The organism is Alteromonas sp. WD8-37, assembly GCF_055326825.1.
Map to the genome: position 1 here is coordinate 1 of NZ_JBUZOV010000008.1, position 111,751 is coordinate 111,751.

Annotated in this window: 110 protein-coding genes; 72 read left to right on the forward strand and 38 right to left on the reverse strand. The window is 51.0% G+C overall.

The window, feature by feature from the left end; genetic code table 11:
• Positions 1 to 607 precede the first annotated feature (607 nt).
• Positions 608 to 2,287, forward strand: a complete 1,680-nt coding sequence (locus ACTUJZ_RS14250) for a carbon starvation CstA family protein (protein ID WP_463637008.1) — start codon at positions 608 to 610, stop codon at positions 2,285 to 2,287.
• Positions 2,288 to 2,419: 132 nt separating this feature from the next.
• On the forward strand, positions 2,420 to 3,490 hold the full coding sequence (locus ACTUJZ_RS14255; RefSeq protein ID WP_463637009.1) for a CNNM domain-containing protein: 1,071 nt from the start codon (positions 2,420 to 2,422) through the stop codon (positions 3,488 to 3,490).
• 4 nt (positions 3,491 to 3,494) lie between these two features.
• On the opposite strand, the gene pdsS is transcribed toward ACTUJZ_RS14255, so the two are convergent.
• Positions 3,495 to 5,663: a proteobacterial dedicated sortase system histidine kinase gene (gene pdsS, locus ACTUJZ_RS14260; protein WP_463637010.1), complete on the reverse strand. Its 2,169-nt coding sequence runs from the start codon at positions 5,661 to 5,663 to the stop codon at positions 3,495 to 3,497.
• 7 nt (positions 5,664 to 5,670) lie between these two features.
• On the reverse strand, positions 5,671 to 6,360 hold the full coding sequence (gene pdsR, locus ACTUJZ_RS14265) for a proteobacterial dedicated sortase system response regulator (RefSeq protein WP_463637011.1): 690 nt from the start codon (positions 6,358 to 6,360) through the stop codon (positions 5,671 to 5,673).
• 262 nt (positions 6,361 to 6,622) lie between these two features.
• Here pdsR and pdsO point away from each other — a divergent pair, with 262 nt between their 5' ends.
• From pdsO to trmB, 4 genes are all read left to right on the forward strand, one after another.
• A complete protein-coding gene (pdsO, locus tag ACTUJZ_RS14270; RefSeq protein ID WP_463637012.1) occupies positions 6,623 to 7,396 on the forward strand; it encodes a sortase-associated OmpA-like protein PdsO in 774 nt (257 codons plus the stop codon).
• Between the two features lie 210 nt (positions 7,397 to 7,606).
• The gene (locus ACTUJZ_RS14275; protein WP_463637013.1) at positions 7,607 to 8,542 is read left to right on the forward strand and encodes an ABC transporter ATP-binding protein; all 936 of its coding nucleotides are present in this window, start codon (positions 7,607 to 7,609) and stop codon (positions 8,540 to 8,542) included.
• Complete coding sequence (locus tag ACTUJZ_RS14280) at positions 8,529 to 9,308, forward strand: ABC transporter permease (RefSeq protein WP_463637014.1); 780 nt, start codon at positions 8,529 to 8,531, stop codon at positions 9,306 to 9,308. The genes ACTUJZ_RS14275 and ACTUJZ_RS14280 overlap by 14 nt, the downstream gene beginning before the upstream one ends.
• Positions 9,308 to 9,988 carry a tRNA (guanine(46)-N(7))-methyltransferase TrmB gene (trmB, locus tag ACTUJZ_RS14285; protein WP_463637015.1) on the forward strand — a complete coding sequence of 227 codons (681 nt, stop codon included), beginning with the start codon at positions 9,308 to 9,310 and terminating at the stop codon, positions 9,986 to 9,988. The genes ACTUJZ_RS14280 and trmB overlap by 1 nt, the downstream gene beginning before the upstream one ends.
• Here the strand turns inward: trmB and ACTUJZ_RS14290 are convergent.
• Positions 9,985 to 10,704, reverse strand: coding sequence for an EAL domain-containing protein (locus ACTUJZ_RS14290; RefSeq protein ID WP_463637016.1), 720 nt, complete (start codon positions 10,702 to 10,704; stop codon positions 9,985 to 9,987). The genes trmB and ACTUJZ_RS14290 overlap by 4 nt on opposite strands.
• A 343-nt stretch (positions 10,705 to 11,047) precedes the next feature.
• Here ACTUJZ_RS14290 and panP point away from each other — a divergent pair, with 343 nt between their 5' ends.
• Positions 11,048 to 12,691, forward strand: coding sequence for a pyridoxal-dependent aspartate 1-decarboxylase PanP (gene panP / locus ACTUJZ_RS14295; RefSeq protein WP_463637111.1), 1,644 nt, complete (start codon positions 11,048 to 11,050; stop codon positions 12,689 to 12,691).
• On the opposite strand, the gene panC is transcribed toward panP, so the two are convergent.
• From panC to sfsA, 7 genes are all read right to left on the reverse strand, one after another.
• On the reverse strand, positions 12,688 to 13,545 hold the full coding sequence (panC, locus tag ACTUJZ_RS14300) for a pantoate--beta-alanine ligase (RefSeq protein WP_463637017.1): 858 nt from the start codon (positions 13,543 to 13,545) through the stop codon (positions 12,688 to 12,690). The genes panP and panC overlap by 4 nt on opposite strands.
• A 3-nt stretch (positions 13,546 to 13,548) precedes the next feature.
• Complete coding sequence (gene panB, locus ACTUJZ_RS14305; protein WP_463637018.1) at positions 13,549 to 14,343, reverse strand: 3-methyl-2-oxobutanoate hydroxymethyltransferase; 795 nt, start codon at positions 14,341 to 14,343, stop codon at positions 13,549 to 13,551.
• 87 nt (positions 14,344 to 14,430) lie between these two features.
• Positions 14,431 to 14,946, reverse strand: coding sequence for a 2-amino-4-hydroxy-6-hydroxymethyldihydropteridine diphosphokinase (folK, locus tag ACTUJZ_RS14310; protein WP_463637019.1), 516 nt, complete (start codon positions 14,944 to 14,946; stop codon positions 14,431 to 14,433).
• Positions 14,939 to 16,324 (reverse strand): polynucleotide adenylyltransferase PcnB, encoded by a 1,386-nt coding sequence (gene pcnB / locus ACTUJZ_RS14315; RefSeq protein WP_463637020.1) that lies wholly within the window; start codon positions 16,322 to 16,324, stop codon positions 14,939 to 14,941. Before pcnB ends, folK begins: the two co-directional genes overlap by 8 nt.
• Positions 16,325 to 16,362: 38 nt before the next feature.
• On the reverse strand, positions 16,363 to 17,286 hold the full coding sequence (gene gluQRS / locus ACTUJZ_RS14320) for a tRNA glutamyl-Q(34) synthetase GluQRS (protein ID WP_463637021.1): 924 nt from the start codon (positions 17,284 to 17,286) through the stop codon (positions 16,363 to 16,365).
• 64 nt (positions 17,287 to 17,350) lie between these two features.
• Positions 17,351 to 17,800, reverse strand: coding sequence for an RNA polymerase-binding protein DksA (gene dksA / locus ACTUJZ_RS14325; RefSeq protein ID WP_463637022.1), 450 nt, complete (start codon positions 17,798 to 17,800; stop codon positions 17,351 to 17,353).
• 221 nt (positions 17,801 to 18,021) lie between these two features.
• Positions 18,022 to 18,723, reverse strand: a complete 702-nt coding sequence (gene sfsA, locus ACTUJZ_RS14330) for a DNA/RNA nuclease SfsA (RefSeq protein ID WP_463637112.1) — start codon at positions 18,721 to 18,723, stop codon at positions 18,022 to 18,024.
• A 57-nt stretch (positions 18,724 to 18,780) separates the two neighbouring features.
• Here sfsA and pepB point away from each other — a divergent pair, with 57 nt between their 5' ends.
• The gene (gene pepB / locus ACTUJZ_RS14335; protein WP_463637023.1) at positions 18,781 to 20,064 is read left to right on the forward strand and encodes an aminopeptidase PepB; all 1,284 of its coding nucleotides are present in this window, start codon (positions 18,781 to 18,783) and stop codon (positions 20,062 to 20,064) included.
• Between the two features lie 40 nt (positions 20,065 to 20,104).
• Here pepB and ACTUJZ_RS14340 read toward each other — a convergent pair whose 3' ends face one another.
• The gene (locus ACTUJZ_RS14340) at positions 20,105 to 20,287 is read right to left on the reverse strand and encodes a helix-turn-helix domain-containing protein (protein ID WP_463637024.1); all 183 of its coding nucleotides are present in this window, start codon (positions 20,285 to 20,287) and stop codon (positions 20,105 to 20,107) included.
• A gap of 130 nt (positions 20,288 to 20,417) precedes the next feature.
• Between ACTUJZ_RS14340 and ACTUJZ_RS14345 the strand changes: the two genes are divergently transcribed.
• Together ACTUJZ_RS14345 and ACTUJZ_RS14350 are read left to right on the forward strand one after the other, a co-directional pair.
• Entirely contained in the window at positions 20,418 to 21,023 is a 606-nt protein-coding gene (locus ACTUJZ_RS14345; protein ID WP_463637025.1) for a YhgN family NAAT transporter, read from the forward strand.
• On the forward strand, positions 21,024 to 21,602 hold the full coding sequence (locus ACTUJZ_RS14350) for a YjaG family protein (RefSeq protein ID WP_463637026.1): 579 nt from the start codon (positions 21,024 to 21,026) through the stop codon (positions 21,600 to 21,602).
• On the opposite strand, the gene rsmD is transcribed toward ACTUJZ_RS14350, so the two are convergent.
• Positions 21,599 to 22,210: a 16S rRNA (guanine(966)-N(2))-methyltransferase RsmD gene (rsmD, locus tag ACTUJZ_RS14355; protein WP_463637027.1), complete on the reverse strand. Its 612-nt coding sequence runs from the start codon at positions 22,208 to 22,210 to the stop codon at positions 21,599 to 21,601. The genes ACTUJZ_RS14350 and rsmD overlap by 4 nt on opposite strands.
• Positions 22,211 to 22,276: 66 nt before the next feature.
• Between rsmD and ftsY the strand changes: the two genes are divergently transcribed.
• The 3 genes from ftsY to ftsX are packed head-to-tail and all read left to right on the forward strand — an operon-like array spanning position 22,277 to position 25,541.
• Positions 22,277 to 23,848, forward strand: coding sequence for a signal recognition particle-docking protein FtsY (gene ftsY / locus ACTUJZ_RS14360; RefSeq protein WP_463637028.1), 1,572 nt, complete (start codon positions 22,277 to 22,279; stop codon positions 23,846 to 23,848).
• Positions 23,849 to 23,874: 26 nt separating this feature from the next.
• Positions 23,875 to 24,564 carry a cell division ATP-binding protein FtsE gene (gene ftsE, locus ACTUJZ_RS14365; RefSeq protein ID WP_463637029.1) on the forward strand — a complete coding sequence of 230 codons (690 nt, stop codon included), beginning with the start codon at positions 23,875 to 23,877 and terminating at the stop codon, positions 24,562 to 24,564.
• Positions 24,561 to 25,541, forward strand: a complete 981-nt coding sequence (gene ftsX, locus ACTUJZ_RS14370) for a permease-like cell division protein FtsX (RefSeq protein WP_463637030.1) — start codon at positions 24,561 to 24,563, stop codon at positions 25,539 to 25,541. Before ftsE ends, ftsX begins: the two co-directional genes overlap by 4 nt.
• A gap of 3 nt (positions 25,542 to 25,544) precedes the next feature.
• Here ftsX and ACTUJZ_RS14375 read toward each other — a convergent pair whose 3' ends face one another.
• Together ACTUJZ_RS14375 and ACTUJZ_RS14380 are read right to left on the reverse strand one after the other, a co-directional pair.
• The gene (locus ACTUJZ_RS14375) at positions 25,545 to 26,783 is read right to left on the reverse strand and encodes an EAL and HDOD domain-containing protein (RefSeq protein WP_463637113.1); all 1,239 of its coding nucleotides are present in this window, start codon (positions 26,781 to 26,783) and stop codon (positions 25,545 to 25,547) included.
• A gap of 70 nt (positions 26,784 to 26,853) precedes the next feature.
• Positions 26,854 to 28,062, reverse strand: coding sequence for an EAL and HDOD domain-containing protein (locus ACTUJZ_RS14380; RefSeq protein ID WP_463637031.1), 1,209 nt, complete (start codon positions 28,060 to 28,062; stop codon positions 26,854 to 26,856).
• A gap of 398 nt (positions 28,063 to 28,460) precedes the next feature.
• On the opposite strand from ACTUJZ_RS14380, the gene rpoH reads away from it, so the two are divergent.
• Positions 28,461 to 29,315, forward strand: coding sequence for an RNA polymerase sigma factor RpoH (gene rpoH, locus ACTUJZ_RS14385; RefSeq protein WP_463637032.1), 855 nt, complete (start codon positions 28,461 to 28,463; stop codon positions 29,313 to 29,315).
• 74 nt (positions 29,316 to 29,389) lie between these two features.
• Here the strand turns inward: rpoH and ACTUJZ_RS14390 are convergent, their stop codons facing one another.
• From ACTUJZ_RS14390 to pip, 3 genes are all read right to left on the reverse strand, one after another.
• Entirely contained in the window at positions 29,390 to 30,301 is a 912-nt protein-coding gene (locus tag ACTUJZ_RS14390) for a bifunctional GNAT family N-acetyltransferase/hotdog fold thioesterase (protein WP_463637033.1), read from the reverse strand.
• Positions 30,302 to 30,370: 69 nt separating this feature from the next.
• The gene (gene dtd, locus ACTUJZ_RS14395; protein WP_463637034.1) at positions 30,371 to 30,811 is read right to left on the reverse strand and encodes a D-aminoacyl-tRNA deacylase; all 441 of its coding nucleotides are present in this window, start codon (positions 30,809 to 30,811) and stop codon (positions 30,371 to 30,373) included.
• The gene (gene pip / locus ACTUJZ_RS14400) at positions 30,808 to 31,782 is read right to left on the reverse strand and encodes a prolyl aminopeptidase (protein WP_463637035.1); all 975 of its coding nucleotides are present in this window, start codon (positions 31,780 to 31,782) and stop codon (positions 30,808 to 30,810) included. The genes dtd and pip overlap by 4 nt, the downstream gene beginning before the upstream one ends.
• A gap of 143 nt (positions 31,783 to 31,925) precedes the next feature.
• Between pip and ACTUJZ_RS14405 the strand changes: the two genes are divergently transcribed.
• Positions 31,926 to 32,168 (forward strand): hypothetical protein, encoded by a 243-nt coding sequence (locus ACTUJZ_RS14405; RefSeq protein WP_463637036.1) that lies wholly within the window; start codon positions 31,926 to 31,928, stop codon positions 32,166 to 32,168.
• A gap of 1 nt (position 32,169) precedes the next feature.
• Positions 32,170 to 32,808 carry a DUF2959 domain-containing protein gene (locus ACTUJZ_RS14410; RefSeq protein WP_463637037.1) on the forward strand — a complete coding sequence of 213 codons (639 nt, stop codon included), beginning with the start codon at positions 32,170 to 32,172 and terminating at the stop codon, positions 32,806 to 32,808.
• A 62-nt stretch (positions 32,809 to 32,870) separates the two neighbouring features.
• On the opposite strand, the gene ACTUJZ_RS14415 is transcribed toward ACTUJZ_RS14410, so the two are convergent.
• Both ACTUJZ_RS14415 and metF read right to left on the reverse strand, forming a co-directional pair.
• Positions 32,871 to 33,716: a virulence factor BrkB family protein gene (locus ACTUJZ_RS14415; RefSeq protein WP_463637114.1), complete on the reverse strand. Its 846-nt coding sequence runs from the start codon at positions 33,714 to 33,716 to the stop codon at positions 32,871 to 32,873.
• 126 nt (positions 33,717 to 33,842) lie between these two features.
• Positions 33,843 to 34,727, reverse strand: a complete 885-nt coding sequence (gene metF / locus ACTUJZ_RS14420) for a methylenetetrahydrofolate reductase (protein ID WP_463637038.1) — start codon at positions 34,725 to 34,727, stop codon at positions 33,843 to 33,845.
• Between the two features lie 148 nt (positions 34,728 to 34,875).
• Between metF and metJ the strand changes: the two genes are divergently transcribed.
• Positions 34,876 to 35,196, forward strand: coding sequence for a met regulon transcriptional regulator MetJ (gene metJ, locus ACTUJZ_RS14425; protein WP_463637039.1), 321 nt, complete (start codon positions 34,876 to 34,878; stop codon positions 35,194 to 35,196).
• A gap of 74 nt (positions 35,197 to 35,270) precedes the next feature.
• Here metJ and ACTUJZ_RS14430 read toward each other — a convergent pair whose 3' ends face one another.
• Both ACTUJZ_RS14430 and rpmE read right to left on the reverse strand, forming a co-directional pair.
• Positions 35,271 to 36,515, reverse strand: coding sequence for a malic enzyme-like NAD(P)-binding protein (locus ACTUJZ_RS14430; RefSeq protein ID WP_463637040.1), 1,245 nt, complete (start codon positions 36,513 to 36,515; stop codon positions 35,271 to 35,273).
• 409 nt (positions 36,516 to 36,924) lie between these two features.
• Positions 36,925 to 37,137, reverse strand: coding sequence for a 50S ribosomal protein L31 (rpmE, locus tag ACTUJZ_RS14435; RefSeq protein WP_463637041.1), 213 nt, complete (start codon positions 37,135 to 37,137; stop codon positions 36,925 to 36,927).
• 217 nt (positions 37,138 to 37,354) lie between these two features.
• On the opposite strand from rpmE, the gene priA reads away from it, so the two are divergent.
• The 4 genes from priA to hslU all read left to right on the forward strand — a co-directional run bounded on the left by priA (position 37,355) and on the right by hslU (position 42,323).
• Positions 37,355 to 39,538: a primosomal protein N' gene (priA, locus tag ACTUJZ_RS14440; RefSeq protein ID WP_463637042.1), complete on the forward strand. Its 2,184-nt coding sequence runs from the start codon at positions 37,355 to 37,357 to the stop codon at positions 39,536 to 39,538.
• A 131-nt stretch (positions 39,539 to 39,669) separates the two neighbouring features.
• Complete coding sequence (locus tag ACTUJZ_RS14445; protein WP_463637043.1) at positions 39,670 to 40,257, forward strand: SPOR domain-containing protein; 588 nt, start codon at positions 39,670 to 39,672, stop codon at positions 40,255 to 40,257.
• 150 nt (positions 40,258 to 40,407) lie between these two features.
• A complete protein-coding gene (hslV, locus tag ACTUJZ_RS14450; RefSeq protein ID WP_463637044.1) occupies positions 40,408 to 40,932 on the forward strand; it encodes an ATP-dependent protease subunit HslV in 525 nt (174 codons plus the stop codon).
• Positions 40,933 to 40,994: 62 nt separating this feature from the next.
• Positions 40,995 to 42,323 (forward strand): HslU--HslV peptidase ATPase subunit, encoded by a 1,329-nt coding sequence (gene hslU / locus ACTUJZ_RS14455; protein ID WP_463637045.1) that lies wholly within the window; start codon positions 40,995 to 40,997, stop codon positions 42,321 to 42,323.
• Positions 42,324 to 42,382: 59 nt separating this feature from the next.
• On the opposite strand, the gene ACTUJZ_RS14460 is transcribed toward hslU, so the two are convergent.
• The 7 genes from ACTUJZ_RS14460 to gorA all read right to left on the reverse strand — a co-directional run bounded on the left by ACTUJZ_RS14460 (position 42,383) and on the right by gorA (position 52,607).
• Complete coding sequence (locus ACTUJZ_RS14460; protein ID WP_463637046.1) at positions 42,383 to 43,291, reverse strand: ATP-grasp domain-containing protein; 909 nt, start codon at positions 43,289 to 43,291, stop codon at positions 42,383 to 42,385.
• 48 nt (positions 43,292 to 43,339) lie between these two features.
• Complete coding sequence (locus ACTUJZ_RS14465) at positions 43,340 to 43,525, reverse strand: hypothetical protein (RefSeq protein ID WP_463637047.1); 186 nt, start codon at positions 43,523 to 43,525, stop codon at positions 43,340 to 43,342.
• 128 nt (positions 43,526 to 43,653) lie between these two features.
• Positions 43,654 to 43,908, reverse strand: a complete 255-nt coding sequence (locus ACTUJZ_RS14470; protein WP_463637048.1) for a helix-turn-helix domain-containing protein — start codon at positions 43,906 to 43,908, stop codon at positions 43,654 to 43,656.
• Between the two features lie 10 nt (positions 43,909 to 43,918).
• On the reverse strand, positions 43,919 to 46,063 hold the full coding sequence (locus ACTUJZ_RS14475) for a peptidase domain-containing ABC transporter (protein WP_463637049.1): 2,145 nt from the start codon (positions 46,061 to 46,063) through the stop codon (positions 43,919 to 43,921).
• The gene (locus ACTUJZ_RS14480; protein WP_463637050.1) at positions 46,063 to 47,313 is read right to left on the reverse strand and encodes an HlyD family secretion protein; all 1,251 of its coding nucleotides are present in this window, start codon (positions 47,311 to 47,313) and stop codon (positions 46,063 to 46,065) included. Before ACTUJZ_RS14480 ends, ACTUJZ_RS14475 begins: the two co-directional genes overlap by 1 nt.
• Before the next feature lie 444 nt (positions 47,314 to 47,757).
• Complete coding sequence (locus ACTUJZ_RS14485; RefSeq protein WP_463637051.1) at positions 47,758 to 51,060, reverse strand: amidohydrolase family protein; 3,303 nt, start codon at positions 51,058 to 51,060, stop codon at positions 47,758 to 47,760.
• Between the two features lie 197 nt (positions 51,061 to 51,257).
• A complete protein-coding gene (gorA, locus tag ACTUJZ_RS14490) occupies positions 51,258 to 52,607 on the reverse strand; it encodes a glutathione-disulfide reductase (protein WP_463637052.1) in 1,350 nt (449 codons plus the stop codon).
• Between the two features lie 260 nt (positions 52,608 to 52,867).
• On the opposite strand from gorA, the gene prlC reads away from it, so the two are divergent.
• The 6 genes from prlC to cspE all read left to right on the forward strand — a co-directional run bounded on the left by prlC (position 52,868) and on the right by cspE (position 59,245).
• A complete protein-coding gene (prlC, locus tag ACTUJZ_RS14495) occupies positions 52,868 to 54,901 on the forward strand; it encodes an oligopeptidase A (protein WP_463637053.1) in 2,034 nt (677 codons plus the stop codon).
• Positions 54,901 to 55,587 carry a DNA-3-methyladenine glycosylase I gene (locus ACTUJZ_RS14500; RefSeq protein ID WP_463637054.1) on the forward strand — a complete coding sequence of 229 codons (687 nt, stop codon included), beginning with the start codon at positions 54,901 to 54,903 and terminating at the stop codon, positions 55,585 to 55,587. The genes prlC and ACTUJZ_RS14500 overlap by 1 nt, the downstream gene beginning before the upstream one ends.
• A gap of 88 nt (positions 55,588 to 55,675) precedes the next feature.
• On the forward strand, positions 55,676 to 56,470 hold the full coding sequence (gene ubiE / locus ACTUJZ_RS14505; protein ID WP_463637055.1) for a bifunctional demethylmenaquinone methyltransferase/2-methoxy-6-polyprenyl-1,4-benzoquinol methylase UbiE: 795 nt from the start codon (positions 55,676 to 55,678) through the stop codon (positions 56,468 to 56,470).
• Positions 56,470 to 57,111, forward strand: a complete 642-nt coding sequence (locus ACTUJZ_RS14510; protein WP_463637056.1) for a ubiquinone biosynthesis accessory factor UbiJ — start codon at positions 56,470 to 56,472, stop codon at positions 57,109 to 57,111. Before ubiE ends, ACTUJZ_RS14510 begins: the two co-directional genes overlap by 1 nt.
• A 2-nt stretch (positions 57,112 to 57,113) precedes the next feature.
• Entirely contained in the window at positions 57,114 to 58,754 is a 1,641-nt protein-coding gene (gene ubiB / locus ACTUJZ_RS14515) for a ubiquinone biosynthesis regulatory protein kinase UbiB (RefSeq protein ID WP_463637057.1), read from the forward strand.
• 281 nt (positions 58,755 to 59,035) lie between these two features.
• Positions 59,036 to 59,245: a transcription antiterminator/RNA stability regulator CspE gene (cspE, locus tag ACTUJZ_RS14520; RefSeq protein WP_265609086.1), complete on the forward strand. Its 210-nt coding sequence runs from the start codon at positions 59,036 to 59,038 to the stop codon at positions 59,243 to 59,245.
• Positions 59,246 to 59,299: 54 nt separating this feature from the next.
• Here cspE and ACTUJZ_RS14525 read toward each other — a convergent pair whose 3' ends face one another.
• Positions 59,300 to 59,794: a P-loop nucleotide/nucleoside kinase family protein gene (locus tag ACTUJZ_RS14525; protein WP_463637058.1), complete on the reverse strand. Its 495-nt coding sequence runs from the start codon at positions 59,792 to 59,794 to the stop codon at positions 59,300 to 59,302.
• Between the two features lie 167 nt (positions 59,795 to 59,961).
• Here ACTUJZ_RS14525 and ACTUJZ_RS14530 point away from each other — a divergent pair, with 167 nt between their 5' ends.
• A complete protein-coding gene (locus tag ACTUJZ_RS14530; RefSeq protein WP_463637059.1) occupies positions 59,962 to 60,615 on the forward strand; it encodes a hypothetical protein in 654 nt (217 codons plus the stop codon).
• On the opposite strand, the gene ACTUJZ_RS14535 is transcribed toward ACTUJZ_RS14530, so the two are convergent.
• Positions 60,531 to 61,550 carry a PLP-dependent cysteine synthase family protein gene (locus ACTUJZ_RS14535; RefSeq protein WP_463637060.1) on the reverse strand — a complete coding sequence of 340 codons (1,020 nt, stop codon included), beginning with the start codon at positions 61,548 to 61,550 and terminating at the stop codon, positions 60,531 to 60,533. The genes ACTUJZ_RS14530 and ACTUJZ_RS14535 overlap by 85 nt on opposite strands.
• Before the next feature lie 122 nt (positions 61,551 to 61,672).
• Between ACTUJZ_RS14535 and ACTUJZ_RS14540 the strand changes: the two genes are divergently transcribed.
• Complete coding sequence (locus ACTUJZ_RS14540; RefSeq protein ID WP_463637061.1) at positions 61,673 to 62,146, forward strand: Lrp/AsnC family transcriptional regulator; 474 nt, start codon at positions 61,673 to 61,675, stop codon at positions 62,144 to 62,146.
• A 60-nt stretch (positions 62,147 to 62,206) separates the two neighbouring features.
• Positions 62,207 to 63,388, forward strand: coding sequence for an acyl-CoA dehydrogenase (locus tag ACTUJZ_RS14545; RefSeq protein ID WP_463637062.1), 1,182 nt, complete (start codon positions 62,207 to 62,209; stop codon positions 63,386 to 63,388).
• A 148-nt stretch (positions 63,389 to 63,536) separates the two neighbouring features.
• Here ACTUJZ_RS14545 and ACTUJZ_RS14550 read toward each other — a convergent pair whose 3' ends face one another.
• Genes ACTUJZ_RS14550 through ACTUJZ_RS14560 form a run of 3 tightly spaced genes read right to left on the reverse strand, consistent with a single transcriptional unit; the run spans position 63,537 to position 66,488 of the window.
• Positions 63,537 to 64,547: a cytochrome d ubiquinol oxidase subunit II gene (locus tag ACTUJZ_RS14550; RefSeq protein WP_463637063.1), complete on the reverse strand. Its 1,011-nt coding sequence runs from the start codon at positions 64,545 to 64,547 to the stop codon at positions 63,537 to 63,539.
• 12 nt (positions 64,548 to 64,559) lie between these two features.
• On the reverse strand, positions 64,560 to 65,921 hold the full coding sequence (locus ACTUJZ_RS14555) for a cytochrome ubiquinol oxidase subunit I (protein WP_463637064.1): 1,362 nt from the start codon (positions 65,919 to 65,921) through the stop codon (positions 64,560 to 64,562).
• 9 nt (positions 65,922 to 65,930) lie between these two features.
• Positions 65,931 to 66,488 carry a GbsR/MarR family transcriptional regulator gene (locus ACTUJZ_RS14560; RefSeq protein WP_463637065.1) on the reverse strand — a complete coding sequence of 186 codons (558 nt, stop codon included), beginning with the start codon at positions 66,486 to 66,488 and terminating at the stop codon, positions 65,931 to 65,933.
• 303 nt (positions 66,489 to 66,791) lie between these two features.
• Between ACTUJZ_RS14560 and ACTUJZ_RS14565 the strand changes: the two genes are divergently transcribed.
• A complete protein-coding gene (locus ACTUJZ_RS14565) occupies positions 66,792 to 67,058 on the forward strand; it encodes a DUF7218 family protein (protein WP_463637066.1) in 267 nt (88 codons plus the stop codon).
• Between the two features lie 5 nt (positions 67,059 to 67,063).
• On the opposite strand, the gene ACTUJZ_RS14570 is transcribed toward ACTUJZ_RS14565, so the two are convergent.
• From ACTUJZ_RS14570 to ubiD, 4 genes are all read right to left on the reverse strand, one after another.
• Positions 67,064 to 68,044, reverse strand: coding sequence for a substrate-binding periplasmic protein (locus ACTUJZ_RS14570; RefSeq protein ID WP_463637067.1), 981 nt, complete (start codon positions 68,042 to 68,044; stop codon positions 67,064 to 67,066).
• A gap of 120 nt (positions 68,045 to 68,164) precedes the next feature.
• On the reverse strand, positions 68,165 to 69,529 hold the full coding sequence (locus ACTUJZ_RS14575; RefSeq protein ID WP_463637068.1) for a M28 family peptidase: 1,365 nt from the start codon (positions 69,527 to 69,529) through the stop codon (positions 68,165 to 68,167).
• Between the two features lie 60 nt (positions 69,530 to 69,589).
• Positions 69,590 to 70,285: an NAD(P)H-flavin reductase gene (fre, locus tag ACTUJZ_RS14580; RefSeq protein WP_463637069.1), complete on the reverse strand. Its 696-nt coding sequence runs from the start codon at positions 70,283 to 70,285 to the stop codon at positions 69,590 to 69,592.
• A 39-nt stretch (positions 70,286 to 70,324) separates the two neighbouring features.
• Positions 70,325 to 71,794: a 4-hydroxy-3-polyprenylbenzoate decarboxylase gene (ubiD, locus tag ACTUJZ_RS14585; RefSeq protein WP_463637070.1), complete on the reverse strand. Its 1,470-nt coding sequence runs from the start codon at positions 71,792 to 71,794 to the stop codon at positions 70,325 to 70,327.
• Positions 71,795 to 71,980: 186 nt separating this feature from the next.
• On the opposite strand from ubiD, the gene ACTUJZ_RS14590 reads away from it, so the two are divergent.
• The 41 genes from ACTUJZ_RS14590 to ACTUJZ_RS14790 all read left to right on the forward strand — a co-directional run bounded on the left by ACTUJZ_RS14590 (position 71,981) and on the right by ACTUJZ_RS14790 (position 110,452).
• Positions 71,981 to 72,226, forward strand: coding sequence for a TIGR02647 family protein (locus tag ACTUJZ_RS14590; RefSeq protein ID WP_463637071.1), 246 nt, complete (start codon positions 71,981 to 71,983; stop codon positions 72,224 to 72,226).
• Between the two features lie 76 nt (positions 72,227 to 72,302).
• On the forward strand, positions 72,303 to 72,929 hold the full coding sequence (locus ACTUJZ_RS14595; RefSeq protein ID WP_463637072.1) for a tetratricopeptide repeat protein: 627 nt from the start codon (positions 72,303 to 72,305) through the stop codon (positions 72,927 to 72,929).
• A 154-nt stretch (positions 72,930 to 73,083) separates the two neighbouring features.
• Positions 73,084 to 75,438 (forward strand): ribonuclease R, encoded by a 2,355-nt coding sequence (rnr, locus tag ACTUJZ_RS14600; protein WP_463637073.1) that lies wholly within the window; start codon positions 73,084 to 73,086, stop codon positions 75,436 to 75,438.
• Positions 75,439 to 76,176, forward strand: coding sequence for a 23S rRNA (guanosine(2251)-2'-O)-methyltransferase RlmB (rlmB, locus tag ACTUJZ_RS14605; protein WP_463637074.1), 738 nt, complete (start codon positions 75,439 to 75,441; stop codon positions 76,174 to 76,176).
• A 469-nt stretch (positions 76,177 to 76,645) separates the two neighbouring features.
• Positions 76,646 to 78,307, forward strand: a complete 1,662-nt coding sequence (locus ACTUJZ_RS14610; protein ID WP_463637075.1) for a S8 family serine peptidase — start codon at positions 76,646 to 76,648, stop codon at positions 78,305 to 78,307.
• 202 nt (positions 78,308 to 78,509) lie between these two features.
• Positions 78,510 to 80,603: an ATP-binding protein gene (locus ACTUJZ_RS14615; protein ID WP_463637076.1), complete on the forward strand. Its 2,094-nt coding sequence runs from the start codon at positions 78,510 to 78,512 to the stop codon at positions 80,601 to 80,603.
• Positions 80,604 to 80,793: 190 nt separating this feature from the next.
• Entirely contained in the window at positions 80,794 to 81,162 is a 369-nt protein-coding gene (gene rplN, locus ACTUJZ_RS14620; protein WP_463637077.1) for a 50S ribosomal protein L14, read from the forward strand.
• Between the two features lie 12 nt (positions 81,163 to 81,174).
• On the forward strand, positions 81,175 to 81,489 hold the full coding sequence (gene rplX / locus ACTUJZ_RS14625; RefSeq protein ID WP_463637078.1) for a 50S ribosomal protein L24: 315 nt from the start codon (positions 81,175 to 81,177) through the stop codon (positions 81,487 to 81,489).
• A gap of 16 nt (positions 81,490 to 81,505) precedes the next feature.
• Positions 81,506 to 82,045, forward strand: coding sequence for a 50S ribosomal protein L5 (gene rplE / locus ACTUJZ_RS14630; RefSeq protein ID WP_463637079.1), 540 nt, complete (start codon positions 81,506 to 81,508; stop codon positions 82,043 to 82,045).
• Between the two features lie 12 nt (positions 82,046 to 82,057).
• Positions 82,058 to 82,363, forward strand: coding sequence for a 30S ribosomal protein S14 (rpsN, locus tag ACTUJZ_RS14635; protein WP_463637080.1), 306 nt, complete (start codon positions 82,058 to 82,060; stop codon positions 82,361 to 82,363).
• A gap of 13 nt (positions 82,364 to 82,376) precedes the next feature.
• The gene (rpsH, locus tag ACTUJZ_RS14640) at positions 82,377 to 82,769 is read left to right on the forward strand and encodes a 30S ribosomal protein S8 (protein WP_463637081.1); all 393 of its coding nucleotides are present in this window, start codon (positions 82,377 to 82,379) and stop codon (positions 82,767 to 82,769) included.
• Positions 82,770 to 82,783: 14 nt separating this feature from the next.
• Positions 82,784 to 83,317 (forward strand): 50S ribosomal protein L6, encoded by a 534-nt coding sequence (gene rplF, locus ACTUJZ_RS14645; protein WP_463637082.1) that lies wholly within the window; start codon positions 82,784 to 82,786, stop codon positions 83,315 to 83,317.
• Between the two features lie 12 nt (positions 83,318 to 83,329).
• The gene (rplR, locus tag ACTUJZ_RS14650; RefSeq protein ID WP_463637083.1) at positions 83,330 to 83,683 is read left to right on the forward strand and encodes a 50S ribosomal protein L18; all 354 of its coding nucleotides are present in this window, start codon (positions 83,330 to 83,332) and stop codon (positions 83,681 to 83,683) included.
• A gap of 9 nt (positions 83,684 to 83,692) precedes the next feature.
• The gene (gene rpsE, locus ACTUJZ_RS14655) at positions 83,693 to 84,193 is read left to right on the forward strand and encodes a 30S ribosomal protein S5 (protein ID WP_463637084.1); all 501 of its coding nucleotides are present in this window, start codon (positions 83,693 to 83,695) and stop codon (positions 84,191 to 84,193) included.
• Between the two features lie 6 nt (positions 84,194 to 84,199).
• A complete protein-coding gene (gene rpmD, locus ACTUJZ_RS14660) occupies positions 84,200 to 84,379 on the forward strand; it encodes a 50S ribosomal protein L30 (RefSeq protein WP_463637085.1) in 180 nt (59 codons plus the stop codon).
• A 3-nt stretch (positions 84,380 to 84,382) separates the two neighbouring features.
• Positions 84,383 to 84,817: a 50S ribosomal protein L15 gene (rplO, locus tag ACTUJZ_RS14665; protein WP_463637086.1), complete on the forward strand. Its 435-nt coding sequence runs from the start codon at positions 84,383 to 84,385 to the stop codon at positions 84,815 to 84,817.
• A 5-nt stretch (positions 84,818 to 84,822) separates the two neighbouring features.
• A complete protein-coding gene (secY, locus tag ACTUJZ_RS14670; protein WP_463637087.1) occupies positions 84,823 to 86,142 on the forward strand; it encodes a preprotein translocase subunit SecY in 1,320 nt (439 codons plus the stop codon).
• A gap of 25 nt (positions 86,143 to 86,167) precedes the next feature.
• Entirely contained in the window at positions 86,168 to 86,281 is a 114-nt protein-coding gene (rpmJ, locus tag ACTUJZ_RS14675) for a 50S ribosomal protein L36 (protein ID WP_013786217.1), read from the forward strand.
• A 167-nt stretch (positions 86,282 to 86,448) separates the two neighbouring features.
• Complete coding sequence (gene rpsM / locus ACTUJZ_RS14680) at positions 86,449 to 86,805, forward strand: 30S ribosomal protein S13 (protein WP_463637088.1); 357 nt, start codon at positions 86,449 to 86,451, stop codon at positions 86,803 to 86,805.
• A 17-nt stretch (positions 86,806 to 86,822) separates the two neighbouring features.
• Entirely contained in the window at positions 86,823 to 87,215 is a 393-nt protein-coding gene (gene rpsK, locus ACTUJZ_RS14685) for a 30S ribosomal protein S11 (RefSeq protein WP_463637089.1), read from the forward strand.
• A 24-nt stretch (positions 87,216 to 87,239) separates the two neighbouring features.
• Complete coding sequence (rpsD, locus tag ACTUJZ_RS14690) at positions 87,240 to 87,860, forward strand: 30S ribosomal protein S4 (protein ID WP_463637090.1); 621 nt, start codon at positions 87,240 to 87,242, stop codon at positions 87,858 to 87,860.
• A 19-nt stretch (positions 87,861 to 87,879) separates the two neighbouring features.
• A complete protein-coding gene (locus tag ACTUJZ_RS14695; RefSeq protein WP_463637115.1) occupies positions 87,880 to 88,869 on the forward strand; it encodes a DNA-directed RNA polymerase subunit alpha in 990 nt (329 codons plus the stop codon).
• A 41-nt stretch (positions 88,870 to 88,910) separates the two neighbouring features.
• Positions 88,911 to 89,309 carry a 50S ribosomal protein L17 gene (gene rplQ / locus ACTUJZ_RS14700; protein ID WP_463637091.1) on the forward strand — a complete coding sequence of 133 codons (399 nt, stop codon included), beginning with the start codon at positions 88,911 to 88,913 and terminating at the stop codon, positions 89,307 to 89,309.
• A 200-nt stretch (positions 89,310 to 89,509) separates the two neighbouring features.
• Positions 89,510 to 90,559 (forward strand): hypothetical protein, encoded by a 1,050-nt coding sequence (locus ACTUJZ_RS14705; protein WP_463637092.1) that lies wholly within the window; start codon positions 89,510 to 89,512, stop codon positions 90,557 to 90,559.
• An 85-nt stretch (positions 90,560 to 90,644) separates the two neighbouring features.
• On the forward strand, positions 90,645 to 93,239 hold the full coding sequence (locus tag ACTUJZ_RS14710; RefSeq protein ID WP_463637093.1) for a glycosyltransferase: 2,595 nt from the start codon (positions 90,645 to 90,647) through the stop codon (positions 93,237 to 93,239).
• The gene (locus tag ACTUJZ_RS14715) at positions 93,229 to 94,554 is read left to right on the forward strand and encodes a glycosyltransferase family 61 protein (protein WP_463637094.1); all 1,326 of its coding nucleotides are present in this window, start codon (positions 93,229 to 93,231) and stop codon (positions 94,552 to 94,554) included. The genes ACTUJZ_RS14710 and ACTUJZ_RS14715 overlap by 11 nt, the downstream gene beginning before the upstream one ends.
• A complete protein-coding gene (locus ACTUJZ_RS14720) occupies positions 94,535 to 94,951 on the forward strand; it encodes a sugar 3,4-ketoisomerase (protein ID WP_463637095.1) in 417 nt (138 codons plus the stop codon). Before ACTUJZ_RS14715 ends, ACTUJZ_RS14720 begins: the two co-directional genes overlap by 20 nt.
• A complete protein-coding gene (locus ACTUJZ_RS14725; protein WP_463637096.1) occupies positions 94,920 to 95,477 on the forward strand; it encodes an acyltransferase in 558 nt (185 codons plus the stop codon). The genes ACTUJZ_RS14720 and ACTUJZ_RS14725 overlap by 32 nt, the downstream gene beginning before the upstream one ends.
• 8 nt (positions 95,478 to 95,485) lie before the next feature.
• Positions 95,486 to 96,598: a DegT/DnrJ/EryC1/StrS family aminotransferase gene (locus ACTUJZ_RS14730; RefSeq protein WP_463637097.1), complete on the forward strand. Its 1,113-nt coding sequence runs from the start codon at positions 95,486 to 95,488 to the stop codon at positions 96,596 to 96,598.
• A gap of 132 nt (positions 96,599 to 96,730) precedes the next feature.
• On the forward strand, positions 96,731 to 97,186 hold the full coding sequence (locus tag ACTUJZ_RS14735) for an adenylyltransferase/cytidyltransferase family protein (RefSeq protein ID WP_463637098.1): 456 nt from the start codon (positions 96,731 to 96,733) through the stop codon (positions 97,184 to 97,186).
• 2 nt (positions 97,187 to 97,188) lie between these two features.
• Positions 97,189 to 98,655 carry a glycosyltransferase family 2 protein gene (locus ACTUJZ_RS14740; protein ID WP_463637099.1) on the forward strand — a complete coding sequence of 489 codons (1,467 nt, stop codon included), beginning with the start codon at positions 97,189 to 97,191 and terminating at the stop codon, positions 98,653 to 98,655.
• Entirely contained in the window at positions 98,648 to 99,874 is a 1,227-nt protein-coding gene (locus ACTUJZ_RS14745; RefSeq protein WP_463637100.1) for a glycosyltransferase family 4 protein, read from the forward strand. The genes ACTUJZ_RS14740 and ACTUJZ_RS14745 overlap by 8 nt, the downstream gene beginning before the upstream one ends.
• 62 nt (positions 99,875 to 99,936) lie before the next feature.
• A complete protein-coding gene (locus tag ACTUJZ_RS14750; RefSeq protein ID WP_463637101.1) occupies positions 99,937 to 101,880 on the forward strand; it encodes a LicD family protein in 1,944 nt (647 codons plus the stop codon).
• A gap of 3 nt (positions 101,881 to 101,883) precedes the next feature.
• The gene (locus tag ACTUJZ_RS14755; protein WP_463637102.1) at positions 101,884 to 103,185 is read left to right on the forward strand and encodes a discoidin domain-containing protein; all 1,302 of its coding nucleotides are present in this window, start codon (positions 101,884 to 101,886) and stop codon (positions 103,183 to 103,185) included.
• A gap of 18 nt (positions 103,186 to 103,203) precedes the next feature.
• Positions 103,204 to 104,253 (forward strand): hypothetical protein, encoded by a 1,050-nt coding sequence (locus ACTUJZ_RS14760; protein ID WP_463637103.1) that lies wholly within the window; start codon positions 103,204 to 103,206, stop codon positions 104,251 to 104,253.
• Positions 104,254 to 104,443: 190 nt separating this feature from the next.
• Positions 104,444 to 105,322, forward strand: a complete 879-nt coding sequence (gene rfbA / locus ACTUJZ_RS14765; RefSeq protein WP_463637104.1) for a glucose-1-phosphate thymidylyltransferase RfbA — start codon at positions 104,444 to 104,446, stop codon at positions 105,320 to 105,322.
• Between the two features lie 24 nt (positions 105,323 to 105,346).
• On the forward strand, positions 105,347 to 105,892 hold the full coding sequence (gene rfbC, locus ACTUJZ_RS14770; RefSeq protein ID WP_463637105.1) for a dTDP-4-dehydrorhamnose 3,5-epimerase: 546 nt from the start codon (positions 105,347 to 105,349) through the stop codon (positions 105,890 to 105,892).
• A 9-nt stretch (positions 105,893 to 105,901) separates the two neighbouring features.
• Entirely contained in the window at positions 105,902 to 106,771 is an 870-nt protein-coding gene (gene rfbD, locus ACTUJZ_RS14775; protein WP_463637106.1) for a dTDP-4-dehydrorhamnose reductase, read from the forward strand.
• A gap of 1 nt (position 106,772) precedes the next feature.
• The gene (rfbB, locus tag ACTUJZ_RS14780) at positions 106,773 to 107,855 is read left to right on the forward strand and encodes a dTDP-glucose 4,6-dehydratase (RefSeq protein ID WP_463637107.1); all 1,083 of its coding nucleotides are present in this window, start codon (positions 106,773 to 106,775) and stop codon (positions 107,853 to 107,855) included.
• A 76-nt stretch (positions 107,856 to 107,931) separates the two neighbouring features.
• Positions 107,932 to 109,653 carry a glycosyltransferase family 2 protein gene (locus ACTUJZ_RS14785; RefSeq protein ID WP_463637108.1) on the forward strand — a complete coding sequence of 574 codons (1,722 nt, stop codon included), beginning with the start codon at positions 107,932 to 107,934 and terminating at the stop codon, positions 109,651 to 109,653.
• Positions 109,654 to 109,864: 211 nt separating this feature from the next.
• Positions 109,865 to 110,452 carry a YkgJ family cysteine cluster protein gene (locus tag ACTUJZ_RS14790; protein WP_463637109.1) on the forward strand — a complete coding sequence of 196 codons (588 nt, stop codon included), beginning with the start codon at positions 109,865 to 109,867 and terminating at the stop codon, positions 110,450 to 110,452.
• A 49-nt stretch (positions 110,453 to 110,501) separates the two neighbouring features.
• Here ACTUJZ_RS14790 and ACTUJZ_RS14795 read toward each other — a convergent pair whose 3' ends face one another.
• Positions 110,502 to 111,215, reverse strand: a complete 714-nt coding sequence (locus ACTUJZ_RS14795; RefSeq protein ID WP_463637110.1) for a hypothetical protein — start codon at positions 111,213 to 111,215, stop codon at positions 110,502 to 110,504.
• Between the last annotated feature and the right edge of the window lie 536 nt (positions 111,216 to 111,751).

Below are 111,751 nucleotides of genomic sequence, written 5' to 3' on the forward strand. Positions count from 1 at the left end.
GCGGCCGTACAGTAGGCGCCGGTGTTGTTTCTAAGATTATTGAATAATCTAAGAGCAACCTGCTAAAAAAAGGTCACTTCGGTGGCCTTTTTTTGTGCCTGTAGAAAAGTGGCGAAGCCATCCCCAATTATACCGTCCTCCCGACGAAAGTCGGGATCTCCTAGCCATTCTAAGGTGTTGGTGACACCGCAAGTAATGCATGGAGATCGCGGCTTGCGCCGCGATGACCAAGATGGGGTTTAACTAACCAGTCATCCCGGCGAACGCCGGGATCTCCCAGCCATTCTAAGGTGTCTGCAACATCACTAGTAATCCATGGAGATCGCGGCCTGCGCCGCGATGACTTAGGGCGGATTGCCAGCTCCTTCAACTACCTAAAAAGCCTCTGCATACATCTTGTCTGCAAAAACACTAAAAAATGGCATGAAAATGCATCAGTCAACGCCCTTAATCATGCCTCTGAGACCTTGGTCTTACCCCTTGTACATGCAAAATCAGTTATACTTCATATCCTTGCCAGGCGCCATAAAATGCTAGTGAGCCGGGTGCTGGCTATGTTACAACATATTTATAAATAACCGTTTCACACTCAGTTTAGGATCTTGCTATGCAGTCAATTGCTATAGTCCTGTTGGGTATTGTTGGAATGATCATCGGGTGGTTTTTCTACTCGAAGTTTATTGCCAGTAAAATATTCAAGCTTGACGATGATTTTGTCACCCCTGCCCATGAACTCAACGATGGTAAGGATTATGTCCCAACGAACAAAGTGGTGTTGTGGGGCCACCATTTTACATCGGTTGCCGGTGCTGCGCCGATAGTCGGGCCGGCTATTGCAGTCTACTGGGGCTGGGTGCCGGCTGTACTGTGGGTTGTGCTGGGTACGATACTGTTTGCCGGCGTACATGATATGGGCGCGCTGTGGGCCAGTGCGCGGCATAAAGGCAAGTCCATGGGCGCGTTATCAGAATCTGTGGTCGGCAAGCGCACCCGCTCTTTGTTTATGATCGTGGTGTTTCTGGTTTTGTTGATGGTCAACGCGGTGTTTGGCGTGGTCATCGCCAATTCGTTTGTGTCACAGCCCAATGCGGTATTCCCGGCCTGGACAGCCATTGCGGTAGCGCTGGTTATCGGCCAGTTGTTAAAGCGTAATTTCAGCCTTATCCCTATGTGCATTGTGGGAATCTTTGTGCTGTATGCGTCAGTCTATGCCGGCAGCTTTATTCCAATTACCTTGCCGGAAGACATGTTCGGGCTGGCCGACACCGCCAACTGGATCATCATTCTGTTTATCTATGCGGCCATTGCCTCGTTGCTGCCGGTATGGATGCTGTTGCAGCCCCGTGACTTTATCAACGGCATGCAATTAATTGTGGGCTTGCTACTGCTCTACGGCGCGGTCTTTTTTGCCTTACCGGATATCACTGCGCCGGCCTTTAATACTCAGGTGGCAGAAAGCACGCCCAGTATTATTCCGCTGTTATTTGTGACCATCGCCTGTGGTGCGGTATCGGGCTTCCACGGCATTGTGGCCTCAGGAACCAGTTCGAAACAGTTGAACAAAGAAAGCGATGTGCGCTTTGTGGGCTATCTGGGCGCGGTGGGCGAAGGCTCGCTGGCACTGATCACCATCGTTGCTGTGTCTGGCGTTATGCTGGCGGCCTCACCAGAAGAATGGCATGAAGTCTACAGTCATCTTGGCGCGGGTAGCGTCAACGCATTTGTCGAAGGCGGCGCGAATTTGATTGCCGGCGGTTGGGGCTTGTCGGTGGAATTTGCCTCCACCATCCTGGCCACTATGGTGGTATTGTTTGCTGGCACCACCATGGATTCAGGTGTGCGCTTGCAGCGTTACATTATTCAGGAATGGGGCGATATTTATAATCTGGGCTGGCTGAAAAGTGGTGCCGTTGCAACCTTTGTGGCTGTCGGATCGTGCCTGTTATTGGCCTTTGGCGCTGGCGGTTCGTCGGGCAGCGGCGGTATGATCATCTGGCCACTGTTTGGCTCGACCAACCAGATCCTGGCCAGCCTTACTCTACTGGTAATTTCGGTCATGCTGATCAAACTGGGCCGACCGGCCCGCTACACGCTGATCCCCATGACTTTTGTTTTAATCATGGCATTTTTTGCCGGGGTCATTAAGCTACAGGAATATTATCAGGCTGAAAATTATTTACTGGTCTTTCTAGATGCGGTGGTACTGATTGTCAGTGTGCTGGTTATGCTGGAAGCCTGGTCGGTGATTGCCCGCTTCAATAAAGACAAGGCGCAGGCCAAGGCCTAACGAGCCTGGCGCTTTGCCCTTTCATATCTGTCAAAACACCGCCTTCAGGCGGTGTTTTTTTATCTGTCCTTGTATCTTGTCACCACATCCTCATAATGGGCATGTTGTATTTGCCATGTCGGAAACTAAGGAATGTTGTTACTCATAATTTATGTGTTGATTGCACTGGGCTTTTCGTTTTTGTGCTCGATTGCAGAAGCGGTGATTTTAAGTGTGTCATCAGCCTATATCTCGGTGCTGGAAAAGGAAGGGCGGCCCAGTGGCACCCTGCTGCGTAGCCTCACCGAAAATATCAATAAGCCGCTGTCGGCCATTTTGAGTCTCAACACCATTGCCCACACCATGGGTGCTGCAGGCGCGGGGGCGCAGGCCGCGGTGGTGTTTGGCGATGCCTATTTAGGGGTTATTTCGGCAGTGCTCACCCTGCTTATCCTGATTTTTTCTGAGATCATTCCCAAAACCTTAGGCGCCACCTATTGGCGCGGACTGGCACCGGTAACTGCTTACTTCTTAAAATACCTGTCGATCATCCTGTATCCATTTGTGGTGATGTCGGAAAAGCTAACCAAAGGATTTAAAGAAGACAGCCCGTTGCGGGGATTGAGCCGGGATGAATTGCAGGTGATGGCCGAATTATCCGGTCAGGAAGGCCAGCTGGCGCAGCAGGAAGCAGCGCTGATGCAAAGTCTGCTCAGTATGCATGAACTGAAAGTCAAAGACGCCATGACCCACCGCACCGCATTGTTTTCGGTATGTGAGGATATCACTGTGGAGCAGTTTTTCAGTCAGCATGCCAAAATCGAATACTCACGCATTCCCATCTATGAAGCCGACGACTCTGAAAGTATCAGCGGCTTTGTGATGCGCTCAGATTTACTGGTAGCCCAGGCCAAGGGAGAAGTAGAACTACCGCTTAGGCAATTCGCCATGCCCATGGTGACTGTGCTGAACACCATGCCGCTGCCGGCCATCTTAGATCAGTTTTTACAAAAACGTGTGCATATGCTGTTGGTGGTAGATGAATATGGTGGCCTGGAAGGCATCGTGACCTTGGAAGATTTGCTGGAAAATCTGCTAGGGGTGGACATCGTGGATGAAAAAGATACCACGGTGAGTATGCGCCGCTTTGCCCATATGATGGCAACCCGTCGTCAGCAGCGCATGATGAAGCATGTCAGTAGCCAGCAAGACTCGTCAGAGTAAGGCATTAGTTTGATGCCAACGGCAGACGCAGGGTAACACAGACCCCGGCGGGCTCGTGCTGATTGGCAATGCTTAGGCTGCCTTTGTGGTAGCTGGCAATCATGTTAGCAATATACAGGCCCAGGCCCAGATGCGGGGTGTCAGAGCTGCCAGTTTGGCTACGCACCGATACCATTGACTGCATCAGCTGGCTGGCCATGCCTTCAGGCAACAGCGGACCCGGGTTACTGATAGTAAGCACTAACTGTTTGGCCTGGCGCTGGGACGCAATGGTAATGGTGTCGCCATCCTGGCTAAACTCCACCGCATTGGTGATCAGTTTGTCCAGCAATTGGGCCAGCAAGTCGGCAGAGCCGGTGACCTGGCACGGTCCCTGGGTACCGCTAAAGGCAAACTGGCGAGCCGGGTAGGCCAGCCGGTAGCCTTCGACACAGCCCTCCAGCACAGCGCTGGCGTTATAACGCTCTTTGGGCTCATCATCAATGGCCTGCTCTAGCCGTGTAGCTTCGCTCATACTGTTTAAGATCCCGCTTAGCCGGCCCAGTCCGGACTGGGCCCGGGCCACAAACAAGGCTTGCTGAGCTGGTTCACCGGTTTGCGCCAGCATGTCCAGCGAAGAGCGCACCACCGCCACCGGGGTGCGTAATTCATGTGACAAGCGAGCGGCCATATTTTCCAGATAAGAATTGTATTGCTGCAAGCGACTTAGCACATCTTTAAAGGTATGGTGTAAATCATCAATCTCATCCAATCGGCCGCGGGCTGGCAGTGCACCAATAATTTTGCCGTTATCATCAATTACTGCTTCGGTGGCATCGCGCAACTGGCGCACCCGCCCGGACAAACGACGGGCAAACAGTACCAGGGCCAGCGTGGCGACTAGTAACACAGCCAAAATAACATGAAACAGCTGTTCCAGCGCACGGTTACGAAGAGTACGAATGCCATGGGTGGTTTGTTCGGTGACCACCGCGCCCATCACTTCGCCCTGTATAAAGATAGGGTGGGCAGCCGACAGCACCACGGCCTTACTGTCCGGAGTCAGTCGCCACAGGGTTTGGGCCTCACCGGTCAGTGCAGCCCTAAGATCCTGACCGGCCAGTGCATAGGCATCTTCCAGCTCGTCTACAAATTCTGCCGGCGGCCGGGTCAGAATGTGGTAGTACAAGGGCAGCAACCAGCGCTGTTCAATATAGTCCCACCAGGTGTCGGTGGCGGTCGGGCTGGCCGGGCCGGCAAACCCGGCGGCGCGCTGAATATCGCCGGCGCGGGCCAGAACCCGTTTGTGGCGATCCACCACCCAAACCCGGGAATCGGCATATTTTAGGCCGGCCAGGATCTGCTCTATTTCCGGTGACGGGGATAACACCGTGCCCAGCTCCCCCACCTGATTGGGGTTAGCAGTGCCTACCGCATATTGTTTGTGGCTGCGCCCAGGGCTATCCACATCCACCAGAGCAAAAGCCAGTGAGCCGGAAGTCATGGCCAGTGGAAAACGCAGTTCGATGGCATAGCCGGTGTCCGTCGGGCGCCAGTGCCCCTGAATCTGGGTGGCCGGAGCACCAGCGCGGTAACTACCAGGATCTTCTGTCAGGCGATAGGCATTGACCCAACCCGCCGTGTAGGGTGCCACCACATAGCGTTGCAGTCTGCCGTCTGCGGTAGTCAGGCCAATCAGTAAGTGGTCACTTGCGTCAACCGCCAGGCTGTTAGGGGCGCGCCAGACCAAGCTATCGTCGTTGACCTGAAACTGTGCGTACAGCTGGTTTTTATAGCGCCCGACCATGTGGGTAAACGCCATTGTTACCGGCGGACGGTCGCCAGCGCTGTGAAACCAGTGCACCACATTCTCATCCGCATAGCGGCGAGCCAGATGCTGCACCGCCTGCCAGTCATCCATGGCCCCATCCAGACGGATGGGCGAGGGCACCGGGGGCGCATACAAATCGGTACCGGGGCGCACATTTTGTAAATAGGCCGACTGGCTATCAAACAAAGCCGGGCGTTCGTGCAACGCGGTGGCTACCGCCCGCGCGGTGCCTAGCAGCGTTTGTTCCTGGCCGGCGCGCAAGTATTGCTCCAGCTCCCAGATATACTTATAGCCCAGCCAGGGAATGGCCAGTAAAAACAGCGAGACCACAAACAGCTGCGCGCGTAGCGAAAAACGCATCATTGGATAATTAGACCTGCCACCGGTAGCCCATGCCATACACGGTATCGATGTGATCAAAGCTGCTGTCCAGCTGCACAAACTTTTTACGGATGCGTTTGATGTGCGACGTGATGGTGGTGTCGTCCACCACCATACGCGATTCATCCATCAGCTGCTGACGGCTTTTGACATGACCGGGGTGGCGGATAAGCGCATGCAGCATCCAAAACTCAGTGACAGTGAGTGCCACCGGCTGACCCTGCCAGCTGACGGTCATGCGGTTCACATCGACCTGCAAATGGCCCAACCGTAACTGTTCAGACTGCGCGCGGGGGGCGGCCAGTAAATCGTTGCGTCGAAATAACGCGGCAATGCGCGCAATCAGATGTGCCATGCTGATGTCTTTGGTCAGATAATCGTCGGCGCCCATGCGTAAGCCGCTGATGGTATCCACATCATTATCGCGGGCGGTAAAAAAGATGATCGGTAATGAAGCAGACAGCTGGCGCAATTGCTGGCACAGCAAAAAGCCGCCTTCCATTTCATCATGCAGGCCAATATCAATAATGGCCAGATCCGGCAGTTGTTCGGCAAAGGCGCGCGCTGCGCTGGGGCGGTCACCATACGCCTGAACGGTATAGCCCTGGGCCTGTAACGCTAGCTGATAATTTTCGCGGATGGCCGCTTCATCTTCGACAAGTGCAATGGTTCGTGGCATGACAATGTGTTGGTCATAGACAAGGTGACGTTACTATACACATCCGTGACGCTGCGCCAACCATCGCGGCACAAAATCCATTTTGCTGCCAGATTGCCGCCACAATTGCCGGGGTTAGCCACAGGATCATGCCCTCGGCCACGGATCGCCGACAGCTTTGCCTCATCTTGTCAGTACATTGCCATAATTGACCCATTGGCTGGCCCGGATTGCCGGTTTTACTAGATGAGGTGTTCAACCTCACTTTGAATTAAGGACAATTATGCAATTCTTTTCTCTTTCAGTAGCGTCTTCCTTACCTCGTGCAGCAACCTTGGCGGCGATGATAGCCATGACTTCGGCGCAACCGGCGCTGGCCGGACAGCCGGCCCCACACTCAACCATCGAGCCCGCCACCACCAAGGTGGTCCAGGCATCCAAACAGGACCAGGCAATTGGCATTGGTCTGGGCACCGGCATGGTAGTCGGGGCCATTGTGGGTGGTCCCATTGGGGCGGCGGTGGCCGGGGTGCTGGGCGCGGTAGTTGGCGATAACTCGGTCAAGCATGGGGCGCTGGAGCAAGCCGATATCACCTTGGCGACCCAGGCCAGTGAACTGGCCACCCTGAACCAGGCTCTGATTAACAGCCGTCAGCAACATGCCCGCTTGCTGGAACATCAGCAGCGCTGGTATGCCTTAAGCAGTGCGGTGCAGTTTGCTACCGGTTCGGCAGAGCTGAATCCGCAATATACCCATCAACTGGATGCGCTGGCCAGCGTACTGCAACATGAGCCGGGGCTGATCCTTACCCTGACCGGCTACGCCGATGCGCGCGGTACTCAGGATGACAACCTGGCATTGTCTGCCCGGCGTGCAGCCCAGGTGCATCGTTATTTACTGGATGCCGGTGTCGACCCACAGCAACTTACCACCCAGGCGCAGGGCGAAGTGCTGGCCGACGCAAAATCGCCTACCGCTGATCAGCATTTTTTCCAGCGCAAAGTGGTGCTGGAGTTGCAACAGCAGCCGGAGGCACTCACCGCCTGGCAGGAATAAGATATCGCCAAACCGTTGCCGGCGCCCGCCGGCAACCCGCCCGCGCGGGCAAAATTTCTGGTATGCTTGCTCTTCTTACTGATGTTGCTTGAAATTTGCGATTTCACACACATCTGTAAAAACTCTTTGATTCACACAGCCATCGCGCAGCAGTTGTAACGCTGACTGCCATAGACACGCTGTGCACACACAATTTCCACAGGCATAACCATGAATGCACTAGAGATTTCCGGGCTCAAAAAAACCTATAAAGGCGGTGTTGAAGCCCTAAAAGGGCTGGATCTGACGGTTTGTGAAGGCGACTTTTTTGCTTTGCTGGGCCCCAACGGCGCCGGCAAATCCACCACCATCGGTATCATTAGCTCGCTGGTCAACCCCACCGGTGGCCAGGCCACCATTTTTGGCTACGACTTAGATCAACAAAAAGAAGCGGCCAAGGCCTGTATCGGGCTGGTGCCGCAAGAATTTAACTTCAACCAGTTTGAAACCGTGTTGCAGATTGTACTCAACCAGGCTGGATATTACGGCGTGCCGCGCAAGGTCGCCCACGAACGGGCCAAAAAGTATCTGGCGCAGCTGGATCTATGGGAAAAGCGCGAGGCCCGCGCCCGCGAACTATCCGGTGGCATGAAGCGCCGCCTGATGATTGCCCGGGCGCTGATGCATGAGCCCAAGCTGCTCATCCTGGATGAACCAACCGCCGGGGTGGATATTGAAATCCGCCGCTCTATGTGGACATTTTTGCGCCAGATCAACGAGCAGGGGATCACCATTATCCTCACTACCCATTATCTGGAAGAAGCCGAGAGCTTGTGCCGCAATATCGCCATCATTGATAAAGGGGTGATTGTAGAAAACACCAGCATGCGCGCCTTACTGTCAAAACTGAGCACCGAGACCTTCATTCTGGATCTGGCCGAGTCGGGCAAGCGTCCAACGCTGACCGGCTTTACCTACCGGGTCACCGATGATCACACCCTGGAAGTGGATGTGGAAAAACAGGAAGGCTTAAACCCGGTCTTTGCCCAGCTCAGCGAGCAGGGCTTTCAGGTGTTGAGCATGCGCAACAAGGCCAACCGGCTGGAAGAGCTGTTTGTGCGTTTAGTGGAAGCCGGTCGTGAGCAGCAGGAGAATGCCCGTGCATAAACAAAATAACTGGGTGGCGCTGACCACTATCTGGATTAAAGAGTGTACCCGCTTTTTGCGCATTTGGGTGCAAACCCTGGTACCGCCGGCGATTACCATGAGCCTGTATTTTGTCATCTTCGGCACCATCATTGGTGAACGTATTGGCACCATGGCCGGTGTGCCCTACATGGAATTTATTGTGCCTGGCCTCATCATGATGTCGGTGATCACTAATTCGTACTCCAATGTGTGTTCGTCGTTTTTCTCGGCTAAATTTCAGCGCAATATTGAAGAACTGATGGTGGCCCCTGTGCCCACCAGTGTGGTTATCGCCGGCTATGTGGGTGGCGGCGTGGCGCGAGCTTTATTAATTGGTGTTATTGTGACACTGGTGTCGTTTTTATTTGTAGATACGCAAATTCATAGTCTTGGCACCATTGCGGTGGTGATCCTGCTGACCGCAATCCTGTTTTCGCTGGCGGGGCTTATCAATGCGGTGTTTGCCAAAAGCTTTGATGATATCAGCATCATTCCCACCTTTGTGCTGACGCCGCTGACATACTTAGGCGGGGTCTTTTATGATCTGGATAAACTGCCTGATTTTTGGCAAACGGTCAGTATGGCCAACCCCATCGTGTATATGATTGACGGCTTCCGGTATGGCTTTTTGGGCCATTCTGCCGACGGTGTGGTTACCTCGCTGGTATTGCTGGTGGGCTTTAACATTGTGTTATTCAGTATTGCCTACTATCTGCTGAAAACCGGAAAAGGGATCCGCAGCTAATGGGCAATACAGGCGGCAATTCGCGCAGCATCACCACCACCCAGACCGGGCCGCATGAAAAGCTGGATGCCCTGGTTAAGCGTTATCAGCAAAGCCCCAGCCAGCGCCCGATAAGTGCCCACACCCAGGCTGCCTTTGATGAGATCCTGCCCTGGCTGACCAGCACCGATCAGCCTCTGATTCTGGATTCTTGTTGTGGGGTGGGTGAGAGCACCGCCCGCCTGGCGAAGGCCTTTCCCGACGCCCTGGTGCTGGGCGTGGACAAATCGGCGCAACGGGTGGGTAAGCACAGTCACTATGTGCAGCCTGAGGTAGATAATTATCAGGTGATCCGGGCCGATGTGATTGATTTGTGGCGGTTGCTGGTCGCCCACAAAGTGCCGGTTGCTGCGCATTATCTGCTGTATCCCAATCCCTATCCGAAGGCTAGTCAGGTGCAAAAGCGCTGGCACGGCTGTGCCGCATTTGTGGATCTAATGGCGCTGACCGCCCATGTTGAGGTGCGCAGTAACTGGCTTATCTATTTGCTGGAATTTGCTCAGGCCGCCGGCCACTACGGGCTGGGCTGTGATATTCAGCCGGTCAGTGGCGAGCAGGCATTTACCCCGTTTGAGCGCAAATACCTGGCCAGTGGGCAAACCTGCTGGCAATTGCGCAGCCAGCCGGATGAGGCTGATTAGATCTCGTCCAGGCTGGGCTTGGGGGTACTGAACACATAGCCCTGGGCATACTGAATGGGCAGGCTGTTGACCACCTCCAGGGTAGCCTCGTCTTCGACCTGTTCGGCCACCACACAGACTTTGTGGCTGGCCGCCTGTTCACACACATAATCCACGTATTCCTGAACCGCCGGATTGCTATGATACTGGCGCAATAAGCCGCCATCCAGCTTGATGCCGCGCAGTGGCAGGCTCAGCAGGCTTTTGATATTGCCTGGCACGCGCCCGACATTATCCACAAATACGCCAATGCCCAGTGGCGCACTGTCACGGATGAAATCATTCAATAAAGACAGATGGTGCAGGGCGGTCTTGGCGCTGACTTCTACACTCACTTGCGCAGCCCGACTAGGATCGCTTAACTGCGCGCTTAATACCCGCAGCAGCGCCGGATTTTGCAGGTCGGCCAAATCAATATTGATATTCCAACACACCTGCTTGTCAGCAAAATAGCGGCTGCTCTGGCTGAACATGGTTTCGGTGAGCTGCTGCACATAATTGTGCCGCTCAATCAGATATAAAAACTCACTGGGCAGATACACCTTGTCACTGGGGGTGACCAGCCGAGCCAGACATTCATAGCGCCATACGCGGTCATGGTGTAAATCGACAATGGGCTGAAAATACGGAACAATGTCCTCGAGCCGAAATGGGTCAGTAATTTCGCGTATGGGCATGACTGCTATCCTCACAAAGCCTTCATTCACTATAGCAAAGCCGCGGCTAAAACCAATTGGTTTACCGGCTTTTTGATCCGAACACTGTGATTTGCCCCCGGCATTATAGATAACAATGATAATGCGCATAAATATAAACCGGGTGGGCCCATCGCCTACTGCTTGGCGTTAGTGCTAATATGGGGTAAAGTTCGCCACCTTTGCCCGCGCAACATCAACATGCTGTGGGGGTGGCAAAGCGGCAACAATAAGCCACGAACAACAGTGGCGTTGAATGTAAAAATGTCTGGCCGGGCCCTTAGTGGAACCGGTGAAGGCAGGCAACCAAAAGGTGTGTTGAGTGGTGGGTGAAGCACAGGTCAGTCTGGAGCATTTGTATCGGGTATTTACCAAGCCTGAACACAAAGATTCAAAGCTGGCACAAATCGAACAGCATCTGTCTGACAATATTATGGATTTTTTGTCGCAGCATGTGGTGACCAAAAAAACCTCGCTGGAAGAAGTGGAAAAAGACTTTTCTCTGCCCGCGGTGCCTGAATCGCCGGAATTTGTTTCCAGCCATGCCGAAGCCTTACTCGACAAGCTGGTGGCACATTCGGTCAACACCTACTCGCCGACATTTATCGGCCATATGACCTCGGCGCTGCCGTATTTTCACCTGCCATTGTCCAAGCTGCTGGTGGGGCTGAACCAAAATCTGGTTAAGATTGAAACTTCCAAAGCATTTACCCCGCTGGAGCGCCAGGTACTGGGCATGATGCACAATCTGATTTACAGCCGCGATGATGACTTTTACGCCCAGTATCTGCACAGTGCCCGCCATGCCCTGGGCGCATTTTGTTCCGGCGGCACCATCGCTAACATTACTGCACTGTGGGTGGCCCGCAACAAGCTGCTGGGGCCACAGCCAGGCTTTGCCGGGGTGGCGCGCGCTGGTCTGACAGCCGCTTACCGTCATTATGGCATCAATAATTTAGGCGTGATTTGTTCCAAGCGTGGCCATTATTCGCTGTCCAAGGCGGTGGATGCGCTGGGCCTGGGTCGTGACCAATTGTTGACCCTGCCGTGTCCGGCGCAAACCCTGGAGCCGGAACAGGCGCTGGCCGCCGGTAAACGTTATCAGGAAGAAGGCAACCAGGTGCTGGCCATTGTTGGCATTGGCGGCACCACCGAAACCGGCCATGTGGACCCGCTGGATGAGCTGGCCGATGTGGCCAAAGAACTGGGCTGCTGGTTCCATGTGGATGCAGCCTGGGGCGGGGCGACCTTATTCTCAGACAATAATCGGCATAAACTTAACGGCATCGCCCGCGCTGACTCGGTCACCATCGATGCGCACAAACAAATGTACGTGCCGATGGGCGCCGGCATGGCGTTGTTTAAACAGCCTGAAGATGCCAATGCAGTGCGCCATCATGCGCAGTATATTTTGCGCGAAGGCTCCAAAGACTTAGGCGCCACCACCTTAGAAGGCTCGCGCAATGGCATGGCCATGATGGTGTATTCCACCCTGCATATTCTGGGGCGGCGTGGCTATGAGCTGATTATCGACCAGAATATCGAAAAAGCCCGCACCTTTGCCGAGATGATCCGTTCCCATGCTGATTTTGCCCTGACCACCACGCCGACTTTGTCGCTACTGACTTACCGGATCTGCCCGCCCCAAGTACAGCAGGCATTGCAACAAGCCGCTGAGGCGGACAAGGTGAAGCTGAATCAAAAAGTGGATAAGCTGGTGGTGGCGGTACAAAAAGCCCAGCGTGAAGCCGGTAAGTCATTTGTGTCGCGGACGCGCCTGGAATGCCCGGCCACTAACAGCCAGCCCATCACGGTGTTTCGTGTGGTACTGGCCAACCCGCTGACCACAGAAGATGATTTGCAGAATATCCTGGCTGAGCAGGTCGAGATTGCCAAAGGGATGCGGTTGTGGGGCGAGCTGGTCAAACTGGCGGCGCGGCTGGTGCCTAACACCGCCAGCGCCGGTTAAATCTGCGGGCAGTCAACCACCTGATTATCAATCAGCCGGGTTTTGCCCAAATACGCGGCGATTAAGATCACCAGGCGGGTGGTTTCAGTGTCCGGTTCGGCCAGAGTGTCGGCCCGGCGGATCTCCACATAGTCTGGTCGAAATCCGGCCTCAGTTAGTTGCTGCACCGAATCTGCACACAGCGCGTCAAACTCTCGCTGGCCCTGGGCTAACTGCCCGGCCAGTGTTTGCATGATGTGATGCAGGCGGGGCGCGATGGCTCGTTCCTTGGCTGACAGATAGCCGTTGCGGGAGCTCAATGCCAGGCCATCTTCAGCACGCTGGGTGGGCACGCCCTGAATATCGATATCCAGCGACAGATCCTGTGCCATCAGGCGGATCACCTGTAACTGCTGATAATCTTTCTGGCCAAAAAAGGCCCGGTCCGGCGCGACCATGTTAAACAGTTTATTGACCACCGTGGCTACGCCACGAAAATGGCCCGGCCGGCTGGCCCCGCAAATCATAGCGGAGATCCCGGGGACCTCCACAAAGGTTTGCTCATTGAGCCCGCGCGGATACATTTCGTCCACCGTTGGTAAAAACAGCACATCAGCGCCATGGGCGATCAGTTGCTGGGTATCTTCGGGCAGCGTGCGCGGATAAGTAGCCAAATCTTCATTCTGGCCAAACTGCAGCGGATTCACAAACACGGACACTACCACCACATCACAAGTCTGACGGGCGTAATCCACCAGGGTCAGATGCCCACGGTGCAGGTTGCCCATGGTCGGCACAAAGCCCACCACCTTATTTTGCTCACGCCACAGCCGGCGTTGCTGACGTAATTCGGCAATGGTCTGAATGGTTTTCATAGATTACTCAAAACTGTGTTCAGCGGCCGGAAACGCACCCTGGTGCACATCATCGATGTATGTCTGCACAGCCTTGCGCAGATCACCGGTTTCGGCCAGATAATTTTTGGAAAATTTGGGCATGTAGTTGGCACTCACACCCAGCATGTCGTGCATCACCAGAATTTGACCATCGGTGTCTTTGCCGGCACCAATCCCAATCACCGGGATAGATAGCTGCTCGGTGATGTGGCGGGCCAGCGAGGAGGGCACACACTCAAGCACCAGCAACTGAATGCCGGCGGCTTCTAAGGCTTTGGCATCATCGATAAGCTGCTGGGCTTTGTCGGCTTCGCGGCCCTGCACTTTAAAGCCGCCCAGTACATGCACCGACTGTGGGGTCAGCCCCAGATGACCACAGACCGGCACACTGCGCTCTACCAGACCGGCAACGGTGTTAGTCAGCCAGCGGCCGCCTTCCAACTTAACCATGCTGGCACCTGCTGCCATCAGTTTGGCAGCATTGTGATAGGCGTCGGTGGCAGTGGCATAGGACATAAACGGCATATCGGCCAGCACAAAAGCGCGCTGCACGCCGCGGCGTACTGCCCGGGTATGGTAGGCGATATCCTCAATGGTCACATTCAGGGTATCATCCTGACCTTGCAGGACCATGCCCAGCGAATCGCCAATTAACAGCGCATCGATTTGTTGCTCATCAAACAATTTAGCAAAGCTGGCGTCGTACGCGGTTAGTGCGGTAATTTTTTGCCCGGCCTGCTTTTGCTTCAGTAATGACGAAACCGTTACCTTTTTCATTGCGATACCTTTTTCGTGACAAATCGTGTTTCGTGACAAATCGTGGTGCCTGGCACGTTATCACTATGCCAGGCCTGCTATGGCGAACTATACGGATTTTGCGGTTGATTGAAAGCTGCGCAGACGGCGCAACCCGTCCAGCGTGCAGCGTGCCACCCAGGCTGCCAGCGGCTGACCATCGGGCATGATCATAGACGGGGCAATCTCAAATAATGGTACCAGCACAAACTCACGTTCAGCCATCCCATAATGGGGGATTGTCAGCGCTGGGGTGGTCATTTTTTTATTGCCGTACAATAAGATGTCTAAGTCCAGCGTGCGCGGCCCCCAACGCTCACTTTTGCGTTCACGGCCGTGGGCGGTTTCAATATGCTGCAACTGGCTCAGCAACTCCTGCGGCGACAGGGTGGTTTCCAGCAAGGCCACCGCGTTGACAAAGTCCGGCTGATTTTGCGGCCCCATCGGAGTGCTGGCATAGTGTGAAGACACTTTCAGCACCCGCATATCGGCGTGTTCATCAATGGCCTGCAAGGCAGACAGCAATACAGCCTGTGAGTCGCCCTGGTTACTGCCCAGGCCGATATACACATGTTCTTTATGCATCTGTAGCCGGGCCTTTTGATGCTTTTGGTTTGCTGGGCTTGCCGGATTTACGCCGCCGACCTTTAGGCTTGCCGCCTTCTTTTTGGCGCAGTGCGGTCAACATGGCTTTTTGCTGGTTGTTGTCGGCCTGTTGAAATTCGGTCCACCAGTCGGCCAGCTCCAGCACGCGGCCGCCTTCAACCTGGCCTCGCACTAACAAAAAGTCATAGCCGGCGCGAAACTTAGGATGTGACAGCATTTGGAAGGCGCGGCGGCCAAAGCGCCGCGGCAGACGTTGCTGCAACATCCAGATGTCGCGCATCACAGTGGAAAAGCGTTTGGGGATCATGATGCGCTGAACTTGACGCTGAATCACTTCGCCAGTGGCGATATTAAATGCATCATTGGCATTTAAGCCTGACTCAGCCTGTAACTGTTCAGCATGCTCTTCCAGCGGATACCACAGCAGCGCCGCATACAAAAATGCCGGGGTGACTCGCTGTTCGTTGTTGACCCGGTCATCGGTATTGGCCAGCACCTGCAACACAAAATGCATTTCTTTGCTGTTGTCATCAGCCAACAGCGGCGCCAGTTGACCAAATAATGGCTCCAGCAGGCCGTATTCACGCAGTTTTAAAAAGGTGTCTTTACCCTGGCCGGACAAAAATAATTTAAGGGTTTCTTCAAACAACCGGGCCGGCGGGATATTGGTCAGTAATTTGGCCATCTCCGGAATGGGCTTGGCCGCTTCTGGCGCAATGGTCATATCCAGCTTAACGGCAAAACGTATCGCGCGCAGCATGCGTACCGGATCTTCGCGGTAGCGCACTTCGGGGTTGCCAATCAGGGCCACTTCTTTACGCGCTATGGCGGCGCGGCCATTGGCAAAATCGGTGACGGTAAAGTCGGCCACATTGTAGTACATGGCATTGAAGGTAAAGTCGCGGCGCTCCGCATCTTCTTCGATGCTGCCAAACACATTGTCGCGCAACAGCTGGCCGTGCTCGCTGGCTTTACCTAATTTTTGGTTGTCAGTATCGGCATGATGGCCACGGAAGGTGGCCACTTCGATGATGTCGCGGCCAAACACAATGTGCGCCAGGCGAAAACGGCGGCCAATCAGGCGGCAGTTTTTAAACAAGCCTTTGATTTGCTCGGGGGTGGCATTGGTAACCACATCAAAATCTTTAGGGATGATGCCCAGCATCAAATCCCGCACACATCCGCCCACCAGATAGGACTCAAAACCGGCATTGTTTAAACGATACAGCACTTTTAAAGCATTATCGGAGATATCGTTACGAGAGATAGTATGCTCAGCACGGGGGAGCACTACCCCCTGCACACTGGGGCCGGTTTCGTCTGATTTTTTAAATACCCGTTTTACGGAATCAAACATACGCGTAATGATAATAATTTCTCCGATACAAATAAGTCTTAACTATGATAAGGGGATTCGTGCTCAGCCACAATAATTTCCCGGCGCTGCGGCAGCGCGCGAATATCCCAGTGTGCTACTGCCCAGGCCAGTATTTTATCACAGCTGGTGCGCTGAAGGGCAGTTGGTACTCTCAGGTTTAAAAATGCCAGTGCTGCCACCAGGTTGGTGCTGGCCCGATGCACATCCAGCCGGGTGGCTTTATTTTGTTTACTCAGCTTAAAACCCGGCGCGGTGGCAGCCACCGGCACATGGGCATAACTGGGTGCCGGTGCCCCCAGCAATTGGTATAAACTGAGCTGAGCCACGGTGGTGTCCACCAGATCGCTACCGCGCACGATGTGGCTCACCTGCTGAGCAATATCATCCACCACTACCGCGAGGTTATAGGCGTACAGTCCGTCTTTACGCCGGATAATAAAATCTTCCACCGGATGCTCAGCACTGGCGTTGATGAGGCCTAACAGGCGATCGTCAAAATGTGTCACCGGCGTGTCGATGTGCAGACGGATAGCCGCATCATCCAGCGGGCGCTGCTGGCCGCGGCAGGTGCCCGGATAGTGGCCACCTTGCTGGCGGATCATTTTTCGTGTGCAGGTGCAATAATAAATGCGACCGGCAGCTTGCAGCTGCTCAATCACCTGTTGGTACGCGGTATCGCGGGCAGACTGATACCACACCGGGCCATCCCAGTGCAGGCCGTGGGCCACCAGCGCGTCTAAAATCCACTGATCGGCGTGTGGCACGCAGCGTGGGCTATCCACATCTTCCATGCGCACCAGCCAACGGCCATGCTGAGCACGGGCGTCACAATAGCTGGCGACAGCAGCAATTAAGGAACCAAAATGAAGCGGGCCGGACGGCGACGGCGCAAAACGGCCGGTATAAGCAGAGTGTGGAGTAACAGCGTTGGGGTCAGACATGAGGGCACAGAAAGGGTGCAGCGGATACCCCTGGTATCCGCCGGCTACAGGCAACCGTCAGCGGTTAGCCTTGCATTTGCTTTTCTTTGATCTCTGCCATGGTTTTACAATCAACACACAAATCCGCAGTCGGGCGGGCTTCTAACCGGCGAATGCCAATTTCTATGCCGCACTGATCACAAAAACCAAAATCGTCATCTTCGATGCGCATCAGGGTTTTTTCAATCTTTTTGATCAGCTTACGCTCACGGTCGCGGGTACGCAGTTCCAGGCTGAATTCTTCTTCCTGCGCTGCACGGTCCACCGGATCCGGAAAGTTAGCCGCTTCGTCTTTCATGTGCGTAACCGTTCGATCGACTTCCTGACGCAGCTGGTCGCGCCATGCTTTAAGCAACAAACGAAAATGCTCCATTTGTGGCTCATTCATGTACTCTTCGTCGGGTTTAGGCTGATAAGGCTGTAAACCGGCTAATGCTAAAAGTCCTAACGATTTCTGTTCTTTTCCTGTTGGCATGTGCCACATCTCCTACACTACAACACCTACAAAATGTCCTGGATAACCGATTATCTATAGCAAAATAGTCAGCAGTGGGCAAATTTGAGGGGCCAAAGTATGCTTTATTGTGGTGTATCGGCACAGAACAATACACCTCGAATAATACGCCAATTTTAGCGCACGAAAGCCAAAATCAAGGCGCAAATATGGCGTCGTCGCCGAAAAAATCAACCTGTTTTTTACAATATAATCGGGAGTGTCTGATTTATCTCTATTTTTTGTTGATTTATCTGGCAGCCAAACGCCATCATCCGCACCCCGCTGCGATGAGCATCCTTTACGGCCTGCGCATACACAGGATCAATAGCGGCTGCCACGGTGACCTTTTCAATTCCGCTGTGCTGCACGCAAAATGCCAGCGTGGTGGGCACCCCCTGGCGGGCCAAGTGCGCCAGTTCCTGACAATGGCGCGCGCCCCGCGTGGTTACTGCATCGGGAAAATAGCCTGTGCCCTGTTCGGCCAGGGTCACCGATTTGACCTCCATATAGGCGGTGTGCGCTTGATTGCTTAAGGCAAAGTCAAAACGCGAGCTGGCACCGGGCGGGGTGACCTCACGACGAATGCTGTCATAGCCACAAAATGCATCACACACCTTGTTATTTAGCGCTTCCGCTACCAACTTATTGGCATTATGGGTATTAATGCCAATAAAATGGCCGTCCCAGTCCTGGGCCAGTTCCCAGGTATAGGCCAGCTTACGGGCCGGGTTGTCGGATTCGCTTAAGTACACCGTAAAGCCGGGTTCGGCGCAGCCGGTCATAGCCCCGGTGTTGGGGCAGTGAGCGGTAACCTCGCGGCCATCCTCTAAGCGTACATCGGCCAAAAACCGTTTGTAGCGGCGGATAAGCTTTCCGCGCAATAACGACGTAGTGAACAACATAATCATCTGTGCCAGCTAAATAAGGGGTGCAGTGTAACAAGCAACTAAGGAAATGTTATGACAGATTTTCAGGTCTCCTTGTCGGCCGATGCGGCCGCCAGCCAGTGGGGCGATAATGCGCCCTTCAGTATGCATGCTGACGGTGCGGTGATCCACATTGGTGCGGCTGCCGACGCGCTGACCGCCATTGCTACCGCCGCCCGGACCCTGGATTCCCTCAACATTCGTCGTGTGCAGTTAGCCGGTGACTGGAGCTTTGAGCAGCAGTGGGCATTTGCCATGAGCTACACCCGCGCGCGCAATGCCGGCCAGATCAGCTGGGCCGACACTGACGACAAGTCACGTTTGGAACAGCATTATCAGGCCATGCGTTTTACCAGGCAGCTGGTCAACGATACGCCGGAAGATTTATCACCCGAAACCCTGGCTCAGCGCGCAGCCGACTGGATCAAAGAGTTGGGCGGCGACAAAGTCACGGTTGATATGATTGTGGGTGAAGATCTGCAAAAAGCCGGCTGGGTTGGTATTTACAATGTCGGGCGCGGCAGTGTGCGCCCACCGGTCATGCTGGAAGTGGATTATAACCCCACCGGCGATGCCGATGCGCCAGTGGACGCGGTGCTAGTAGGCAAAGGGATTACCTTTGACAGCGGCGGCTATTCGATTAAATCCAGCGAAGGCATGCTGGATATGAAATGTGATATGGGTGGTGCGGCCACCGTGACCGGCGCGCTGGGCTTAGGCATCATGCAGGGCCTGCAAAAGCGGGTGAAACTGCTGTTATGCTGCGCCGAAAATCTGATCAGCGGCCATGCTTACAAGCTGGGTGATGTGCTGACCTACAAAAATGGTGTGTCGGTAGAAATTGTCAATACTGATGCTGAAGGCCGCTTAGTGTTAGCCGATGGTCTGATCCGGGCTGAAGAAACCGGCGCCCCGCTGATTATTGATGCAGCGACCCTGACGGGTGCGGCCATGGTGGCACTGGGTAAAGATTACCATGGGGTGTTTTCCATGGATGACGTCGCCCGCGACAAGATGTTGGACAGTGCGCGCCAGGAAGGCGAAAAATTCTGGCCATTGCCATTGGAGCCTTTTCATCAGTCGCGCTGCCCATCGGCATTTGCTGAAACCGCTAACAGCACCTCGCAAAAAGGCGGTGGTGCCGGTGGCGCGTCCAATGCCGCGGGCTTTTTGTCACGCTTTGTGAATCCGCAGGGTAAAGGCTGGGTGCATCTGGACTTAGCCGCTGCCTATCATGGCGCAGCCACCAGCCAAATGCCGGTTGGTGCCACCGCCAAAGGCATTCGCTCAATTGCCCGCATGCTGGCAGATTTTTAAGCCGGCTACGGCTGGCCCCGTTACTCCATCCTCAGGCGGGCTAGAGTCCGCCTAAACGTTCGGCCAGTTGCTGGTAAGCCTCTACCTGCAGCTGGTCAAATAAAGGTTGTCCCTCGTCATCCTGACTGCGAGATAGTAACAGACTTTCACGTTGTAACCGTTCCACCCGGCTGGGCTGCACACCCAAAAAATTTGCTACCTCTTGTACACTCATCAACGCCATTGTTTGTCTCCTTTCGATTGTGGATAGTAATAGTTAAGCGTAAATGCGACAATTTGCGACATAAACAGCGTTTTTTGCGTATGTGTGGCAAAAAGACGTATTAAATTTTAGATCTTAAGGAGTGCTGCTGATGGATACCTGGTCGGCTGCGGTCATGCTGTTTTTGATTATGGATCCGCTGGGCAACCTGCCGGTATTTATGTCGGTGCTCAAATCCATCGAGCCGAAACGGCGCCGCTTTATTCTGATCCGCGAGCTGTTACTGGCCCTGGCCATCTTGTTTGTGTTTTTGTTCAGCGGCCAGGCCGTACTGGACTTTTTAAATGTGCAGCAAGAAACCGTCAGCATTGCCGGTGGTATCATTTTGTTTTTGATTGCCTTGCGCATGATTTTTCCGCAGTCTGGCAACCCATTGGGTCTGGCGGTGGGCGAAGAACCCTTTTTGGTGCCGCTGGCGATTCCGATGATTGCCGGCCCGTCAACGCTGGCAGCCCTGATCCTGCTGGCCAATCAAAACCCGGATCGCATGGTCGACTGGTCACTGGCCCTGGGTGTGGCCTGGGTCATCAGTGCGGTGATCCTGATGTTTTCCAGTACCTTTCACCGCTTACTGGGCGAGCGCGGGCTGACCGCGATGGAACGCCTGATGGGCATGATTCTGGTGATGATTTCGATTCAGATGTTGCTGGATGGAATTCGTCAGTACTTTACCCACTCATCCACAGGAATGTTTTAAATGGCGTCGCAAAAACTCAATACCTTTGCCCGGGTCCGGGCGCTGGAAGGCTGGCAGGCGGTGGCCTTTAGCGCTGCTCTGTTAGAGCGGATGCTGCCTAACTATCAGCTGTTTTGTCAGGCCACCGGCTATGCCGATGAAGGTGTCTGCCGCAAATGTCTGGATTTGGTGTGGGAATGGCTGTGCAGCCCCAAAAGTAAAATTAACTTTGGTCTACAGCTGGAAAAAGTCGAAGCTGTGACCCCCGACACCCAGGATTATGATTTTTATGGCGTATATCCTGCCATCGATGCAGCCATTGCGTTATCGGCGGTATTACAGCTGTTGCTTAAACAGGATGAGCAGGGCGCGGTGGTGGTAAGTAAATTATCACAAGGCTCGGTGGAGGCCTTTTTGCTGTTGACCGAGGAAGCTACCGATGACACGGTTAAAGCGCATCCGCTGATGGCCTTTGAAGTGGAAGTGCAGCAAGAGTTACTGGATGCCACCGAAGCTGCCCGCGCCAATGCTGCCAGTGCCGACCAGCTCAAAGCCATCGCGCTGGAAGCCGGCATCTCGAACATTGGCTTGGAGCTTTAGTCGCCCACCTCAATGAGCATGTAACTTAGCCCGCTGGTGGTTTTTTGTTTGAGGATCTGCCAACTGGCTGGGAATTTCAGAGCCGGTGCATCCGGCTCTTGTTCCACATACACCAGGCTGCCCGATTGCACCCGCTGATGCTCGAGCAGGGCATTGATTGCCGGGTTAACCAGGTTATGGCCAAAGGGCGGGTCGACAAAGACCAGGTCAAACTGCTCATTGAGCCGGGCTACTGCACTCAAGGCATCGGCGCAGAGGACTGTTGCCGGAGCCTGTAACAGGTTAAGGTTGGCGCTAAGCTGGCGCGCTGCCTGTTTATCCTGCTCGATGAACACACAAGAACTGGCATAGCGGGATAAGGCTTCGATGCCTAACCCGCCACTGCCGGCAAACATGTCCAGACAGCGTGCCCCGTTGACCGTTTGCATCAGCCAGTTAAACAATGTTTCTTTGTTGCGGTCGGTGGTAGGGCGCAGGCCGATAGCATCGGTCACTGGCAGTTTTCGGCCACGCCACTGGCCGGCAATGATTCTGATCTGGCCGCGCCCTGAGGCGCTGGGGCGGGGTGATTTACGCGCTCGCTTCATACAGGCTGACAATGTTATCATAACGGCTATTACAGGCTGGCAAGTGTAGCCGAATTTGTACTGAATTAATAAGGGTTTGTCCGCACAATGTCGAAACTATTTGGCTGGTTCCGCAAAAACAAAAAATCTGAAAAAACACCCGCCCCAGAGGCAGAACAACAAGCAAAGAACGCTGATATCGCTGAGCAAGAGCCTCAGCAACCGGCCCCCGAGCAGGTTGATGCCCCGGCTGAAACTGCCCAGAGCGCTCAGGAAGACCAGTTGGATAACGCCCATGCTGATGTGGCGCAGACGCTGGAAGAACAAGAGCAGCAAGAACAAGCAAACACTGCCAAAGCCGCCCGCCAGGAGCCTGTGTCGGTAGACCCTACCCCGGTGGAAGAGGTGCCTGAGCCCGCGGCCGAAGAACCCACCCCAGCCTCACCGGCGGTGGAGCAAGAGCATTTAGCGCCAAAAGAGCCTTCAGCGGATGAGGAGCCTTCAGCGCAACAAGAGCCTGTTGCTGAAAAGTCAGCGCCTGTTGTTGAACCAGAACAAACGCCTCTTTCTGAAGAGCCAGCGCAGGATGCTCCGCCAGCCGGCGAGGCGGTTACCGCCAATGAAGCTGACACCGCAGCCCCGCCTGCCATTGAGCTTGAAGCAGAGCCTGACATCACCCCAGAGCCTGAACCAGCCCCAGAAGCTCAGCCAGAAACGGCGCCGGAGACTAAAAAACGGTCGTTGTTTGCCCGGCTTAAAGACAGCCTGTCACGCACCCGGGCGAACCTGGGCAGTGGGTTTGTCAGCCTGTTCAAGGGCAAAACCATCGATGATGACTTGTACGAAGAGCTGGAAACTCAGCTGCTGGTGGCTGATGTGGGCATGAACACCACCCAGACCATCATCGATAATCTGACCGACAAAGCCAAGCGCTCGCAATTAAAAGATGCTGAGGCGCTGCTGGATATTCTGAAAGAACAGATGCGCGGCATGTTGCATGAAGTGCAGGCACCGCTGGCTGAAAGAATGCAACAGCATGATGCCAGCCAGGGACCATTTGTCATCCTGATGGTCGGTGTCAATGGGGTGGGGAAAACCACCACCATCGGCAAGCTGGCCAAACAATTTCAACAAGATGGCAAAAAAGTCATGCTGGCGGCCGGCGATACCTTCCGTGCGGCGGCGGTCGAACAGCTGCAGGTGTGGGGTGAGCGCAATTCTATTCCGGTAATTGCTCAGCCCACCGGCTCTGACAGTGCCTCGGTGTTATACGATGCCCTGGAAGCCGCCAAATCGCGCAAGATGGATGTGCTGATTGCCGATACCGCCGGTCGCTTGCAGAACAAAAACAATCTGATGGAAGAGCTGAAAAAAGTGGTGCGGGTGATGAAGAAAATCAATCCGGATGCGCCTCATGAGGTGATGCTGACCTTAGATGCCGGAACCGGCCAGAATGCGGTCAGCCAGGCCAAATTGTTTAATGAAGCGGTGGGCCTGACCGGCATTACCCTGACTAAGCTGGATGGTACGGCCAAAGGCGGGGTCATCTTCTCCATTGCTGATCAGTTTGGTATCCCTATCCGCTATATCGGCGTGGGCGAGGGCATTGATGATTTGCGCAGCTTCAACGGTGATGAATTTATCGATGCGCTGTTCAGCGAAGCAGAAGGACGGCGCTAAGCAGCACCAGGCCAGAGGATGCAGGCATGATCAAATTTGAACAGGTGAGTAAGACCTATCCGGGCGGGCAACGCGCGCTCAGTAAGGTGAATTTTCATATTGCGCCCGGTGAGATGGCATTTTTAACCGGCCACTCCGGCGCCGGTAAAAGTACCCTGCTCAAACTTATCAGTATTATGGAGCGGCCCACGGTGGGCCGGGTGTTGATCAACGGCCATGATTTAAATGTGATCAAGCGCCGTCAGATTGCCTATATCCGCCGTGATATCGGCATGATTTTCCAAAGCCATCAACTGCTGATGGATAAAACGGTATTTGATAATGTGGCCCTGCCGTTGATTATCGAAGGCTATACCCACAAAGAAACCCGCCGCCGGGTGCATGCGGCACTGGATATGGTGGGCCTGACCAGCAAAGCCCGCGATCTACCCATTATGCTCTCTGGCGGAGAACAACAGCGGGTGGGCATTGCCCGGGCGGTAGTCAACAAGCCACCGCTGCTGTTAGCGGATGAGCCTACCGGTAACCTGGACCCTAAATTGTCGATGGAAATTGTGCGCCTGTTTGAAGATTTTAATCAGGCTGGCGTATCGGTGCTCATCGCCACCCACGATTTGGGCCTGATCGCACGCATGAAATACCGCACTCTGACCTTAAAAGATGGTCGCATGATCACCGATGGCCTGAACGATGAACACGGAGCCCAGCCAGCATGAGTTTGTTATTTAAAGGCCGCGCCCAGGGCGCCAGCGACAGCCGGGTAAGCATGATGCAAATGCTGATCATGGTGTGTGTGTCGCACCTGCGTCAGGGCTTAGCGTCGCTGGGTGAATTATGGCGTCAGCCGGTGGCCTCGGTGATGACCATCGCGGTACTGGGCTTAAGTATTACCTTACCCAGCACCCTGTACATCCTGGTTAAAAATACCGAAAAAATCAGCGCCGGCTGGCAGCAGGCTTCTGAGATTTCGTTGTTTTTGGAGCAGCGCACCAACGCCGCCAGCGCGCAGCAATTGCTGACCCGGCTGAAAACCTGGCCTGAGATTGAGGCGGTGACCTATATTCCGGCCGATGAGGCCTTAAAAGAATTTCAGCAATTATCTGGCTTAGGCGATGCTATGGCCTATTTAGAAGCCAACCCGCTACCGGATGTGGTACTGGTGGCCCCCACCAGCAAGCATGCTTCACCCGCGGCCGCGCAGCGGCTGTTGGATAAACTAACCCAGCAGCGCGAGGTCGAGCTGGGCAAGCTGGACATCGAATGGCTGGAACGCCTGTACGGGCTGTTAGATATTGCGCGCGAGCTGGTGACCTTGATTGGCGGCTTGTTGTTTATCTCGGTGGTGCTGATCATTGGCAACACCATCCGGCTGAATATTTTAAGCAAGCGCGATGAGATATTGGTGATGAAACTGGTGGGGGCCACGGATGCCTTTATCCACCGGCCCTTTTTATACACCGGCTTTTGGTACGGCTTGCTCGGCGGCCTGATTGCCTGGTTTGCGGTGATTCTCATCTTGTGGTGGATGGACAGCAGTATCCAGGCATTTGCCAGTCTGTATCAAAAAGAATTCAATATTACCGGGCTCACCGGCACCGCCTTACTGGTAATGCTGGGATTGTCTGTGACGCTGGGGCTGTTGGGCTCACTCATCTCAGTGCAACGTCATGTGCGCGAGATTGAGCCCAAATAACAGTTAGCTGGCCCGCGGGCGCGGGTAATGCTGGGAAATGGTGGTACGCACACTGTTACCCCACACAATGGCCTGGTTGTACAGGCTGTGCAGCAGCTTTTGGTCGGTATCCAGGGCTTTAGACTGTTTGACCACATTGAGCCACAAAGCACTTTCAAAGGCCCGTACCAGGCTGATGTAATGATTGTATTCGGTGGTTTTGCCCAGCAGCGCATCATTGACCTCGTCGGTCAGTGGCAACTGGCGCACAATGCTGAGCATATCCTGGTCCAGCAGGGCATCCAATAACGAGAACAGGCCTACCAAAAAGCCGATGGGCGGGTTGGTTTTTTGCCCCCGATGTTGCGCCAGTAAATCAAAAAAGCGCGCCCGTACCAGCGACATATGGATAAGCTCCAATGGCTTGTTGTCGCCTAAGTGGGTTAACGCCAAAAGCGCGATAAATTTTTTAATTTCCACCTCGCCCATGTAGGTCAGAGCATGTTTAAGCGAATCAATGCGAAAGCGCTTATTGATGGTGGGGTTATTGATAAATTTGAGCAACAGATAGCTAAGCGCGGCATCCCGCTCAATGATCTGATTGATGCGGTTTAAATCAAATTTTTCATTGCTGCTTTCGCCCAATAGCTCCACCAGGCTGAGCCGTGAGGCCGGCAACTGGCGGGCAATCCGAATTTCCGGCGAGGCAAAAAAATAGCCCTGGAATAAATCAAACCCCAGGTCGCGGCATTGATCAAACATCACCGGCGTGTTCACATTTTCAGCAATCAACTGCACCCGCGCCTGGCTAAACTGGCTCATGCGTTGGCGGGCATGCGCTAACTGAACCCTACCAATATCCACTTTTACGATGTCGATAAGCGGCAACACTTTATGTTCGCCGCTTAGCATCATGGGATCATCCAGTGCCAGCTTAAAGCCCAGTTGCTTGATATGCTGGCAGGCTTCAATCAGACCATCCTGGCCATACGGGTTTTCAGCCAGTTCAACCACCACCTGATTTGGGTCCAGGTTGGTCGGAAAGCGGGACATCAGGGTGTCACTGGAAAAGCTGATAAAGGATTTTTTTTCGGCGCTGATATCGTCCAAGCCGAGCGGGTTGAATTGCTCAGCGATGCTGCGGGCTTTGTCAGACAACAAATCCGGATAGGTGCCACCCTTGCCGTCTCTGAATAACAACTCATAGGCAAAGACATCTTTTTGTCGGTCCAATATGGGTTGGCGAGCGATAAACGCAAACATCATGGCTTCCTACTGTGGCGCTGCAACAGCAACTGCCCTATTTTCAACATGGGTACGGCGCTGCCTATGCTTAGGGCAGTGGCACCTGATTAACCCAATTGACAGCTTCGGTATAACAGCGGTGCAGATCAGGTTGTTTTAATTCATATTTAGTGGCGAACTGCTTCACGCCCGCCCACTGTGCGGTTTCAAAAAAGCGTACCGCCTGCATGCAGTGATACAACCAGCCGGGACTTTGGCACAAGGCATCACGCACTTCCTCGTCCAGGGGAATTTTTTCCACCAGCTCGTCCATAGGCTGTTTGATGATAGCATCGAGCAGCGACAATAAGCCCACCAAAAAGGCGGCACTGGTGTCACTGCGGCCGGCTTGTTGGGTAACCAGCTCACAAAACTTTGCTCGGATCAGCGATAGGGTCAGCAGTTCATCCGGCCCGTCCTCACGCATATTAGATAACGCCAGCAGCGCGATAAATTTTTTCAGCTCAAATTCACCCATGTAATTTAGCGCATGGCGTAATGATGAGATCTTATTGCGTTTGTTGACCAGAGGATTATTGATATAGCGAAACAGCTGAAAGGTCAGCGCCGGGTCACGCGCAATGATGTCATTGACCTTTTGCATATCAAGGGCCGGCGCACTGGCTTGGCCCAGCAGCTCCGCCATAGTCAGCTGATTGGCGGTAAATTGTTTATGTTTTACCAGTTCCGGTTTGGCCAGAAAATAGCCTTGAAAATAGTCAAAGCCCAGTTCCAGATACTGATTATATTCGTCGTAGGTTTCGACCTTTTCAGCCAGCAGATTAATGCCCCGCGCTTTCAAATCGGGCACTAACTGCGCAATTTTTTCATACGAGGTCAGGCTGATATCAAATTTGATGATGCTGGTGAACTCTAAAAACGGCTCCCATTTGGAATCCAGGTCGTAATCGTCTAAGGCGATTTTATAGCCCATTTTTTTTAATTGGCGACATGCTTCAATCAGCTCTACATTGACCTCTACGGTTTCAAGCACTTCAATTACCGTTTTGGCCGGGTCCAGCGAGACCGGAAAATGGTGCAGCAGGGTATCCTGGTGAAAATTGATAAATGCCTGGTAAGGGCCGGTAACCTGTTCAAGTCCAAGACTTAAATGGGTGGAAGACAACACCCGGGAAGTAGCTTTTTCGGGCGAAATGTCGGGAAAGCCATTGGCTTTGCCATCGCGAAAGAGTAGTTCGTAGGCGTACAGCTGTTGCTTGGCATCAAAAATTGGCTGACGTGCTACATAAGCAAACATGTAAAACTCCTTCTTCCTGTCAGCGGTATTAAGGCATGGCGGCGTATACAAAAAGCGGTCAACGACTTACTTGATACCATCCCTGCGTTTGGCATAATCCTTGCTGCTTTTTTTAGTGGTAAGCGCAGTGAAGCGGGCAGGAAGAATCGGCCAGAGCGGTGAATAGCTATTGCACTACGCACCACGATGCAAAATTACCGCAATGGCTTATTAAGATCTACACTGCAATTGGCGATTTGTCATGCAAAGAATGCTCAAAATGTGTGTTTAACGGAATTTTATTGCTTGAATATTGTCAATCAATCGTTATAACTTTACATTGCGCAAAATGCAGGTGCGTCATTCGCAATGCAATGCTTATTTTGGTACAATGGTGTGCTTAAATAACTGAGGTGATTATGAGCAACACAATGCAATCAATGGCCCTATCGGTTCCTCAAAATGGTAGCATCGAAGGCTACATCCAGGCGGTAAGCTCAATCAAAATGCTTAGCGCTGATGAGGAGCGTTCACTGGCCTTGAAACTTCGCGAAGAGGGAGACCTGGAGTCAGCACGTAAGCTGGTGATGTCCCACCTGCGCTTTGTGGTGCATATTGCTAAATCTTACTCTGGCTATGGGTTACCCCAGGCGGACCTGATTCAGGAAGGTAATATTGGCCTGATGAAAGCGGTAAAACGCTTTGACCCGGCTGTGGGTGTGCGTCTGGTGTCATTTGCTGTGCACTGGATTAAAGCCGAAATTCATGAGTTTGTGCTGAAAAATTGGCGCATCGTCAAAGTGGCGACCACCAAGGCCCAGCGCAAATTGTTCTTCAATCTGCGTAAAGCCAAAAAGCGTCTGGGCTGGTTTACCCACGCTGAAGTGAAAAAAGTGGCCGATGAGCTGGGCGTGAGCACTAAAGAAGTGCTGCAGATGGAAGCGCGCATGAGCAGTCAGGACCAGGCGTTTGATTTAGGCGCTGATGATGATGAAAACAGCAACTTTGCCCCGGTGCAGTTCTTAGAAGATAAGAGCACCGATGTGGAAACTGATGTTATTAACCAGGATTGGGATGCCAATGCCAGCAAGCGCTTGTATTCGGCTATCAAGACCTTGGATGAACGTAGCCAGGATATCATCGAAACCCGCTGGCTAGCAGATAACAAGATCACTTTGCAGGATCTGGCCGATAAATATGAAGTCTCTGCCGAGCGCGTTCGCCAGATTGAAAAAAATGCGATGAAAAAATTGCAGGCTGCCATGGTGGCTTAAGCAGACAGTAATCGCTGTCAGAATAAAAAAGCGCCTTTAAGGCGCTTTTTTTGTGTCTGCTGTCCGGCGGAAAATCAGTCGCTGGCGGATTTGGCGGGCAATACCCAATATACGCCTTTGAATTCAGCCACTGGCATTTGATCATCTAAAATATCCACTTGCAGTGTAAAGCGCGTTTTTTTACCTTTTTCCAGCAAGCCATATTTGCCACTGAGCGATTCAATGTTGCACAGTGCGCGAGGCTTCATGGTTATGGGCTTATGATAATGAATATTGCCATCACCCAGCACAATATCGCCGCTCAGCTGGCGCTCTTTGAGCTGCAAAAACAGTAAACCCCAGCCGGTCAGGGTAGCCAGCGAAAAAATGCTACCGGCAAACATAGTGCCATGGATATTGATGTTTTTATTCAGCGATGCCCGGGTTTCCAAGGTATTGCCTGAATAACGGTGCAGCTTGATCCCCATGTGCTCGGTAATGGGGATGGTATCGGTCCAGGTATCCTGCAATTCCTTGCACCACTTAGGGTGCAAAATCAAACTTTGCGGGTCGGATAATTTTTTCACCATTTGCTGGCGCTTTAACATGCCCAGCTCATTAGGGGCTTCACGCTCAATCACAAAGCCACACGAGGAAAAAAACGCAATGGAGGTTTCTCGGCTGTTGGTGACTGCCCGGGTGGCGCCCAGGTCCCGGGCCACATTTTCCAGTGCCCCCAGCATCATCTGGCCTAAGCCACGGCGCTGGTAGTCAGCATGCACCGCAATGTGGCGGATCTGCGCTTCTTCGGCAGTGTTTAGATGGACCCGGCCGCAGGCCACGATCTCGTTTTTACCGTTGACCAGCACGCGATGTTCGGCCACCGACTCGTACTCGTCTTTTTCTGAGCCGGGCGGAAAATTCCATGGCTGACGCAGATAGGTCCAGCGAAAGTTAAAATACTGCGCTAACTGCTCTTCGGTTTTCGGTGTCACAACTTTGAACACAATAACCCCGTTATCCACATAACATGAACCCTTACTGATAGTGCCACCAGCATCTGCCTTATTACCTGATTAGTCAAAGGTAAACTGAAAGGTCACCGGACCATCATTAACCAGTGATACCTGCATGTCTGGGCCAAATTCGCCAGTGGCCAGCGGTACATCGGTAGCAGCCAATGCGGCCACCGCTTGCTGATAAATCGCTTCGCCGTGGGCCGGGCTGGCACCACGGGAAAATCCCGGGCGATTGCCTTTTTGGGTATCGGCCACCAGCGTAAACTGTGACACCAACAGGATCTGCCCGCCAGCTTGCTGCACATTCAGGTTCATCTTGCCCTGTTCGTCGTTAAACATGCGAAAGTGGGTCAGCTTTTTCACCAGTTTGTCCACCTGCGCCTGGCCATCACCTTTTTCTACCCCCAGTAACACCAGCATGCCATGCTCAATGGCGCCGGTGGAACGCCCGGCCACCGTCACTTCGGCGCGGCTGACGCGTTGAATCAATGCGATCATAAAACTCCTTGCAACTGACGGGAAAGATCACGGCTGGCCCGGCACAGTTTCAGGCCGATGCCAGGCTCACTGGTACTGTGGCCGGCTTCCCCGACAATGTGTAAATCACTGCCTTTCCAGGCTTTGTGCAATTGCCATGCGGCCTGCGTTTTACAGATTACATCATAGCGGCCGTGGACGATAGCACCGGGCAGGTGCGCAATTTTATGCAGATGCTGGAGGATAAAATCTTCTTCGATAAAACAGTGGTTGAGCAGATAGTGACATTCAAGTTTGGCAAGACAGGTGACCAGAGAGAGCGGGTAGTGGGTGGTAAAATCGCCGGTGCCGGGGGGCAGGCATAACCGCGATAAGCGCTCTTCCCAGACATACCAGCGCTTGAGCGCGGAGAGCCGGGTCGCCTCATGGCGATGATTAAATTGCTGTTGGTACCAGCGACAAATGTTGTCGACCGTGTGGGGCTTGGGAATATCCTTGGTGAACAATTCGTAGTGCTCAGGATACAGCTGCGCACCGCCGCCGTCCGGACCGAGGTACCAGTTGCGATCTTCCTCGCGGCCTAAAAATACCCCGCGCAGAATAAGCCCAAGCACATGGTCTGGCGCATCGATGGCCGACAGCAGCGCCAGGGTGGCGCCCCAGGAGCCGCCAAACAATACCCAGCGATCTATACGCAGATGACGACGTAGTTGCTGAATATCGGCCAGGGTATTGGCGGTAGTATTGTTGTGCAACGAGCCAAAGGGTTTGGAACGCCCGCAGCCGCGCTGTTCAAAGGCAATGACATGATAGCGGTTAGCATCAAAAAAACGCTTATAGTTGGGCGAGAGTCCTGCGCCGGGCCCGCCATGTAAGTACAGCAGCGGGATCCCATCTGGGTTACCACTTTGCTCATAATACAGCTCGCAGCCATCCTGGGTGGTCACAAACCCACTGGCGTAACATCCGATGTCAGGATAAAGTCGTTTCATTTTGTTGCAGTGCGTTGTTTCAACATCGCTTTTGAATTAGCTTTACAGTAAACCATACGCGTATGGTAGTTAAAAGCATTATCATGCGAATAGGCTAATGAGCATAATTATTCATTTAAAATTAATAACTTGAGGAAATCACTATGGCAGGGCAAGGCTCTGGCGGCAATGTAATCGCCGCATTGTGTAACTTTTTTATCCCCGGGTTAGGCCAATTATTGCAGGGCCGAGTACTAAAGGCACTGATGTTTTTTATCATTACCGGCGTGTGCTATGCGTTGGCCGCCACGGTGATTTTGATTTTTGTCTGGCCCATTGGCGCACTGTTTCATTTATGGGCCATCATTGATGCAGCGGTCTACAAAGGGCCGGAAGCGAGGTATTAAAATGCTAAAACAACTGTTTGTAGCGGGCGCGCTGGTGTTGGGTGTGACCGGCTGTCAGTCGGCTTATTATTCAGCCTGGGAAAAGCTGGGTGTGGAAAAACGTGACATCATGGTAGACCGCGTTGAAAATGCCAAGGAATCCCAGCAGGATGCCCAGGAGCAGTTTAGCTCGGCGCTGGAAGAGTTCAGTGCCCTGGTGAATTTTGAAGGCGGCGAGCTCGAAGAAGTCTATGACGCCCTCAATGATGAATATCAGGACAGCCAGGCCGCTGCGCAGGAAGTGACCGATCGCATCAACAAAGTGCAAAGTGTGGCCGAAGCCCTGTTTGAAGAATGGGATGATGAGCTCAACGAGTACGAAAATGCCAAGCTGCGCCGGGAAAGCGAGGCCAAATTGCGCCAGACGCAGCGCCGTTATGACGACATGTTGGCTGCCATGCGCCGCGCCGAAAGCAAGATGGATCCGGTCTTACAACGTCTGCAGGACAATGTGCTGTATTTAAAGCATAACCTGAACGCCAGTGCCATCGGCTCGTTGCAAGGCGAACTGACCACCATCAAAGGGGATGTGAGTTTGCTGATTGAAGAGATGAATAAAGCCATCGCTGAATCGGATGCCTTTATCGCCACCATGCGCTAAACCCTCCTGTAACAGAGCGCACTGAACAAGGCCACCGGCAGTCCCGATGGCCTTTTTTGTGTCTATTCAACAGGCAGCTTGCGCGGCTCCTTTGTTGCCTTGGTGTCTTCAAAAGTATCGGTGAGGCTACAGGTAAATTCGGCACCCAACAAAATGACCACCCAGGACACATACACCCACAAAAACAAAATAGGCAGCACCGCCAGCGCCCCATAAATCACTTGGTAAGAGGCAAAGTCGGTAACATAATAGGCAAAGCCTTTTTTAGTCAGCTCAAAACACAAGGTCGCCACCAGCGCCCCGGGGATGGCATAGCGGGCTTTGACCCGGCGGTTGGGCACTAGCATGTACAAGATGATAAAGGTCAGCAAGGTGGCGATGCTGGGTACCATCTCCAGCAGTAAGGTACCCAGCCCGGGGGTATAGGCTTCGGCAAAATGCGCAAAGCCGGTTAGATAGGAACTGACCACCACACTGGTCCCAATCAGCATGGGCCCTAAGGTGATCACCATCCAATAAATAGCAAAGGTGTACACAATAGGGCGTTCGCTGGGGGTTTGCCAGATACGGTTGAGGGTCTTATCCACATTGGAAATCAACAGCAGGGCTACGACTAGCAGGGATAAGATCCCCACCGCCCCCATCTCTGAGGCATTGTTGACAAAATCCGACATGTGCTTGTACACCACATCACTGGCGGTGGGCACAAAATTAGAAAATACAAATTGCTCAATCTTGCTGCGCACGGTTTTAAATGCCGGAAACGCGCTCATCACGGTGAAGGTGACCATGATAAACGGCACCAGCGACAGCAGGGTGACATAAGCCAGATGGCCAGCCGAGATGGTGATGTTGTCGCGTTTACAGCGGGCAATAAAGACCAGCACAAAGCGGCGCATATGGGGCAGACAGGTCTGCCACAGGGCCGTTGGGTTTGCCAGTTTCAACAGCAACTCCTTGAAAGTTCTTCCATACCCGCCCAGTGTAGCGCGAGTTGCCCGGCTTCAACAGTGCAATTATTGGCCGTCGCGGGTTTAGCCGGCCCGCGCGCCTAGCATATGGCAGATGGCATAGCTGAGTTCGCTGCGATTAAGAGTATAAAAATGAAAATGCTTCACCCCTTCTTTGGCCAGCACTTTGACCTGTTCCATGGCGATATTGGCGCCTAACAGATTGCGAGTGGTTTGATCATCCTCGGCCACACCGTCAAACATCTTATGCAGCCAGCCCGGCACATGCACATTAGTAAAGCCGGCAAATTTCACTAAGGTCTGATAATTGGTCACCGGCAGGATCCCCGGCACAATGTCCAGATCGATGCCTGCGGCTGCAGCGCGGTCGCGAAAACGCAAAAACACACTGGTATCAAAGAAAAACTGAGTGATGGCTTCACTGGCACCGGCTTCGGCTTTGCGTTTCAGGTTAAGCAAATCAAACTGGGCATTGGGCGCCTCAGGGTGTTTTTCCGGATAGGCCGCTACCGACACATCAAAATCCGCCACCTCTTTAAGCAATGACACCAAATCTGAGGCATACATATCGGTTTTTTCGGTGCCGGGCGGCAGGTCGCCACGCAGCGCTACAATCCGCCGGATCCCGGTTTGCCAGTAATCGCGGGCAATCTGCTGCAACTCGGCTTTACTGGCATCCACACAGGTCAGATGCGGTACCGCCGGCACGCCGGTTTGCTGATGAATACGTTTGACCACATCGTGGGTGCGGTCGCGCTCGCCACTGTTGGCCCCGTAGGTGACCGACATGTATGCAGGTTTAAGCGGGGCCAGCCGCTCCACCGAGCGCCACAGGGTTTGTTCCATCTTTTCCGATTTGGGCGGAAAAAACTCAAAGGATACCTGGATATCCTGCAGCTCGGATAAGGATTGGTTCAGGGCATCAATCCCCTGGGCAAAAGACACCATCAGCAAATTCTCTTTATGGCCGTTTAGACGTCTAAATTAGATAATATGTGTCTAGACGTCAAGCGGTTTACACTGCTCAATTGACCTTTTCTCCACAATGGTTAGAATTTCCGCTCATAATAAAGAACCGCGAATTTGAGAGCTTGTAATGGCAAAATGGAACGGCAACTATATTCATCCCTACGCTGAGCACGGCAAAAAAAGCGAGCAGGTTAAAAAAGTCACTGTCTCGATCCCCATCACTGTATTAAAAGAACTGACCGACGAACGCACCCGGCGCCAGATTAACAATCTACGTCATGCCACCAATTCAGAATTATTGTGCGAGGCATTTTTGCACGCCTTTACCGGCCAGCCGCTGCCAAACGATGATGATTTACGTAAAGACAATCCGAATCGGGTGCCTGCCGAAGCGCGCCGGCTGATGGAAGAAATGGGCATCGATCCCAGTTTTGAAAACGAAGCCTGAGCAACCGGATGGCGCCGGCTGCGCAGATAAACTAGCCGCCCGAGTGTCTAAGGCGGCTAGGGCGGCTAAAGCAGCTAGGGCGTATAATGTGATGGCAGCGAGTCCAGCCGGGCCACGCCAGAGGCAATCGCAGCCTTGGCCACCGCAGTGGCGATACGACTACACAAGCGGGGATCCATCGGTTTGGGGATAATATAATTGCGGCCAAATTCCAGCTTGCTGGAATTACTGGCTTTCAACACTTCATCGGGCACCGGCTCACGGGATATCTGACGAATTGCTTCTACCGCAGCCACTTTCATCTCATCATTGATGGCACTGGCCCGCACATCCAGCGCGCCGCGAAAAATAAACGGAAAGCACAGCACATTATTGACCTGATTTGGATAGTCCGAGCGTCCGGTGGCCATGATCAGGTCGCTGCGCACATCGTGGGCCAGCTCTGGCTTGATTTCCGGATCCGGGTTGGAGCAGGCAAACACAATCGGATTATCAGCCATCAACGCCAAGGTTTCCGGCGGCAGCAAATCCGGCCCCGACACCCCGACAAAAATATCCGCACCATCCATCACATCTTCTAAGGTGCGCTTATCGGTATTGTTGGCAAACAGCTTTTTGTGCTCGGTCAGATCTTCCCGGCGGGTATGAATGACCCCTTTGCGATCCAGCATATAGATGCGCTCACGCTGCGCCCCGCAGGTGATAAGCAACTCCATACAGGCTACCGCGGCAGCGCCGGCGCCCATACACACAATGGTGATATCTTCAATTTGCTTATTTTGAATTTCCAGCGCATTAAGCATACCGGCCGCGGTAACAATCGCGGTGCCGTGCTGATCATCATGAAACACCGGAATTTTGCAGCGCTTGATCAGCTCTTGCTCTATCTCAAAACATTCTGGCGCTTTGATATCTTCAAGGTTGATGCCGCCAAAGGAGTCGGCAATGTTGGCTACGGTGTTAATAAACTCTTCGGTGGTACGATGTTTAACCTCAATATCAATCGCATCCAGCCCGGCAAATCGTTTAAACAACAATGCTTTACCTTCCATTACTGGCTTGGATGCCAGCGGGCCTAAATTGCCCAGGCCCAGGATAGCGGTGCCATTACTGATCACCGCCACCGTGTTGCCTTTGGCTGTGTACAGATAGGCATCATCCGGGTTATTGGCGATCTCCCGGACTGGTTCAGCCACACCGGGGCTGTAGGCCAGGGACAGATCGTCCACCGTTTCGGCCGGTTTGGACAGCTCCATCCGGATTTTTCCCGGCGTGGGCTTGGCATGATAATCAAGCGCGCGTTGTCTGAAATCTGACATTTATACTATGTCCTTTATGTGTAGGGTTAGGGCACAGCAAACCGCACTATGCGGTTTGTGAAAGACAGGTCTTTGCCTGTTTAATATACAAATCCATGCTAAGTCAAGACGGGCAGCCCATCTGTCAGCCAGATTTTGTTCATCGCCACTGTAGCACAGCCCTGTGGCTAACACATATCAGATGACGTGGTCGTGCAGCGTGCAGCACAGGTAATAGAAATATAAAAGTCCGTCCGGGCCACAGCCAGTGTTGTGCGACTATGTTGTGTATTCATTACAGTGATAATATAAGCAGAGGGTGCTATCAGTGATAAGCGTGCAGGAGAGTCAGGCTGTGGAGAGCTGGCCAACCGCCAGGCACAAAAAAAGCGCCGGGAAGGCGCTTTTTGCAGATTGGCTGATACCAGGCTTACTTTTTGCCCAGTGCACCAAAACGCTTCTTGAAGCGGTCAACACGGCCACCGGTGTCAACGTTACGCTGCTTACCAGTGTAAAAAGGGTGGCAGTTTGAGCACACATCAAGATTCAGATCTTTGCCTACAGTTGAACGAACTTTGATTTCGTTACCGCACGAGCATGATGCTGTGATTTCTTCGTATTTTGGATGGATATCGTTTTTCATGGGAAACCTCAAAAAAAGGCCGTATCGCTATCCAGCCCGCAGCTGAACACCATACGTTATACAAATAATGGCAACACCACCAAAGCGGCCTTGCCGTAAAGAGGCGCGCATATTAATGTATGGCGCGCGCTGAATCAAGTAGGTGTGTTAAAAATAACCAGGCCCGGGGCCATGCTGCATCGGGCGTTTGACCTGTATTTGGATACCCAGTAGCACCATGATCCTGATTGATGTCGCCGTTCCTGTGCCACTACGCCAGATGTTTTCTTACACCCACCCTTCGTCGCTGGAAGCCGGGGTGCGCGTGCTGGTGCCCTTTGGCCGGCGCCAGCTGGTGGGCATTGTCACCGGCCACCGAGCGGCGGAAGAGAGCGAGCAGGATAGCACCAAACTCAAAGCCATTGACGAGGTGCTGGACGCCGAACCGGTGTTCAGCCTGGCCATCCTTAATCTGTGTCGCTGGCTATGGCAATATTATCATCACAGCCCGGGCGAAGTACTGCATACTGCTTTACCGGTGCGACTGCGCAAGGGCGAGCCGGCTGAGCCGGCAGCCGAATGCTGGTATCAGGTGACCACGGATGGCCAGGCAACCGACGCGACCAGATTGTCGCGGGCACCACGTCAGCAAGCCTGCCTGGCGCAGCTGCAACAGCAGGCCTGTCGCGCAGAGGTGTTAAAAAGTGATTATTCAGCCGCAGTGCTCAAAGCCTTGCAAGAGCGGGAGTTGATTAAACAGGACTGGCGTGCCACCAGCCCTCAGCCGCAGCGCTGGCTGACCGATTTTGCCCCGACTGGGGCGCCTCGTCCCGACCCGGAACAAGCGCTGGCCATTACCGCCATTGTGCAGCAGCAAGGCAAATTTTGCCCGTTTTTGCTCGAAGGAGTGACCGGCAGTGGCAAGACCGAGGTGTATCTGCAGGCCATCGAATCAGTGTTACTGGCCGGTCGACAGGTGTTGATTCTGGTGCCGGAGATTGGCCTGACCCCGCAAACAGTGGCCCGTTTTACCCAGCGCTTTGGTATTGAGGTGGGCGTGCTGCATTCCCAAATCACCGACAGTACCCGCCTGGCGGTGTGGCAGCAGGCCCGCGCCGGTGAGCTGGGGATCATCATTGGCACCCGCTCGGCCATCTTTACCCCGCTACGCTACCCAGGCATGCTGATTGTGGATGAAGAGCATGATGAGTCGTTCAAACAGCAGGACGGCTTACGCTATCATGCCCGCGACCTGGCGGTGCTTCGTGCCCAGCAGGACAGTATCCCGCTGGTGTTAGGCTCGGCCACGCCGTCGCTGGAATCGTTGAATAATGCTTTGAGCAAGCGCTATCGGCACCTGCAACTCACCCGACGGGCTGCCGGCGCCCAGGCCACGCTTCAACACGTGCTGGATATAAAAAACCAGCCTATGCAGTTTGGCCTGGCGGCCGGCACCCTGACCCTGATGCGCCAGCATTTGCAGCAAGGCAATCAGGTGCTGGTGTTTGTCAATCGGCGCGGCTTTGCCCCGGCGCTGGTCTGCCATAAATGCGGTCACACCGACAGTTGTCAGCGCTGCGAACGGCCCTTTACCGTGCATAAGGTGCAGCGGCGGTTGCAGTGCCACCATTGTGCAGCTACCCGGCCTATCCCCCGGCAATGTGAACAGTGCGGTCACCGGGAACTGATGACCGAAGGTATCGGCACTGAGCAGTTGGAACAAGGCTTAGGCCAGCTGTTTCCGGATGCGGCACAGGTGCGCATCGACAGTGATTCCATTAAAGGCAAAGACAAGCTGCCGGCGCTGCTTAAAGCCATCAACGAGCAGCAATATCAGTTGCTCATTGGCACCCAGATTTTATCTAAAGGCCACCATTTTCCTCATGTGACCCTGGTGGTAGTGTTGGATTGTGATGGTGCGCTGTTTAGCGCGGATTACCGCGCGCCAGAAAAACTGGCGCAACTGGTGACCCAGCTGGCTGGCCGGGCAGGGAGGGCCAGTAAGCCGGGCGAAATGTGGCTGCAAACCCATAACCCGGAGCATCCGTTGTTACAGGATCTGATCCACAACGGCTATGGCCATTTTGCCCGCCATGCTTTGCTGGAGCGCAAAATGGCACAGCAACCGCCATTTTCCAGCCAGGTGGCACTGCGGGCTGAAGCGCTGGACGGGCAGGCAGCCTGGGCGTTTTTGCAACAGGCCAGTCAGGCCTTGCAGCAAGACGCGGTGCGTATTATCGGGCCGATGCCGTGTCTGATCGAAAAACGCCAGGGCCGTTTTCGTTTTATGCTGCTGATCCAGTCGGATAAGCGCAAACAACTGCACGAATGTGTGCGCCTAGGCTTGCCCCAGGTGAGCAGCCTGCCACTGGCGGCCAAGGTGCGCTGGTCGGTGGATGTCGACCCCACCGACTTTAGCTAGTCGATATAACAGCTGTGGCTGCACACACGCTATGGTTGAATTACGGGCAGCATTCAGGGATGCTTTTAGGGTAAACTATGCGCCGGTCAGAATGCTTATCTGACGGCTTAGCAGAGGAATGAGTGCCTTATATGGCTCAACGCGATTATGTATCTCGCGGTCGTGGATCGCAGAATAAAAACAAAAAACAACCCAAAAAAGCCACCCGTAACAGCCGCCAGCCGCCTCCGGGCCGGGCCAGTGCCGGCACGCTATCAAAAATCCGGTTGGCCATCGTGGTGCTTCTGTTCGCTGCGTTTGTGTGGTTTTTATGGTCCATCAGCGGCAGTGCACCGGATGAGGTGGATGCCCCGGTAGCGCCGCCGGTGAGCCGCACCCCGGAAGATGCCTTACCGGAGATGCCTGAAGAAGAATGGGAATACATCAAATCTCTGCCTGGCTATGAGGTCGAAGTGGAAGTGGCCGAGCAGCAACAATCGGATAAACTGTATTTGCTGCAATGCGGCTCGTTTCGTACCCGTGCCCAGGCCGAAGAAATGAAAGCCAATATCGCCTTTCAGGGCTTAGAAGCGCAGATCCGGGATACCCGCGGCACCAATGGCCAGTGGTTCAGAGTGATTTTAGGCCCGCTGCAAACCAAACGGGATGCCGAACGGGCTAAACATACCCTGCGCAAAATCAATATTACTACCTGCATGATCCTGACCTGGTCGCTGTAAGCAAGCAGCCCGGGTCAGCCGTGGCCGGCGGCAAAATGTACAAGCCGTTCGGCCACTCTTGAAATCCTGCCACAGCGCCCCACTTATCTTTCACTGTGTAAAATTGTTGGGGCGGCAATGCTGCGCCCCACCCACCAATGGGGAAGACTCGTGACAACAATCGTTTCTGTAAGACGCAATAATCAGGTCGTCATGGCAGGGGATGGCCAGGTCTCTTTGGGCAATACGGTGATGAAAGGCAATGCCCGCAAAGTGCGCCGCCTGTATCACGACAAAGTACTGGCCGGATTTGCCGGTGGTACCGCCGATGCATTTACGCTGTTTGAACGCTTTGAAGCCAAGCTGGAAACGCATCAGGGCCATCTGACCCGGGCGGCAGTTGAGCTGGCCAAAGACTGGCGGACGGATCGTGCGCTGCGCCGCTTAGAAGCGCTGCTGGCGGTGGCCGACGAAACTGCCTCGTTCATCATTACCGGTAACGGGGATGTGGTGCAGCCTGAGCAGGATCTGATTGCGCTGGGTTCTGGCGGCAACTACGCCCAGGCAGCCGCGACTGCGCTATTAGATAACACCGAATTGTCGGCCAAAGAAATTGCCGAAAAAAGTTTAAGCATCGCCGGTGATATCTGCGTATTTACCAATCATAGTCAAACCATTGAAGTGCTGGACTACTAAGCCAGCCCCCATGATAAGCGCGAAGGCGGCACGCCTTCGCCTGTAGAAAGAAGGTTTTTTTCATGTCTGAAATGACTCCAAGAGAAATCGTTCACGAGCTGGACCGCCACATAATTGGCCAGCAGGATGCCAAGCGCGCGGTGTCTATTGCATTGCGTAATCGCTGGCGCCGGATGCAGCTGCCTGAAGAGCTGCGCCAGGAAGTCACCCCTAAAAATATTTTGATGATTGGCCCTACGGGAGTGGGCAAAACCGAAATTGCCCGGCGTCTGGCCAAGCTGGCCAATGCGCCCTTTATCAAAGTAGAAGCCACCAAATTCACCGAGGTGGGCTATGTAGGCAAAGAAGTTGAAACCATTATCCGTGATCTGGCCGATATTGCGGTCAAGATGACCAAAGAGCGCGAGATGACCAAGGTGCGCTATCGCGCCGAAGAGGCTGCCGAAGATCGCATCCTGGATGTGCTGTTGCCGCCGCCAGAAGATGCCTGGGGCAAAAAAGAAGAAGTAGAAGATCGCGGCACCCGCCAGAACTTCCGCAAAAAATTGCGTGAAGGCCAGCTCGACGACAAAGAAATTGAAATTGATGTGTCACAGTCGCAGATGGGCGTGGAAATCATGGCCCCACCGGGTATGGAAGAGATGACCAATCAGCTGCAGGGCATGTTCCAGAATCTGTCTGGCTCGCAAAAGAAAAAGAAAAAGCTGAAAATCAAAGAAGCCTTTAAGTTGCTGATTGAAGAAGAAGCTGCGCGCCTGGTCAATCAGGAAGATTTAAAAGAAAAAGCCATCGAAGCAGTGGAACAGCACGGCATCGTGTTCGTGGATGAGATTGACAAGATCTGTAAACGCGAAGGCAACCAGTCTGGTGATGTGTCCCGCGAAGGGGTGCAGAGGGACTTGCTACCGCTGGTGGAAGGCTCCACGGTGTCTACCAAGCATGGCATGGTCAAAACAGACCATATCTTGTTTATCGCATCAGGCGCGTTCCAGATGAGCAAGCCGTCGGATCTTATCCCGGAATTGCAGGGGCGTTTGCCAATTCGGGTCGAGCTATCCGCTTTGAAGGTGGATGATTTCAAACGCATCTTAACCGAGCCCAATGCCTCACTGTGCGAGCAGTATCGCGCCCTGATGGCCACCGAAGGGGTCACTGTTGATTTTGCCGAGTCAGGCATTCAGCGCATTGCTGAGGCGGCGTGGCAGGTCAATGAGCGAACCGAAAATATCGGTGCACGCCGTCTGCACACGGTGCTGGAGCGCCTGATGGAAGATATCTCGTATGATGCCTCTGAAAAATCCGGTGAGTCGTTTGCCATCGACAAAGACTATGTCGATAGCCACTTAAACACTCTGGTGGACAACGAAGATCTGAGCCGCTTTATCTTGTAAGCGCACCGGTATTTAAACCATTGCCAAGCCGCCCACCCGGGCGGCTTTTTTTGTGCCGGCTAGTCGGGCTCGTCGCCACACAGCAAATCAGCCAGGGTGGCGGTAACAGGCAGTCCCGAGGCTGCTTCAAACTGGCAAAAATATGGCGCCGGGTTGGCTTCTAAAAACACGTACTCGCCTTCCGGCGTGAGCCGCCAGTCGATGGCGGTCCAGCGCATACCCAGTGCCTGGCAGGCCAGAATCGCATGCTGCTGCACTGTGTCAGGCAGTGTGTGCGGGCATAACCGGGTGTGAATGTCAGTGCGAAAATCCACATGATTTGAGCGTAACTCGGCGCTGAGCACCTGCTGGCCAATCACATAGCTGCGCACATTGGTGCCGCTGATGAATTGCTGCACAGTAAGCGGGGCTGCGGCCAGCGCAGCCTGCCACTGCGCGAGAGAATAATCACTGGCGGTGAGCCGGCGGCAATACCCCCCGCCATGGGCCGGTTTCAACACAATGTGCTGGTGGCGGCGGGCAAAGTCATTCGCATCAGCGGCATAATTGCCCACATAGGTGGCTGGCGTGCGCAGGCCCAGCTGGCGTACAAGGTATAACTGCTGCGGTTTTCGGTGGTGAAACTGAATCGCGCTGACCGGGTTATACCAGATAAACTCACTGGTATATAGCAGGGTGCTTAATACTGCTTGTTGGTTTTTCTGGCTGGTTACCGAGGTCTTGGTCTCATCGTCGGCGGCGGTTTGCCATTGCTGCCAAAAGGCGGCGCTAAAGTCGGGTAGTGCCCAGGTATGATCTGCCTCATGCAGCAGGCCTACACCGCTATCCGGCGACCAGCTGAGTTTTACCTGACCCGGGTACCAGGCATTATTGAACACACAGCAGCAGACATCACGGGCCTGCAATTGTTGCAACAGCGCCTGTGTTTCCGGGCTTTGGCGGGTACCTAAAATTAATATATTGGTCATAGTATATCCTGGCAAAATAACGCCGGCGCTATGGCCGGCGGTTACTGGTTACATCCACATCAGTTCAGGCATATCACCACCGTCTTCACCGATGGCCAGGGTGTAATACTTGATGGGCTTTAAACTTAAATTGACTGCCATGGCGACTTCACTGGGCACCATCAGGTTGCCGCCGCTGATGTGCGCAGCTTCCTCGGCGTCTACTTCGTAAACATAAATGGTATGGGTTGTCATTGTCATCACTCCTTGATGTTATGGATAATCGACCACCAGGGTCACTATTACTTTACCGGATATATCCGGGCTGACAGCTGTACCTTGGAGCGGTTTGTGCGGCTCAATGGGTGCAGCATGTCAGTAGCTTATACCGCAGCGCGCAAGGTCACCGGGCTGGCATAGACATGGTGAAAATAGCCGGCCATCAGCGCCGCGCGGTTGCGGATGCTGAGCTTGCGATAGATATTGGCACAGTGAAATTTCACGGTACGCTCACTGATATACAAATCGCTGGCGATCACCTTGTTGGGCAGGCCCTGAATGATTTTTCGAGCCACTTCGGCTTCGCGTTTGGACAAACTGTCCAGGCAGATATGGGGTTGTGGGGGTAGATTATGCATGCGTCTCTCCTTATGAAATTAATGGCCCAGCTACAGGCTGAGCCGGTTTATCAATGCGCCGCAGCTGCCCGTTTTCCAGCGCATAAACCGTATCGGCCATGGCAATGGTGTCGGGGCGGTGCGCCACAATGATGCGGGTGATGGCCAGCGCTTGCAGATGCGCATTGATGCGCGCTTCGTTGGCCACATCCAGGTGGCTGCTGGCTTCATCTAAAAACAAAATGCGCGGCTGACGATAGAGCGCCCGAGCCAATAGCAGACGCTGCTGCTGGCCACCACTTAAGCTGCTGCCCATATCACCGATGAGGGTCTGGTATTGCATCGGCATGGCCAGGATATCGTCATGCAGGCAGGCCTGCCGGGCCGCCCAGACCATGCGCTCAGGGCAGGGCTGCTCATCAAAACCGGTCAGGTTGGCCATGATGGAGCCGCTAAGACAGGCATCATCCTGCAACACCGCCGCGCTGTGCTGGCGAAATGTCGGGTTGCCATGCACCGGTTGGTGATCGCAGGTCACGGTGCCGGTTCCAGGCTGAATCAATCCCATCAGACATTTAAGCAGGGTGCTTTTGCCGGCCCCGCTGGGCCCGACAATAGCCACACAGGCGCCGGCCGGGATCTCCAGACTGACTTGGCTGAATAATTCAGCCTCCAGCGACCCGTGGCGATAGCCCAGCCCGCTGACGCTTAAGCTGGCGGCGCCGGTTGTGCTGGTTTCGGGCAGTCTGGCACGTTGCTGCGGTTCAGCCGGGCAAAACACCATGTCGGCAAGGCGCAGCAGATGCACACGCAACAGGCGTAGCTGAATCAGCTGGTTGATTAGAGTGGAAGCGGCACTGGTAAAGCGGCTTTTGTAGCTCATAAATGCATACAGCATGCCCACGCTTAATGCCGCGTCCATCACCGCATGGGCGGCCAGATACACCACCACAATATTTTCCAGCCCGAACAGCAGCTGATTAATCGTGTTGATATGGATGTCGATTTTGCCAATACGCACCGCACTGTTGAGACTGCTGGTCAGATGGTTAGCCCACTGATTGTGACGCTGAGCCTGATAATCCAGTTGTTTGATGGTCACAATAGAGCGCATGGACTCCATAAAATGCGACTGTTCCTTGGCCTGATTTTGCAGTTGCTCGGTGTTGAGCTGCGCCAGGTGCCGGTAGGTCACCAGCCGTAACAGCACAAATGCCGCCACACAGCCAACGACCACCAGGGTCAGGGTGGGCGAGTATAGCGCCATTACTATCAACATAAGCAGCGCCATGATGCCGTCCAGCACTGTGGTCACCAGGCCGGTGGTCAGTTGATCCCGAATTTGCCCGAGGGAGCCAAAGCGCGAGACAATATCGCCCAAGTGCCGCTTACTGAAATAATCAGCCGGCAGGCGCAGCAGATGGGCAAACAAATTGTGCGACATCTGCAGTTGCAGGCGTGAGGCAAAGCCTAAGATCACCCATTGCCGACACCAGCCGGTCAGGGTTTCAATTAATAACAGCAGGCCAAAGCCCAGCGCCAGTACTGTGAGCAGTCCCGCGGCCTGGCTTTGTAGCACCTCATCAATCACAGTTTGCATATAATAGGGGCTGGCCAGGGCAAACAGTTGCAGCAGAATGGATAAAACAAACACCAGCGCCAGGCTGCGTTTGATACCCAGGGCATGCTGCCAAAAATGACGCAAGGTCAGCCGTGGGCCGGGCTTGGCTGGCTCAAAAGCGGCGGTAGGGGAGACTTCCAGCGCAATACCGGTAAAGTGCTCGCTAACCTGTGCCCAGCTTAATTTGCGTAGACCCAGTGCGGGGTCCTGGATCCAAACCGTCTGCCGGGTGACCCGGGTTACCACCACAAAATGCTGCATATCCCAGTGCAATATTGCCGGTAGCTGCAACTCATGCAAATCCTCCAGCTCGGCTTTGACTGCGCGGGTGGACAGCTGCATGGCATTGGCGATCTGCATCAGCTGCTGTAGGGTCAGGCCCCGCCCGGACAGACCAAACTCCTGACGCAGCGCGCCTAAGTCCCGGCCATCCTGATGATATTGGGCCATCATACATAAACAGGCCAGCCCGCATTCGGCTGCTTCGGCCTGAAACACCATGGGGACCGGGCGGTGAGGGCGCCAGCTAAGCGCTGGCAGTGTCAGGCTGTGCATCAGATATTCCCCCGCAGACTCAACACCGGCTCCAGTAGCCACTCCAGCAGACTGCGTTCGCTTAAGGTCACACTGGCCGAAAAGGTCATACCGGAGCGCAGATGAATGGCCTGGCCATAGGCGCTAAGCTGTTGCTCATCCAGTTGCACACTGGCCCGAAATACCGGTTCGGACACCGCTACCGGCAGATGACGGGTGTCGGTGGGCAACAGCGCCGTGCGTGACACCTGCTCAACGCGTGCGGTATGCATGCCAAATTTTTGATAAGGAAAGGCATCGTAGCGCAGCTGCACAGCCTGGCCGGGGGCGACAAAGCCGGCATCGCGCACCGGGATCAGCATATGGGCCTGCAAGCGGGCGCTGCCAGGCAGCAGGTTAAGCAGGCTGGTTTGCCCGGCTAGCGGCTGGCCGGCTTTCACATTGAGGTTGGTGACGGTGCCGGCACTGCTGGCCGTGATCACCTGCTGGGTTTGGCTGGCCAGACGGGTCAACTGCTGCTGTAATTCACTGCGCCGCTGCGCCAGGCTGGCCAGTTTCGACGCATGCTGCACCTGCTGCTCCTGACGCTGGGCAACAGCATCCAGACGCGCCTGAGCGTGCAGGCTGGCGCTATGTTGATGTTGCTGCCACTGCTCTTTGGCCTGCAATACCTGGGTGTGCAGCATTTCTACCTCGCTGCGAGCAATGTGCTGGCCACTGAGCGGTTGTAACCGGGCAAAACGATTAGCCAGCAACTGGTAGCGCTGGTGGCTGGTGGTCAGCAAACTATTTAGCTGGGTTTCAGTCATCTGTGCGGCTTGCTCGCGCCGGATAAAGCGGGTCTGTTGTTGCGCCCATAGCGTGTCAGCCTGTTTTACCTGCTGGTCCAGCATCACCAGCTGGGTAGCAAACTCTGCTGCCAGTTGCTCATGGGCCAGCGCGCCGCCGGGCAGGGCGGTGGCTTGCTCAATCACCAGTAATGGCTGGCCCTGGGTGACTGTGTCACCATTTTTTACCAGCACCTGAGTGACCAGGCCGCCGTTGGCGGGTGCCGGGATCCTGACAACGCCTTCTACCGGTTCTACCCAGCCGGTTACCGTGGCCTGGCGACGAAAATCATGCTGGGCCAAAAATACCAGCGCGGCCATCAGCCAAATCACCAGCAAGACGCAGCAGGTGAGCATGGGCAAGCCGGGCAGTAATATTACTTTGCCTTGCAGGCGCGGGCCCTGGCTGGCCAGCGCTTCAGGTCTGAAAAGTCCGTTTCGCATAATGTCTTCCTGTGACAAAAAAAGGCTGGCCAGAATCGCAGGTTCGCATCCTTGCGAATAACGGGCTCCGTGGCGGCGTCCTTACTGCCTCCTTGCTGCCCTCCTGCGGTTCTGCCAGGCGTGGGTGATAACCGTCAAATCCAGCCCTCCTGGCCGGCGTCGAAACGCAGTGATTAGGGTTATCGCATCGATGAATCACCGATGGCCTAACTGTAGAAATTTTGCGCATGACGCGCTTTGTCTGATGGGTCGATATGCGCGTGCAGCCCTTATGCTGCGCAGAGTGGCCGAATTTTAAACGGCCATGACCGAATAATGATAATCACAGCTGGGTGTGTGAGATGAGGGAGCGTATTTGCTGATTTTAGCGAAGGCACTAACAGGCAAAAGCAGGCAAAAAAAAGCCACCCTTACGGGTGGCTTTCAGGTGATTTACACAGCTAATTAATGCGACCAGTGATATTTGTGTGCTTTTTCGCTGATCTGCTGTTCTGTCTCAGCAGGCATAAAGGTCTGGTTATCCTGCTCAAAGAAGAATGGCTGGCGCGGGGATTTGCTGCCCAGTTCATTCATGGTGGCGGCTTCATACACCCGGCCATTAAGTACGGTGTACTCCACATACTCGCTGCGGCTTAAGTCATCAAGCACATTGCCATCAATCACCACCATATCAGCCAGCTTACCGGCTTCAATGCTACCAATGTCCTTGCCCATGCCCAGATGGGTGGCACCATCAATAGTGGCGGCACGCAGGGCTTCAAACGGGGTAAAGCCACCTTGTTCCATCAACCACATTTCCCAGTGCGCGGCCAGACCTTCGCGCTGGCCATGGGCACCAATGTGCACACTGACGCCATTTTCACGCAGGGTTTTGGCATACTCGGCCACCGCCACATGGTTATACTGGCTATCCGGCGCGGTGGGGCGGCGAATGGCCCGGCCATCCAACAGGAATGATGGGGTATAGCGCAACAGGCGCGGATTTTTCCATACCTCGGTGCGATCGTACATGTACTCTTCGCCCATCATACCGCCGTACGACACCACAAAGGTGGGGGTATAACCAAACTCCGACGCTTTCCATAGCTGGGTGACATCACTGTAGCCTTTTTCGATCGGCAAGCTGTGCTCCAGGCCGGTATGGCCGTCCACCAGCATGCTTAGGTTTTGCTGCAACTTACCGCCGCCTTCTGGCACCACCATCATTTGCTGTTCGCGGGCAGCCTGCAAAATCTGCTGGCGTTGGGTACGGGCTGGCTGATTATAGCTTTTTACCGAAATGGCACCGGCATCTTTTAAGCGCTGTACATGAAAAAACGCATCGTCATAGTCGTTGACGATGGCTTTGTAGCCCAGGGCCTCGGCGCCGTACAGAATGGCTCCGGTAGAGTAGATCCGCGGCGCTATAATCTGGCCGGCGCGCTGCATCTCTGACGCGGCGAATACCTCGGTGGTGTCATTAGACGGATCGTGAATGGTGGTCACCCCAAATGCCACATTGGAGAATTGCCCCCAGTTTTGCTGCGGGATAATCTCATTGCGGCCCTGCGCGCCGTGCGCATGGGCATCTACCAGCCCCGGGATGATGGTTTTGCCGGTGGTGTCTACGCGCATGGCGCCATCAGGAATCTGGATCTCGCCCTGACGGCCCACTGCCTTGATGCGGTTGCCCTCAATTAAGACCACGCCATTTTCAATCACTTCCTGCTGATTGTCGGCATTGCGCATGGTCACGATAGTGCCGCCAATTAAGGCTTTTTGCCCGCTGGGCTTATCGGCCTCGGCTTTAAAGGACAGGTTCATGCCGTCGGCTTCCGGCTCAGGCAATTCTTCTTTATCCGCCACAAAGGTAAAGCTTTCAGCCAGTTCGCGCTCGTAATAATGCGGCCCATGGAACCAGCCGACGGCTTTATTATCCGGCCGCCAGGTCAGGTATTCGCCAGCACGGGCAGACAATTGCTGTACCGGCAGCGAGGTCATGTCCGGGCCCAGCGTGACTTTTTTACCGTTGGTGACATACGGCGCTACATAGGTTTTAAACTGGTGTACAAAGGCTACCCACTGGCCATCGTGGGACAAGCGATACTCGCTGACCTTATCGGCACCGTACAGATGGACCTGCTTATCGTCACCCGCCAGGTTGACACTGCTAAACTGGGTTTCCGGATAGGGCGTGCCGCCGACCGATTCGGTGAAAAACACCCGCTGATTGTCACCGGCAAAATGTGGCGCGTGACCAGACGAGGCCACCTTGGTAGTGGTGCTATCAGCCAGTTCAGTCACATACAGGCCCGGCTCCAGTGAATATTTCGGGTCCAGCAGGTAGCCGCCTGAGAATTTGCGGTAGGTCACCAGCTTACCGTCGGTAGAAAAGCTGGGCTCCACATAGTGGCCTGGCTCGGGCGTGATCACTTTGCTTTGGCCACCGTTGGCGTCAATGATGCGCACCGCGCCGAGCTTTTGGTCATGCCAGCTGGTATACACAATGTGTTTACCATCATTGGAATAGCGCGGGAAGTATTCGTCATGCTCGTTTTGTGAGGTCAGACGGCGGGTCTTGCCGCTGGCGATATCCTTCACATACAGCTTGCCCAGTGCCTGGAACAACATGCTCTTGCCATCGGGGGATTTTTGACTCCAGCGGATCATTTTGACATCAAACTCATCCGGGGCCACATCCACATCAAAGCGCAAGGCGTCGGCCAGCTGCTTGGTGGCCGTAACCGACACGTCAATATCGCTGACTTCTTTGCTGTTGATATCAATTTTATGAAAGGTACCGCCGGTCCAGTAGACAATCGACTGGCTGTCTGGCATCCAGTCAAAATACGCATAATAGCCTTCTGAGCCAAAGCCTTCTTGCATATCACGCTCCAGCTCAAGCGTCAGCGGCTGCTCTTCACCGGTGGTCAAATCTTTCAAAAATAAACCGGTTTTGTCTTTCACCCGGCGAATAAAGGCGATGTGTTTACCATCCGGTGAGGGGGTAGGCACGATGGCGCCGCCGGTGCCGCTGATAAAGCGGGTTTCTTCACCGGTTTCACGGTCATAGCGGGTGATAGCAAAAATGCCTTTAAGCGGGTCGCGGTTATATTCAAACTGTGCGCCCGGTACAGTGTTTTGGGTGTAATACAAATATTTGCCATCGTGGGAAAATACCGGATCGGCGATATTTTGCTGGTCGGCCTTGCCATTGACCCGGCCTTTGATCTTCAGGCCATCACCGCCGCTTTTGTGGTACATCCAAATCTCGCCGGCCGGAATACTGCGGCTGGACATGATGCCTTTCATCGCCACCAGATAGTTACCGTCCGGACTCCATTTTGGCGCGTGGATCAGATTGGCTTTTTCCTGTGACACCTGGCGCAGATTTTCGCCATTGCTGTCCATCACCCAAATATTAGAAATGCCACCACGGTCAGAGACAAACGCGATCTCACTGCCATCGGGCGAAATAGCCGGTTCAATATTCCAGCCAAAATCTGCAGTCAGCGATTGGGCTTTGCCGCCCTGGGTATCGACCTTGTAGATATCACCTAACATATCAAACACCATGTAACTGCCATCGGGCGAGACAGACAGGCTCGACCAGGTGGTTTGATCGGTGTTGATGGTGACTTCGGTTAAATCAAAAGGGGGATTCAATACATCCCATTCGGGCTCGGCTGCTGTTTCAGCATGGCTGCCAAAAGTACAGGCGGTGCCCAGTGCCAGGGCAAGTACAGAGCGACGAAAGCAGGTTATCATTGTTATTTTCCAGTCATTGCTAAATCACGGTCAGTTAAGGTATCGGGTATTAGCGGTCAATGCAAAACCCCTTAACGCAGCTAGCCGGCGAATCGCCTTGAATGTAATCAGCTTGTAACAGCGGGGCTATTTAGGCGAAGCCAACAAAAAAAGGGGCGCTGTGCGCGCCCCTTGTTAGTATTTTATCCAGACCGTTGTCAGGTCATGGTCACATATTCTTCAGCGCTGGTGGGGTGAATCGCCACACAGGCGTCAAAGTCAGCCTTGGTGGCACCCATTTTCATGGCTACCGCAAAGCCCTGTAAAATTTCATCCATGCCGTGGCCGATCCCATGCAAGCCGACCACTTTTTGCTCATCTCCGGCACACACCAGTTTCATCTTGGTGGGCTGGCGATGTTTAGTGATGGCTGTGTACATGGCTGAGAAAGACGAAGAATACACAGTGAGGGCATCATCACCATACTGCTCACGGGCGGCGTCTTCGGTCAGCCCGATGGTGCCGATGGGCGGGTGACTGAACACCACGGTGGGGATCAGCGAGTAATCCAAATGGGCTTTGTCCTGACCGTTAAACAAGCGCTCGCTCAGCAAACGGCCGGCTTTGATCGCCACCGGAGTCAGTTCCACCTGGCCGGTGATATCGCCTATGGCATAAATGCCGTCGGCGCTGGTGTTTTGAAATTTATCGACTGTGATATAGCCTTTATCATCGGTTTTAACTGCGGTATTTTCCAGCCCCAGTTTATCGGACGAGGGATCCCGGCCAATGGCCCAGATCAAACAATCGGTCAGGATCTGTTCGCCACTGGTCAGATGCACACATAGCTCACCGTCGTCACGCTTTTCCACTTTTTCTACACCGGATTGTTTGTGCAGAGTCGGGCCTTCATTATGCATCACATCCACCAGGGTTTCGTAGATGATGTTATCAAAATGGCGCAGCGGCGCATGATGGCGTACTACCAGGTCGGTCTGGGTGCCTAAGCTGTGCAACACACCAGCCAGTTCCACCGCAATATAGCCGGCACCGATGACCACCGCCCGCTTAGGCTGTTGCTTCAGGGCAAAAAAACCGTCTGAATCGATGCCATGCTCAGCGCCCGGGATATCCGGCAGGCGCGGATGACCGCCGGTGGCAATGGTAATGTGCGGGGCACGGTATTGTTCGCCGTTGACCTCAATGGTGTGGTCATCCACAAATTTGGCATAGCCATCTACCACCGTAATGCCGTTGGTGGCCATCATCTTGTCATAGGAGGCGTGAACGCGCTCTATATACGCCTGGCGATTGGCCACTAAAGTGGGCCAGCTAAAGCTGTTTACGGTCACATCAAAGCCATAATCTTCAGAATAGCGATTGATGGCTTCGGCTACGCCGGCACCAAACCACATGGCTTTTTTCGGCACACAACCCACATTGACACAGGTACCGCCCATCAGATTGCCTTCGATGATGGCGACTTTTTTGCCGTGTTTGGCGGCGCGGTTGCCCGAGGCGATACCGCCGCTGCCGGCCCCGATACAGATATAATCAAATTCGTGCATAGTCTCTCGCTTTTTATCAAGCCAATTCAAAGTATTGTGGCACGGGGCCGGGCCCGGCTCAATCCAAACACGCATTGCGTTAATGCGCACACTGTGTTGCTTGTACGTACGACCGGTCTGGCAGACCATGTAAAAAAGGTAATGTAGCCGATCCTGTTGAACAAAGCGTGCTGCCACACGTAGATACTGCCGGTTACTTGTTTTTCCGCTGCCGGGACCTTACATTCTGTTGCACGCACACAAATAAAAGTGAGAATTTCATGACACAACCTGCCATCACCCTGGTCGACGGCCTGCCGGTGTTTTCCCAGATCACGCCGGAACAAATTAAACCCGCCATCGAACAAGCCATTGCCGAGTGTAAAACCACCATTGACGAGGTGGTGGCGTCTGGGGATTACAGCTACGCCAATGTGGTGGCGCGAATTGAAGAGGTGGATGATCGCTTAGGCAAAATGTGGTCGCCGGTGTCGCACATGAATTCTGTGGTTAGCAGTGATGCCTTGCGCGAGGCTCATGATAGCTGCCTGCCGTTGTTATCAGAATACGGCACCTGGGTGGGCCAGCATGAGGGCTTGTACAATGCCTTTACCGCACTTCGCCAAAGTGACGGATACAGAAGCCTGGATGAGCAACGCCAAAAGTATATCGAAAACACCATCCGTGATTTTACCCTGTCTGGGGTGGCGTTACCGGCGGACAAAAAAGCCCGCTATGCCCAAATCAGTGCGCGTTTGTCTGAGCTTTCTTCCACCTTTAGCAATAATGTGATGGACGCCACCATGGGCTGGACCAAGCATGTGACTGATGAAGAAGCGCTGGCCGGTATGCCAGAGTCTGCGCTGGCGGCGGCACGCCAGGCGGCCGAGCAAAAAGAGCTGGATGGCTATCTGTTTACGCTGGATATTCCTTCGTATCTGCCGGTAATGCTGTATGCGCAAAACCGTGAGCTGCGCGAAGAAATGTACCGTGCCTTTGCCACGCGCGCCTCGGATCAGGGGCCCAATGCCGGTAAGTGGGACAACACCGAGATCATCAACGAAATTCTGGCGCTACGCACCGAAGCGGCAAAAATGCTGGGTTTTGATAATTATGCCGAGCGCTCTCTGGCCACCAAAATGGCCAGCTCCACCGACCAGGTGGTGAGTTTTATTCGCGATTTGGCTGACAAGTCGATGCCCCAGGCCAAGGCCGAGCTGGATGAAGTCAAAGCCTTTGCCAAAGAGCAGGGCGTCGACGAACTGCAAGCCTGGGATGTGCCGTATTACAGCGAGCAGCTTAAACAGCAAAAATACACCATCTCGGACGAAATGCTGCGTCCATATTTTCCCGAAGATACTGTGCTGCGCGGCTTATTTGATGTGGTGCACCGCTTGTACGGCTTATCCATTGTGGAGCAACCGGGGGTCGATACCTGGCATAAGGATGTACGCTACTTCACCATCACCGATGAAGCCGACCAGCTGCGCGGCAGTTTTTACTTTGATTTATATGCCCGCGCCAACAAGCGCGGCGGCGCCTGGATGGATGAATGCCGGGTACGCCGGGAGCTGCCCAATGGCGAGTTACAGTTACCGGTAGCCTATCTGACCTGTAATTTTAATGGTCCGGTGGGGGATAAGCCTGCGCTGTTTACCCATGATGAAGTACTGACGCTGTTCCATGAATTTGGCCATGGTCTGCATCATATGCTGACTAAGATGTCGGTGGCCGGTGTGTCGGGTATCAACGGGGTACCATGGGATGCGGTGGAGCTGCCCAGCCAGTTTTTAGAAAACTGGTGCTGGCAGGAAGAGGCTCTGAATTTTATCTCAGCCCATTATGAAAATGACGAGCCGCTGCCGGCGGATTTGCTGGAGCGCATGCTGGCCGCGCGGGATTATCAGGCCGCCATGCAGATGATGCGTCAGCTGGAATTCAGCCTGTTCGACTTTTTGTTGCATCAGCGGGATGGCGACAAGGTCGATGTACAGCAACTGCTCAATGAGGTGCGCCAGGAAATGGCGGTGCTCACCCCCCCTGAGTTTAATCGCTTCCAGCACAGCTTTGGGCATATTTTTGCTGGCGGCTATGCGGCCGGCTACTACAGCTATAAATGGGCGGAAGTGCTCTCCAGTGATGCCTTTAGCAAGTTTGAAGAAGACGGCATCTTTAACCGCGAAACCGGCAAAGCCTTTTTGCACAATATTCTGGAGATGGGTGGCAGCCGCGAGCCGATGGATCTGTTTGTGGCGTTTCGTGGCCGCGAACCGCAGGTGGATGCATTGTTACGTCATAGCGGGATCAAAGCCTGATGGCGGCAGAGGCCTTTGCCACCATTTATCAGCGCGCCTGTGAACGCAAAGGCTCTGAAGCCGCGTTACAGGCGCTGCTGGCGCAGCCTAAAAGTGCGGCTCAGGTGGCCGCGATACCCGATGACCGGTTTTTAGCCGCCATGACCCGGCAAGTGTTCAAATCTGGCTTTGTATGGCGGGTGATAGAGCAAAAATGGCCGGCATTTGAAGAGGTGTTTTTCGACTTTGATGTGGAAAAGATCCTGCTGATGCCCGATGAGATGCTGGAGCGCAAAGCCGCCGATGCGCGCATTGTGCGTAACTATAAAAAAGTCATGACCGTGCGCGACAACGCCATAATGGTGGCCGATGTGGCCCGTGAGTATGGCAGTTTTGGTGCCTTTGTGGCGAGCTTTGGTCCGGCTGATATCACCGGGCTGTGGCAATGGCTCAAAAAGCGCGGTGCCCGCTTAGGCGGCAACACCGGCCCTTACATGTTGCGAGCCCTGGGTGTAGACACCTTTATCTTGTCCCAGGACAACGAAGATTATCTGCGCAAGCATGAAGTCATTGATGGCGGCGCGCAAAGTCAGCGCAGCCTGGCCGCGATGAATGCCCAGTTTATGCGCTGGCACGAAGAAAGCGGCTTGCCACTGACCCAGCTAAGCCAGATCTTGTCGTTAAGTTGGGGCAACAACCAGCGCTAAGCCGGTGAAAATCCGGCAAATGGCTGTTGTTGCCGGCCAATATTGGGTACACTTTGCAGCACTTACCAACACAGGTTACAGGATTTGTATGAGCGACAACGATGCCCGCCAGAACGCGGCTGATACGCCGCCAGCCCAGGGCCAGGAGCAAACCGATTTTGGTTTTCGCCAGGTAAATAAAACACAAAAAGCTTCCATGGTGGCCAATGTGTTTGATTCGGTGGCGGCCAAATACGATGTGATGAACGACCTGATGTCGCTGGGGATCCATCGCCTGTGGAAACGCTATACCATCGATTGTGCCGCGGTACGGGCCGGGCACAAGGTGCTGGATATTGCCGGTGGCACCGGTGATTTGACCGCCAAGTTTTCACGCCTGGTGGGCGAGCGAGGCTCGGTCACCCTGGCAGATATCAACCTGTCCATGCTCAAAGTCGGCCGCGATAAACTGCGCGACCAGGGCCGCGTGGGCAATATCGATTATGTACAGGCCGATGCCGAAAACTTGCCTTTTCCGGACAACACCTTTGATGTGGTGACCATGGCATTTGGTTTGCGCAATGTGACCGAAAAACAAAATGCGCTTAATTCGATCTACCGGGTGTTAAAGCCGGGCGGCCGGCTGCTGGTGCTGGAATTTTCCAAGCCCGCCTCTGAGCATCTGTCCAAAGTGTACGATATGTATTCGTTTCACATTTTGCCGCGCATGGGCCAGCTGGTGGCCAACGACAGCGAAAGTTATCGCTATCTGGCCGAAAGCATCCGCATGCATCCGGACCAGGAAACCCTCAAAGGCATGTTTGAACAGGCCGGCTTTGAACAGTGTGACTATACCAACCTCACTGGCGGCATTGTGGCGCTGCATCGCGGGTACAAATTTTAATGCCGGCATCGTCTCTGCTTATCGCCGCCATCGAACAGGGGCTGAACCGCCTGGTAGCCCTGGATGAAGACAGCCGTCAGCGGCTGGATGATTTAGAAGGCAAGCAATTGACGGTGTTTGTCAAAGAGCTGCCATGGGGCCTGACCCTGGCGTTTTCTGATCGTATTGACGTGCTACTGGAAACGCGCGACGCCGAGGAAGTGGCACTGCATTTATCCGACCACAGCTGCTGCATCGAAGCAGAGCTACAGGTGTTACCGCAACTGACCCAGACCAGTCAGCTTACCCGCCTGATCCGCGAACACAAGCTGGCCCTGCATGGCGAGCTCAGTGTTGCCCAACAGGTGGCCGGGTTGTTCCAGCAACTGGATATTGACTGGGAAGGGCATTTGGCTCGGTATACCGGTGATGTGCTGGCCCATCAACTGGGGCAGGGGTTGCAACGGCTGCGTCTTCAATGGCAGGACAGTGCCCGACGCGCGCAGGCCGGCCTGGCCAATGCGCTGACCGAAGAAAAACAGGTGGCTGTTAATCAGCTGGCCATTACTCATTTTAGCGATCAGGTCGATGCGCTGCGCGATGATGTGCAGCGCTTTGAAGCCCGCCTGAACGCCCTGAATAAGCAGCAATCGCCCTCCTAAACATGCAAATTTTTCGCTTGTACCAAATTAATAAGGTGCTGTTGCAGCACGGCCTTGATGAGTTAATCCCGGACCGCTGGATGCCCTGGTATATCCGCTTTTTGCGCATGTGCATCTTTTGGATCGGCAACCGCCATAAAGGCGAACCGGCTGGCGTGCGGATCACCGCTGCGCTGCAGTCGCTGGGGCCGGTGTTTATCAAATTTGGCCAGATGTTATCGACCCGCCGCGATCTGCTACACCCGGAGATTGCCAATGAGCTGGCCCGGTTGCAGGACAAGGTGGCACCGTTTCCGTCGCAAAGCGCCCAGAAAATTATTAAAGATGCGCTGGGCCTGCGCCAGTTATCAGAACTGTTCAGCGATTTTCAGGTGGAGCCGCTGGCCTCTGCATCTATCGCTCAGGTGCATGCAGCCAAGCTACACGGTGGCCAGGATGTAGTGGTTAAGGTCTTGCGCCCGGATATTCGCAAAACCATCGAAGCCGATATGGAATTGCTGTTTACGCTGGCCCAGGTGGTACAACGCTGGCTGCCTGATGGCAAGCGGCTGCGTCCGGTGGAAGTGGTGACCGAATACCAGAAAACCCTGGTGGACGAGCTGGACTTACTGCGCGAGTCGGCCAACGGCATTCAGCTGCGGCGCAATTTTGAAGGCTCTGATGCGTTATACATTCCAAAGATTTACAGCGACTACTGCCGTCACAATGTGCTGGTAATGGAGCGCATCTACGGCATACCGGTATCTAATGTGGATGCCTTGCTGGCGCAGAACACCAACATGAAACGGCTGGCAGAACGTGGCGTGGAAGTATTTTTCACCCAGGTGTTTCGCGACAGTTTTTTTCATGCGGATATGCATCCGGGCAATATTTTTGTCGGCACCGACAATCCTACCGAGCCGCGCTATATCGCCATTGATTTTGGCATTGTGGGGACGCTCAACAAAGACGACAAACGCTATCTGGCGGAAAACTTTGTGGCCTTTTTTAATCGCGATTATCGCAAGGTGGCGCAGCTACACGCTGATTCGGGCTGGGTGCCCCACGATACCAACATAGACGAATTTGAAATGGCGATCCGCACAGTGTGCGAGCCCATCTTTCAAAAACCGCTGGCCGATATTTCGTTTGGCAATGTACTACTGCAACTGTTTAACACCGCCCGGCGGTTTAATATGGTGGTCCAGCCACAGCTGGTGCTATTACAAAAAACCTTGCTGTACATTGAAGGGTTGGGCCGCCAGCTGTATCCGCAGCTGGATCTGTGGAAAACCGCCAAGCCATTTTTAGAAAACTGGATGAGCGAGCAAATCGGCATGCGCGCTATGTTTTCTAAAGTGCGTGCAAACCTGCCATTCTGGTCGGAAAAATTACCGGAAATGCCTGATCTGCTGCACGACAGCTTGCAACAGCTCAAACTGCTGCCCTTGCAGCAAGAACGGGCTCATCAGCAACAGCTGGCATTGCAGATCAATAACACCCGGGCCATCCATTATGGCATTGTGGGCGCCACCCTGATTGTGGTGGCAGCAGTGTTGCCGTTATACCAGCTGCATTGGTCGGTGGCCGCAATAAGTGGTGTGGCAGGGCTAGCTTGCTGGTGGCAATCCTGGCGTAAAGGCCATAGTAAAATTAAGCTGTAAATTTCGCTAAAATGATAATTTTATGACATTCGTTTTTCTTTGCGGATTTAGGTATCAATTTCTTAAATACCTGCTATAGTACTGACTGGCCATAGGGCCAAAGTCTTTAATAGACGTGCTAATTTTGTTTTTTGCGTTGATGTATAAATACTCAAGTTACGCCTGTGACTAGTTGTAAGTGGTTTGTTCATTCTAAAGTAAGACCCAAATTATCTCGTCCCCCAGTTAAAGACGATACGTGATACGTGAAAGCGATGTTTTAAGAAAGATTTGAGGTCTACATGTCTAAAGTTACAGGTACCGTTAAGTGGTTTAATGCTGACAAGGGTTATGGTTTTCTGACGCAGGATAGCGGCGATAAGGACGTTTTCGTTCATTTCCGTGCTATCGTTTCAGAAGGTTACAAGACTCTGAACGAAGGTCAGCGCGTAGAATTTGAAGTCGAGCAGGGTCAAAAAGGTCTGCAGGCTGCTAACGTAAACGCACTGTAAGGTGTAGCACACTTTGTGCGAAAAAACGGCAGCGCAAGCTGCCGTTTTTGTTTGTCAGGTCGCAATTTGTGTATGTCTGCACAACGGCGGCGTGACAGAAAAATACTGCTGGTAATTGTCCCACTGCGCCAGCTTAGCCCGATCCCTTGGGTTACCGCGTTTTTCCATCCGCTGTTTTATTGTCGCCATCGGGGCAGTAAGCCACATAACCTCTACGCTACAGCCAAACTGCTTGTGCAATTGTTCGGCCCAGTCGGCCTGCGCCAGTTCGCGGGTAAAGGGCGCACATAACACCACCGGCACATGGGGCAGGTTAGCGGCTGCGCTTGCATACATGGCGGTATACACCGGTTGCCGAAACGCCTGTTTGTACGCCTGGCTATCGCGGTCGTCCTCAGACATGTCAGCCAGTGCCAGTCCAGCCTGGATAACCGGCTCAAATACCGTATCAATATCAATCAGACAGGCATGCTGCTCACTGGCGAAATGTTGCGCCCAGGTGGTTTTGCCCACCGCCGGCTGGCCGGTGACCACAGTCAGTTGCGCCATAAAAACTCCGTTACAAAATAAGCCAGTGACAGACTGCGGCTTTTTTCTTATGCTGGCAAGCATCAATGGCAAATGGAGCAGGGTTGATGGGACACCGCTTTGAGGCACACGACGCTAGCCGGCAGAGGTTGGGATGGCTGGCTGTTTGCCTGGCTGTTTGCCTGAGTATGGCGGGCGCTGCCCAGGCTCAGGAAAAGACCCTGGCGGTGGTCCTGGGCCAACCGCTGACTGTCTCCCAGGTGACGCCGGATGATACCCGGCTGGCACAAACTGCTCAGGCCATGGGCGTAAGTAAATCACTGGCACTGAGCCGCCTGCGCCATCAGTTGTTTGGCGAACAGGTAGTAGAACGTTTACTTGAAGATTTTGCCACTCAGCAAACCATTGAGGTCGACCCGGCGCTGGTAGAGGCCTTTATTGCACGCTTTCGCGCCTCCCACGAGCCCACTCCGGGCGGCCGAAGCCTGGCCGACATTGCCCGTGAACAGGTCTGGTACTGGCAGGTGGAAAAAGCGCTGTACCAGACCTATGGCGGAACAGTGGTATATACCCAGCAAAATCCCCGTTATCCGGTGCAGGCCTACGCGCGGATGATTGATGCCTATCAGGCCAGCGGCCAGCTGACCTTCAACAATGCTCAGTATGCCGGCGTGTTGCGGCGGATGTTTGCGCCGCCGTATAATCTGATTGTGGCGCCTGATCAGGTGCACTTTGACCAGCCCTGGTGGCTGGATGCTCAACCCACCGCCAGTGACGGGGCTGACCAGCCATCTTCATCCTCACAAGCGCCAACCTCGGCGAACAGCGCAGTGGAAAAATAGCGGCACGCACCATCAGGCAAAATCGTCACGATGGTCTTACCGGCATAGGCCTGCTGACTGGCCAGCCGCGCGGTGGCACACAGCGCGGCACCTGATGAGATGCCTACCGCCAGTCCTTCCAGGCGCGCGGCTATGCGCGCATATTCAATCGCCTCATCATCCTCGACTGTTTCGATACGCGACAAACATTGGGTGTCTAAAATGGCTGGCACATGGCCGGAGCTTAGCCCCTGAATATTGTGTACGCCGGTCCGGTTCTGGCTAAGCACCGGGCAACGCGCCGGCTCCACCGCCACCACTTCCAGCTGCGGGTTGCACTGACGCAGAGTTTTAGCTAGCCCGGTAATGGTGCCACCGGTACCGATGCCGGCCACCACCACATGGACCTGGCCCTGGGTATCATGCCAGATTTCCCGTGCAGTATGCTGGGCATGCGCTTCCACATTGGCCTGGTTAGAAAACTGATTTAACGACACTGCACCGGGCGTTGTTGCCACCAGGGTGGCTGCATGGTCGATAGCTCCTTTGGTGCCCGCCGCCCTCGGGGTGGTGACAATTTTGGCACCATAATGACGGATCAGCTGTTGGCGCTCCACTGACATATGCTCAGGGATGACGATGGTTACTTTAACCCCCAGCATGGCTCCCAGCCAGGCACAGGCCACGCCATTGTTGCCGGACGACGCTTCAATCACATGCAGGCCGTCGGCATCATGCTCTTTTAACAAGGCTTCAAACATGGCCAGGGCACTGCGATCCTTGATAGAACCTGCTGGATTAAAAAACTCCACTTTACCCAGCGGCGCACAGACCCAGCCTAACTTTTCAGCCAGGCGCGACATGCGCACCAGCGGAGTCTGGCCGATGGTCTGGGTAATATTGTCAAAAATCTGTGGCGCTTTGAGCGCTGCGCCGCGCTGGGCAAATATAGTCATGAGCATCTCGTCGCAATCGGGTTGAGTTATTAGTGTGGCACCTAAGTTAGGGTAAGAAATTGCTATCTTATGCCGCTAAGATTATGCTCGGTTGAAATTATTTTTCTAAATATTATGTAAAGATGAAAAATTTTACTGTTGATGGCATCGACAAAAAAATACTGACACTATTGCAACGCGACGGCGATTTGCCCGTAGCGCAGATTGCCGAACAGGTGGGGTTGAGTGTGACGCCATGCTGGCGACGGATCCAGCGCTTGCAGGAGCAAGGCATTATCAGCAAAAAGGTGGTGCTACTCAACGCAGCGCGCCTGGGTCTGGCCATGACGGTATTTGTGCAGGTCAAAGCCGGCCGGCACGATGGTCGCTGGCTGGATGACTTTGCTCGCCATGCCGGCGGGTTCGAGGAAGTGATAGAGTTTTACCGCATGAGCGGCGAGTATGATTATCTGCTCAAAGTCGTGGTGAAGGACATGCAAAGCTTTGATCATTTTTACAAGCGGCTGGTCAATGGCATTGAGCTAAATGATGTGACCTCCAGCTTTGCCATGGAACAGATCAAGTACGCCACGGCGATGCCGCTGAGCCACCTGTAAGCTTGGCCGGCGAATGTTCCATGGTATGCTGAATGTATCAATGCACTGTGAGGAACGATTATGTCGCAACCGGTAGCCCACTGGGATGATTTATTATTACTGCAAGACCAGCTGTCTGAAGAAGAGCGCTTAATCAGCGCCACCGCGCACCAATTTTGCCAGCAAGAGCTGCAGCCGGGCATATTGCAGGCGGCCCGCAAGCAGCAGTTTGACCGCAACATCATGCGCCGCTTTGGCGAGCTGGGATTATTGGGGCCTACCTTGCAGGGCTACGGCTGTGCCGGAGTTAATTACGTGGGCTATGGGCTCATTGCTCGGGAAGTGGAACGGGTCGACAGCGGATATCGCAGTGCCATGAGTGTGCAGTCCTCGCTGGTGATGCATCCCATCCATGCCTTTGGCAATGCCGACCAGCATAGCCGCTTTTTGCCTAAGCTGGCCAGTGGCGAGTTTATCGGCTGCTTCGGGCTGACCGAACCGGATGCCGGTTCCGATCCGGCGGCCATGCGAACCCGGGCAACGAAGGTGGACGGCGGTTACCGGCTGACGGGAAGCAAGATGTGGATCACCAACTCACCGCTGGCTGATGTGATGGTGGTGTGGGCCAAGGTGAGTCAGGAACAGGATACCATCCGCGGCTTTATTTTAGAGCGCGGCATGGAAGGACTCAGTACACCGACTATTCACGGCAAGATGTCATTGCACGCCTCGGTCACCGGCGAGATTGTGATGGACAATGTATTTGTGCCCGAGGACAACCTGCTGCCTCATGTTCAGGGGTTAAAAGGCCCGTTCAGCTGCCTGAACCTGGCCCGCTACGGGATTTCCTGGGGGAGCATGGGGGCGGCTGAGTTTTGCTGGCATGCGGCACGACGCTACGGCCTGGAGCGCAAACAGTTTGGCCGGCCGCTGGCTCAGACCCAATTATTCCAGACCAAGCTGGCCGACATGCAAACTGAAATTACCTTAGGACTGCAGGCTTCATTGCGGGTCGGGCGCTTAATTGACAGCGGCCATACTGATCCCGCCATGATCTCTTTGGTAAAACGCAACAACTGCGGTAAAGCCCTGACCATCGCCCGACAGGCGCGTGACATGCACGGCGGCAATGGCATTGCCGATGAGTTTCATGTGATGCGTCACATGGTGAATCTGGAAACTGTCAACACCTATGAAGGCACCTATGATGTGCATGGCCTGATACTCGGCCGCGCCCAAACCGGTTTGCAGGCGTTTTTCTAATCCTACCGTCACCCCGGCGCTCTAGGATTACGCCACCCCGGCGCAGGCCGGGGCCTCCCGCTATTGCCGTCACCCCGGCGAAAGCCGGGGTCTCCTTACTACACTGCGATGTTTTAAACATCAACGGCAATGCATGGCGGATCTCTATCTAATAATAACTGAGCTTTTCCGATTTCCCGGCAAAGATTCGGTACACCATAAAGGTGTAGACCAAAATGCAGGGCACCACAATTACCGCACCCACCAGCAAAAAGCGCAGTGAGTTAGCGTCACTGATAGCATCGGCGATGGTTAGCTGCCCAGGCACTACATAGGGATAATAGCTCAGACCAAAAGCAGTAAAGCACAGCACGAATACAGTCAGGGCGATGGCGAAGGGCCAGCCTTCACCGCGGCCGTCGGTTTCGGGCATGCGTCGCAAAATCCAGCCGCAAAACAGCAACAGGCCGAAGCACACCAGGGGGATGGCCATCAGCACCAGACCCCAGTCACCGCCTAGCCATAACTCGCGTACCTCAGCATGCAAGGTAAGGTTTGCAATGCTTACGCCCACGATGCCGGCGGCTAACACCACCAGCCCTCGCCGGGCCCATACTAAGGCTTTTTCCTGCAATGCCGATTCGGATTTTAAAATCAGCCAGCAGGCGCCGATAAATGCATAAGCGGCGGTGACCCCAAAGGCCGCGAGCAAAGCAAAACCTTGCGCCCACAAATCAGTGCGCAGGCCGGTGACCCAGATACCCAACATGTAGCCCTGGGCCAGGGTGGTGAGCAACGAACCATATTTAAAGGTCAGATCCCATTTGCGTTTTTTGACCTGCGGCACCTTGGCCCGAAAATCAAACGATACTCCGCGCAAAATCAGGCCCAGTAACATCAGTGTGGCTGGAATATACAGGGTTTGCAGAATCTGGCTGTGAGCTTCGGGAAAGGCAAACAACAACAGGCCCACCGCCAGCACCAGCCAGGTTTCATTGGCATCCCAGTACGGGCCGATGGAGGCAATCATATCATCGCGAAACCTTTCCTCTCGAGGGGGCAGTAACACACCCACCCCCAGGTCATAGCCATCCAGAATAGCGTAGAGCAAGACCGCCAGCCCTAACAGACCAATGTAGATATTGCCCAACGCTTCAATTGATAAACTTTCAAAAGGCATACTCAGACTCCTCTACGCACCCACCGGGGTGAATTTTTGCGCTTTGGCTTTTTCGCGTTCTTCACTGGTGATTTCTTCGATCTCCACCGAACGGCGACACATCAGGGTTAGGGTACCCATGTAGGCGACCAGCAGGATGGTATAAATCACCGCGTACATCACAAACGAGAACAGCACATTTTCGCCTGGTAGCTGGGTCACCGCATCTTCGGTTTTAAGCACACCGTGCACCAGATAAGGCTGACGCCCCACTTCAGTGACATACCAGCCCGCCAGGGTGGCAATCCAGCCACTAAAGCTCATGGCCATAAACACCTTAATCAGCCAGCCGGGCAGGGCATCGCGGCGATACAGATACACACTGCCTACCCAGGCACACAGCAGCATCAATACCCCCATGCCCACCATGATGCGGAAGGAGTAGAACACCGGTGCCACCGGCGGATGCTCGCCTTCAAATTCGTTTAAGCCTTTAATTTCACCATCCAGTGAATGGGTCAAAATCAGGCTGGCCAGCCCGGGGATCCCAAGCTCGCCGCGATTTTCCCGGTTTTCTTCATCCGGCATGGCAAACAACAGCAGTGGCGCGCGGTTGGTGGTTTCCCACACTCCTTCCATGGCTGCCACTTTTTGTGGTTGATGCTCTAAGGTATTTAACCCGTGCATGTCCCCGGCAAATATTTGTAGGGGGATCAGCACCGCTGCTGTGTAGGTGGCAGTTTTTAACGCAATCTTAGGCGCTATTTTGTCATCGCCACGAAAAATCCGATACGCCGACAAGCCGGCAATCAGAAAACTGGCCGTCAGCCCGGAGGCCAGCAGCATATGGCTCAAGCGGTATGGGAAAGACGGATTAAAAATAATCGCGCTCCAGTCCCGGGCATAAATCACCCCGTCCACCACTTCATGCCCCTGCGGTGTATGCATCCAGCTATTGAGCGAGATGATCCAAAAAGCTGACATGGTGGTGCCAAGCGCCACCACAAACGTGGCCAGGGTATGCAGCCAGTTGGGCACCCGCCGAATACCGAACAACATGATGCCTAAAAACGTGGCTTCTAAGAAAAAGGCTGTGAGCACTTCATAGCCCAGCAACGGACCGGCCACATTACCGGCTTTTTCCATAAAGCCGGGCCAGTTGGTGCCAAACTGAAATGACATGGTCACGCCGCTGACCACCCCTAAGGCGAAGGTGAGGGCAAATACTCGGACCCAAAAGCGATAAATACGCATCCACACCGGGTGGCCAGAAAGATTGGCGCGCAGTTTAAAATAAAACAGGTACCAGGCCAGTGCGATGGTGATGGTCGGAAATAAAATATGAAAACTGATATTCAGTGCAAACTGAAGACGGGATAAGATGAATGCGTCCACGACGACCTCCTAACTGTGCCCGCTACTGCCGGACCACAGTTTGTCTTTAAGCTCTAAAATACGACCTACGCCTGAGCCCAGTTTCATTAAGGTATGCAGCTTCTCGGGCCCCAGATCCTGCAACTCTTGTGACCACGCTGTGACAGACTCCAGTAAGTCGTGTATTTCATTCAGCTTTTGCTGAACATTCTCATCACTGCTGTGCTCGGGTTGGGTTAACATTAAATCTCGCAGCAGCGTCAGGGTGGGATCAATTTCCCGTTTACGCCGCTCTTCAAACACCCGGTTGGCCAATACCCAAATCGACCCGGCCGGAACAAAAAATTCTTTGCGTTCACCCGGTACCAACTGTTGTTTCACCAGTCGCCAGGCCTGCAATTCTTTGAGCCCCATGCTGGTATTGCCGCGCGAAATGCTTAGCGCATCGGCGATTTCCTGCGCTGCCAGGGGCTTGTCTGCCAAAACAATTAACGCCAGGATCTGACCGACGGTACGGTTAAAGCCCCAACGGCTACCCATTTCACCAAAATGCATGACCGCAGAAGAAACAGTGGGAGACATCTCCATTGATAAACCTATTTGAATTTTCAGAAATTACTGAAAGTTTATCACGCGGTGGGTTTATGTACAATTTTTTGCTGAGAGTCTGCATAAGGAGGCATTTAAAGAAGGTTAAAAAAAAGAATTTATAAAACAGAAAGCTGCGATAGCTTCGATAGAGATGTGTCGGCTGCTCAGCAAGCTTACAAAGATGTAATCAAGCGCAAAAATTGGATAGAGGTAAATCCAGCTGCGCCGGCGGTCGGTAATCAGTGATAATGCAGCATTGATTATCACCTTACATCACTGACATCACATCAGGAGCACAGCATGGCCAAAGACCACGGCAAGCAAATCAAAAACGATGACACGTACGAAGAGCTGCGTGACCAGGGTTACAGCAAACAAAAATCCGCCCGTATCGCCAATGCGCAAGCCAATGTCAACCAGTCGCCGTCTAAAAAAGGCGGTAAGAGTAAGCCGTACGAAGAGCGTACCAAGCAGGAGCTGTACGATAAAGCCAAAGAGATAGGTATTGATGGGCGCTCAAAAATGACCAAAGACGAATTGATCAGCGCCCTGCGGGACAAACAATAAGCGGCTTACCAGCGATCCAAAATACGCTGGTACACTTCTTTATCTAACATGCTAGGGCGCAGCGATGCACCGTTGCGCTGCAGTTCAGCCAGCGCTGCGTCCCAGCTATCATACGTAGTGCCATCAATCACAAACTGAGATTGGTCGCTTGTTAAGGTGCTATCCAACGGGTAGGCCAGGCTAAGTGCGCCCTTTTCCAGTTTGGGATGAGCCACATTGACCGAACTGATGTAATCGGCCACACCATCGCCATTAAGATCTTTAGTCAGCCAGGCCACCCCCAATAGCTGATTATAACTACCATCGCCTTGCATGCTGGCAATGGCTTCGTCAAAGCGTGCCAATAACGCGCGGTTTGTATCCGATGCCGGCATGGCAATGCGAAAACCCGCACTAATAAGGGGGACACCAGAAAAGTGCAATAATTCTTCATCTTCATCGCGCAGCAGGCGGTTAAATTCATCCACCAATAAGCGCGAGCTCATCAGATAATAAGCGCGATTATCCGCCAGCTGGCGAAAGGCATCGTAAGAGGAGGGATTGCGCGCCCATTTGACGCCTTTGAGCAGCCGCACCTCATCGGTATTGGCAAAGAGGTTATCAATGGCCACCCGACGATCTTGTAAATGCGGCAGGGCGGTGACCGATACCACATCATCCCGCTTACTAACACTGTATAGATACAGCGGTAGATAAGGCTGAGAATACACAAAGCTGTCTTTGAGGTTGTCCAAATCTAAAAAGGCATAGTGGCCATCGAGCCGACCACTGAGTATACCGCTACCCAAAAAGGCTGGTCGCATCACCGACAGGGTGAGCGGTTCATCAATTTGCGCAAAGGCGGCCTGCATGATGGCATTGATGCGGGCAGGTTTTTGCTCTTCATCAATAAAGGTGGGCAGCTGCGCGGCTCCCAGTTTGACCTGGGCCGACGCCACGGTGGTCAGCAGACACATAAAACAGGCAATCAGCAGGGTACACCGCACGCAAGATATCCTTGAAATAATTGATTTATACTTACTACATGCTTCTCAGTGTAGCGGTTTTTACGCGAAAAAAACAAACATGCCGCCCGCAGGCGGCATGAAGTTTCTGTCACTTAGCTGTTACTCACCAAAGCTGCCAGCCGCACCGGGGAAGACCACCGGGCTTTCAAAGCCTGCTTTGCTGACACTGGCCACGCCAAAAAAGTAATTGTCGATAACCACATTTTCCAGTGTGGCCTGGCTGACATCACCCACATACTTGCTGTATTGCCACTGCGGTGCATCGGTATAGCGCCAGTAGATCTTGTAGCCGGCCAGCTGCGGATTTTGCTGCTTATCCAGTGCCTGCCACTTTAACGTGGTGGACGGCTGCACCGCCCCTTCAATCGTCACATTGGCTGGTGGTGCCGGTGCCCAGGACATAGCCGCCAGGCTCACCGCATTAAGCGAGGTCAGTTTTGCCGCATAGTCAAAATCCACGCCTTCCAGGGTATCGCCATATTCCACGCCCTCTTCGGTACGCAGGTCCTGGTGCTGGCGGACATAGTTTTCATTGGTTTCCATGATGCGGATCCCCGGGTAGCCCAGGTCATTGAAGGGCCGATGATGGCCTCCACGGCCAAAGCGGTCTAACCGGTAAATCACCATGGTGTCCAGGTTGGGGATGTAGTCATCGGCCAGCTTATCGATATAACGGGCCAGGTTGCGCGAGGGCGAGTCCACTTCACCGCCGGTAAAACGGCGGGTGCGCGCTTCGCTGTCGGTTTCGGTTACCCGGGTACCTTCGGCAAACAAACGGGCAGTGGTGTTATTAATTACCCCGTTGACCCCTTCGATATTGCCAATCATGTCGTTATTCAGCACCGCCTTGATGCGCCAGCCATCTTCTTTGGCCTGCTTAGCCAGAATTTTCCCGCCAAACAAACCTTGTTCTTCACCCGATAGCGCGGCATACACAATGCTGCCATTAAACTGATACTGGCTCAGCACCCGGGCAGCTTCTAAAGTCCCGGCCACACCCGAGGCATTGTCATTGGCACCGGGGGAGTCAGAGGTGGCATCCATTACATCAGACACCCGCGAGTCGATATCGCCGGACATGACCACATAGCGGTCAGGGTCGGTCTGGCCGCGCTGAATGGCAATCACATTGACCACTTCGGTGGCCTCAGGAATGCGTTTTTCACCTTCGATGGTTTCACCCAAAAAATACACTTCCAGGCAGCCGCCACATTCTTTAGAAATGGCTTCAAATTCCTGCTTTATCCAACGGCGCGCTGCACCGATGCCGCGGGTGTCGGATTTTGTTTCGGATAGGGTATGGCGGGTGCCAAAGCTCACCAGCTTTTCAATATCCTGCTGGATACGTGAGGCCGACACGGCTGCGGCAATATTATGCAGTTCTTCGGGTTCAGGCTGTTGGGCCAATGCCGGCAGGCAGGCTACAGCCAATAAAGCCGGGGCGGCTTTAAGGCGTGAAAACATAAGTGCTCCTTTCAAGCTTGTTGTTATGCCCACGCCTTTTTATTGTTGTCGCGGCGTGGGTTAGATAAAGGCGTAAGCGTCGCCAAATAACTGGTCGCCGGGCAGCTTGCGGGCATAAAAATCATCGCGGGCTGCCTTGGCCATCTCGAAGCGGCCGGCGATATACACCTGCAGGCTCGACATGTCGGCATAGTCAGCTAATACGGCATGATGCACCCATCCGGTTCGGCCCTGCCAATCTTCATCGGCAAACTCCACCACCGGGATAAAGGAAAAATGCTCATGCTTATCGGCTAAGCTGACAAGTTCATCGTGCAAATACAAGTCAGCTTCGTTACGCCCACCCCAATATAAGGTGACTGGCGTGTGGGGGTGGTCGACCAGCGCCTGCTGTAAAATCGAATAGGCATAAGAAAACCCGGTGCCACCGGCGATCAGCACCATAGGCTGACCGTTTGACTGCAGATGCGCTTCTCCATGGCCACCGCTTAATGCAATCTGCTTATCTTCGCGCATGCGCTGCAGCACTTCTGTGGCATAGGCATTATTTTCATCCGCGCCGATGTGCAGCTCAATTTTGTCGCCATTGACCGGCGCATTAGCAATAGAAAAAGGCCGTTTGTCATTTTCGCCCATATGCACCAGCACATACTGGCCGGCGTAAAATTGCACCGGCTCCACCGGGCGTAATACCACTTTGTAAACCGCTTCGGTTAACAGCGAGATACTGTCGACCTGACATTGAATTTGTGACATTGACTCTCTTCTTTAATTAAAAGGCTGTAAATGTGGGCGCTAATCCATGATACCAAGCTCATCCCAGATGTCATCCACCCGCTGTTTTACCGCTTCATCCATGACGATGGGGTCGCCCCATTCGCGGTCGGTTTCACCGGGCATCTTATTGGTGGCATCCAGGCCCATCTTTGAGCCTAAGCCGGAGACCGGCGAGGCAAAATCCAGATAATCAATGGGGGTGTTTTCAATCAGCACGGTATCGCGGGCCGGATCCATCCGGGTGGTAATGGCCCACATCACATCGTTCCAGTCGCGCGCATTAACATCGTCGTCGCACACAATCACAAACTTGGTGTACATGAACTGGCGTAAGAAAGACCAGACGCCCATCATGACCCGCTTGGCATGGCCGGGGTATTGTTTTTTCATGGTCACCACGGCCATACGGTAGGAACAGCCTTCTGGCGGCAGATAAAAGTCCACAATTTCGGGAAACTGCTTTTGCAGGATAGGCACAAACACTTCATTTAATGCTACGCCCAGGATGGCGGGTTCATCCGGCGGTCGGCCGGTGTAGGTGGAATGATATATCGGCTGTTTACGGTGGGTGATGTGGGTCACGGTGAACACCGGGAACTCATCCACTTCATTATAATAGCCGGTATGGTCGCCGTACGGCCCTTCCGGGGCGGTTTCGTTTTGATCAATATAGCCTTCCAGCACAATTTCGGCGCTGGCCGGTACCTGCAAATCATTACTGATGGATTTGACCACCTCGGTTTTGTCACCGCGCAGTAAACCGGCAAAAGCATACTCAGACAGGGTATCGGGTACCGGTGTGACCGCGCCTAAAATAGTAGCCGGATCAGCGCCCAGCGCCACCGACACCGGGTAGGGTTCGCCCGGGTGAGTCTGGCACCACTCACGAAAATCCAGCGCGCCACCGCGGTGTGACAGCCAGCGCATAATAAGTTTGTTTTTGCCCAGTAATTGCTGGCGATAGATACCCAGGTTCTGGCGTTTTTTGTGCGGGCCGCGGGTGATGGTCAGACCCCAGGTGATCAGCGGCGCTGCATCTTTAGGCCAGCAGCGCTGAATGGGCAGGGTGGTCAGATCCACCTCGTCGCCGCTCAACACCACTTCCTGGCAGGGCGCTTTACGCACTTCTTTGGCCGGCATGTTTAACACCTGACGAAACACCGGCAGCTTTTGCCACAGGTCCTTGATGCCCTTAGGCGGTTCGGGCTCTTTAAGATAGGCCAGCAGCTTGCCCACTTCGCGCAGGGCCTGCACATTGTCCTGGCCCATACCCAGCGCCACCCGCTGTGGGGTACCAAACAGGTTGGCCAGTACCGGGATTTCGCTGTTTTTGGGGTTTTCAAACAACAATGCCGGGCCGCCGGCGCGCAAGGTGCGATCGGCAATCTCAGTCATCTCCAGCTCGGTATCGATGGGCTGGCTGATCCGCTTCAATTCGCCACGGGCTTCAAGTTTGTCGATAAAATCGCGTAAATCTTTGTATTTCATTGGATACTAAGTACCTTCACGGGGGCGGTTATATTGCCGGGAGTATATCACTGGTGCCAGCAGATGCCGAAAAAGCGAATCGGCCAGCAAGGCTAAATTTACTGGACAGCTTACGCGAAAGCGTGTGTTATAGCATGACAGGTTACAAAATTTTCATGCCACAATCGCATGCCTTTGGGAGGCTGTATGAGTACCTTTGACAAATCCATGACCGATGAACTGAATCTGTTATTGAAATTTCCAACCGACAGTTTTATGCAGGGCCTGAAGATCCACCATGATGCCAGTAACGCCACGGTTGATGCGGCCCAGCGCCTGCACGCCAAAGGTCTGATCACCCAGCCCGATGGCGGCTACCTCACCGATTTGGGGATCGATGTGGCCGATCATGCTCGTAAGGTCTACAGCGCGCTGTTTTCCCGGCTGAACTAAGCTCCGTCAATTTTACCTTCAGAAAGCCTGCTGGTGGCCGATATGTAAGCACAGGTGATCACAGGCAGGCTTTTTTATGCTCCGATACATTGTCAGTTTTCTGGTGGCAGGCGTTCTTAGTGCATCCGCTTATGGTGCGCAGGGCCAGCTTAAGGCCGTGCAGCTGTACAGCCAGGACAAATTAATTACACTGATTAATCAAAATGCCCATTTGGCTCGGGTGCAGGCTGACCGCTGCCAGTTGGTACAGGATATTGAAGCACGCGCTGAAGTGCTTAAAGTCCCCGCCTACCAATTTTTGTGGGGCGACATGCTGGCCTGGGGCGTGTGTGTGGATGCTGCCCCTGACCGAGGTATCGGCTTTATGCACCAGGCTGCACAGCAAGGTCTGCCGGCCGCGCTGGAGCAATTAGGTCGCTATTACACCAAAGGCACGCTGGTCCAGCAGGATTATCAGCGCGCAGTGATTTACCTGCGCGAAGCGGCAGCACTGGGCAACCTGGCCGCGCGCCTGCAACTGGCCAAATTATTTATCGACGGGCATGGCAGCCCGTATGATTACGAAGATGCCTATCGCTGGCTGTTTACCGCTGTTACCAACGATACCGCGACCCATCGGCAAATTGCCCGTTATCTGACTCAGTTAGAATCCCTTATGCACCCTAAAGCGGTGCGCAGTGCACGGGCGCTCGCCGGCCCCTAACGGCGACTTATGACTGTCTTCACGCTGTAAAAATGTGATCAAAATTGGCGTTGGCGGGTATCTGACCGAAATATGCGCATGTTTTGCTGTGTATAACTGTTATACTTAGCGCCATTATTGAGCATTAACCACATTGAGGGCAAAGACGAACTGCATGAGTGACGATCCCCATTACCAGCGCGAGAAAGAAAAATACGAAAATCCGGTCGCCAGCCGCGAATTTTTACTGTCAGTTATAGAAGAGCATGGCAAACCCATGTCCTTTCTGGAAATTTGTACTGCCGTTGAGGCACGCGATGAGGACAGTCAAATTGGTGTGCAGCGGCGGCTGCGCGCAATGGAGCGGGAAGGACAATTGCAATTCACCCGCAACAAACGCTATATCATCCAGGATCAGGACGAACTGATCCGCGGGCGCATTATCGGCCACCGGGATGGCTTTGGCTTTTTACGCCCGGAAGATAACAGCGGCGATCTGTATATCAGCGGCGGCCAGATGCAATTGTTTTTACACGACGATGTGGTCGATGCCCGGGTCAGCGGCACCGACCGTAAAGGCCGTAAGGAAGGTTACATTGTCAGTGTGGTGGAGCCGCGCCAGGAGCCTATCGTTGGGCGCTACTTCACCGAGCAAGGCTTTGGTGTAGTCATTCCAGATGACAGCCGTATTAATCATGAAATCGTGATCCCGCCAGAGAATGTCAACGGAGCCCGCATGGGCCAGGTAGTGGTGGTGGAGCTGACGCAACGTCCGCGTCGCCGGGTCAGCCCGGTCGGCAACATCAAAGAGATCCTGGGTGAGCACATGGCACCGGGTATGGAAATCGAAATGGCGCTGCGCACGTTCGATATTCCACATCAGTGGCCTAAAGCTGTGGATAAACAAATTGATGGCCTGGGTGAAGCGGTCCCCGAAGACGCTAAGGCCGGTCGCATCGACTTACGCCAGTTACCCCTGGTGACCATCGATGGCGAAGATGCCCGTGATTTTGATGATGCGGTCTTTTGTGAGCCGTTAGATGATGGTGGCTGGCAGCTATGGGTAGCCATTGCCGATGTGAGCCATTATGTACGCCCTGGTACTGCGCTGGATAAAGAAGCCATCAACCGCGGTAACTCGGTGTATTTCCCCGAGCAGGTCATCCCCATGTTGCCCGAGGTACTGTCTAACGGATTGTGTTCATTAAACCCGGAAGTCGACCGCCTGTGCATGGTCTGCGAGATGACCATCTCAGCCGAAGGTAAGCTCAAAGCCTATCAATTTTATGAAGCGGTGATGAACTCCCATGCGCGGTTGACCTATACCAAGGTCTGGCAGATTTTGCAGGGTGATAAAGACTTACACGAGCGCTATGCCGACCACGTGGGCCATCTGCGTAATCTGCATGATTTGTATCGCACGCTTAAAAAAGCCCGCCAGTTCCGCGGTGCCATCGAGTTTGAAACCCAGGAAAGCAAATTTGTCTTCAATGCCCAGCGCAAGATAGAAGATATTGTGCCGGTAGAACGCAACGATGCGCATAAGATGATTGAAGAGTGCATGATCCTGGCCAATGTCAGCGCCGCACAAATGCTTGAATCAAACAAAGCGCCGGCACTGTTCCGGGTGCATGATAAGCCTGATGCAGATCGCCTGACTTCCTTTACCTCCTACTTAGGGGAAGTGGGTGTACCGCACCATATTAGCGAAGATGCTTCGCCGGCTGATTTTACTGCGGTTGTGAACAAAACTCGTAACCGGCCGGATCAGGAACTTATCCAAACCATGTTGCTGCGTTCCATGAAGCAGGCTATCTATGATGGCGACAATATCGGCCACTTTGGGCTGGCACTGGCCCAGTATGCGCACTTTACTTCGCCTATTCGCCGCTATCCGGATCTGGTGGTGCACCGGGCGATTAAGGGGATCTTGGCTAAAGCGCCACATCGCCAGCATGTGTCCGGGGCCAAAGCCTACAGTGTGGAAGAGATAGAGCAACTGGGCGAGCAGTGTTCGATGACCGAACGGCGCGCCGATGATGCCACCCGTGATGTGGCTGACTGGCTGAAATGCGAGTTTATGCAAGACCATGTGGGCTCTACTTTTGAAGGGGTGGTGAGCTCGGTGACCGCGTTTGGTCTGTTTATTCGCCTGACCGAATATCACATTGACGGCCTGGTCCATATCACGTCGCTCAAGGATGACTATTACCATTTTGACAACACCAAGCAAACGCTGGTGGGCGAATCGGGTGCTCGGCGCTTCCGCCTGGGCGACAGTGTCAGTGTGCAGGTAGCAGCGGTTAATCTGGATGAGCGCAAAATCGACCTGGTGCTGGATGACTCTTTACTGGCCAGCCCGGGTGGTAAAAAGGTCAAGGTGCGCAGCTCCAAAAAGCCTGGCGCCAAAGCCGACAGCAAAGACGAGGGTAAAGGCGCTGGTAAGCCACGTTCAGATCGCAAAGATCGAAAAGACCGCAAGCCGCGCAGCGGCGGCAAGTCCAAATCTAAACAAGGTAAACAGAAGTAAATGGCTCAACCTGAATGGTTATATGGCCTGCATGCCATGCAGGCGGTATTGCGCAGCGAACCCGAGCGGGTGCTGGAAGTGTTTGTATTAAAGGGGCGTGATGATGAGCGGTTACACGATATCATCAATCAGGCGCGTCGTTTTGGTATCAGTGTGCAGTTTTGCCATCGTAAAGTGCTGGATGACAAGGTCGGTGGCGAGCAGCATCAGGGGGTCGTGGCCAAGGCTAAACCCGCCCGCACGCTGGACGACAATGATCTGGCTCGCTTTGTCGAACAGGCTGATAACCCGTTTTTGCTGGTGCTGGATGGCGTGACCGATCCGCATAACCTAGGCGCCTGTTTGCGCACCGCCGATGCGGCCGGTGTGGATGCGGTGATTGTACCTAAAGATAAAGCTGCTGGGCTGACCGCCACGGTGCGTAAAGTCGCCTGTGGGGCGGCTGAAACCGTGCCACTTGTGCAGGTCACCAATCTGGCGCGCACCTTAAAAAGCCTGCAAGAGCAGGGTGTGTGGGTAGTGGGCACTGCTGGCGAAGCGACGCAAACCTTATATGAGTTGCAACATCGTGGTGCGCTTGCCCTGGTGATGGGCGCAGAAGGCAAAGGCATGCGCCGCTTGACCCGCGAAACCTGCGATGAACTGGTCAAATTACCTATGGCCGGCAGTGTGTCGAGTCTCAATGTCTCGGTTGCCACCGGTATTTGTCTGTACGAAATTGTCCGCCAGCGCGCTTAATTCCTCTCTCTGCGCTGCCTGTAGCCTGTTAGTGAAGATATCTTGACAGGCTGCTTCAACTTTCTTACCAAATTTAACTTTTCACTATATCTCATTTGCGCTAGCGTTAATTTGCTCAAAAAATACTCATGGAGTGTCAGGAGAGCAGGGATTATTGCGATTTTTAGCATGTTGGCTGCAAACTTGCAGGTCTGCGCGTTGACGTATCTTTCGCGATAAGTAAACAAAAAGTCTAATGTAAAACAGTAGAACCAAATAGGTAGTATGGTTTTGTGCTTTAGCCATAAAGCACGATGTGTCGTTGCTTACATACAGCGTTGAGTATCTGCCGAAAAGTGCACGGGAACGCACTTTTTTCGGGGTTGGAAAAATACGCCGGGGCAACACATAGATCACCCTTTTGTAACGCTACAGTGAAGAGCGAGGGAGTAGTAAGACCAAAAATTAAAATAGGATAAAAGGACAACAAATGTTGAATAAGAAACACACAAAATGTGGTAAAGCAGCCCTGGTGGCATCTCTTACAATGCTGAGCATGTCAGTGACCGCCGCGGTCAATGAAGGCCCGGTACGCGTGACTGATGACCAGGCCACAAGCAATACGGCGCAAGCCGGCCTGTTGAGCGGCGTATTGAGCGAGCAGTTGATGCTGGCCTCTGAGGAAGAGCGTTACATCGTCAAATTCAAAAATACCGGTACGTCAGCGCTTAAAGGCAAAGACAAGCTGAATAAAGGCCCTAACAAGAATGCTGCTGATGCTGCATTTGATGCGATGGCGGCTAAAAATATTTTGAAAAATGCGGGCGCCAAGACTCACAAGGTTCTGGCAAAGCATAAAATGATTGCCGCCACCATGAACAAAGGCCAACTAAACCGCCTGCGTAAAAACCCCAATGTTGAAAGCATTTCCCCGGATCCCAAGCGTAAGCTGATGGCACAAACTACGCCATACGGCATTGATATGGTTCAGGCCAGCAGCTTTGCCCAGTCTGATACCGGTGCGCGTAAAGTCTGTATCATCGATACCGGTTACAACCTGGGGCACCCAGATTTACCCGATACCAATAATGGTGTTACAGGCGAAGCCAATAATGCCTATGTAGGTAGCTGGTCGAATGATGGCAATGGACACGGTACTCACGTGGCCGGCACCATTGCCGCCTATGACAATACTCAGGGTGTAGTCGGTGTATATCCGGGTGTCAGCATGCACATCGTGAAAATCTTCAACGACAGCGGTAGCTGGACCTTTGCCTCCGACATTATCGATGGGATCACCCAGTGTCAGAACGCGGGCTCTAACGTGGTCAATATGAGCCTGGGCGGTAGTGGTTCCTCAACCGCCGAAGCCAATGCGATGCAAGGCTTTGTGGATGATGGTATGCTATTGATTGCTGCTGCCGGTAACGATGGCAACAGCAGTAAAGGTTACCCGGCCTCCTATGATGCGGTGGTTTCTGTAGCGGCTGTGGATTCTAATGAAAACCATGCCAGCTACTCGCAGTACAACGACCAGGTTGAAATTGCCGGTCCGGGTTCATCAGTTTATTCAACCTATCCTGATAATACCTACGCAACGTTGAGCGGGACTTCGATGGCTACCCCGCATGTGGCCGGTGCTGCTGCGTTGGTTTGGAGCTACTTCCCACAGTGTACCAATACTCAAATTCGTGATGCATTAAATGCAGCGGCTAAGGATCGTGGTGCTGCTGGCCGGGATAACTACTATGGCCATGGTATCGTCAAAGTGTCGGATACTGTAGATTACCTAAACACCAATGGCTGTGAAGGCTCTGGTGGTGGTACACCGCCTCCTCCAGGTGGCGTGGACCCGTTCAGTGGTCAGCTGACTAACTTAAGTGGCAGCCGCGGTAGCTGGGATCGTTATACCTGGACGATTCCAGAAGGCGTATCAACCATGACCGTGCAAATCTCTGGTGGCTCCGGTGATGCGGATCTGTACATGCGCTTTGGTGCACAGCCTTCCACTACTTCCTACGATTGCCGTCCATATAAAAACGGCAACAGCGAAGTGTGTACATTTACCAATCCGTCGTCAGGCACCTGGCACATTGGTCTTCGTGCCTACCAGACGTATTCTGGCGTAACTATGGATTACAGCTACGAGTAAGCCACTCTGTGTCCCCTCTTGAAGGCCGCCTTATGCGGCCTTTTTTATTGCCAGCCTTAACCACATGGCTGAAAACCAGTGAGGTATTCGACAAAAGGTGAACAGTCACTCTGTGTAAAATTGACTACACTGTTTATTCTTTCATCCAAAAGTGCCAGAAGTAGGCTAACTGCCTGACCGGCGGTGTAATAAGAATAAGTGTATGGAAATTATTAAAGCGCTGAATGCGGTAACCGCTCAGGTCACGTCGCCATTTGACCACAAAATTGCCCGGCTTTTGAAAGTCGGTTGTAATTTTCTGGGGCTGGACATTGGGGTGGTGGGCCAGATAGATGGTGGTAATTATACCGTGCTGGCAGCCTGGAGCCCGAGCTTGCCGATTCAAGCCGGCCTGATCTTACCCGCCTCCAGCACCTACTGCCGCCATACCCTGAATAATCGCGACGTAGTGGCGTATCATGACACCGCGCTGCTGCCGGCTGATAAGCAAGCTTCTCCAAACAGTCACTTTCGCCGCTATATCGGTATGCGCATGAGCATTGATGCCCATCAGGCCACGTCAGTGTGTATGTGTTCCACCGAACCGGGTAAGCCCTTTACCGAGCAAGACCACACCAATCTAATGCTGGTGGCCGAGTGGGTCAGCGCAGAGTTTAACCGCAAGTCCTACGTGGATGGCCTATTGGCGCAACAGCATCAGCTGGCCCACCAAAATGAATTGTTTGACCAGATGGCCCAGCTGGCTGGGGTGGGCTCGTGGGAACATGATGTCACTACCGGCAAGACCTACTGGTCACAGTCATTACGCGATATGTTCGACTTACCGCCTGACTTTGAGGTGGATGGAAATAAGGTGTGGGAGTTTATCGCCGGCTTGGGGCGTGGCCAGGCCCTAAAAGAACAATTTGAGCAACGGGTGGCGCAGGGCGCTTGTTTTACCGCCGAGGCTGAGATTATCGGCTATACCGGTCGCCAGTTTTGGATCCAGTTCCAAAGTAAGCCTATTTTTGAAGGGGGCCGGCTGTTAAAGGTGATCGGCGCCACCCAGGATATTACCAGTCGGGTGGTGGCAGCGCGGGAGCTGGAAAAAAAGCGCCAGGTGGCCGAGCGCGCGTTACAGTCCCGAAGCCTATTTCTGGCGAATATGAGCCATGAGATCCGGACCCCCATTAATGGCGTGCTGGGCATGCTCACCGCGTTGGGAAAAACCGCACTCAACGAACAGCAACGGGATTTTTGCAAAGTGGCTGCGACCAGCGCTGACACCTTGCTGGCCCTGGTTAATGATATTCTGGATTTTTCTAAGATTGATGCTGGTCAGCTGGAGCTCGAAGGAGTGCCAATGTGTGTAGGCACCTTAATTGAGGAGCAGCACAGTGTGTTTGCGCATCTGGCCCGGGAAAAAGGCTTAGAAGTTACCTGCCAGGTGGCGCCAGGTGTGGCGACTCCGGTCACCGGTGATCCGACTCGGCTACGCCAGGTGCTGATCAACCTGATTAATAATGCCATCAAGTTTACCCGCCAGGGAACGGTGGGCATTTCTGCCAACGTGGTGCATGAAGGGCGCCACGATATTACCCTGCAAATTTGTGTCAGCGACAGTGGCATCGGGATCGCGCCAGAACGCTTAAAAGCCATTTTTACGCCGTTTGCCCAGGAAGACAGTGCCACCACCCGGCAATTTGGCGGCACTGGGCTAGGGCTATCCATTGTCGCGCAAATTGTCGAGCAGATGGGCGGGCAGATTGAAGTGGACAGCGAACCGGGGCAGGGCTCACGCTTTAGTTTGTTGCTACCTTTTGAACGCTGCAGTCAGCCGCTACCTTCGGCTTTTGCCAGCGCTGACGCGGTAAGCGGCGAGTTGGTCGGTGCATTGCCGGCCGATGCCCGTCTGCTGGTGGTGGAAGATAACGAAATTAACCAGATTGTTATCATCGAGCAGCTTAAATCGCTGGGTCTTATCGCTGATATTGCCAATAATGGCAGTGAAGCAGTGCGCCGGGTTAAACACGCGATGCATCTGGGCAGCGGTTACGATGTGGTGCTGATGGACTGCCAAATGCCGGTGATGGATGGCTATGCAGCCACCGAAGCCATCCGCAAACTGGGCGGTGCCGCGGCCTCAATGCCGATTATCGCGTTAACTGCAAATGCCCTGGCCGGCGAGCGACAAAAATGTCATAATGCCGGCATGAATGATTATTTGACCAAGCCGGTGGATGGCACCCGCCTGGCCACATGTCTTCATCACTATCTGTGTCTGGCAGTAAAGCCTGTTGCAGGCCCAGCATCTTAAGGCAACCACGGCGTTGCCACCTCAGCCGAATCGGCTAAAAATAATTCAAAATTGGCCTATCCCTTCCGGTACATATCTGTTATCATTTCGCGCCCTTTTTATGGGGGTATGTACATAAAAGCAGCAATTGTTGTTGTTTTTAGCAGCTAAACGACCCGGGAGGGTCTTAATTTATCAGCGGAGCACTAACATGATCCAAATGCAAACTAACCTGGACGTTGCAGATAACAGCGGCGCTCGCAGGGTTCAGTGTATTAAGGTTCTTGGTGGCTCGCATCGCCGTTATGCAGGTATCGGTGACATCATCAAAGTTACCGTCAAGGAAGCAATTCCTCGCGGTAAAGTTAAAAAAGGTGACGTACTGAGCGCAGTGGTGGTGCGTACTAGAAAAGGCGTTCGTCGTGCAGATGGTTCTACCATCCGTTTCGATAATAACGCGGCTGTGTTGTTGAACAACAACAAGCAACCAATTGGTACGCGTATCTTTGGACCGGTAACCCGTGAGCTTCGGAGTGAAAACTTCATGAAGATTATCTCACTGGCCCCAGAGGTACTATAAGGAGTCACGATAATGGCTAGAAAAATTCGTCGTGATGATGAAGTAGTCGTATTAGCGGGTAAAGATAAAGGCAAACAAGGCAAAGTCCTGAAAGTGCTGACATCTGAAGACCGTGTAGTTGTAGAAGGTGTAAACCTTGTCAAGAAGCACCAGAAGCCTAACCCGCATGCGGGCGAGCCTGGCGGCATCATTGAGAAGGAAGCTTCTATTCACATTTCTAATGTAGCGATTGTTAACCCGGCAACGGGTAAAGCGGATCGCATTGGTTTCCGTACAGAAGACGAGAAGAAAGTACGTTTCTTCAAGTCGAACGGCGAACTTGTTTAATTAATTGGAGAGTACGATGGCGAAACTGCATGATTTCTATAAAGAAACAGTAGTAGCTGAACTTGCGAAGCAGTTCGGGTACAAAAGCGTCATGCAAGTCCCTCGGATTGAAAAAATCACCTTAAACATGGGTTTAGGTGAAGCAGTTGCTGACAAGAAGATTCTGGAAAACGCGCAAGCAGACATGACGTCTATTGCCGGTCAGAAGCCGATTGTCACAGTTGCCAGAAAATCAGTAGCGGGTTTCAAAATCCGTGAAGGTTATCCGATTGGCTGTAAAGTAACCCTGCGCGGCGAGCGTATGTGGGAGTTTTTGGAGCGTTTAATCTCCATCGCTATCCCACGTATCCGCGACTTCCGTGGTTTGAACCCTAAGTCATTCGACGGTCGTGGTAACTACAGCATGGGCGTGCGTGAGCAAATCATTTTCCCTGAAATCGATTTCGATAAAGTGGATAAGGTTCGCGGTATGGATATCACTATCACTACCAGTGCGGACAGTAATGAAGAAGCACGTGCTCTGCTGGACGCGTTTAACTTCCCATTCAAAAAATAGGGGTGTAGGGTTATGGCAAAAGAATCAATGAAGGCTCGTGAAGCAAAGCGTGCAAAGCTGGTAGCTAAGTACGCTGAAAAGCGCGCCGCACTTAAAGCGATTATCAGCGATGTTAACGCTTCTGAAGAAGAGCGTTGGGACGCTGTTCTGAAGCTACAACAACTACCACGTGATAGCAGCCCAGCACGTCAACAAAACCGTTGTCGTATTACTGGTCGTCCACATGGTTACCTACGCAAATTCGGTCTTAGCCGTATTAAGCTGCGTGAAGCAGCAATGCGCGGTGAAGTCCCTGGCTTGAAAAAAGCCAGCTGGTAAGGAGTAGCTGATAATGAGCATGCAAGATCCTATCGCGGATATGTTTACCCGCATCCGTAACGGCCAGATGGCGCAGAAAGTGTCTGTAACTATGCCTTCTTCAAAACTGCGTGTTGCTATCGCAGAAGTGTTGAAAGCTGAAGGTTACATCACTGGTCATGCTGTTTCTGGTGACGTTAAGCCTGTTTTGGAAGTAGAACTTAAGTACTTCGAAGGCAAGCAAGTAATTGACACTATCGAACGTGTGAGCCGCCCTGGTCTGCGCATCTATAAGAAAAAAGATGAGCTGCCAAAGGTAATGGGTGGTCTAGGCGTTGCTATCGTGTCGACTTCTAAAGGTGTGATGACTGACCGTGCTGCGCGTAAAGCTGGCATGGGCGGTGAGATCATCGGTTATGTTGCGTAATCGGAGGAGTTGAAATGTCACGAGTAGCAAAAGCCCCGGTCGACATCCTTGACGGCGTTGAAATTTCGATTTCAGGTCAGGATGTGACTGTAAAAGGTAAAAATGGCACTTTGTCATGCACTTTCAACGATGCCGTTGAAGTGGTTCAGGAAGAAAACCAGCTAAAAGCACTGCCTCGTGAAGGTTTTGCTGATGCTTGGGCGCAGGCAGGTACTGTACGCGCACTGCTGAACAGCATGATTTTAGGTGTTACTCAAGGTTATGAGAAAAAGCTGCAGTTAAACGGTGTTGGTTATCGTGCACAAGCACAAGGTAGCAAACTGAACTTAACGCTAGGTTTCTCTCACCCTGTTGTATACGAAATGCCTGAAGGCATTACGGTTGAAACTCCTAGCCAAACTGAAATCGTCGTCAAAGGCGCCGATAAGCAGGTGGTAGGACAGGTTGCGGCGAACATTCGTGCATATCGTCCACCAGAGCCTTACAAAGGCAAAGGTATTCGTTATGCAAACGAACAAGTACGTCGTAAAGAAGCTAAGAAAAAGTAGGTGGGTGATACGATGGATAAAAGAGCAGCTCGCTTGCGTCGCGCAACTCGCGCACGCGCAAAAATTCGTGAACTGGCCGCGCATCGCTTGGTTGTAAACCGTACACCTCGCCACATTTATGCTCAGCTTATCGCGCCTAGCGGTGCTGAAGTATTGGCAGCGGCTTCTACCGTTGAAAAAGATCTGGCTAAGGATCTGAAATCAACTGGCAATGCTGAAGCAGCGGCAATTGTAGGTAAGGTCATCGCAGAACGCGCATTAGAGAAAGGCATTAAAGAAGTGGCTTTCGATCGCAGCGGTTTCCAGTACCACGGTCGTGTTAAAGCATTAGCTGATGCAGCTCGCGAAGCTGGCCTTCAGTTCTAGGAGTTTATAATGGCTAAACAAGAAGTTCAAAATGGTGAACTGTTAGAGAAATTGATTGCTGTTAACCGCGTATCAAAAGTGGTTAAAGGTGGTCGTATCTTCAGTTTCACTGCATTGACGGTAGTGGGTGACGGCAATGGCCGCGTTGGTTTTGGTTACGGTAAAGCACGTGAAGTGCCCGCCGCTATCCAAAAAGCAATGGAAAAGGCACGCCGTAACATGGTTACGGTTGATCTGAAAGGTCACACACTGCAACACCCAATTAAAGGTCGTCACTCTGGCTCTAAAGTTTACATGCAGCCAGCATCTGAAGGTACCGGTATCATTGCCGGTGGTGCGATGCGTGCAGTACTTGAAGTAGCCGGTGTTCAAAACGTACTTTCAAAATGTTACGGCTCGACTAACCCAATGAACGTTGTTCGCGCAACGATCAATGCACTAACAGAGATGAATTCTCCTGCTGGTGTCGCTGCCAAGCGTGGGTTGTCAGTAGAAGAGATTTTGGGGTAAGCAAACATGGCAACGATTAAAGTAAAGCAAACTAAAAGTGCGATTGGCCGTCTGCCAAAGCACAAAGCGACGCTGAAAGGCTTAGGCCTTCGTAAAATCAACCATGTGCGCGAGTTGGAAGACACCCCATCTGTTCGTGGCATGATCAACCGTGTACGTTACATGGTTGAAATCGTCGAGGAGTAAGACATGCGTTTGAATGATATTTCTCCTGCACCAGGAGCAAAAACATCTGGTAAGCGTGTTGGCCGTGGTATCGGCTCAGGTCTTGGTAAAACCGGTGGCCGTGGTCACAAAGGTCAGAAAAGCCGTTCAGGCGGTTCTGTGAAGCCAGGATTTGAAGGTGGTCAGATGCCAATTCAGCGCCGTCTGCCTAAGTTCGGTTTCAAATCACGCAAAGGCTTTGTTACTGACGAAGTTACGCTGAACGAAATCGCCAAGGTAGAAGGTGATAACGCCTCTCTGGAAACTTTGAAAGCTGCTGGCTTGGTTAAAAAGCACATTCAGTTTGTTAAAGTCGTCAAGAGCGGTGAAGTATCACGTGCTGTTACGGTTAGCGGGTTGAAGGTGACAAAAGGCGCTCGCGAAGCGATTGAAGCTGCCGGCGGTAAAGTAGAGGAATAAGCTAGATGGCTAAACCAGGATTGGATTCGGGCGCTAAAAGCGGCCTTAGTGAGCTTAAGGCAAGATTGTTGTTCGTGTTCGGTGCGATCGTAGTATTCCGGTTAGGCTCTTATGTGCCGATCCCGGGTATTGATCCTGCGGTGCTGGCCGATTTATTCGAACAGCAAAAAGGTACCATCGTAGAGATGTTTAACATGTTCTCCGGTGGGGCCCTTGAGCGTGCATCCGTTCTGGCTTTGGGCATTATGCCATACATTACTGCGTCCATTATTATGCAGTTGCTCACGGTGGTTCATCCACCGATGATGGAGCTTAAAAAAGAAGGCGAAGCAGGTAAGCGTAAAATCAGCCAGTACACGCGTTATTTAACGCTGGTACTGGCCACATTCCAATCTATTGGAATTGCGACTAACCTGCCGAACCTGATTAATGGATTGGTGATAAGTCCTGGCTTCGGATTCTACTTTACGGCGGTAGTGAGCTTAGTCACAGGAACCATGTTCCTGATGTGGCTAGGTGAGCAAATTACCGAACGAGGTATTGGTAACGGTATCTCTATATTGATATTTGCTGGGATTGTTGCCGGCTTGCCCACAGCGATAGGGCAAACCGCGGAACAGGCTCGTCAGGGCGACATTAACTTGTTGTTCCTGCTATTGATTGGCGCCATTGTTGTTGGCCTGATTTATCTGGTGGTGTTCGTAGAACGCGCACAACGCCGGATTGTGGTGAATTATGCAAAACGTCAGCAAGGCCGTAAGGTGTATGCTGCGCAGAGCACGCATTTGCCACTGAAGGTTAATATGGCTGGGGTTATCCCACCAATCTTTGCCTCCAGCATCATTCTGTTTCCAGGAACTATCGCAGGATGGTTTGGTCAGAATGAATCCACAGCGTGGTTGCAGGATGTAGCATTAATGCTATCGCCTGGTCAGCCGCTGTATGTGATGTTGTACGCTGCTGCGATCATCTTTTTCTGTTTCTTCTATACCGCGTTGGTGTTTAACCCGCGTGATACAGCAGACAACCTGAAGAAGTCTGGCGCGTTTATCCCTGGTATCCGTCCAGGTGAGCAAACATCACGTTATATCGATAAGGTAATGACTCGCCTGACCCTGGCTGGCGCACTTTACATAACCTTTATTTGTTTGGTGCCTGAATTCATGTTGATTGCCTGGAATGTGCCGTTCTACTTCGGTGGTACGTCACTGTTAATCATTGTGGTAGTTATCATGGACTTTATGGCGCAGGTGCAGACGCATCTGATGTCAAGTCAGTATGAGTCTGTTCTGAAGAAAGCTAACCTAAAAGGCTACGGCCGCTAAGGTTAGTGCACTACGGAGTGATGTAATGAAAGTTCGTGCATCAGTAAAGAAGATTTGCCGTAACTGTAAAGTCATCAAGCGCAACGGCGTTGTGCGGGTGATTTGTACAGAGCCAAAGCATAAGCAAAGGCAAGGCTAATCAAATACGCGGTAAATTCTTAGCGAATTGATTATAAGCTGGACCTTAAAAGGTTCAGCTTAGTCTGTTACGGTAAGATGAACCTTAAGTTGCAATTTAGTCGACGGATAAGTATCCTATCGGGCTTTTTAGGCTGTCGACCATAATTAATTAGAGGAGAGCTGTTAATGGCCCGTATCGCTGGCATTAACATTCCTGAGCACAAGCATACTGTAATCGCCCTTCAGGCGATCTACGGTGTAGGCGCAACTCGAGCTAAAGAGATCTGTGCTAACGCAGGTGTTGCAGAATCAACAAAAATCAAAGAACTTGACGAAGCGACTGTAGAGAAGCTGCGTGAAGAAGTCGGTAAATTCATGGTAGAAGGTGATCTTCGCCGTGAAATCTCCATGAGCATCAAACGTCTGATGGACCTGGGTTGCTTCCGTGGTATCCGCCACCGTCGTAGCTTGCCTCTACGTGGTCAGCGCACTAAAACTAATGCGCGTACCCGTAAAGGTCCTCGTAAGCCAATCAAGAGATAAGCGGGGGAGTATAAGTTATGGCTAAACAACCAACTCGTACAACGCGTAAACGCGCAAAACGTCAGGTTGCAGACGGAATGGCTCATATCCATGCGTCTTTCAACAACACAATTGTGACTATTACAGACCGTTCTGGTAACGCTCTGGCATGGGCAACATCAGGTGGTTCAGGTTTCCGTGGTTCACGTAAATCTACTCCTTTTGCTGCACAGGTTGCCGCTGAGCGCGCAGGTATTGCTGCACAAGATTACGGTCTGAAAAACCTAGAAGTATTCGTTAAGGGTCCAGGTCCAGGCCGTGAGTCTGCGATCCGCGCACTTAACGCAACAGGTTATAAGATCACAAACATTACCGATGTGACCCCTATTCCTCACAACGGTTGTCGTCCACCGAAAAAACGTCGCGTTTAATCGACGGACAGTTGGAGAAAGAACATGGCAAGATATTTGGGTCCAAAACTCAAACTTAGCCGTCGCGAAGGAACCGACCTGTTCCTGAAAAGCGGCGTTCGCGCAATCGATTCTAAGTGTAAAATCGATACAGCGCCTGGTCAGCACGGTGCCCGTCGTGGCCGTCTGTCTGACTACGGTGTACAGCTGCGTGAAAAGCAAAAAGTTCGTCGTATGTACGGCGTTCTGGAAAAACAATTCCGCAACTACTACAAAGAAGCTGCCCGTATCAAAGGCAACACCGGTGAAAACCTGTTGCAACTGCTTGAGCAGCGTCTGGATAACGTAGTATACCGGATGGGATTTGCCAGTACTCGTGCTGAAGCACGTCAGCTGGTAAGCCACAAAGCTATCATGGTAAATGGTCGCTGCGTGAACATTCCATCGTTTAACGTTTCTGCCGAAGACGTGGTTTCTGTTCGTGAAAAAGCTAAAAAGCAATCGCGCATCGTGGCTGCTTTGGAACTGGCTGACCAACGTGAGAAGCCAACCTGGATTGAAGTAGACAGCAACAAGATGGAAGGCACTTTCAAGCGCGTTCCTGAAAGAACTGACCTGTCTGCCGAAATTAACGAACAGTTGATCGTCGAACTTTACTCTAAGTAAAGCTAACTAAAGAGGAAGCATTGTGGGTTCTGTGACTGAATTCCTTAAACCGAGATTAGTTGAGATCGAGAACGTTTCTCCTACTCGTGCCAAAGTAACTTTGGAACCGCTGGAGCGCGGCTTCGGCCACACTCTGGGTAACGCCCTGCGTCGTATTTTACTGTCATCTATGCCTGGATGTGCGGTAACCGAAGTAGAAATTGACGGCGTACTACACGAGTACAGCACCAAAGAAGGTGTGCAAGAAGACGTAATCGAAATCTTGCTTAATCTGAAAGGTTTAGCGGTTCGTCTTGAAGGCAAAGACGAAGCTACGCTAACGATAGTGAAGTCTGGCGCTGGCCCTGTTGTTGCTGGTGATATTCAGCATGATGGTGATGTAGAGATTGTGAATCCAGACCACCTTATTTGTACTTTGACTGGCGAAACTGAACTCAGTATGCGCATCAAAGTGGAAATGGGCCGTGGCTATATTCCAGCTTCTACCCGTCGCTCCTCAGAAGATGATGATCGTCCAATTGGTCGTTTGTTAGTAGATGCTTCATTCAGCCCTGTTGAACGTATTGCATATACTGTTGAGTCTGCCCGTGTTGAACAACGCACAGACTTAGACAAGTTGATTATCGACATGGAAACCAATGGCACTCTGGATCCTGAAGAAGCGATCCGCCGCTCCGCTACTATTCTGGCCGAGCAACTGGATGCCTTTGTTGACCTGCGTGACGTTTCAGAGCCTGTACAGAAAGAAGAGAAGCCGGAGTTCGATCCAATTCTGCTTCGCCCTGTAGATGACCTGGAACTGACAGTACGTTCTGCAAACTGTTTGAAAGCGGAAGCTATCCAGTATATTGGTGACCTGGTTCAGCGTACTGAGGTTGAGCTACTGAAAACGCCAAACCTTGGTAAGAAATCGCTAACTGAAATCAAAGACGTGTTAGCCTCTCGTGGTCTATCTCTGGGTATGCGCCTGGAAAACTGGCCACCAGAGAGCATCGCTGACAAAGATTAATCAGGTTTTTATCAAACTGATTTGTAGAGAAGGATAAAACTATGCGCCATCGTAAGAGTGGTCGTCAGTTGAATCGCAACAGCAGCCATCGTCAAGCTATGTTCAAAAACATGGCCGGCTCTTTGGTCAAGCACGAAGTGATCAAAACGACGTTACCCAAAGCGAAAGAATTACGTCGCGTAATCGAGCCTCTGATCACCCTGGCAAAGCAAGACAGCGTGGCTAACCGCCGCCTGGCCTTCGCCCGCACCGGTGACAAAGAGGTTGTAGGTAAACTGTTTAATGACTTAGGCCCTCGCTATGAAGGCCGCCCTGGTGGTTACACTCGCATTTTGAAATGCGGCTACCGCTCAGGCGACAGCGCCCCAATGGCGTTCATTGAATTAGTTGACCGCCCAGTTGTAGAAGCTGAAGAAGCAGCCGAAGCAACTGAAGAGTAAGCCGAACAAGCTTAAGTAAATAAAAAACCCCGCTCCGGCGGGGTTTTTTTGTTTCGCTTTAAGTCTATAAATAACGAATGACCTTGCTTATAATTTGGAAAGAAAAATAGATTGAGCTGGGGTATTATTGTCAATAGTCGAAATTATTACAATAATCTCAGAAGCATATTTATTTAGATAGACTTTAAAGGATGTTAAAAATGAAAGTGTTGGTTAGCTCAGATATTGATGGCTCAATTTTAGACTACAGTGAAGACAATGTTGAGCTTTCATTCTTAATTGCAGTGGATAAGCTGGAGAGCTATGAGCTTGGTGAGCTAAAAAATTTAACTGTTTTATATCCCAATCCAATAAGGCTTCTTTCAAATGTACTATTAAAATTTACAAGTCACGCCATAGCTTTAAGCAAAGTAAAAGAGTTTTACCAGTCATTACTGGCTTTTTATTTGAAAAATCAAAAGGAGGTTGATTCTATTGTCTTTTTAGAGCACGAAGAAGTCCGAAATAATCAAACCACTTTAAACAATGAATCTAGTTTTGAAAGTGTGCAAAAGAAAAACCTGATTGCTGAAATACTATTCTTAAGGGATGAAAACTTTACAAATTATGTTGCTGAACTAAAAAAGCTTAATGACGATATAAATGTTCGAACAATAAATGATGTATCAAAAATACTTCAATGTGACGAGCAAGATCTTATAAACACTTTAAAAAGAATTGAAAGAAAAATCGACAGATCTGCTCAATTAAATGAAAGTAAGTTGAGTAAAGATGATTTGAAGAAAGAAAATGAACTCCTAATAAGGAACTTACAAGATGTACAAGAAGAGTTCCTAATCAAGAATAATGAACTTCGAGAATTGCGTAACATATTTTCTAAAGTGAAAGATGAACAAGAAAATTACTCTAGATGGTTACTAAAGTCAGTAATAGAATCCAGATATTTATTATGGGACAGTAATCGCTTTTTCAGCAAAAAAATAAAGAAAGAAGCTGAATTGTTAGCCCAAAGTGAAGTTTTTTGCAGCGAAGAATATCTAGCTAAGTATCCAGACCTAGCAGGCATTAAAATAGAACCTGAGATTCATTATCTTCTTTCTGGTGCCTATGAATTAAGAAACCCATCAAATAAATTTGATACACGTTTTTATGTTACAAATAATCAAGACGTAATTGATTCAGGTATTCATCCTATTATTCATTACATAAATTATGGAACACATGAAGGCCGCCTGACTAAATTGGCATAGAGAATATTTAATTAAGCTATGTTGGGTGAACAAATTTTAAATTTAAATTTTTTGTTTAATTATTCTTCGTTTAGAAGTGTAAAAGATGAAAATAGGGGTCATGATGAATTTTTTAGAACAGGCTAATATTGCATTTAGAGAGGGTGAATACAACCTCTCTGTTAGTCTATATGCTGCGGCGATAAAACAGAATCCTGATATGGAAAAGCATATTAGTGTAAATTTATCTATAGCTAACGCGCGGTCCAAAAAAAGTACTTTAAAAGACCATCTGAACTCTAAATCTATCAACCAGCACCCTAAATTTGAAGGAAGAATGGACTCCTTCGCAAATTATGAGTTGATAGGTTGGGCTGTAAGCAGAGAAGATGGCTCAGCAACGCTTGATCTCAAAGTTTATATCGATGATATCTATTACTGTTCGATAAAGAATGATGTTAGGCGCGGAGATCTTAAAAAACATGGAAAATCTTCTGGTAAAGGCGGATTTAAATTAGCACTGCCTAAATTTTTATTTGTCCAAAATACTCATGCGATAAGTATAAAATGGCCCGATGAATCTCCGTTTATTGATTTGGAATTGACTGGCTCTGATGAAAATAAAAATGTACGAAATATTTACAGTTTCTACACTGGAGTGAAAAATATATCTATTATAGTTCCCATTTTCAATGCGGCAGAGGACTTAGTAGTTTGTTTAGAAAGACTGAAACGCTACACAAATGATAGTGTTGAGGTAATTCTTATAAATGACGCTAGTACAGATAGTAATATTAACAATATTTTGGACAGCGTAATACATTTAGAAAATTACAAAGTTTTTCAAAATAACGAAAATTTAGGATTTACGAGAACGGTTAACCGTGGAATCAACCTGGCTGGTGAAAATGACGTAGTTTTACTTAACTCTGATGCTCGAGTAACTCCAAGATGGTTAGAAGGTTTAAAGTTTGCAGCAGACAGTGATCCACAAATTGCAACGGTGACACCTATGTCAGATAGAGCCGGAGCCTTCTCTGCCCCCTTTATAGGAAACCAGAACACATTGCCCCCAAACGTTACAGAAGAGTCTTATGCAGTCGCTTTCAGACGAAGATCTCTTGGACTTTATCCTACTGTTCCTACTGGTAATGGATTCTGTCTTTTTATTAGGAGAACTTGTCTAAATGAAGTTGGTCTACTCGACGAAGATGCATTTCCACGTGGTTATGGTGAAGAAAATGACTTTTGCATGCGTGCTAGAAATTCCGGTTGGCGAAATGTAATTGATGATAAGACTTACATTTTCCATGACCGTAATAAGAGTTTTGGCGAAACAAAGTCTAAACTAATAGCAAAAGGTCGAGCAGTAATCGACGATAGGTACCCCGATTATAAAAAAGCAATTCAAACTTTTACCGAAAATCCACTAATAAATTCGGCTAGATATCAAGGTGGGTTGGCTCAGAAGGACAGCTCTAGAAATTTATTGCCCAGAGGTTTATTTGTTATTTCTACCCTAACGGGAGGAACACCACAAACAAATAGAGATTTAATGTTAGCTTTGTCATCTAAAATAGAGCCTTGGCTATTGCATTGCGATAGCAAGACTATTTCTCTTTATAAAGTCTATAAGGAGTCTGAAGACAAACTGATCGCTTCATACGTACTAAGTGAAAGTATTGATCCGTTAACGCACACATCAACTGAATACGATAGAGTTGTTTCAAACTGGATTTTTGATAACGATTTCGAGTTTTTACATATCAGGCATTTGGCTTGGCATTCATTAAGTTTGCCCAAACTAGCGAAAGATTTAGGGCTAAAGGTAATTAACTCTTTTCATGATTATTATGCCGCTTGCCCAACAATTAAGCTTTTGGATAATAATGATGTTTTTTGTGGGGGAAAGTGCACAAGCTCTTCTGGTGATTGCAATCCTGAACTTTGGTCTAGTCATAATTTTCCGAATATCAAGAATGGCTGGATTAGTCAGTGGAGAGATATATTTAAAAAAGCACTTCAATATTGTGATGAGTTTGTAACTACTCATGAGAGCGCAAAAGATATAATTGTAAAAAATTTAAGTCTTGACGAAACTAAATTCACTGTAATTCCCCATGGCCGTGACTTCAATCATATAGAACATCTTGCGAGACCTTATCAGAATGAAGAAAAAGTAAGAATACTTGTTCCTGGAAACATAAGTGGACCCAAGGGTAGTAAGCTAATTGAGCACATATTACTAAGTGGCAAATGTAATCATATTGAATTTCATATTTTAGGTAGATCTAACTTCGACATTACCCATAATAACCTAATTCTACACGGCGAGTATGCACGTGATAATTTTTCAAATCGGGTTAAAGATATAAACCCACATGTAGGGGCTGTTCTCTCAATATGGAATGAAACTTGGTGCCACACATTAACTGAGTTATGGTCTGTAGGATTAGCCGCTTTAGTCACCGACTATCCAACAGTAGCTACTCGTGTTCAGGAGTCCGGTGCTGGCTGGATAGTTCCTTCAAAACTTTCCGACTTGGTTGATTTTCTCGGGAGTGATGAGTTTTTAAGTTCAATAGGTCAGAAGACTAAAATTGCTGAGAGTATGATAGTCTCTAGCTCTAATGCTGATATGGCAAAAAAATATTTTGATTTATACGATATAAACGACAGGCTGATTCAATATGATTGGTAATTTAGAATTAGTAAATAATGTTTTTATTAAAGGCTGGCTTGTCTCTGAGGAAACAGGCACACCATCTTTTGATTTGTTTATTAATGATAATTTCGTAAAATCAGTTTCATGCCATGTCAAGCGAGACGATATAGTGCTTGCTACAGGAGTTGACAACGAATTTAACGCGTTCTCACTTGAAGTGGAGCTTAACAAGAATGATGTTGTATCATGCAGAGTCAATGGCTCAGACTCAATATTTAAGCATTCTCCTGCAACCATCAATACTGAGATTGTCCATGGGCGAATTAAGCTGATTTCAGAGGTGGCTGAAATTAGTAATAACTGTAGGTTAATTAAAGATTCACGTATACAAGAAATAAATCAGTACTCAGCAGGAACTATACCATTCCATATATATGAGATATCGGAGGCAACAGTAAATTGTGAAGGTATCATCTACGTTGATGGAATGGCAGTGTCTGAAACTCTTTCGTTGTTTAATTCGAAGAAATCTTACTCTCGAAAGGGAAATGAATACGTTAGAAGTTCGTTTAAAGATACGGTCGAAATTGATAGGATAACAAGTTTTGTTTCTTTCGGAACACATAACTATTTTCATTTTATATTTGACTTTATTTTTAGATATCTTGCACATAGTGAGGTGACACTAACAGAACAATTTTTTAGTCGCCCACTTGATTATGAATTTCAAAGGAATTTTTTTAATTTCTTTGGTATAAAAGACTCTGTATTATTAGAAGAGAGAACTGCCTACAAAGTTAATAAGCTTTATTTTATTAAGCCATTGAGGAATAGCTTTTTATACAATAAATACTTCTTCGAAAAATTAATAAGTGATTGTAATAGATTACCTTCACCAAACTCACATTATAAGAAAATCTATCTAAGCAGGCTTGGGAACCCAAATCGTGCATTAGAAAATGAATCTGATGTTGTTAAGCTACTGAAGTTATATGGTTTTGACATAGTACACCCAGAGAAATTTACTATCGAAGAACAAATAGGTATTTTCTCTAACGCTGAATTCGTTATCGGACCTAGTGGTGCGGCTTTGACAAATTTAATTTTTAACAAGAATCCCAAACGCCTTAAAGTTATTGAAATATGTCCAGAAAGCTTAAAATATGATGGAAGTGGTATGAATAAATTTTGGTCTTCTTTTTTTGATAATTTACACTGTGAAAGTAGAAAAATATATAGTTCTTCTCTAAATAAGAGCGAAAGTAACATACATAAACAACAATATATATTAGACACTACTTTATTAATTTCAGCTTTGGCGGAGTTTGGTCTTGAAAACGATAAATTTTAAAGCGTTGGGTGATGATAGAGGCTCACTGGTCGCTTTGGAGGCAAATAGAAGTGTGCCATTTGATATAAAAAGGGTCTATTATATTTTCGATACAAAACTAGGTGTATCTAGGGGATTTCATGCCCATAAAAATCTTAAACAAGTTGCTGTATGTGTTAAAGGAAGTTGTAGATTTATACTTGATTCAGGAACTGAGAAAAAAGAGTTCTTGTTGAATAGCTCTACAGAAGGGCTATTAATTGAGGGGTTAATTTGGCGTGAAATGCACGATTTTTCTGAAGATTGTGTCTTGATGGTTTTAGCAAGCGAGTATTACGATGAGTCAGATTACATTCGTGATTACCTTGAGTTTATGAGAGTTGTTCATGAAGAAAGTAACAGTACATCCACTAGCTGACGTTCATTCCACTGAAATTGGTGAGTGCACGACCATATGGCAGTTTTCCGTTATCTTGCAAAGAGCTGTAATCGGTAAAGGATGTAATATTAACGCACTGACCTTTATAGAAAACGATGTTATCATCGGTGATAATGTGACTGTCAAATCTGGCGTACAGCTTTGGGACGGTTTACGTGTAGGCAATAATGTATTTATCGGTCCCAACGTTACTTTTACTAACGACTTCTTACCTAGGTCAAAGCAAAGACCAGAATGTTTCTTAACTACATTTCTAAATGACCACGCTTCTATTGGAGCTAATGCAACAATTTTATGTGGTGTGACTATAGGTAGTTTCGCTATGGTTGGAGCAGGTGCTGTAATAACTAAAGACATCAAACCACACGCTCTTGTTTATGGTAATCCTGCTAAGCAACATGGCTGGGTTTGTCGCTGTGGTAGCAAACTTATAGCTTTGAAATGCGCTAGGTGCGGGAATGTTTATGATTCCTGTGAAAATACAATTGTTGAGAGAAAAAAATGATACCGTTTTTGGATTTAAAAGATATTAATCAGCAGTACAGAGATGATTTAATTAAAGCTGCTACAGATGTGATTGACTCTGGTTGGTATATTCAAGGTGAAAATTGTGAAAATTTCGAGCTTGAATTTTCAAGCTACTGCGGGTCTGATCATTGCGTTGGCGTAGCTAATGGATTAGATGCCCTCATCCTTATCTTTAGGGCTTGGAAGGAATTGGGGAAATTAGAGGATGGTGATGAAGTTATTGTGCCAGCAAATACTTATATCGCGAGTATACTTGCAATAACCGAAAATCGTTTGAAACCTATTTTGGTTGAGCCCGATATCGACACTTATAATATTTCTTTAAATTCACTGAACAGTGTATTAACTTCTAAGACTAAAGCTATTTTGGCCGTACATTTGTACGGAATGCTTGCACCGATGGATGATATACTTGCTTTTGCAAACCAAAATGAATTGCTTGTTATTGAAGATGCGGCCCAAGCCCATGGAGCGAGCTTTAATGGTCGCAAAGCTGGCAGTTTTGGGCATGCAGCCGGTTTTAGCTTTTACCCGGGTAAAAATTTAGGTGCGTTGGGTGATGCTGGGGCAGTCACCAGTAATGATAGTGAGTTGATTTCAGTTATCAGGGCTCTTGGTAATTATGGCAGCCACAAAAAGTATGAAAATATTTATAAAGGTGTCAATAGTAGACTCGATGAAATGCAGGCAGCCTTTTTAAGAGTAAAGCTGAGATACTTAGATAAAGAAATCAGAGCACGACGTGAAATAGCAAAGTTATTCATGTCAGGTCTTAATAGTAATTCCCTTATACTTCCGCTAAGTGGTAATTATGGTGATGTGTTAGATATTGAAAATCATGTTTGGCATTTGTTCGTTGTACGTACCGCAGATAGAGATAAACTACAGGTCCACCTAAAGAACAAGGGAATTTCGACACTAATCCATTATCCTATTGCTCCACATAAGCAACTAGCTTATTTGAATTTGTTTTCTGATGTTTACCCTACGACTGAAACAATTCATAATGAAATACTAAGTTTACCCATTAGTCCGTATATGTCTAAAAACGATGTCTATAGAATAATTGAAGAAGTGAATAATTATTTTGCAAGTTAGAAACCTTATCTGGGTCATTTTTATTAATTTTTAAGATCCATTTGAGATTTCGTGTTGAAGCTAGCTTCAACATGCGGGTAAAACATAGAAGCTCATTTATTAACATGTTAAGGAAAAGGAGTAGCGATAAAAATGGTAACCGTAGTAACGTACGGAACGTTTGATTTGTTTCACGTGGGACACGTTAGGCTCCTTCGACGACTTAGCAAACTCGGCAACAAACTTATCGTAGGCCTATCAACTGATGAGTTTAATAAAGTTAAGGGCAAGGAAGTTATCATACCATATGCTGATCGCTACGAAATATTGATGGCTTGCCAATATGTTCATGATGTGTTCCCGGAAGATAGCTGGGAGCAAAAGCGTAAAGATATTATCCGTGAAAAAGCTGATATTTTTGCTATCGGTGATGACTGGGCCGGTAAGTTTGACGACCTTGAGGATATCGTAAACGTCTTATATTTACCGCGCACCCAAAATGTTTCGACCACCGAACTTAAAACAGTCTTGCGTAAGATAGACCAGGATAAAATTGATGAAGTTAAGAATGTAGCTTCTCATTTATCTGAATTGGTGAGTAAGCTCTGAACATGAAGGCGTTATTAAAAAAATTTATCAGCAGATATCTTCCAGGCTTGAAACGAAGACTTGCAGATGACCTTATCCTCTCTGCAGACTTTATGGTTGTTCAGGGCAACAAGGCTGTCATCAGCGGCTGGGTACTACATCGAACACAGCCAGTTACCGGTCATCCCTTAAACTTAAACCAGCAACAAGCGCTCATTCAGTTTTTTCCGCGCAGCGATGTTACAAACCGATTTAGTGTCAGTAGCCAGCAATGCTCTGGGTTCTTGGCAGTATTCGACAATATCACCGGTATTGACTGGGAAACAGTGAACCTGACCTTTATGGGCAAGCAGCGCAGGTTAAGTAAACTAAAGCCTTCTCCATTATCAAGCCCGGCTGAGTTGCTTCATCATATACCTGAAGATAGGTCTGTTTGCACAAAGTTCTTAAGAGCTCAGGGTTTTGAGTTAGCCAAGTCCTCCGATATGGGTATTGTTTCGGTTGTCAAATTGGACCCAGAAGTACAAAAGATTAAAAATCTGGTTAGTGGGATCGATCCAGGGCAGGCAGATTTTGCTAAAGCCATTGAGAAGGATGTACTTAAAGAGGTGCACAAAATCTGGCGGGAACGTATCGGCTCATTTAGTGATGCTTCTTTTCATGTTTTTGGCGTCGTGCCAACTCAGCCTGTCGCCAGTATCGTTATCCCCTTATATGGCCGTTATGATTTTATGCAGCATCAAATAGCCGCATTTTCGAACGATCCAGAGATGCAAGATGCTGAGGTAATATATGTGTTGGATGACCCACGGCTAGCCAGAGAAGTTGAAATTACCGCGTTTGGTGTGCATGAAATATTTCAATTCCCGTTTAAGCTGGTGTTATCAGAACAGAATCGCGGCTTTGCCGGAGCCAACAATTTGGGTGCAGAGTTCGCTAACTCTGACCATCTGCTTTTGCTTAACTCTGATATTCTACCAAAAGAAAATGGCTGGCTTGGTGAATTGCTATCACGCTTCAAGCAAAACGAAGACTGCGGTATCTTAGGTGCTACGCTGATTTATGAAGACGAAACCGTACAGCATGCTGGAATGTCATTTCGTGCTGATTCCCATTATCCCGGAATCTATATGAATCATCATCCATACAAAGGGATGCCGATTGATTTGCTTCGCCTTGACGATGTATACGATGCTCAGATTGTAACTGGGGCCTGTATGATGATGAAAACCAGTTTATTTCGCGAACTCGATGGTCTCGATCCTATGTATGTTCTCGGGGATTTTGAAGATTCGGATTTATGTTTGAAAGTGATTGATGCTGGTTATCGTATTTATTGCTCAAATACGCAGCTTTATCATTTGGAAAGACTTTCTCAGGATCTTGTAGATAATGGTACGTGGAAATTTAAACTTACGCTGACAAATGGTATTTATCAGATGACTAAATGGCGCAGCCTGATAGAAAAAATGGCGGGAACTCATGCATAATCAGCGAATTCTTTTAATGTCTCACGGTCACCCTGAAATTAACAAAGGGGGAGCAGAAGTCGCAGCGTATAACATGTATCAGGAAATGGAGCGGAGTGGACAGGATGTGTTTTTCCTTGCTCGAACTGCACAAACGCCCCATGGTGGAGCCGCATTTTCTACACGCAATACTAGCCGTGAAATTCTATTTCATACCACAATGGATGACGGCTTTCTCTTCTCAAATCTTAAAACCCGTCATATTTGGCAGGAATTTAGGGATCTTATAAAGTTAATCCAGCCTGACGTTGTTCATCTTCATCATTATTTTTTGTTTGGTATAGAGATTCTTCAGGAAATAAAACAAAGCTTACCTAACGCAAAAGTTGTTTTAACTCTCCACGAGTACCTGGCGATTTGCCATAACAAAGGGTTGATGGTGAAAACTGATGGCAAGCTTTGTTACAAGGCGAGCCCGCGCGACTGTCACGGCTGCTTTCCTGAAAAGCAGCCGGGGGATTTTTTCTTCCGAGAGAAGTACTTGAAAGCACTGTTTAAGAATGTTGATCATTTCGTGTCACCATCATATTTTCTCAAGCAGCGGTATGTAGAGTGGGGACTGCATGACAATCAGATATCAGTTATCGAGAACGGGCAACCTGAAACGCCGAAAGTAGAAAGTACTAAGCAAAGTTCTGGGCGAAAGCATCTTGCTTTTTTTGGTCAGATCAATCCGTATAAAGGTATCGATGTGTTGTTAAAAGCATTAGACCTTTTGCCAGATAGCGTTGCGAAGCAGATTTCAGTTGATATTTACGGTGCTAATTTAGATAAGCAGGATTCTTCCTATCAGAAGCAAGTGAAAAAGCTGCTTAAAAAAGTACGTCATTTGGTCAGCTTTCATGGCGCGTATGAGAGCCATGAAATGCCAGATTTATTGGCCGGTGCCGATTGGGCCATCGTGCCTTCTGTATGGTGGGAAAACTCTCCCATGGTTATACAGGAAGCTTTTAATGCAGGTGTTCCTTTGATAGTCAGTAACATCGGTGGCATGAGGGAAAAGGTGCAGCATCAGGTGAATGGGTTGCAGTTTCGGGTAGGAAGCGCAACCGATTTGGCTGATACCATAGAGCATTGCCTAAAAACAGATATATCCAGGCAATGCTCTGAAAATATCATTCCGACTGTGTCTATATCTGAATGCGTAGCACAGCATTTGAAATTATATTCCCAACAATAAGCATTGTGACATTTTGATGACAATCAGGTAGCATTCGTCCTCCTAATTAAGGAGGACGATAAGTGGGAATCGCACGGCGAATAGTGAAGAAGATGAAGCGGCATGCTATGTCGTTAAAAAAAGAGGTAAGTGTTGCCAGCACAGAATTAAGCACTAAGGTAGAAGATACCCGGTTTGCTTCTGGTAAACGTATTATTCAACGCCTACCTGGCTTTGTTTACGGTTATTTTCGTAACGTAGCACCTTATCGCTTCTTCGTTAACGCAACGGTGTCACGTATACGTCTTTCTCTGATTGACGAAAAGCCTGAAGTCATCAACTTTAACTACATTTCCTTCTGGGTAAAGCAGCAAGATGGTAGTTTTGCGAAATATACTGGCGATTACCAATGTGCAATGAGTTCTGTTGCAGAGGTACTTCCTGATCCGGCGGCCGCGATGCAGGGCTCAGAAGGTAATACCGTATCTGTACATTCGAAACGAGAAATCAAACCTTGGTGGGAGGTAACCTTCGCCGAGCCTGTCGAACTTGCTTACATTGAATTGTATAACCGAAAAGATATCCACGGTAAACGAGAGCGCAATTTGCTTATCACAGTGTTCAATTCACAGAACAAAAAAGTAAAGCAGTTTTCTCGGGCTTCATCACAATTAGCCTGGGAGCAGTTTCAAAATCACGCCGCGCCTTTATTGGAAAGTACTCTGAATTATGTAGCCCACTTGTCTGGCTGCACTGATGGTTTGGCGCTAAAAAAAGCAGCTGAGTCTTTTATTTTTGCCCCGCAAATTGATTATAAGCGGGATAAAGAGGAATTACTTTCTTTAATAGAAAAAGCTCATTTCGCCGCTCGTCAACCTACGCCCGATCTGCCTGACTCATTAGAGTCAGCGTTAGAAATCACTGTTCCGGCTCAAACAAAAGCGCTTCGTATAACTGGATTTAGGCGTAAGTTAAAACGAGCAGTTCAGCTGAAAGTGTCTGTAAAGGGGCAAATATCGTGCTTAAACGAACAGACTGTGAGGCCTACAGAGTCTTTAATCGAGTTAAAATCTAATATATGGACGCTGCAACATGCCCATTGCTTTAGTTTGCCGTTACTTGAAACGTCTTCCTCGTCAGTCGTCAAAATTTATTGTGATGATTTTTATAGCAAAGATGTGTTTGTACAGCGGCTCGTTGAATACCAGGATGCTATGGGCCAATGGCATATCGCTGAAACAACTTTAGATAACTTACAAGCCCGTGTCGGCCTCATCACTTTGCACGAATGGCTTATCGGAACTACCTGGTCTGCTAGCTTCACTCGTCACTTGGCACATCTTTTGGCAACATACCGGATGAGTCAGGCACGAACTGCAAAACCCCTGTTGAAATCAAACCGAAATTTGCTTCCCGACTTTTACGAGGGAGTAAAAGAAGGCGCGCATAGCGCTACTTACATCCCTGCGGTAACCTACACCCGCCATGGGCTGACAATACCATTTAGTGAAATAGATTCGGCATTTCTGGCCAACCGAATGGCAGCGTTTGCTGACTTCCTGAAAACAGAATATTCGCTTGACGCATTCCCTTGCTACGGAACGCTGCTGGGCATTTATCGCGATGGTGACTTCTTGCCACATGATGATGATATAGATTTAGCGGTAATAGTGGATCTGCCCGAAGGTAGCACCTATCGGCAGGCCACTGAAGAATGGGCTAAAACATTCGTTGAAAATGGCCTACAATGCCGCCCACCAACTCCGAAAAGCCTAAACTTGCATTGTTATTTTGAAGATTTTGATATGGATTTGTTTTTTATTTACCGAGTGCCAGGTAAAGCTGATCAGGTCTGGACGCACATGCAAGGATACGAAGTTAGAGAGGTAGATCGGAAGTTACTGGAACCTTTATCAGAACTCAAATTCAAAGGTTACACCTTTAATGCGCCTGGCAATATAGAAGGCTTTCTAAAAGACCGCTATGGTCAAGGCTGGGTAACCCCAGATCCAACGTATGAGTTGTAATTTATGCATTCTTTTGTAAGACGCGCAACAGGAAAAATTCGTCGTACCTTGTTTCCGGCAAAATCACAGCCGACGGCAACTATTCAGGACATAGTAACGTGGTTAGATGCAAACCCCATTCACGAATTTAAAGGTGCAAAATCTAATCAGCCGCTTGTAGTAGAAAAAATTGGCCGCAAAGCACGGTTTGTTCGCTTGAGCTTGCAGGTCACTTCGTCTTTTCATCTTGATACGATTGAAATTTTTAACAAAGATGGGCGCAATATCGCGCCAAATAAAAAAACCATTATCAGTTCTTGCTACAACGATGATAGCAAATACAACGGCGAAGGCGCACTGATCGGGAAAAAAAGTGGTGGAAGTGGTTTTCATACCAAGCGTGAAAAGAATCCGTGGTTGGTTATCGATTTGGGTACTATCCGCAATCTAGATAAAGTCGTTGTATACAATAGAGAGGACCAGTTTTATACCCGAGCTTTGAGCTTGCGTATTGAGTGTTCTCAGAACTTACGTGACTGGGCCCTGGTTCACGATAACTGGAAATCCCTTAAAACCTTTGATAGCAGAAGGCTGACTGAACGCGTAAATGCATTGCTACACGTGGCTGTACTTGATGCGGAGCCTGCCACGGCTTATATCAACAAGCTGAAAAAGTCAGGCGATGTCAGTGCAGCACTGGCATTTCAGCAGGAGGTTAACGAACTGCTTGCGCCGAAAGAGCTGGCCCTGGGCCCTCATGGCTTAAGCCAAACATTCAATATGCGCAGTGATGCAGCTAAAGATAAAGTGATAAAAGAGCTTAGTTGGTTGTTGTCAGTATTTAACAATAAGTTGGGTATTGCAGCATTTATATCGTCAGGAACTCTGCTGGGCGTGGTGCGTGATGGCAAGCTCATACCACACGATGATGACGTGGATATTTGTTATATAAGCAACGAAACAACAGAGCAGGGAATTTTGGAGGAGCGTGAGGCATTGGCTCGTGCGTTAAGAGAAGAGGGGTGCAGGGTGGCTCCCTCTGGTATCGCCCACTATTGGTGTACAACCCCAGGGGGGCAGGCTATTGATTTATTTACCGGCTATGTGCAACAAGATGAATGCTTCATGAACCCAATTGGCTCGGTCAGTAAAACCGATGTGCTTCCCCTGCAGGATACGAGTTTTCATGGGCACAACTTAAAGCTACCCGCAAATCCTGAACCTTTACTGCAATTAAACTATGGCCCTAATTGGCGGTATCCTGATCCTCTGTGGACATTCGACTGGTCTAAAGCAAAACAACAGTTCAAGTTTTTGTATTTCTAGATTTAAAGTATTGTCCGCATGAACAAAAAGCTTATTTTACACGTAGGGCCGCCTAAAACGGGTACTTCTGCTATCCAAAAATGGTGTACGGAAAATCAACCGTGGCTTGCACAGCAGGGAATATACTACCCACCCCATGCGCTTGCCTCCAACCATATCAGCTCTGGCCATGCGGAGCAGCTAATCCAGCTCAACATTGAGGGGAAAAAAACTGTTGATCAGGGTGGGCTGAATCGGGTTCAACAAAATTTTGCGGACTCAAATTGCCATACCTTACTGTTAAGTTCTGAATACTTTTTGTATCACGGTGCTGCAATTATCTCTCGCTTTGTTGGTTTCTCTGAGCAGATTGAGGTTATTGCCTATATTCGTTCGCCACTGGCCCAGTTTGAATCTGCTTACAATCAAACGGTTAAACGTCACGGCCAAACTAAACCGCTTACCTTTGGTCGTAATCTGCACACCACTACATTAGATAAGCTAGCCGATCTGCTAAGCGGCCAGCCTGTAAGCAAAATTAATGCTCGAGCTTACCTCGAGTCACCATCCTTCAATGTGGTTCAAGACTTTGTGGGTTGTCTCAATCTTAAACGCAGAGTCGCGTCATTTAATATCAATCCTTCTTACACTTTTGAGTGCCTTGAATTTAAACGGTGGTTGAATCAATTTGATTTAAGTGCTCTTCAGTCTGAGATTGATGAGATCTTGCAGGCGGAACAAACTGGTACGACTGAATATAGCTTATTACCTCCAGAGCTCAGTCAACGATACACCAAACAAGCAATCCAGGCAGTGACCAGATTTGATAAAAGCTATAGAATTGATAATGCTTCAGTTTTAGTAGATGAGATAGCCAATCAGCAGCTACTGGAGTATCGAAAACAGGCACTAACCTCTGAATTTTTGAAAAACTGGGGTGAGTACCTTCGCAATTATCAAAAAACGTTTTATTGCAAATTATGCAAGATAATGAGTGAGCAGGAGAGGGAGGTTTCAGATTTAGCCGCTTTTCGCAGCGCTCTTACCAGGTACGATAAACTTCTTAGTTCGATTGGTTTCTTTCGTTAAAGTATCGATGCATGCTAAGGCACTTTATGTTTTGACCGGGTCGCCATGTCTACCAGCCTTATATGGCCAATTATTTGTTCAAACGACACTCTGCCATTTTTTTGCTATCCTTAGCGCATTTTTCAAGATCCAGAGTGCAAATTGAAGTATTTTTGGCTCATCCAAGTAAGTAATCAGGGCAAGTAGCAATATGAGAAAAGGAATAATTTTGGCCGGCGGATCCGGCACCCGTCTACATCCGTTAACCAAAGTAGTCAGCAAACAGTTAATGCCGGTGTACGACAAACCTATGATCTTTTACCCGCTAACCACTCTGATGATGTCGGGTATTCGTGATATTTTGATTATCACCACACCAGAAGAGCAGGGCCGGTTTGTCGAGCTTATCGGCGATGGCGCATCATTAGGTCTAAACATCCAGTATGCCGTGCAAAAAAGCCCGGATGGTTTGGCACAGGCCTTTCTTATTGGCGAAGAGTTTATTGGTAACGACAGTTGTACGCTGGTGTTGGGTGATAACATTTACTACGGCCACGATTTAAAACTGTCGCTGCAAAATGCCTTCCGCCAAGAACACGGTGCTACCGTGTTTGGTTACCATGTTAACGACCCTGAGCGGTATGGTGTTGTGGATTTTGATAATGACTGGAATGCATTGTCTATCGAAGAAAAGCCAGCCAAGCCGAAATCCAATTACGCGGTGACAGGGTTGTACTATTACGACAACCGCGTGGTGGATTTTGCCAAAGAAGTAAAACCTTCTGCGCGTGGCGAGCTAGAAATCACCGATTTGAACAACTTGTATCTGCAGGATGGGTCGTTAAAAGTGGAGCTGATGGGCCGCGGATCGGCCTGGCTGGATACTGGTACTTTAGATAGCTTGCTGGATGCAGCCAATTTTGTCGCCGCCATAGAAAAGCGCCAGGGTCTGAAAGTATGCTGCCCGGAAGAAGTAGCATTTCGGATGGGCTATATCAACGCCCAGCAACTTGAAGAGTTAGCCGCGCCATTAAAGAAAAGTGGCTATGGCGATTATCTACTTAAAGTCATCCACGACCGCGTGAAGTAAACTAATCAGAATTCAGAGAGAAGTATGCAGGTAGTTACCACCCACATCCCTGATGTCAAAATTATCGAACCTAAAGTGTTTGGCGACGAACGTGGTTTTTTTCTTGAAACCTTTCGCACCGACTGGTTCAAAGAACACTGCGCCGATGTTGAGTTTGTTCAGGATAACCATTCTAAATCGCGCCAGGGGATCTTGCGCGGGCTGCATTATCAGCTGGAACAAACGCAAGGCAAACTGGTGCGCGTGGTGAGCGGCGAAGTGTACGATGTTGCTGTTGATATGCGTAAAGCATCACCGACCTATGGCAAATGGGTAGGTGTGTTGCTATCAGCTACCAATCATCGTCAGTTATGGGTACCAGCTGGCTTTGCCCACGGTTTTTATGTAACCAGCGAATCGGCTGAATTTGTGTATAAATGCACGGATTATTATCACCCGCAATCAGAAGTTTCAGTACGCTATGACGACCCAACCCTGGATATCCCATGGCCGCTGGTCAACGGTGAGGCACCGTCGCTATCAGCCAAAGATGTGGACGGTGTTAGTTTTGAAAATGCTCCAACATTTTAAGGCTGTCCGATGAAGATTGTTGTTATTGGAAAATCTGGCCAGCTCGCCACTGAGTTGCAGCATCTATTACCTGCTTCCGCAGTGTTTCTGGGCCGCGATGATATAGACATCACTCAGGCAGACGCGCTGGCTGACACACTGCAACCCTATCACCCGGATGCGATCATTAATGCCGCGGCATACACAGCAGTGGATAAGGCCGAAAGCGAGCCGGATGCCGCATTTGCTGTAAATGCAACCGGTGTGCAAAATCTGGCTACCTATTGTAAAGCCCAGCAAGTGTTTCTGGTTCATGTGTCTACAGATTATGTGTTCAACGGCCATAAAGGTGTGCCTTACACGCCAGACGATACCATTGAACCGCAGGGCGTCTATGGTAAGTCGAAGGCGCAGGGAGAACAGGCATTATTAGAGTTATTACCTGACCAGTCCTGCTTGTTACGCACCGCGTGGGTGTATTCCAGCCACGGCAATAATTTTGTAAAAACCATGCTTAAGCTGATGGCCAGTAAGCCGCAGCTTGGGGTGATTGATGATCAGATTGGTACCCCCACCTGGGCCAGGGGACTGGCACAAGCCTGTTACTTTGCGGTGCAGCAACAGGTCAAAGGTGTATATCATTGGACAGATGAGGGCGTAGCCAGTTGGTACGATTTTGCCCAAGCCATTCAGGACCTTGCTATCGATAAGGGATTATTATCTCAGGCAATTCCTATTCTGCCGATCCCGTCGTCGCATTACCCCACACCGGCCAAGCGCCCGCACTACAGCGTGCTGGATAAAACGACGACGCGTGAAGCGTTTGCCGAATTGCAGCCAGCACATTGGCGCGCACAGTTAGCCAGTATGATGGACCAGCTTGTTGAATCAGAGAATTAAGATGCAAAAAACAATATTAGTCACCGGCGGTGCCGGTTTCATCGGCTCGGCAGTCGTCCGCCACATCATTCGGGATACCGAGCATAGGGTGATAAACCTTGATAAGCTGACTTACGCCGGAAACCTGGAATCACTAGAGCCGGTCAGTGATGATCAACGCTACTCATTTGAACAGGTAGATATTTGCGATGCCGATGCATTGCGTGCAGTCTTTAACGAGCATCAGCCTGATATCGTAATGCACCTGGCGGCCGAATCGCATGTGGACCGTTCTATCGATGGCCCCGGTGAGTTTATCCAAACCAATGTGGTAGGCACCTATACGTTGTTGGAGCAGGCGCGGGCGTACTGGTCGTCTTTGCAAGGCGAAAAGCGCGAGGGCTTCAAGTTCCACCATATCTCTACTGATGAAGTGTATGGGGATCTGCCTCATCCGGATGAGGTAGAACCGGGTACCGAGTTGCCCATGTTTACCGAGACCACACCTTATGCGCCCAGTTCGCCTTATTCGGCATCTAAAGCATCATCAGATCAACTGGTCCGGGCCTGGCTGCGCACCTACGGTCTGCCTACGCTGGTTACTAACTGTTCTAACAACTACGGGCCCTACCATTTTCCTGAGAAATTGATTCCGCTGGTCATTCTTAATGCCCTGGCCGGTAAGCCGCTGCCTGTGTATGGCAAAGGCAATCAGATCCGTGACTGGCTGTATGTGGAAGATCATGCGCGTGCGCTGGTGCTGGTAGCATTACGTGGTGAAATTGGCGAAACCTATAACATCGGCGGACACAACGAAAAACAAAATCTGGAAGTGGTAGAAACCATTTGTGAGCTGTTGGATGAGATCAAGCCAAAAGACAGTCGCTATGCAGAGCAAATCACTTTCGTGCAGGATCGCCCCGGTCATGATATGCGCTACGCTATCGATGCGTCGAAAATTGAGCGTGAACTGGGTTGGACACCACAGGAAACATTTGAATCTGGGATCCGCAAAACCATTGAATGGTATCTTGCCAATGAAGCCTGGTGGAAAGCAGTGCAGGATGGCAGCTACCAAGGTGAACGATTAGGTACCGGAAGCTAAAGCTTTCCGTTTTATCGTGCTATTATTCACAGCCGCCGCAAGGCGGCTTTTTTGTGGTATGGAGTAAAGTGGGAAAATGAAAAAACTGGCGATGCTAACAGTGAAAGGGGCGGTAGGCTTATTGCCTCCGGCCGTGAAAAAAAATCTAAAGCGTAATCCTCGCCTGACAGAGTTTTATAGCCGCTCCTTACAACGCTCCGGTTTGTTTTACGGATTCCCAAGTGCCAAAAAGCTACAAGCGATGTACAAACATTGCCTCGCTCAACAACAGCGCTTGCTGGCTGACGTCAACCCTGAGCCAATCCGATGTAATGTTTTGATCACAGGGGCAAATACAAAAGATGTCCGCGAAAGCCTGGATACGTTATTGCCGTACCAAAACCAGGTGGCAAACATTTTCCTCGCTCCTGAGGTACTGCAAAAAATGGCCAGCGACGACGATGCACAATGGCAACTGTTGTCGTATGAAACTTTGTACGAGCTTGCCGAATTTCCCCTACTTGCTATGCAGGCAGGCGACAAAATTGATATGAGCACACTGTGCCGCGTGTTGAGCAGTGAGCATTACACCTCAGAGTCAGCTGTCTGCTATTTTGACTGGCATTATCTGGACAAAAAAGGCAAGCCGGCAAACGCGCAGTTGTTACCCGACTGGAACCCGGATTTTCAGTTATCTACAGGATACGTTCATACCGCTATCTGGTTACCCAGTCCCCAACAGACATTAGCGCAATGTTCGCTCGAAGCGTGTGATTATGATCTGGCGGTATGGTTTGCTGCAATCGCGTTGGAAAGCAAAATTGTGCCGCAGCATATTGCGGTGTCTGTGTTGGCAAGAAGCTCGGCTGCAAAGTTGGTTACACCGCTACAAGCGATTGCTGACAAACTGGCAACGCAGGCTGCTCCAGTAGTCAATGCCAAAACAAATACGGTTCAGGCTTTATGGCCCTTGGTGGACTCACCCAAGGTGTCGCTGATTATTCCTACTTACAATGGGCAGGAGTTGGTGCGTGCATGTGTCACCTCTATTCTGGAAAAGACCACCTACCAAAATTACGAAATTCTTTTGGTGGACAACAACTCTGATGATCCAGCCTGTCTGGCTTACTTTGATGAGTTGGCCAAGCATCCTAAAATTCGTTTACTGAAATACCCGTATCCTTTTAATTATTCGGCCATCAACAATTTTGCTGTCAAACACGCTAGCGGTCAAGTGGTCGGCCTGGTCAATAATGACATTGAAATTATCACGCCGCAGTGGTTAGAGCACATGGCTGGCCATGCAATGCGACACGATATTGGCTGTGTCGGAGCCAAGTTATTGTATACCGACGGCCGTATTCAGCATGCGGGCGTGGTTATGGGGTATGGTGGCGGTGCCGGTCATGCACATAAGTACTTTCCCCGCTACCACCCAGGGTATATGAATCGGTTGGTGGCTACCCAGAATTATAGCGCGGTTACCGCTGCCTGCTTGCTGATAAAAAAATCGCTATACGAAAAAGTAGGCGGGCTGAATGAGCAGGATTTGCATGTGGCATTCAATGATGTCGATTTTTGTTTGCGCGTATTAGAAACCGGAGTGCGCAACTTGTACTGCGCCGAAGCGGAACTATATCACCACGAGTCAGTATCTCGCGGCTTAGATGTCAGCGAGGAAAAAGCAGCACGTTTTAATCGCGAACTCACATATCTGCAAACAACCTGGCAAAAATATATCAGTCATGATCCGGCTTATAACCCAAACCTTACTCTACGGCGCGAGAATTTTGCCATAAAGGGCAAAGACGAATACTAAACTCAAGCCACCATTCCCAGGTGGCTTTTTATTTTTCCTGGTCAGGCATTAAACACTTGCCAGACGACAAAAAATCTCAATAATACGCGCGATTCAATTTCTGCCTGCGCATGTTCCTGGCGCCCCTTCCGGCAGATAAGAAGATAGCTTTTTCGTTTAGTCATGCTTTTGTGGAGACATCATGCAAAGGTTGCGTGAGTTATCAGGCCAGGTGCTGGCTGTTTTTGATGCGCTTTCAGCTGAATATTCAAAGTACCAACAAGACCGGCAGTTACCTTGCCCACCGCAATGTGGTGCGTGCTGTAATAAACCCGATATTGAAGTCACGGTCTTAGAGATGCTGCCCCTGGCATTGCATCTATTTGATCAGGGGAGGGCAGAAGAAGTGGTAGAAAGCCTTCCTAAGGAGTCAGGTTTTGCCTGCCAGTTTTTCCAGCGTTTTTCTCTGGACGGGAATCGGGGTCGCTGCACAGTTTACCCGTTCCGGCCTGGTGTCTGCCGGATGTTTGGCGTAGGTGGGTATACCACCAAAAATGGTGCGGCGACTTTATCGGTCTGTGGGCAGCTAAAATCTGCCATGCCACAGCGCTATGCCGAAGCAGTAATACTAGCAAGCCAACATCGCCCACCGATGTTGGCCGAAGGGCAGTCGCGATTGAGCCAATTAGATTATCAACTAGGCAGTGAGCGCTTACCGATAAACCAGGCTGTCGCGAAGGCGCTGCAGCATGTGCTGACGCAAGCGTATTATTACAATGAAGAGGATAATGATATTGGCGCGCCGATTATCGCGGCGTAATAATGTGAGGGATGATTATGCACCTTAGTAGTAAGGTGCATATCGGTACTTATTTATCGTTTAATACGCCAGCTAGTTCTTCATCAGAGAACCCGGCTTGTAAACCATATTCACGGATTTTCATGTCGTCCACACCGGCATCCTGCGCTGTTTCTAATATGCGTAAGACCTGTTCACGCTGCGCGGAGGTTTTTTCGATGGCTGTGCTAACCACATCTTCCGCTTGGGAAGGAAAAATCGCCAGTAAGGAATCCACCACGTACTCGCCGACATAAGGTACGGTCTCCAACGCTGTAGTCATAATCTCGACCAGCTTATTGGGATGTTCGCGCGAGAGAGTTTGAACAATTGCATCAGCAGAATTTGGTTCGGTCATTACCGCAACCCGCACAATTTCATCCAGCTCATCGGGGGTTGCATTGGCTGCGGCCTGAACCACAAAGTCGACATAGCTGGGTTCAGCTTTTATCGCCAGCTTCACTATAGCCGGGCACGAACTAACATCTTTTTTGATTGCCAGTGCCACAATTTCCTGAGTCGAAGCAGGCTGCGCCGAGATGGCGGCGTAGATAATTTCGCGGTATTTATCCGGATAGGTTTCCAACGCGACATCCACTATGGAGACCACATCCTGCGGATAATGACTGGCGATGGAGCGAATGGCCCGGCCGACTGACATATTTTGGTCCACCTGGCGTTTTAAAAACTTTACCTGGTAAGGATCAAGCACAGTTGGATCAGGTTTGACGAATTCAGTTGCCATAACCGAACTGCTAGAAAGTGCCAGCATTGTGATAAAACTCAGCGTACGCATAAACCTGAACCTCTTGCCCGTAGAACATGAATTTTTGTTTAGGTTACTATTATTATAGAACGAGACCATTACCAAAAAGTTCAAATTGATGCTTTTTTGGCAGATCTGATTACAAACTAACCCGAAGATTGCTTTTTTGCAATTTTATTACTTATATCTGTTGACGTTCCCTTATTTATCGCTAGAATGCGCACCACTTCGACGGGACAGGCCAAACGGCAACAACCTTGAAGGGCTTGCTCCAACAGCGATAGCGACCTGAGTAAGCGGTTTTCAAAACAGCCTTTCAAATTAGTTTGAAAAAAGTTGTTGACACGAAAGCCGAATCGCGTAGAATGCGCATCCCGCTTCGGGGAGTAAACGAAGCAAGCGGCAAGGCCAGTTGGTCAGTCGCACTGTTCTTTAACAATGTATAACAAGACAATCTGTGTGGGCACTCGTTAAGAGTGTCAACCGACGATTCATAGATATATTCGATTTTTAAT

Bases quoted from the DNA above. Each gene is read 5' to 3' on its own strand.
- ACTUJZ_RS14250 (WP_463637008.1), top strand. From the start codon at position 608: ATGCAGTCAATTGCTATAGTCCTGTTGGGTATTGTTGGAATGATCATC.
- ACTUJZ_RS14255 (WP_463637009.1), top strand. From the start codon at position 2,420: ATGTTGTTACTCATAATTTATGTGTTGATTGCACTGGGCTTTTCGTTT.
- pdsS (WP_463637010.1), bottom strand. From the start codon at position 5,663: ATGATGCGTTTTTCGCTACGCGCGCAGCTGTTTGTGGTCTCGCTGTTT.
- pdsR (WP_463637011.1), bottom strand. From the start codon at position 6,360: ATGCCACGAACCATTGCACTTGTCGAAGATGAAGCGGCCATCCGCGAA.
- pdsO (WP_463637012.1), top strand. From the start codon at position 6,623: ATGCAATTCTTTTCTCTTTCAGTAGCGTCTTCCTTACCTCGTGCAGCA.
- ACTUJZ_RS14275 (WP_463637013.1), top strand. From the start codon at position 7,607: ATGAATGCACTAGAGATTTCCGGGCTCAAAAAAACCTATAAAGGCGGT.
- ACTUJZ_RS14280 (WP_463637014.1), top strand. From the start codon at position 8,529: ATGCCCGTGCATAAACAAAATAACTGGGTGGCGCTGACCACTATCTGG.
- trmB (WP_463637015.1), top strand. From the start codon at position 9,308: ATGGGCAATACAGGCGGCAATTCGCGCAGCATCACCACCACCCAGACC.
- ACTUJZ_RS14290 (WP_463637016.1), bottom strand. From the start codon at position 10,704: ATGCCCATACGCGAAATTACTGACCCATTTCGGCTCGAGGACATTGTT.
- panC (WP_463637017.1), bottom strand. From the start codon at position 13,545: ATGAAAACCATTCAGACCATTGCCGAATTACGTCAGCAACGCCGGCTG.
- panB (WP_463637018.1), bottom strand. From the start codon at position 14,343: ATGAAAAAGGTAACGGTTTCGTCATTACTGAAGCAAAAGCAGGCCGGG.
- folK (WP_463637019.1), bottom strand. From the start codon at position 14,946: ATGCATAAAGAACATGTGTATATCGGCCTGGGCAGTAACCAGGGCGAC.
- pcnB (WP_463637020.1), bottom strand. From the start codon at position 16,324: ATGTTTGATTCCGTAAAACGGGTATTTAAAAAATCAGACGAAACCGGC.
- gluQRS (WP_463637021.1), bottom strand. From the start codon at position 17,286: ATGTCTGACCCCAACGCTGTTACTCCACACTCTGCTTATACCGGCCGT.
- dksA (WP_463637022.1), bottom strand. From the start codon at position 17,800: ATGCCAACAGGAAAAGAACAGAAATCGTTAGGACTTTTAGCATTAGCC.
- sfsA (WP_463637112.1), bottom strand. From the start codon at position 18,723: ATGTTGTTCACTACGTCGTTATTGCGCGGAAAGCTTATCCGCCGCTAC.
- pepB (WP_463637023.1), top strand. From the start codon at position 18,781: ATGACAGATTTTCAGGTCTCCTTGTCGGCCGATGCGGCCGCCAGCCAG.
- ACTUJZ_RS14340 (WP_463637024.1), bottom strand. From the start codon at position 20,287: ATGGCGTTGATGAGTGTACAAGAGGTAGCAAATTTTTTGGGTGTGCAG.
- ACTUJZ_RS14345 (WP_463637025.1), top strand. From the start codon at position 20,418: ATGGATACCTGGTCGGCTGCGGTCATGCTGTTTTTGATTATGGATCCG.
- ACTUJZ_RS14350 (WP_463637026.1), top strand. From the start codon at position 21,024: ATGGCGTCGCAAAAACTCAATACCTTTGCCCGGGTCCGGGCGCTGGAA.
- rsmD (WP_463637027.1), bottom strand. From the start codon at position 22,210: ATGATAACATTGTCAGCCTGTATGAAGCGAGCGCGTAAATCACCCCGC.
- ftsY (WP_463637028.1), top strand. From the start codon at position 22,277: ATGTCGAAACTATTTGGCTGGTTCCGCAAAAACAAAAAATCTGAAAAA.
- ftsE (WP_463637029.1), top strand. From the start codon at position 23,875: ATGATCAAATTTGAACAGGTGAGTAAGACCTATCCGGGCGGGCAACGC.
- ftsX (WP_463637030.1), top strand. From the start codon at position 24,561: ATGAGTTTGTTATTTAAAGGCCGCGCCCAGGGCGCCAGCGACAGCCGG.
- ACTUJZ_RS14375 (WP_463637113.1), bottom strand. From the start codon at position 26,783: ATGTTTGCGTTTATCGCTCGCCAACCCATATTGGACCGACAAAAAGAT.
- ACTUJZ_RS14380 (WP_463637031.1), bottom strand. From the start codon at position 28,062: ATGTTTGCTTATGTAGCACGTCAGCCAATTTTTGATGCCAAGCAACAG.
- rpoH (WP_463637032.1), top strand. From the start codon at position 28,461: ATGAGCAACACAATGCAATCAATGGCCCTATCGGTTCCTCAAAATGGT.
- dtd (WP_463637034.1), bottom strand. From the start codon at position 30,811: ATGATCGCATTGATTCAACGCGTCAGCCGCGCCGAAGTGACGGTGGCC.
- pip (WP_463637035.1), bottom strand. From the start codon at position 31,782: ATGAAACGACTTTATCCTGACATCGGATGTTACGCCAGTGGGTTTGTG.
- ACTUJZ_RS14405 (WP_463637036.1), top strand. From the start codon at position 31,926: ATGGCAGGGCAAGGCTCTGGCGGCAATGTAATCGCCGCATTGTGTAAC.
- ACTUJZ_RS14410 (WP_463637037.1), top strand. From the start codon at position 32,170: ATGCTAAAACAACTGTTTGTAGCGGGCGCGCTGGTGTTGGGTGTGACC.
- metF (WP_463637038.1), bottom strand. From the start codon at position 34,727: ATGGTGTCTTTTGCCCAGGGGATTGATGCCCTGAACCAATCCTTATCC.
- metJ (WP_463637039.1), top strand. From the start codon at position 34,876: ATGGCAAAATGGAACGGCAACTATATTCATCCCTACGCTGAGCACGGC.
- ACTUJZ_RS14430 (WP_463637040.1), bottom strand. From the start codon at position 36,515: ATGTCAGATTTCAGACAACGCGCGCTTGATTATCATGCCAAGCCCACG.
- rpmE (WP_463637041.1), bottom strand. From the start codon at position 37,137: ATGAAAAACGATATCCATCCAAAATACGAAGAAATCACAGCATCATGC.
- priA (WP_463637042.1), top strand. From the start codon at position 37,355: ATGATCCTGATTGATGTCGCCGTTCCTGTGCCACTACGCCAGATGTTT.
- ACTUJZ_RS14445 (WP_463637043.1), top strand. From the start codon at position 39,670: ATGGCTCAACGCGATTATGTATCTCGCGGTCGTGGATCGCAGAATAAA.
- hslU (WP_463637045.1), top strand. From the start codon at position 40,995: ATGTCTGAAATGACTCCAAGAGAAATCGTTCACGAGCTGGACCGCCAC.
- ACTUJZ_RS14460 (WP_463637046.1), bottom strand. From the start codon at position 43,291: ATGACCAATATATTAATTTTAGGTACCCGCCAAAGCCCGGAAACACAG.
- ACTUJZ_RS14465 (WP_463637047.1), bottom strand. From the start codon at position 43,525: ATGACAACCCATACCATTTATGTTTACGAAGTAGACGCCGAGGAAGCT.
- ACTUJZ_RS14470 (WP_463637048.1), bottom strand. From the start codon at position 43,908: ATGCATAATCTACCCCCACAACCCCATATCTGCCTGGACAGTTTGTCC.
- ACTUJZ_RS14475 (WP_463637049.1), bottom strand. From the start codon at position 46,063: ATGCACAGCCTGACACTGCCAGCGCTTAGCTGGCGCCCTCACCGCCCG.
- ACTUJZ_RS14480 (WP_463637050.1), bottom strand. From the start codon at position 47,313: ATGCGAAACGGACTTTTCAGACCTGAAGCGCTGGCCAGCCAGGGCCCG.
- ACTUJZ_RS14485 (WP_463637051.1), bottom strand. From the start codon at position 51,060: ATGATAACCTGCTTTCGTCGCTCTGTACTTGCCCTGGCACTGGGCACC.
- gorA (WP_463637052.1), bottom strand. From the start codon at position 52,607: ATGCACGAATTTGATTATATCTGTATCGGGGCCGGCAGCGGCGGTATC.
- prlC (WP_463637053.1), top strand. From the start codon at position 52,868: ATGACACAACCTGCCATCACCCTGGTCGACGGCCTGCCGGTGTTTTCC.
- ACTUJZ_RS14500 (WP_463637054.1), top strand. From the start codon at position 54,901: ATGGCGGCAGAGGCCTTTGCCACCATTTATCAGCGCGCCTGTGAACGC.
- ubiE (WP_463637055.1), top strand. From the start codon at position 55,676: ATGAGCGACAACGATGCCCGCCAGAACGCGGCTGATACGCCGCCAGCC.
- ACTUJZ_RS14510 (WP_463637056.1), top strand. From the start codon at position 56,470: ATGCCGGCATCGTCTCTGCTTATCGCCGCCATCGAACAGGGGCTGAAC.
- ubiB (WP_463637057.1), top strand. From the start codon at position 57,114: ATGCAAATTTTTCGCTTGTACCAAATTAATAAGGTGCTGTTGCAGCAC.
- cspE (WP_265609086.1), top strand. From the start codon at position 59,036: ATGTCTAAAGTTACAGGTACCGTTAAGTGGTTTAATGCTGACAAGGGT.
- ACTUJZ_RS14525 (WP_463637058.1), bottom strand. From the start codon at position 59,794: ATGGCGCAACTGACTGTGGTCACCGGCCAGCCGGCGGTGGGCAAAACC.
- ACTUJZ_RS14530 (WP_463637059.1), top strand. From the start codon at position 59,962: ATGGCGGGCGCTGCCCAGGCTCAGGAAAAGACCCTGGCGGTGGTCCTG.
- ACTUJZ_RS14535 (WP_463637060.1), bottom strand. From the start codon at position 61,550: ATGACTATATTTGCCCAGCGCGGCGCAGCGCTCAAAGCGCCACAGATT.
- ACTUJZ_RS14540 (WP_463637061.1), top strand. From the start codon at position 61,673: ATGAAAAATTTTACTGTTGATGGCATCGACAAAAAAATACTGACACTA.
- ACTUJZ_RS14545 (WP_463637062.1), top strand. From the start codon at position 62,207: ATGTCGCAACCGGTAGCCCACTGGGATGATTTATTATTACTGCAAGAC.
- ACTUJZ_RS14550 (WP_463637063.1), bottom strand. From the start codon at position 64,547: ATGCCTTTTGAAAGTTTATCAATTGAAGCGTTGGGCAATATCTACATT.
- ACTUJZ_RS14560 (WP_463637065.1), bottom strand. From the start codon at position 66,488: ATGGAGATGTCTCCCACTGTTTCTTCTGCGGTCATGCATTTTGGTGAA.
- ACTUJZ_RS14565 (WP_463637066.1), top strand. From the start codon at position 66,792: ATGGCCAAAGACCACGGCAAGCAAATCAAAAACGATGACACGTACGAA.
- ACTUJZ_RS14575 (WP_463637068.1), bottom strand. From the start codon at position 69,529: ATGTTTTCACGCCTTAAAGCCGCCCCGGCTTTATTGGCTGTAGCCTGC.
- fre (WP_463637069.1), bottom strand. From the start codon at position 70,285: ATGTCACAAATTCAATGTCAGGTCGACAGTATCTCGCTGTTAACCGAA.
- ubiD (WP_463637070.1), bottom strand. From the start codon at position 71,794: ATGAAATACAAAGATTTACGCGATTTTATCGACAAACTTGAAGCCCGT.
- ACTUJZ_RS14590 (WP_463637071.1), top strand. From the start codon at position 71,981: ATGAGTACCTTTGACAAATCCATGACCGATGAACTGAATCTGTTATTG.
- ACTUJZ_RS14595 (WP_463637072.1), top strand. From the start codon at position 72,303: ATGCTCCGATACATTGTCAGTTTTCTGGTGGCAGGCGTTCTTAGTGCA.
- rnr (WP_463637073.1), top strand. From the start codon at position 73,084: ATGAGTGACGATCCCCATTACCAGCGCGAGAAAGAAAAATACGAAAAT.
- rlmB (WP_463637074.1), top strand. From the start codon at position 75,439: ATGGCTCAACCTGAATGGTTATATGGCCTGCATGCCATGCAGGCGGTA.
- ACTUJZ_RS14610 (WP_463637075.1), top strand. From the start codon at position 76,646: ATGTTGAATAAGAAACACACAAAATGTGGTAAAGCAGCCCTGGTGGCA.
- ACTUJZ_RS14615 (WP_463637076.1), top strand. From the start codon at position 78,510: ATGGAAATTATTAAAGCGCTGAATGCGGTAACCGCTCAGGTCACGTCG.
- rplN (WP_463637077.1), top strand. From the start codon at position 80,794: ATGATCCAAATGCAAACTAACCTGGACGTTGCAGATAACAGCGGCGCT.
- rplX (WP_463637078.1), top strand. From the start codon at position 81,175: ATGGCTAGAAAAATTCGTCGTGATGATGAAGTAGTCGTATTAGCGGGT.
- rplE (WP_463637079.1), top strand. From the start codon at position 81,506: ATGGCGAAACTGCATGATTTCTATAAAGAAACAGTAGTAGCTGAACTT.
- rpsN (WP_463637080.1), top strand. From the start codon at position 82,058: ATGGCAAAAGAATCAATGAAGGCTCGTGAAGCAAAGCGTGCAAAGCTG.
- rpsH (WP_463637081.1), top strand. From the start codon at position 82,377: ATGAGCATGCAAGATCCTATCGCGGATATGTTTACCCGCATCCGTAAC.
- rplF (WP_463637082.1), top strand. From the start codon at position 82,784: ATGTCACGAGTAGCAAAAGCCCCGGTCGACATCCTTGACGGCGTTGAA.
- rplR (WP_463637083.1), top strand. From the start codon at position 83,330: ATGGATAAAAGAGCAGCTCGCTTGCGTCGCGCAACTCGCGCACGCGCA.
- rpsE (WP_463637084.1), top strand. From the start codon at position 83,693: ATGGCTAAACAAGAAGTTCAAAATGGTGAACTGTTAGAGAAATTGATT.
- rpmD (WP_463637085.1), top strand. From the start codon at position 84,200: ATGGCAACGATTAAAGTAAAGCAAACTAAAAGTGCGATTGGCCGTCTG.
- rplO (WP_463637086.1), top strand. From the start codon at position 84,383: ATGCGTTTGAATGATATTTCTCCTGCACCAGGAGCAAAAACATCTGGT.
- secY (WP_463637087.1), top strand. From the start codon at position 84,823: ATGGCTAAACCAGGATTGGATTCGGGCGCTAAAAGCGGCCTTAGTGAG.
- rpmJ (WP_013786217.1), top strand. From the start codon at position 86,168: ATGAAAGTTCGTGCATCAGTAAAGAAGATTTGCCGTAACTGTAAAGTC.
- rpsM (WP_463637088.1), top strand. From the start codon at position 86,449: ATGGCCCGTATCGCTGGCATTAACATTCCTGAGCACAAGCATACTGTA.
- rpsK (WP_463637089.1), top strand. From the start codon at position 86,823: ATGGCTAAACAACCAACTCGTACAACGCGTAAACGCGCAAAACGTCAG.
- rpsD (WP_463637090.1), top strand. From the start codon at position 87,240: ATGGCAAGATATTTGGGTCCAAAACTCAAACTTAGCCGTCGCGAAGGA.
- rplQ (WP_463637091.1), top strand. From the start codon at position 88,911: ATGCGCCATCGTAAGAGTGGTCGTCAGTTGAATCGCAACAGCAGCCAT.
- ACTUJZ_RS14705 (WP_463637092.1), top strand. From the start codon at position 89,510: ATGAAAGTGTTGGTTAGCTCAGATATTGATGGCTCAATTTTAGACTAC.
- ACTUJZ_RS14710 (WP_463637093.1), top strand. From the start codon at position 90,645: ATGAAAATAGGGGTCATGATGAATTTTTTAGAACAGGCTAATATTGCA.
- ACTUJZ_RS14715 (WP_463637094.1), top strand. From the start codon at position 93,229: ATGATTGGTAATTTAGAATTAGTAAATAATGTTTTTATTAAAGGCTGG.
- ACTUJZ_RS14725 (WP_463637096.1), top strand. From the start codon at position 94,920: ATGAAGAAAGTAACAGTACATCCACTAGCTGACGTTCATTCCACTGAA.
- ACTUJZ_RS14735 (WP_463637098.1), top strand. From the start codon at position 96,731: ATGGTAACCGTAGTAACGTACGGAACGTTTGATTTGTTTCACGTGGGA.
- ACTUJZ_RS14740 (WP_463637099.1), top strand. From the start codon at position 97,189: ATGAAGGCGTTATTAAAAAAATTTATCAGCAGATATCTTCCAGGCTTG.
- ACTUJZ_RS14745 (WP_463637100.1), top strand. From the start codon at position 98,648: ATGCATAATCAGCGAATTCTTTTAATGTCTCACGGTCACCCTGAAATT.
- ACTUJZ_RS14755 (WP_463637102.1), top strand. From the start codon at position 101,884: ATGCATTCTTTTGTAAGACGCGCAACAGGAAAAATTCGTCGTACCTTG.
- ACTUJZ_RS14760 (WP_463637103.1), top strand. From the start codon at position 103,204: ATGAACAAAAAGCTTATTTTACACGTAGGGCCGCCTAAAACGGGTACT.
- rfbA (WP_463637104.1), top strand. From the start codon at position 104,444: ATGAGAAAAGGAATAATTTTGGCCGGCGGATCCGGCACCCGTCTACAT.
- rfbC (WP_463637105.1), top strand. From the start codon at position 105,347: ATGCAGGTAGTTACCACCCACATCCCTGATGTCAAAATTATCGAACCT.
- rfbD (WP_463637106.1), top strand. From the start codon at position 105,902: ATGAAGATTGTTGTTATTGGAAAATCTGGCCAGCTCGCCACTGAGTTG.
- rfbB (WP_463637107.1), top strand. From the start codon at position 106,773: ATGCAAAAAACAATATTAGTCACCGGCGGTGCCGGTTTCATCGGCTCG.
- ACTUJZ_RS14785 (WP_463637108.1), top strand. From the start codon at position 107,932: ATGAAAAAACTGGCGATGCTAACAGTGAAAGGGGCGGTAGGCTTATTG.
- ACTUJZ_RS14795 (WP_463637110.1), bottom strand. From the start codon at position 111,215: ATGGCAACTGAATTCGTCAAACCTGATCCAACTGTGCTTGATCCTTAC.